Consider the following 115,343-nt stretch of genomic DNA (forward strand, 5'->3'; position numbering starts at 1 on the left):
ATATGAGCCCACGAAAGTATTAAAAAGAAAAGGCGATCTTTCGAATCGCCTTTCTTCTAGTAGCGGGGACAGGACTCGAACCTGTGTCCGCCAGCTGGCGGATATGAGCCCAACGAACGTATCAAAAAAGAAAAGGCGATCTTTCGAATCGCCTTTCTTCTAGTAGCGGGGACAGGACTCGAACCTGTGTCCGCCAGCTGGCGGATATGAGCCCAACGAACGTATCAAAAAAGAAGAGGCGATCTTTCGGATCGCCTCTCTCTAAGTAGCGGGGACAGGACTCGAACCTGTGACCTTTGGGTTATGAGCCCAACGAGCTACCAACTGCTCCACCCCGCGATATGTTTTTGTAGGAACTTCTTTCCTATTTGTTATTCTCTCTCTCTTCTGAACCTGTGTCCGCCCCTCGGCGGATATGAGCCCAACGAGCTACCAACTGCTCCACCCCGCGATGTATCTTTAGTGAAAACCCTTCCGGCTTTCTATATTCTTTCAACTTTATTCGTCGATTTAAAGTTTCCGGAGGCGGTTATTTAAATCGTTCGCAAAAGTAGGTCGCTCACATTTAAAAAACAAGTTACCTTTGCAAATCATTATGGCAGAAACATCTTTTAAGTCTGGGTTTGTGAGCATCGTGGGGAAACCCAATGTGGGCAAGTCATCGCTCATGAACAAGCTTATGGGTGAAAACCTGTCGATTATCACGGCGAAGGCGCAAACAACGCGACATCGCATCATGGGCATCCTCAACGGCGACGACTATCAGCTGGTGTATTCGGACACGCCGGGCATTCTGGAGCCAAAATATTCTTTGCACGAAGCCATGATGACCTACGTGAAAGTATCGTTGCAGGACGCCGATGCCATATTATTGGTGGTTGCCCTCGAAGACAAGTTTGAGCCCGAGTTGTTCGAACGGTTTCTCAGAATGCAGACACCCATCTTTTTGGTCATCAATAAAATTGACAGGGCCAAGGGGTCGCAGGTGCTCGACAAGGGCACCTATTGGAAGGAATGTATCCCCAACATCCAGGAAATTTTGCCGGTGTCGGCCAAAACGGGCGAGAATGTGGACCAGCTGTTGCCCAAATTGCTGGCGCTGATGCCCGAACATCCGCCGTTTTTCCCAAAAGATGAATACACTGACCGCACAGAGCGGTTCTTTGCCTCGGAAATTATCCGCGAAAAAATATTTCTCAACTACGAGCAGGAGATTCCCTATAGCACAGAGGTCTCCATCCAGTCGTTTAAAGAAGCCGACGACATCATTCGCATCAGCGCCACCATCTATGTGGAACGCGACTCGCAGAAGGGCATCATCATTGGTAAGGGCGCCAGCCTCATAAAGAAAGTGGGCATCGAGGCGCGGCAGGACATGGAAGTTTTTTTCAACAAAAAAGTTTTCCTCGAGACCCACGTAAAGGTGGCCGACAACTGGCGCAAGCAGGCGTTCAAGCTCAAACAATTTGGCTACCTCGAATAATTAAAAGAAAAAGATTTTACTCATCATCACTCAATACTAAAGATGTCAAACATTGTAGCAATCGTCGGCCGACCCAACGTGGGCAAGTCCACCTTCTTTAACCGGTTGGTGGAAAAGCGCCAGGCCATTATGGACAACATGTCCGGCGTGACACGCGACCGTCATTATGGATATGCCGAATGGATCGGAAAATATTTTACCGTTATAGATACCGGTGGGTATGTGACCGGCTCGGAAGATAAATTCGAAGCACAGATCCGCCGCCAGGTGAAGCTGGCCATCGACGAAGCCACCGCCATCATTTTTATGGTGGATGTGCGCGACGGCATCACCGGGTTCGACAAGGAGTTTGCCAACATTCTGCGCACCTCCAAGAAACCCATCTTTGTGGCAGCCAACAAAACCGACACTCCCGACAAGGCCATGCTGGCGGCCGAATTCTATGAATTGAGCTTGGGTGAGATCTATCCCATCTCGTCTGAGAATGGCAGCGGCACAGGCGAACTGCTCGACGAAGTGGTGAAGACGTTTGCCACCGAAGGTGTTGAAGATCCTGACGCGGGCATTCCCAAGATCACCATTGTGGGTAGGCCAAACGTGGGCAAGTCGTCGTTTCTCAACGCTTTGTTGGGCACGGAACGCAGCATCGTTACCGACGAGGCCGGCACCACGCGCGATGCCATTCACTCTTACTATAAGATGTATGGCCAGAACTTTATCCTTATCGACACGGCCGGTGTGCGCAAGAAAGCCAAGGTGAAAGAAGACATCGAATTCTATTCGGTGCTGCGCTCACTGCGGGCGTTGGAAGAGAGCGACGTGTGCATCATCATTGTTGACGCCGAGCGCGGACTCGAAGCACAGGATGTGAACCTCATCAGCCTCGCCGAACGCCAGGGCAAGGGCATGGTGATTATGGTGAACAAGTGGGACCTCATTGAAAAAGACTCGAAGACCTCGGACAAATTCAAGAAAGAGATCGAAGAAAAAATAGCCCCCATAGACTACCTGCCCATTGTTTTTGCGTCGGTTTTGACCAAACAGCGCATTTTCCAGGTGATCGAGAAAACGGTGCAGGTATTCGAAAACAAGACCAAAAAGATACCGACCTCCAAGCTGAACGACCTCATTTTACCGGAAATTGAACGCCAGCCGCCCCCGTCCATCAAGGGCAAGCACATCAACATTAAGTACATAACCCAGGTAAATGCACGGTTTCCATCGTTTGTTTTCTTCTGTAACCTGCCGCAGTACATACAGCCTTCCTATGAGCGCTTCCTTGAAAACAAGATGCGCGAACACTTCGATTTTGAAGGCGTGCCCCTTCGTATAATCTTCCGTAAAAAATAAATTTTATTACCCCGCTCCTTGGGAGTGGGGTAATACTATTATATTTGCGGTGAATTTTTTAAAACCTGTAAACTATGAAAAAATTGATCGCATTTGTAGCCGTGTGTGGCTTCGCTTTGGCATTTGTTGCTTGTGGCAAGAAAGCTGAAACTGCTGAAACTGTAGATTCTGCTGCTGTTGCTCCTGCACCTGTTGTAGCTGACACAACTGTTGCTGATTCTGCTGCTGTTGCAGTTGATTCTGCTGCACACTAATCAGTCTGCAAAGATTTGACGAAAGGCTTTAGGATACTAAAGCCTTTTTTTATTTCCTTCACTTTTTCTATGACCGCCGACAAGGTTTTTACTATCCTGCAAACGCATGTTCCAGCCACGGCGGTAGACTACTGCTTCGCGCTCTGGAAAGATAGTCCCTTCGAACTGAAGCTCACCAAGAGCCGGCAAACCAAAGTGGGCGATTTCACCAGCAAGCATACCCGCGCACACCCGCGCATAACACTCAACCACGACCTCAATCCCTACCTCTTCCTCACAACGTATGTGCATGAGGTTGCTCACCTCCGTGTGTATGTGAAGTTTGGTGGCCGTGTGGATCCGCATGGCGAGAAATGGAAGACCATGTTCACCGATTTGCTGGTGCCCCTGCTCTGGGAAAGTGTTTTTCCGGACGAAATCTTACATGAGCTGCGCCGTCACATGATCAACCCGAAGGCTAGTTCTTTTGCCGACACCGAGCTCACGGCCGCCTTCCGGAAGTTCGACAAAAATGCCCAGGCGCTGGCCGTGCTGTCTGACATTCCCGAGGGCAGCATCTTCAAACTTCAGGGCAAATTCTTCATTAAAGGCAAGCTTCGGCGCACCCGGGTGCTCTGCAAAGAATTGAAGTCTAAACGCGATTATCTGGTTCCCGTAGACGCGCTGGTAAGCAACGTTCAGTTGAGCCTTCTTTGAACAAGGCTGTCTACGAGGTCGAAAAAGTTTAGCGGTTGCAGCGTCCGCCAATGGGGAATCTGCAAGGTGCCACCCATGTTCACATAAGTGTCGATGTGATATTTTTTGAACTCGTCGAGAATGAAGTCGGGAAAAGACACCGCGGCAATCCAGCCATCTTCCACATCTTCAAACCACTCTTCATAGTAGCTGTCGTCGGAGCCGTGAAAGTTGAGAATGTTTTCGCCGATAAGAATAAACTTGTTGATGCCTTCATTGACCATGACCTCCAGCAGGTTTCGCTTCAGGGTCATGATGTCGTTGTTGAGGGTGTCGTTCCACTCGCCAATGAATTCGATCACGGTGAATCCCTGCGCATAGTCGGCGTAGAGAATTTTTACATAGAGTGTTTCGGAGCCTATCGAATCCCAGGCCGGGTCGATGTAGTAGCCATAGATGGTTTCTGAATATACATCGTGATTATATTCCTTGCCGTGAAAGGGTGAACGCTCGTCGGCGGCAGGGTCGTAGTATTTCAGCCAGTTATAGTAAGGTTCAATTTGATGCATGGTTCCGACGACTGTCTACAGCTTTTCTCACAGAACCGTGTTGCTGTAGTAATTGTTCGGCTTCGGCATAGGGAATTTTCAGTTCGTCCATCACCATTTTCACGCCGCGGTCTACCAGCTTCTCGTTGGTGAGCATCATGTCTACCATTTTGTTTCCACGCACGCGTCCCAGTTTCACCATCACGGTTGTGGAGAGCATGTTGAGGGCCAGCTTCTGGGCGGTGCCGGCTTTCATGCGGGTGCTGCCCGTCACAAACTCGGGCCCGGTGATGAGTTCTATCGGGAAGTCGGCCGCGGCGGCCACCAGCGAGTTGCTGTTGCACACCACGCAGCCGGTGGCTACCCCGTTGATGCGCGCGTCGTTCAACCCGCCAATCACATAGGGTGTTCGTCCGGAGGCGGCAATGCCTACCAGCACATCCTGCCGGTTGATAGAGTATTCTTCAAGATCTTTCCAGGCTTGTGTGGCGTTGTCTTCGGCGTTCTCCACAGCCTTGCGAATGGCACCGTCGCCACCGGCAATAAGGCCTATCACTTTGCCATGCGGCATGCCGTAGGTAGGCGGAATTTCAGACGCGTCAACCACGCCCAGCCGACCACTGGTGCCTGCGCCGATATAAAACAGCCTGCCGCCGTGGGTCATGCGATCGACGATCACGTTCACCAGGGCTTCGATTTGGGGAATGGCTTTTTCAACGGCCAGGGGCACCGTCTTGTCTTCGCGGTTAATGTTCACCAGCAGGTCGCGCACACTCATGTGCTCAAGGTCCGTGTAGTGCGATGCACCCTCGGTGGTGGACATACTAGTTCAGGTCTTTTTGGTGGAACAGTGTGAGGCCGGCTATGGGGCCTTCCAGAATATTTTTCACGGCGATGCCTTTGTCGGCTGCTACCTGGCGCAGGATGTCGCTGAAGTAGAACGAGATGGAGCCGGTGAAGTGCACCTTCAGGGTCTTGTAGTTTTCATACTTCATCACGTTGTTCTCATAGAACTCGGCAAAGCTGCTATAGACAAGCTGATAGCAATAGGGTTCTTTGAGGTGCTGGAAGATGAACTTGGTGAAGCTGGCCAGGAAAGCGCTGGGTCGTTCCTGCTGGTATATCTTCTCCAGAAACTCTTCGCGCGAAAGCGGGAAACGTTCGTGAAATTGCTTGCGCAGTCCTTCGGGCATGAGGTCGCGGAGATAGTCTACCAAAAATTTACGACCGATGTTTGCACCCGAACCTTCGTCGGCCAGAATCCAGCCGAGGTTGGCAACGTTGTCCACAATGGTTTCTCCATCGTATAAACAAGAGTTTGACCCGGTGCCCATGATGCAGGCAATGCCCGGCTCGTGGCCACACAACGCGCGCGCCGCTGCCAACAGATCCCACCCGATCTCGATCTGTGCCTCGGGGAAAAATTCGAGGAAGGCGCTCTTGATGGTGAGTTGATTCTTGGTCGACGAAACGCCGGCGCCATAGAAGAAGATCTTCGTGACGGGGTGCTTGATCTTGGGGAGCAGCACTTCGTGTACGTTGCGTTTCAGATCTTCAATGGGTTGATAATACGGATTGAAGCCGGGTGTTCCGGCCTGATCAATTGTACCATCGGTTTCGAGGAGCCTCCAATCCGTTTTGGACCCTCCGCTATCGGCTATAAGAATCATGTGCTGGTGTGTGTTCGTTCCCTCATGGACATCGTGTGATGCTCACGAGAGGCAAAGCTAAGCTATGTATTTAACAGAAAAAATAGGAAGGCCTAATGTGTTCGTGTGCGCACAGATTTTTTATCCGAACACTACACTTTGGTTAACACATCACGGCTTTAGTTTGCCGACCACTACGAATTTGTCGAATACCTGTGCAGTGTGTGGTGCGTCTTTCAGTTCGTCGGTCAGGTCCTGGCCAGCCCAGTGTTCGTAGTGTTTTCCTCGGAGCCAAAGGCGCGAGCGGGTCACGTCATAGATCAGTCCGTTGAGGGCAACCCACACTTCGGGTTTGTCCTGGCCGTTGCGTAGTGCGAGATACGACCGCGTGTATTCAGGGAGGTTGTCCATGTCACCTTCCAGCCGTTAGGTTGCTGTGGTCTTTCACCAGCGTGGTAAGGAATTGCACCGGAGGAAGATCGGACTGAATGCCAAGCAAGGCCTTTAGTTTTTCGGTCACCGCTTCTACCGGCTCATAATTGCCATGATCGCGGTTGGCCTCGAGGGCGCGTTGAATGATTTCAATGTCGCGGGAGTTGAGTTGAACGGCTTGTTCGAATGTTGGAACGTAGGTTTCTTCGGCGGTGATGAACACTTCGTTGGCCGTTACTTCCTTTTCTTTGGTGAGCTTCACCACCGTGGTGCCGGCCACGATGTCGCCAAGCCGTTGACCTTTGCCTCCCAACGCGATGATGACCACCGCGATGACGCCCGAGAAAAGTCCGAAGTCGACAATGCAGAAAAGCCAGCGCAGCAGAAAACCTCCCACCGTGGCCGGTGTGCCGTCGAGCCGCATCACTTTAATTTTCATGACACGTTTGCCCGGCGTTTGCCCATCCATAAAAATCTCGAACAGCAATCCGGCAAACAGAAAGGGAATGCCGATGAGGATAAACCCGACAATTATAATCCACATATAGTCGTCTTCACCGAATTTGTAGCCCGAATAGATGAGCACCACCGCGATCATCAACACGTAGAGAAACAATATGATGCGATCGATCAAATAAGCGCCTATGCGTTCGCCAATGCTGGCAAGGGGATAGTCGATAAAAACATTTTGTGTTGTCTGTACCCGAATGGTTTGCATCCACTTCTAATTTTGTGCAATTTTCAAATTAAAGCATTAACCATGAAAGTTTCTTCTCTTCTCCTGGGAATTACCTGCATCATTCTTACATCCTGCCAGGAAAAGAAGGCCGTGTCGGCCGACGACGCCCTTCGCGCCCAGGCCGAAGAGCTCGCCCATAACTACATTCTTGTCGACACGCACGTTGACCTGCCCTATCGCCTCAAGGTGAAACACTTCCGCCTCGAGCGCGAATACCTCGGCATCCCCGTGAGCACCAAGGAAGGCGACTTCGATTTTGAACGCGCCAAAAAGGGTGGACTCGACGCACCCTTCATGTCAATCTACATTCCTTCGGCATATCAATCGAAACCGGACCAGGGTAAAGCGTTGGCCGACTCGCTCATCACCATGATCGAAGGCATCGTGACGGCCATCCCCGACAAGTTTGCCCTGGCCAAAACACCCCAGGAAATTGAGGCGAACACCAAGGCCGGAAAAATTTCCCTGCCCCTGGGCATGGAGAATGGCGCGCCCATCGGCAACGACCTGGCCAATGTGAAATATTTCTTCGACCGCGGCATTCGCTACGTCACGCTTACCCACGGCAAAGACAACCAGATCTGCGACTCGTCCTACGACACGCTCAACACCTGGAAAGGCCTGAGCCCCTTTGGCGAAAAGGTGGTGACCGAAATGAACCGCGTCGGCATCATGGTAGACATCTCGCACGTGTCGGACAGCACATTCTATGACGTGCTCCGCATAGCGAAAGCGCCCGTCATCGCGTCGCACTCGTCATGCCGCTTCTTCACGCCAGGCTTTCAACGCAACATGTCCGACGACATGATCACGGCCCTCGGCAAAAACGGCGGTGTCATTCAAATAAACTTTGGCGCATCGTTTCTCGACTCGCTGGCCCGCATCAACAAAGACTTGCTCGACTCGCTCGAAAAAACACTGGAAGCCAAAGGGCTCAGCTCCAAAGACTCTGCCGCCCAACCCATCATCGATCAGTTTGCCAAAGACCATGCGGCGCTCTATTCGGATGTGGAACGCGTGGCCGACCACATCGACCACGTGGTGAAACTCATTGGGGTTGATCACGTGGGCATCGGCTCGGACTATGACGGCGTGGGCGACAGCCTGCCGCTGGGCCTGAAAGACGTGTCGGATTATCCGAACCTCTTTTATGTGCTGCTGAAGCGCGGCTACACACCCGCCGACATTGAAAAGATCTGCTCGGGAAACATTTTCCGGGTGTGGAACAAGGTGATTGAAGTAGCCGGCGCGCCAAAAGCCTGACCGGAAACTGCGCGAAGAGAATACGATTCGTTATTTAACAATAAGTCTACAGTTGGAATCATGAAGGAGGCGGCTTTTATCAAACAGAATAAATCGCGCTGGGAAGAATTTGAGAAGGTGATGAAGAACCAGCAAAACGTGCAGCCCGACCGTTTGGCCGAATTGTTTCTCCAGATCACCGACGATCTTTCGTTTTCCAGAACGCAATATCCCAGCAGCCGCACAACAAATTATCTGAACGCGCTGGCCAGCAAGGTGCACCTCGAAATCTATAAGAACAAAAGAGAGGACCGCAATCGTTTTGTCACCTTCTGGAAATATGAATTGCCCGAAGTGATGTATAACACGCAAAAGCCCTTGCTCTATGCGTTCATCATCTTTATGGTGGCCGGTGTGACCGGCGCCCTCTCCACCGCTTTCGACGACACCTTTGTGCGCCTCATTCTGGGCGACGGCTATGTGAACATGACACTCGAAAACATCAAGAGCGGAAACCCCACAAAGGTCTACGATGAAATGACTCCCTTCCTGATGTTCCTGGCCATCACTGCAAACAACATCGGCGTTTCGTTTCGTGTCTTTGTGTTTGGTGTATTTGCTTCGGTTGGCTCGGGCTTTCATTTGTTCTACAACGGGCTCATGGTGGGCACCTTCATCATGTTTTTCTTTATGGAACAACAGCTCAGCCACGCGTTGCCCGTCATCATGCTACACGGCACCGTGGAGCTTTCATCCATTGTCATTGCCGGCGCGGCGGGGTTCACCATGGGCAACAGCCTGTTGTTTCCGGGAACCTATTCGCGTGTTGTGTCTTTCAAAGCGGGCGCCGTGCGCGGACTAAAAATTGTGATGGGACTGGTTCCCTTCTTTGTGCTGGCCGGCTTCATCGAGTCGTTCATCACACGCTATGCCTTCATGCACTGGACCCTCAAAACACTCATCATCGTGTTTTCGGCCGTGCTCATGATCTACTATTTCGTTATATATCCCCAGCGTCTTAAACACCATGGAAAATTTTAAAGTAATCGAGTTTCACAAAGTCCGCGACTTCAGTAATAAGGTCAGCACCACGTTTGAATTTGTGCGGCAGAATTTCAAGAGACTGGGCAAAAGCATGCTCTACATTGCAGGTCCACCCGTGCTGATGGCCAGCCTGCTGATCGGCTCTTTCATGAGCGAGCTCATGAACTTCTCGCGCATAGCAACGAACGCGGCCATGGGTATGTCGCCTTTTGAAAGCTCGTTTCTCGAGCCCACCTTCTGGTTGCAGATGGTGCTACTGGTGGTGTTTGGTGTGGTGGCCGCGGTGATGTCGTTCTCTACATTATATAACTACCTCTATCTGTACAACGAAAAGAAATCGAACGATATCGAGGTAAGCGAAGTGTGGGACCGCGTGCGCGCCACCTTCTGGATGTATTTCGGCACCATATTTCTGTTCTATATCCTCCTGATTGGTGTCGGGCTTATCCTGATCATTCCCCTGGTGGTGCTGGCCAAGATATCGTCTGTGCTGATGTTTTTTGGGGCCATCGCCGTTTTCTGTGCCCTCTTCTATCTGATGGTGAGTGGAGCGCTGGTGTTTCCGATCCGGGCATTCGAAGACAAAAGTTTCTTCGATGCCGTTGGCCGCTCGTTTGTGTTGGTAAAGGGCAAGGTGTGGAGCACGTTCGGAATCATGTTTGTGCTTTCCATCATCGGCAGCATCATCTCTTATGTGTTCATCATTCCCTGGTATGTTCTCAATGCTGTGAACATGCTTCACACGGTAGATTCGTCCCTGGTAGACGCACCATCGACGGCGTGGGAAACCGTCACGATCATTTCGTATGCGATATACTATATGGTGCAGATCCTGCTCTATGCACTGCCCAACATCGGCATCGTGTTGCAATACTTCAACCTCGTGGAGCGCAAGGAAGCCAAAGGCCTGCTGGGCTCCATCGACAGCCTGGGCCAGGACCAGCCGACGCCAGCACAAGACGAACAATTTTAACCCCTTCGGAGATCGTGAAGCACAGCGTTGCCCTGATTTTGTTTTTTCTATCACACGTCGTTGTCTTTGCACAAGACGATTCGCTTGCCGTTGCGCAGGATAGCCTCGTCACCACATCCGACACCACGGATGAAGCTGGTGAAGAACCCGAAACGTTTGTATATGAAGAGGAGGACGACAAACAAAAAATTGCACCACCCGATTCGCTTGCGGTCAATGCGCGACATTTCGATGATGCCACGCTGAAGGAATTGAAAGACGATCCCGCCCTACGCTACAAGCAACCACCTACTGTGGGCGAAAGCTTGTGGCAACGGTTCCTGGATTTGCTCGCCGAAATGTTCGGATCCATTCTGAACGGCGCCGTGGGCACAAACTGGGGCCGCGTCATCACCTTCCTGATTGGCTTTGTGCTTGTGATTGTGATTATCATGATGCTGCTGCGCATCAACGCCTTCCGCATGTTTTATGCCGGCGAAGGCGCCAACACCATGAAGTATAATGTGCTGGACGAAAACATTCATGAGATGGATTTCGACAAGCTCATTCAGGAAGCCCTGGCACGCAACGACCATCGCGCCGGCGTGAGACTTATCTTTCTCTATGCGCTGAAACTGTTGGCTGACAAAAATCTTATTCACTGGGAGCGCGGCAAAACCAACCACGACTACCTGGCCGAGCTGAAGGGCAACGATGTGCGTTCGGGATTCAACGAGTTGAACTATTATTTCGAGTATGCGTGGTATGGAAACTTCAACATCAACCGCGAAATGTTCGCGTCGGTGCAAGAGACTTTCAAAAACTGGCGAAACTCGTTAACCTAGCGTGGCCCCATGAAAAAGGACTGGAAATATATTCTCTATATCGGCGGGGCGTTTGGGCTGTTTCTGATTTTGAAACTGATGACACCCAAACAACACGACTGGACCGTGACGTTTGCCCGCAACGACAAAAATCCATTTGGCGGCTATGCTTTTGGCAAACTCCTGCCCTCGATTTTTGACGGTGCCAACATCAGTCACGGTTTCAAAACCATCTATGAGTTGAAAGACTCGCTGGCCCCTACCGACAACCTGCTGATTGTGGCCGGCAATTTCACCAGCGACAAAGAAGATCTGAAGGTGATGTTGAACCACGTGAACAAGGGCGGCAACGTGTTCATTTCGGCGCACTACTTCTACGGAAGCTTTTCGGACACCCTTGGTCTCTCGACCCACGACGATTTTTTTGACGGCGAAGACACCGGCGCCGACCTTCTCCAGAGCCACGACTCGTCGGCGCTGCAATTTGCCGCCTTGTCTATGGACACCACGGAGCAATTCTTCTATCGGAAAAACAACATCCACAACTACTTCCGGAACTTCGACAGCACGCGCACCACGGTGATTGCACGCAACGAAAGCCGGTTGCCCGTGACCGTTCGCGTGCGGTGGGGCAAGGGCAATTTCATTCTGAACTCCACGCCCATGGCGTTCACCAACATCTATCTGCTGAACCGCGAGAACCACGCGTTCATTGCCAACACGCTTTCGTTTCTGCCGCCCCGCCCAGTGCACTGGACAGAATATTATCAAACAGGCCGCATGGAAATTTCGACACCGCTGCGGTTTGTGCTCACCACAAAGCCGCTCAAGTGGGCCTACTACATTGTGCTGGGCACGTTGGTGCTGTTCATGCTTTTTGAAGCGAAACGAAAACAACGCATCATCCCCGTCATCACGCCCCTGGCCAACACCACGCTGGAGTTTGTGAACACCATTGGCAACCTCTACTATCAGCGTGCCGAGCACAAGAACATTGCCGAAAAAAGAATTCATTATTTCATGGACCAGCTGCGCACCCGCTACTGGCTGTCGAACATCACATTCAACGAAGCCTTTGTGCAAACCCTCACGCAAAAATCGGGAAAGCCCGAAGCTGATGTGCGCGCACTGGTGCACACCATTGTGCACATTCAGAGCCGCGACAAGATTACGGCCGATGAGCTACTGGACTTTAATCAAAAAATAGAGAAGTTTAACGGTTAAGCGCCCGAACGCAAACACCGTGTTAATAATTATGTAAACTGCACATCATGGAAGAAAATGTATTTCAAAGCCGTCTCGATCTGAAAGCCCTCAGCGAAAGCGTTCACAACATCCGCGAAGAGATCGGAAAAGTTATTGTAGGTCAGGAACAGATGGTGAACCTCATCATCACCGCCATCCTGGCCGACGGCCACGTGTTGATTGAAGGCGTGCCCGGCGTGGCCAAAACACTGACGGCAAAACTGGTATCGAAAGCCATCTCCGTAAAATTCTCACGCATCCAGTTCACGCCCGACCTCATGCCATCCGATGTGCTGGGAACGTCGGTGTTTAACGTGAAAAATTCTGCGTTCGAATTCAAAGCCGGTCCCATCTTTTCTAACATCGTGCTCATCGATGAGATCAACCGCGCCCCCGCTAAAACACAGGCCGCGTTGTTTGAGGTGATGGAAGAACGCCAGATCACCATCGACGGCAACACGCACGTGATGGAGCCTCCCTACATTGTGCTGGCCACACAAAATCCCATCGAACAGGAAGGAACTTATCGTCTGCCCGAAGCGCAGCTCGACCGTTTTCTTTTCAAGATACAAGTCACCTATCCATCGTTCGAACAGGAAGTGTCGATCATTGCCGGGCATCATGCGCGCAAGGGCGTGGCACCAATCGGCGATGTGAAGGCCGTGTTGAATGCCGGCGAAATCGGCACCTATCGCCAGCAGGTGCAGCAACTTCACGTCGAAGAAAACCTGCTGCGCTACATTGCCCACATCATACACGAAACACGCAACAGTCCGGCGCTCTTCCTGGGCGCGTCGCCTCGTGCGTCGGTGGCCATCCTCAATGGCTCCAAAGCGTTTGCCGCCGTGAACGGCCGCGACTTTGTGACCCCCGAAGACATCAAGTTCATTGCCTTGCCCGTGCTGCGCCACCGCGTGATGCTGACTCCCGATAAAGAGATGGAAGGCGTGACCACCGACGACGTGGTGAAACAAATCATCGACAAAATTGAAGTTCCCCGCTAAGTGAAATTGCTTCGCGCCCTATACCTCAACAGCCGCCTGTTCATCGCCATTGGCGTGGTGGTGGCATCGTTCCTGATCAGCTTCATTGCAGACGGGTTCATCGTTGTGCCGCAGGCCCTGTTCTTTTTGTTGCTGGCCCTGGTGGCGACCGACCTGCTGTTGCTCTTCCGCACCCGTCGCGGGTTGCATGGCCATCGGTTCACTCCCGAAAAACTTTCGAACGGCGACGACAACGAAATCCGCATCCACTTCGAAAATTTTTATCCCTACAAGGTCACGCTGCAGGTGATCGATGAAATTCCGCATCAGTTTCAGCGACGCGACCTCACGTTCGATCTTGTGCTGGCCCCCGGCGAAAGCAAAGTGCTGCGTTATTTTCTGCGTCCTGTGAAACGCGGCGAATATTCGTTTGGCGCCGTTAACGCGTTTGTGCGCTCACCCCTGGGGTTGTTTTCGCGCCGTTTCCGTTTTTCGGACGATGCGCTGGTGCCGGTGTATCCATCGTTCATTCAGATGCGCAAATACGAATTGCTGGCCATCTCTAACCGGCTGGTAGACCTGGGCATCAAAAAGATCCGGCGCATCGGGCAGAACATGGAATTTGAATCTATTAAGGAGTATGTGAGCGGCGACGATTTTCGCACCATCAACTGGAAGGCGACGGCACGCAAGAATCATTTCATGGTGAATCACTACCAGGACGAACGCTCGCAGCAAGTCTACAGCCTCATCGACAAAGGCCGTGTGATGCAGATGCCGTTCAACGGGTTGAGCCTGCTGGACTATGCCATTAACGCCAGCCTGGTGATCTCGAACATCGCCCTGAAAAAATCGGACAAGGCAGGACTCATCACCTTTCAGGACCGCATCGGCTCCATGCTGCCTGCCAGTCGCCAGAACAACCAGATGTCGCAAATTCTGGAAGTGCTCTACAATCAGAAGACGGCCTATCGCGAAACCGACTACTCAGCACTGTTCACGCAGGTGCGCCGCAAAGTGACACAGCGAAGCTTGTTGCTGCTGTTCACCAACTTCGAATCCATCTACGGACTGCAACGCCAGCTGCCATACCTGAAGCGCCTTGCACAGCAACATTTGCTGGTGGTGATCTTCTTCGAGAATACCGAAATGAAATCGCTGTTGCAGGAACCTGCCCATCAGCTAAAAGAAGTCTACTACAAGGCCATCGCCGAAAAATTCAGTTCCGACAAAAAACTCATTGCCAAAGAGCTGGCCCAACACGGCATCCAGGCCCTGCTCACGGCGCCCGAGCATCTGACCGTGAACACCATCAACAAATACCTGGAGCTGAAGGCCCGGGGCATGATTTAGGGAATATTAAATTTCGTGTGGAATGCAAAATACTTCAGGGAAGCATTCTTACCTTTAATAGCGTAGGGTGTATTCATTGTTGCTTAACGATTAAAACTCATGCAGGCACGGTTGGTGATGACGCTTTTTGGAGTACTCCTGCACTTCGCAGTGCAGGGCCAGCCTGTGGAAAAGAAAACAGCCCTGAGCAGCCACCCCAACACTGCGTCGCTTGCCGGCACCGTGTGGGCCAAGCTGAAACCGGAACACAAAGGTTTGCTGGAACGCAAACAAACGGGAGGGCGCCTGCCCGCCACGCTGCAAGGCCTGTACATAAAGCCCCTCCTGACCCAACCCACCATTCAAAAAAGCGCCGGCCGCATGGGCCCGCGAACTCCCCGTGTCGACATCTCCCTGTTCTATCACATTTCGTTCGACCCTTCCAAACCGGTCGACGATGTGGTGCAGGAACTTTATGCGTCAGGTCTTTTTGAGATTGTGGAACCGGAGTATGTGGTCACTTCGATGATGACACCCAACGACGAGTTTCTCGCGGAACAATATTGGCTGGAGACCATACACGCCTACGAAGCGTGGGATGTGACACAAGGCGAACAAATGGTGATCGCCGTTGTGGACACGGGTGGCGACCTTGACCATCCCGACTTGCAAAGCCAACTCTACATAGACCCCGCAGAACCGATCGACGGCATTGACAACAACGGCGACAACCTCATCGATAACAATCGGGGCTGGGATTTTTCCGGCGCCAAAGCTTCGTTGGTGGGCACGCCGGGATTTGAGGGCGACAACGATCCGTCGGTGCCAAAAGGAAAACTTTTTAGCCATGGCACCATGGTGGCCGGATGTGCCGCGGCAGCCACCAACAACACCACGGGCATTGCCGGCGTGGGTTTCAAGAGCAAGCTCCTGTTCACCAAACACTATTCCGACGATCAGCCCGACAACGCCACCAACTATTCCTCCAATCTCTACGACGGTGTGGTGTATGCCGCCACACACGGCGCAAAAATCATTAACTGCTCGTGGGGCGGAAGCAACGCCAGCGCTATTGCACAGGAAGTGATCCGGTATGTGACCGAAGACCTGGGTTGCCTGGTGATTGCGGCCAGTGGCAACAGCAACGTGGAGTCACCACTCTATCCGGCCGCCTATGACCACGTGTTGTCTGTGGCCTCGTCTGATGAAAATGATGTGCGCTCGTTCTTTTCCAACTATGGCGGAACGGTCGACATCATCGCGCCGGGCACCAATATTTTCACTACCATCTTCAACGACGGCTACGGCCTGGATTCGGGAACATCGTTCTCTGCGCCCATCGTGGCGGGTGCCGCCGCGTTGTTGTGGTCGCTTCATCCCGACATGACACCCGACCAGGTGGCCGAACAGCTTCGCGTGTCGTCCGACGAAACGATCTACGAAAAAAATCCGACCTACCTCAACAAGCTTGGCAAAGGTCGCCTCGACATTGCGCGGGCCTTGTCGTTTGAGAGCCCGTCTATCCGCGCCAGCCGGCAGCGGCTTGTGAAAGACGATGGCACGCCGCCCGATCGTGGCGACGAGGCCAATCTGTTTTTCGATTTCACCAACTACCTCAAGGCATCTTCCAGCGGGCTCACCGTCACGCTGTCGTCATCGTCTGCCGCCATCACCATCACACAAAATACGGTGACACTGGGCACGATAACAGAAAACGCAACGGTGAACAATACGCTCACACCGTTCAAGCTCACCCTTTCGCCCACCGCACCCGTTGACCAGCCCATCGAAATTTTGCTGACGTTCAAAGATGGATCATACACCGACTTTCAGTTGCTGAACTTTGTGGTGCCATCGTTTATCGACATCAACGAAAACAACATCACCACCACGCTCAGTTCCGCAGGCCGCATCGGCTTCTCAAACCCGGAGACGCAAACCAACGGGTCCGGATTTGTGTACAACGACAAATCATTACTGTATGAAATGGGGGTGATTATGGGCACATCGTCTACAGTACTCTTCAACAACGTGCGCGGCAGTGCCGTGGGACAGTATGATCAGGACTTCACACCGGCAAGCAAGATCATGAAGATCACTCCGGGGCAACGGTCGTTCAGCGAAGTGAGTGGTGCGTTTCGGAATGCTGCCGACGAAGCGTCAAGCTCGCTCCTGGTGTCCTACCGCAGTTTGGTGTGGACAAACGATCCTTATAAAAACTTTGTCATTGTTGAATACAAAATAAAGAACACCACCGACACGCCCATGAGCGATTTCTATATGGGACTGTATGCCGATTGGGATATTGACGGGCAAGGTGCCGGCGACAGGGCCTCATGGAATGCGCCCACACAACTGGGCTATGTGTATCCGGCGGTTCCCTCCTCGTTGCCCACGGTGGGCATACAAGTGCTGAGCAACAACCCCCAATATTTCGCCATCGACAACGACCAGAGCCTGGCCGGAAATCCGTTTGGGGTATACGATGGCTTCTCGGATGTTGAGAAATTCACATCGCTTTCGAGCGGTCTCACAAAAACGGAAGCGGGCAATCCCACCACCGGCGGCGACGTGAGCCATGTGGCGGCCTCGGGCCCTTACGCCATTGCTGCCGGCCAGGAAATTACCATAGCCTTTGCGTTGCACGGCGCCAACAACACCAGCAACATCATCTCGTCGGCCAAATATGCCGACTCGCTCTATAACTTCACATTCAACGCGCCCATGCCCGTGGTGGCCGATGTAGAAACCTGCTACGGCGCCAGTGCCACCCTACATGCCACGGGGGCAACCAAGTTCAAATGGTATAAAGATTTCACGGGCGGCGCACCCATTCACACCGGTGCCGACTTCACCACTGCCGGTCTTTTTGATGACTCCGTGTTCTATGTATCCAACGCCACCAAGACCTACGAAAGTTTGCGCACCGCCGTTCAAGTGAAGGTGAAGTCTAACCCCGAGATCACAGCGTCGCGCAACCCCGTGTTGTGTCAGGGTGAATCGGTTGTGTTGTCGGTGAATGCTGCGGATGAATATACCTGGAGCACGGGCGCAAAAACCCAGAGCATAGAAGTGAGCACCGGCGGAACGTATAATGTGGTGGTGCGTGACAACGCCCTGAGCTGTACGTCGCCCGATGCCATCACCGTCACGGTGAAGCCAACGCCGTCGGCCACGTTTCACTACACGGTAGAAGACGAAGCCGGCCTGCGCATTGTGCTCACACCCGATCAAGCCAACCAGGGCGATTCCTTCTGGGAATTTGGCGATGGCGACCAGAGCACAGAAACAAGTCCCGCGCACACCTACGCAGCCTTCGGACGCTACACCGTGACACACACGGTGACCGCGCCCAACAATTGCCAGAAGGTGGTAACCGCGATGATTGATATTGTGACCAGCACCGAATATGGCCGGGGCGGAATGTTAACAGCCTATCCCAATCCGGTTACCGCCAACGCCATTGAGTTGAATTATCCGGGATGCGAAAACAGCACGCTCGATGTGTTTAACGCCCAAGGTCAACACGTGCTGCAGGAACTTGTGCCCGGGTTGCTCGAACACCACGCACTCGACCTCTCAACACTTTCCAATGGCGTTTACACACTTCGTGTCACGGCCAACGACGACCGCCGCACGCTGAAGATCGTTGTGGTGCGCTAACGCTTACTTCACCTTCGAAAAATCTTTCGACAATTTCTGAATGGCCTCTGTGCTTAGCTCACTGCCCGAGCGGATCACCACGCGATAGCGAAAGGTTGTGCTCTCGTCTTTCTTCAAAGCGAAATTCAATTTTTCAGTGCCCTTGCTGAACACGGCCTGGCCCAGCGGATTGGCCGCAAACAAGCCATAGCCACGCGCATGCCAGTAGGTGGGGTAGCCCACATTTTTTGGATGATCGAATATGGTGATCGACACGGGCACGCGGTTTATTTTTCCGCGCAGGCTGGTCCACGTGCCACGGGTGCCCCACACGTCGTTTCCTTTTTTGCCTTCACTGCTCAGGTATTCGCCGGTGATGCCGTCGTTGTTGATGGCGGGCACCGAGGTGTAGTTGCCCTTGTTGTCTACAAATATTTCAGGTTCAGTTGACGGATGTTCCAGTTGACGAGCCACGCGGATTCCCAGAAATCCATCCTTCACATCGTTGAAGGCAACCGTGGGCACCACCGCGGTGAGCGTGCTGGAACGGTCGATGATGAAATTGTCATCGTCAACACGAAAGGTGTAGTGCGTCACTTCATTCAGCAAGGTTTTGCCGCTGCGGTCCACCCAGTGTGCGGAAACTTCAAGATCGGCCGAATTTTTTCCCGTGGTATTTTTCAAAACCGATTGGTGTACAATACTGCCATAGTGTGCGCGCTCCTTGAAGGGAATGGCCGTGGAGTTGTTCCAGAAATCAAGACCGTTCACATATTCGTAGTTCATCCACAAGCCGATGTGGTGAGGATGGTCTACGCGCTCACCCGGACGTGGGGCGAGGGGAAAGCCGCGTGTGACGGTGACGCCCCCCAGGCTGTTGATGGGATAAAGCACGGGCTTCATCACCGAGTCGGCATAATAATATGACGTCAGCAGTTTGCCGTCGTAAGTCACGTCGATCTGTTTCTCGTTCATGTGATCGATGAAGCGGAAGCCGTCGCCTTTCTTTTGCGCGAGAAGGGAACCTTGCAGTAACAGCATTACAAAAAACAGTAGGGGCTTTTTCATGGGTATGAAGTTAAAAAAGTCTCCGCTCGTTTGACGAGACGGAGACTTTTTGGTTTATAAATTTTCAAGTGTGACGTCAGAATTTGAACGCCTTTCCGTTCACCATCACTTCCTGCGTTTTCTCATCGAAGGTGGCGCGGGTGCCGGCGTGCGATGCGGCCGTGGTCATGATGCTGGCGATGGCATGTGAGTAGCCGGCTTCCACAGGGGCGTTGGGTTCCTTGCGGCTGCGCACGCACTCCATCCAGTTGCGCATGTGCGCCGAGGTGAGCGAGTCGCCGCCGGTGTTGGCAGAGGCCACTACCTTCTCGGCCGATGCCGACAAGTCCAGGTCGGGCAACAAATTGGCGTGAAGGCCCATCACGTTGGCTGTCTTTTCGGAAAGGCCACCGCGTGCCGACACTTTGTTGGTGTTGAGGTTCAGCTCGCCGCCGTTGGAGTAATAGATTTCCGCAGGGTTCTCGTCACCATTGTGCATGCGCGACGCGAACGTTACCTGGAAGCCCGATGTGGGATCGTTCTCCGGTCCATAGTCAAACACAACCGTGGTGGTGTCCCAATTGCGACGACCGTCTTTCCATTGGTAGATGCCTCCGTTGGCCACGGCGCTGCGCGGATGTTTGAGGCCGCTGAACCAATGCACGGTGTCAATCTGGTGACTCATCCATTGGCCGGGCTGACCCGACGAGTAAGGCCAGAACAAACGGAACTCAAGATATTTGCGGGGATCGAATGCTTCTACGGGGCGGTTCATGAGAAAACGTTTCCAGTCGGTGTCCTGCTCGCGCAACTTGGCCACCAGGTCGGGGCGGCGCCAACGGCCGGGCTGGTTAACATTCCACGACAGCTCCACCATGGTGATGTTTCCAAATTTTCCACTCTTTATAAAATCATCGGCCGCGTGATAGTTGGCGCCGCTGCGGCGTTGCGATCCGATCTGCACAATTTTCTTCGACTCCTTCACGGCTTTCAACGCCGCGCGGTTGTCTTCCATGGTTTCGGCAAACGGTTTTTCGGTGTAGGTGTCGCATCCCGCTTTCACCGCTTCAATGGTGTGCAACGCATGTTGAAAGTCGGCCGTGCTGATAATCACCGCGTCGATGTCTTTGGTCTTATACAGTTCGTCGTTGTTTACACACGCCTTGATGTCGTGTCCGAATTTTTCTTTCAGATAGGCCTGGCCTTCTTCGCGGCGCAGCTTCCACAAATCAGACACGGCCACGATATCGAAGTTCAACTCCTTGTGGTGATTCATGAACGAAGGCAGCAGCGAGCTTCTGAAGCGGTCGGAGAATCCCACCACCCCCACGCGCACACGGTCGTTGGCGCCGATGATGTTGGCATAACTCTTCGCACTGAATGCCAGCGCACCCATGCTTATGGCGGACGACCGCTTGATGAATTCCCTTCTCGAATGATGCATATTGTTTTTTTGGTTTGAGGTTTACGGAAATCTTTATGTTTAAATATTCTGACGATTTAATTCTTTCACAGCATGGTCGCAGGCACGCGCCGTCAGCGCCATGTAGGTGAGCGACGGGTTCACACACGACGACGACGTCATGGCCGAGCCGTCGGTGATGAAAACATTTTTCACCTCGTGCATCTGGTTAAACGCGTTGAGCACCGACGTTTTCGGATCGCGCCCCATGCGGGCCGTTCCCATTTCGTGGTTGGCGTTGCCGGGAAACGATGTGTTCATGTGCGTCTTCACATTTTTATAGCCCATATCGTTCAGCATCTCGCCCATAGACGACGCCATGTCGCGTTGCATGGCATTCTCATTTTCTTTGAATTCGGCATCGATGGTGAGCGTGGGGCGGCCCCACTTGTCTCTAACGGTAGGGTTAAGCGTTGCACGGTTCTCTGCATAGGGCAAACATTCGCCATAGCCGCCAAAACTGATGTTCCACGGTCCGGGGGTTTGCACGGCCTCCTTTAAGGAAGCACCCAGCGCAAGATCGTCGGTGAACGAACGCCAACCGGCCCGCGATGCTCCGCCCTGATAACCATAGCCGCGCAGAAAATCCTTGCGCTCGTGTTTCAGATTTCTGAAGCGGGGAATGTAGAGCGCCGTGGGACGACGGCCGGAATAATATTCGTCTTCAAAGCCTTCTACCGCCGCACTGGCTCCGGCGTTTTTGTGATGATCCATGATGTTGCGGCCCACCTGGTCGCTGCCGTTACCCAACCCGTTGGGGAAACGATTCGATGTTGAGTTGAGCAGCAAATGTGCCGTGGCCATGGTGGCGGCATTCAGAAAAACGATGCGCGCATAAAACTCGATGACCTCGTTGGTTTCGGTGTCGATGATTTCCACGCCGGTGGCTTTTGCCTTGGTTTCGTCGTAGAGCACGCGGTTGGCCAGCGAATGCGGGCGCAGCGTGAGGTTGCCCGTAGCAAACGCCGCGGGCAGGGTGCTGGCGTTGGTGCTGAAATAGCCGCCATAGGGGCACCCCCGGTGGCAGAGGTTTCTATATTGACACACCCCCCGGCCCTTCACCGGCTCGGTGAGATTGGCCACGCGCGAAATGGTGACGGCCCGCTCGGGATGAAGCTTTCCCATGCGGGTCTTAAAATCTTCTTCCACGCAATTCATGGCCATGGGAGGCTGAAACACGCCATCGGGCAGGTGGGGCAGATTTTCTTTGTGGCCGCTCACGCCGATGAAGCGCTCAGCGTAGTCATACCACGGCGCCAGGTCTTTGTAGCGGATGGGCCAGTCCACGCCGTGGCCGTCGCGCAGGTTGGCTTCGAAATCCAGGTCGCTCCAGCGATAGCTGAGCCGACCCCACAAAATGGACCTTCCGCCCACAATGTCGCCGCGAATCCAGTCGAAACGCTTCACCTCGGTATAGGGATTTTCGAGGTCGTTTATATAGAATGCCTTGTTGTCGCCCTGAAAGCTGAAATGGCGGGCCTGGATGGGGCTGTTTGTTTTATCTTGTTGCGTAAGCTTGCCACGAAGCGGAAATTCCCACGGATCTTTTGTGGTGGTGGGATAATTGGGGTGCTCCAGGGGCTTGCCACGTTCCAGCAGCAACACCTTCAGTCCTTTCTCGCACAGCTCTTTGGCGGCCCAGCCGCCCGAAATGCCCGACCCCACAACGATCGCATCGTACGTATTCTTCGCTTTCGATTCGACATTCAGATTCATATTCAATTCTTATGACGTTAAAAGTTGGAAAAATCCCCATCACTTCGGAAGAGAAAGTTTCAAACGGTAGCAAGAGCCCTCAGAAGTAACCAATAATTAATCTTGGCATTTTTGAAATCATTCCGATCTGTGGTTTATTTTTGCGCAATTTTGTTCACCCCATTCCCATCTTAAACAATGCCAAGAGACAGAAGTATTCGCTCAGTACTCATCATCGGTAGCGGCCCTATCATTATCGGTCAAGCATGTGAATTCGATTACGCCGGATCTCAGGCGTCGCGATCGCTGCGTGAAGAAGGTATAGAAGTGGTGCTGATTAACTCGAACCCTGCCACCATCATGACTGACAAAGTGACGGCAGACCATGTTTATCTCAAGCCGCTTACCAAGAAGTCGATTCGCGAAATTCTGGAAAAGCACCACATCGACGCCGTGCTCCCCACCATGGGCGGGCAAACCGCGCTGAACCTCTGCATCGACTGCGAGAAAGCGGGCATCTGGCAACATTTCGGGGTGCGCATCATCGGGGTCGACATCAAAGCGATCGAAACCACCGAAGACCGCGAAAAATTCCGTTTGAAAATGATCGAACTGGGCGTGGGCGTCTGCAAAGGCGGCACCGCCACATCGTTTCTCGGCGGCAAAGAAATTGCGCAGGAAATCGGCTTCCCCCTCGTTATTCGTCCATCCTACACCCTGGGCGGAACCGGCGGCGCGTTTGTGGACACGCCCGAAGAATTTGACGACGCACTCAACAATGGCCTCCATGCCTCGCCCATCCACGAAGTGCTGGTGGAGCAAAGCATCATGGGCTGGAAAGAATACGAGCTTGAACTGTTGCGCGACAACATCGGCAACGTGATCATCATCTGCTCGATCGAAAATTTTGACCCTATGGGCATTCACACCGGCGACTCCATCACGGTGGCACCGGCCATGACCTTGCCCGACACGGTCTATCAACACATGCGCGACCTCGCCATCAAAATGATGAATGGCATCGGCATGTTTGCCGGCGGTTGCAACGTGCAATTCTCGCTTAACCCCGACAACGACGAACAGATCATCGGCATCGAGATCAACCCGCGTGTGTCGCGCTCGTCGGCCCTCGCATCAAAAGCAACGGGCTATCCCATTGCCAAGATCGCCGCCAAGCTGGCCATCGGCTACAACCTCGACGAACTGACCAACGCCATCACCGGAACCACAACGGCCTATTTCGAACCGGCCATCGACTATGTGATTGTGAAAGTGCCGCGCTGGAACTTCGACAAGTTTCACGGCACCGACCGCAGACTCGGTTTGCAAATGAAATCGGTGGGCGAAGCGATGGGCATCGGAAGAAATTTCCAGGAAGCTCTTCAAAAAGCCTGTCAGTCGCTCGAGATCCGCAGAAACGGATTGGGCGCCGACGGCAAAGAACTCACCAAACAAGATGAGTTGCTCTATAGCCTGGAACATCCCAGCTGGAACCGCGTGTTCCATATCTATGATGCCCTGAAGCTAGGCATACCGTTGAAGACCGTTCAGAAACTCACCCGCATCGACCGCTGGTTCCTGAAACAGATTGAAGAACTGGTGGAACTGGAGAAGGTGATTTCCAAATATGAAATCAACACCATTCCCGCCGACCTGATGCGCAAAGCAAAAGAGAAAGGATATGCCGATCGCCAGATCGCACACTTGCTCGACTGCTATGAAAGCGACGTGTTTAAGAAACGCAACGACATGGGCATCAAGCGTGTCTACAAACTGGTTGACACCTGTGCTGCAGAGTTTGAAGCGAAGACACCGTATTACTATTCGACCTTTGATGCGGAAAACGAATCTGTGGTTTCCGATAAGAAAAAAGTAGTGGTGCTGGGTTCGGGCCCCAACCGCATCGGCCAGGGCATCGAGTTCGACTACTCGTGTGTGCACGGCGTGCTGGCGGCGAAAGAATGCGGCTACGAAACCATCATGATCAACTGCAATCCCGAAACGGTTTCGACCGACTTCGACATTGCCGACAAGCTCTATTTCGAACCCGTGTTCTGGGAACATCTCTACGACATCATTCAACACGAAAAACCTGTAGGCGTTATCGTTCAGCTCGGCGGACAAACCGCGTTGAAGCTGGCCGAAAAACTTCACAAATACGGCATCAAAATTATCGGCACGTCGTTCGACGCGCTTGACCTTGCCGAAGATCGCGGACGTTTCTCGACGTTGCTGAAAGAACTGGCCATTCCCTATCCTGAGTTTGGTGTAGCCCAAAATGCCGACGAAGCCATTGAAGTATCAAAAACAATAGGCTTCCCGTTGCTGGTGCGTCCTTCGTATGTGTTGGGCGGACAGAGCATGAAGATTGTGATCAACGAACAGGAGCTGGAAGACCACATCCTCGACATCTGGAAACACCTTCCCGAAAACAAAGTGTTGCTCGATCACTTCCTCGACGGCGCCATCGAAGCCGAAGCCGACGCCATCTGCGACGGAAAGGATGTGTACATCATCGGCATCATGCAACACATCGAGCCCGCCGGCATCCACTCGGGCGACTCGTATGCCGTGTTGCCTCCATACAACCTGGGCGACCTGGTGGTGAAACAGATTGAACACTACACGCACAAGATCGCCCTGGCGCTTGAAACGGTAGGCCTCATCAACATTCAGTTTGCCATCAAGAACGACAAGGTATACATCATCGAAGCCAACCCGCGCGCCTCGCGCACGGTGCCATTCATCTGCAAGGCCTACGACGAACCGTATGTGAACTTTGCCACCAAGGTGATGCTGGGCGAGAAGAAAGTGAAAGACTTCACGTTCAACCCGACCAAGAAAGGCTACGCCATTAAAGAACCGGTGTTCTCCTTCCATAAATTCCCAGATGTGAACAAGGAGCTTGGCCCCGAAATGAAATCGACGGGCGAAGCGATCTACTTCATCGACGATCTTATGGACGATTATTTCATGAAGATCTATTCGGAGAGAAACCTGTATCTGAGCCGCTAAGCTCATTGGCAGATCTATGAAATTAAAGCCCTTGTTGAACGACAAGGGCTTTTTTATGCTCTGATCCGTCGTCATGTTCACAAGGGAGGCAAAGTTATGCGACACAATTTTCCTTCCGGATATCCGTCTATTGCAACAACGGGAACAGAAAAACCGCGACAGCAACCGCAAACGCGCTGACCCGTAAGATTTTACATAATAATTGCCCGATTAAAGCTGAACCTATACCTTTGTTTTCCGGTTACGGTTTAAAGTAAAACGCCCATGTACAAATTTCTCATTGTCGTCTTCCTCGTGTCGTATGTCATCTACAAAGTTGGCGGATTGTTTTTCCGTGCTGGCGCGGCATCACAGCAATTCCGCAATCAGCAGCAACCCAAGCGTTCATTCGATCCAAACGAAGGAACGGCCAAGAAAAGAACCAAGGGCGACGCTAAAGCTGGCGAGTACATCGACTACGAAGAGATCAAGTAAATTTCTGTCTCGCCTTTCTTTCCGCATCACCGCGAAAATCATTCTCCCGTGAAAATCCAGTTTCAAAAATATCAGGCCACCGGCAACGACTTTGTGATCATCGACAATCGCGATGCAAAGCTGTCGTTCAGCAAAGCGCAGATCGAAACGCTGTGCGACCGCAAGTTTGGCGTGGGTGCCGATGGATTGATGCTGATTGAAACACACCCCACGCTTCATTTCAACCTCGAATATTATAACAGCGACGGCACGCAGAGCCTCTGTGGCAACGGCAGCCGCGCCGCCGTGGCGTTTGCCGCCCAACTTGGGTTGGTCAACGGCAAGGCGTCGTTCAATGCCTACGACGGCGAACACAAAGCCGAACTCTTGCCCGCGGGCATCGTGCGTCTGAAAATGAATCCCGTGGCCGGGGTCAAGAAACTCGGCGACGACTATTTTATCAACACCGGCTCGCCACACTTCATCAAATTTGTGAACAATGTGGACGCCTGCGATGTGTTTGAAGAAGGTCGCTCCATCCGCTACAGCGCCGCCTTTAAGCCCGGCGGCACCAATGTGAATTTTGTGGAATGTCTCCCCGGCAATGTCATCAACGTGCGCACCTACGAGCGGGGTGTGGAAAACGAAACCCTGAGTTGTGGCACGGGTGTGACAGCGGCCGCCCTAGCGGCACATTTCAAGGGCTATACGTCACCCGTAAGCATCAAAACCAAGGGAGGAGACCTCTCCGTTGAATTCAAACCCGGCCAGTCCGGCACATTTGAAGAAATTTTCCTCGTTGGACCTGCCAAAATGGTCTTCGAAGGCAGTTTGGAACTGTAATTGTTCATCCTGAATCTCAAAAAACAAATTAACTTTAAGCCCCTATTTGGGCAGTTAACCTTTTTGCGGATTCCGACATCGAAACCTCCCCGATCGACCGTTTCTAGGCTAACCTTAAACTGACAAACGACTGACGTATGCTAAAATTCATTGCCAAAATCTTTGGAACAAAATCAGAAAAAGATATCAAGCGCATCATGCCTTTGGTGGAGGAAACCAAGCAGGAAGGAGAAAAGCTGAAGTCCATCAGCAACGACGACCTGCGGAACGAAACCCAAAAGGTGCAGGCGCAAATCAACAGCGAACTGAAATCCATAGACGACCAACTGGCAGCGCTTCACAAAAAGATAGCCGACAGTCCCGAGCTTGAGATCAACGACAAAGAAGCCATCTTCGGACAGATCGACACGTTGGAAGAAGACCGCAACAAACAACTGGAAAAAGTGCTGTTGAAGGTGTTGCCCAAAACGTTTGCCATTGTGCGCGAAACCGCCCGCCGCTTCAAAGAAAATGCATTCCTGGAAGTGACGGCACAAGACTATGACCGCCAGTTTGCCACAACGCAACAAAACATAAAAATAGAAGGCCACAAAGCCATCTGGGCAAACCAGTGGATGGCCGCCGGAAACCTCATTACCTGGGACATGGTGCACTATGACGTGCAGATCATTGGTGGTGTGGTGCTACACGAAGGGATGATCGCCGAAATGGCAACGGGTGAAGGAAAAACACTGGTGGCCACGTTCCCCGCATTCCTCAACGCATTGTCGCGTCGTGGCGTGCATTTGGTGACGGTGAACAACTACCTGGCTGTGCGCGACAGCGAATGGATGGCCCCCATCTTCCAGTTTCACGGCATCACCATCGACTGTATCGACAAGCACGAGCCCAACAGCGAAGCCCGCCGCAAAGCCTACCAGGCCGACATCATTTATGGAACCAACAACGAGTTTGGTTTCGACTACCTGCGCGACAACATGGCCCGTGAGCCACAAGACCTGGTGCAGCGTTCGCACCATTTCGCCATGGTCGATGAAGTGGATTCGGTGCTTATCGATGAAGCCCGTACACCCCTCATCATCTCGGGTCCTATTCCCCGTGGCGACGAACACGAATTTTATGACCTCAAGCCGCGCATCTTCAAACTTGTGGAAGCGCAGAAAAAACTGGTCAACGAATATTTGAACTCGGCCCGCAAGCTCATCGCCGAAGGCAACGAAAAAGAAGGTGGCCTCCCCTTGTTCAGAGCGTTCCGCGCCATGCCCAAGCACAAGCCCCTCATTAAATTCCTCAGCGAAACCGGCTCGAAAGCCATCCTGCAGAAAACTGAAAATCACTACCTGCAAGACAACAAACGCAACATGCCCGAGGCCGATCAGCCGTTGTATTTCGTGATCGACGAAAAAGACAACAGTGTTGACCTGACCGAAAAAGGCATCGACCTCATCACCGGCGAAGGCGAAGATCCCAAGTTCTTTATCCTTCCCGAAATCGGCACCGAGTTGAACCGCCTCGAAAATGATTCCACCCTCGACGACGCCACACGCTTCCAGAAAAAAGAAGAAGTGATTCGCGACTACCAGGTGAAATCGCAGCGCATCCACAGCGTGAACCAGCTGCTGAAAGCCTACACGCTTTTTGAAAAAGATACTGAATACATTATCGTCGACGGCAAAGTGAAAATTGTTGACGAGCAAACCGGTCGTGTGATGGAAGGCCGTCGTTATTCAGACGGGTTGCACCAGGCCATTGAAGCCAAAGAAAATGTGAAGGTGGAAGATGCCACGCAGACCTACGCCACCATCACGCTCCAGAATTATTTCCGCATGTATCACAAGCTGGCCGGCATGACCGGAACAGCCGAAACCGAAGCCGGAGAACTGTGGGATATCTACAAACTCGATGTAGTGACTATTCCCACCAACCGGGGTGCCGTCCGCAAAGACTACGACGACTTGGTATATAAAACCACCCGCGAAAAATTCAACGCGGTGATCGACGAAATTGTGAAGCTCACGCAAGCTGGACGCCCGGTGTTGGTGGGAACAACCTCCGTTGAAATTTCCGAATTGGTGAGCCGCCTGCTGAAATTGAGAAAGATCAACCACCAGGTGTTGAACGCCAAGCAGCACCAGCGCGAAGCCGAAATTGTGGCCGAAGCCGGTAAGCCCGGAACGGTGACCATCGCCACCAACATGGCGGGTCGCGGAACCGATATCAAGCTCACACCCGAGTCTCGTGCTGCGGGCGGGCTGGCCATCATTGGCACGGAACGTCACGAGTCGCGTCGTGTAGACCGCCAGTTGCGCGGTCGTGCGGGTCGTCAGGGCGATCCCGGAACATCGCAATTCTATGTGTCGCTTGAAGACAACCTGATGCGGTTGTTCATGCCCGAACGCATTGCCAAATACATGGACAAGCTGGGCCTGAAGGAAGGCGAAGTGATTCAACACTCCATGGTGACCAGCTCCATTGAGCGGGCTCAAAAGAAAGTGGAAGAAAATAACTTCGGCATCCGCAAGCGCCTGCTGGAATACGACAACGTGATGAACTCGCAGCGCGAAGTGATTTACAAGCGCCGCAAGAACGCCCTGTTTGGCGAACGTCTGGAGCTCGACATCCTCACGATGCTCTACGACACCTGCGAAGACATGGTGATCAACGCCAAAAACGCCAGCGACTACGAAAGCCTCCGCCTCAACGCACTCAGCACCCTGGGTCTTGACTACGAAATTTCGAAAGAGTCTTTCGACAAAGGCAATGCTGCAAACCTCACCGACGATCTCTATCACAAAGCCCTTGAGCACTATCATCGCAAAAACAAAATGGTGGCCGAGAAAGCCTTGCCCATTGTGAGCGACCTGTTCAGAGCCCGTGGCGCAACAGTAGACAACATCATGGTGCCGTTCTCTGACGGTCAGAAACAAATTGGCGTGGTGACCAACCTGGCCCGCACCGTAGAAACCAAAAACGACGAGCTGCTCAAGTCCATGGAAAAGATGATCGCCCTGGCCATCATCGACCAGCTGTGGAAAGAACACTTGCGCGAAATGGACGACTTGAAACAATCGGTTCAGAATGCGGTCTACGAACAGAAAGATCCCTTGCTCATCTATAAATTTGAAGGCTTCGAATTGTTCAAACGCTTCATCGCAAAGGTGAACGAAGACACCATCTCGTTCCTGATGAAGGCCGACATACCGGTTCAGAAAACAGACGAAGTGCAGGAAGCCCGCGCGCCCCGCACCAAGGTGAGACTGAACGAACAAAAAGAAGAATCACGCTCGTTGCTGAGCGGTGGTGGCGGAAGCAGCGACGACGGTTCGCAGCAACCCCAGCCCAATCGACCGCCACAAGAAAAAGTGATGCCGGTGAAGTCTGACAAGCTGGCCAACCGAAACGACAAGGTGAGCGTGCAATACACCAACGGCACCGTGTTGCGCGACGTGAAGTACAAAAAAGTGGAAGACGATATTCTCAACCATCGCTGCATCATAATCGACTAGTCCTATGCAAACAGTGCGTTATTCGGTTTACCTGTTGTGCGCGGGCCTGATTGTGGCCGGCTGTGCCTCACAGAAAAAAAGCCCCGGCACCACAACCACCGGCACGGGTGGAAAATATTCCGAAGACTTGTCGGCTTACCGCCCGAAGCAGGAACCTGTGGCGCCCGCAACCCACGGCACCACCACCGCGCCTGTGCAAACACCCGACAGCCGAAAACAAACGGCGTATGTGGAACCCAAATACGCTGTAAACAAGAAAGTTGACATCGTGCTGGACAGCATAGACCGCTACAACCTGCTGGCCAATGCTGTCGATGGTTTCACGATTCAGATCTATTCGGGGTTGAAACGCGAAGATGCGCTCAATGCTAAGAAAAATCTGACGTCGCAGCTTCCCGATCTTGATGTAGACGTGCAATATGCGCAACCCAACTTTCGTGTGAAGGTGGGCAAATATTTTAACAGGCTCGACGCACAAAAAGACTACATGGCCGTGAAAAAACACTTCCCTACCGCCATCATCATTCCCGACAAAGTGGCCGTAAACTAACGCGACACAGTAAGTCCTTACGGAAATATTTTTGAAGACTGCCCCACCGGCAGTCTTCTTTTTTTTAGACTGCAATCTGGTTGCAGTGTGTTGACGTAAATCGCTTTCAGAAATTTATTCCGCGCTGCTATGTTCACATCATCGCTTTTGGCCATCATGCTCGTGCTGTCGGTCATCGTCATTTTCCATTTGTTGATTATTCGCTACGACGCCGAGCACGAGATTAAAAAATTACGATCCCTCATCGAATCCGATAAAGATCACTATCGCTCGGAGGTTGTGCACGAGCTTATCGACAAGTATGAAGCAGAGATTCAGCAAATGGGCGCCGACCTGCACGACGACCTCATTCAAAAACTAACGGTCTATCGCCTTTATGTAGACAAACTGGAGTTGGCTGAAGACATCATCACCGTGCAGATGATCACATCACACATGAAAACAGATTTCGCGGACATTGTGCAGTCGATCCGGAAAATTTCAAAACGACTCATGCCCGAAGCAGAGGTGGGATCTTTCGGCGGCATGCTCAAAGAATTGTGCGAGCGCGTGGAGGTTCCCGGTGTGGCCTTTGTGAAATTTGCCTCTTCGGGAAAAGAAAACTCCGTGAATCAGTTGCACCGCCAGCATCTGATTCGCATTGTTCAGGAGTTGGTCACCAACATCACCAAACACACCGTGGCCTGGCACATCGATGTGTTTGTTGAATTTCTGGCAGAAAAAATAATCATCCGTATCGAAGACGATGGCCGGGCATTCGACAATCTGCAAACGGCCCTGAGCCAAACCAACGCGTTGTTTTTCTCCCTGCGCATGCGCCTCAGTACCATCGGGGCCACGCTCAACTTTAAAGCCGGCAGCCACGGCACCATTGCCACATTGGAATATCCACTGCTAAACATTCGCGATGTTGTTTTTAAATGATTCCGTTTCGAAACGCGTAGGCAATGAGCTCGGCTGTGTTTTGCGTTCGCGTTTTTCGCAGCAGCCGGCTTCGGTTGGTTTCGGCCGTGCTGATGGCAACGCTCATTTTTTCGGCAATCATTTTTGTGGGAAGTCCTTCCACGATGCCGCGCAGCAGCATCTTTTCCTTTTCCGTCAGCTGCACGGTGGGGGTAAACTCGAAGTGTCGAACATTTTCCTGAATCAATTGCACAATTTGGGGCGAATAATATTGGTCTGTGCTGTTAACCGCTGCGATGGCCTTGCGCACTTCGTCGAAACCGTTCAACTTTTGTACAAAGCCATGAATGCCCGCGCGAAGCAAATTCAAGTGAATGGCCGATCCCACCAAACCCGACACGACCACAATTTTTACACTTGGAAAATTCTTGACAATCCTGCGCACAACATCTACGCTAGGCACACCCGGCATTTTTGCATCTAGCAACACGATGTCGATCCTGTGTGCCGCAAGTTGGTCCAGCACTTCGTCGCCCGAACCCGCTTCATAAATGCGTTGCACATTGGGTTCCCTTTCAAGCAATGCTTTAAACCCCTCTCTCACCATAAGGTCGTCTTCGGCCAGAAGGAAAACATACTTCCTGTTATCCGTATCGATTTGCATGCGTCCAAGATCCTTAGAAAACACAAACGCAGCATGCCCGATTTTCTGCCTATTTATAAATGCCACGTCCGCAAACAGGCGCGCCGTTTGCGCATAAAAAAAGCCCTGGCGCGAGGGGCCAGGGCTTTCCTTTAGTTCAAGTTTATTAATCCCGATCAGCTGGACGCAGCGAGTTTATCCACGAAGCAATTTTGAGAGCTTCGCCTTTTGGCACCTGCGGCATAGGAGCCATCGGTGTTTCATGCTCAGGCCAGTTTTTCGGCTCAGGATTGTAGATCAATTGCACAATGCGTTCGTTGCTGTATTTGCGTTTGGCCACATCGGCAAATGCCGGGCCCACCTGGCGCTTGTTGGGTTGGTGGCACGCCGTGCAAGTATTTTTCACAAGCAGCGGTTCAATCTCCGCATAGGTCGGCACTTTTGCCGACGCGGCTGCCGTGGTCTTCGTGGTGGTTGCCGCTTTCACGGGAGCTTTCACTGGCGTAGGGCCTGTGCGTTTTGTGCTCCACTCTGCCGCAGGCAACTTGGCGCCTTCGGGAATGCTGTTCAGCGTGTAGTAGGCCGTGGCATGCAACACCGGCACGCCGGATTGTGTGCGGATGCCACCCACGTTGATCTCGTGCAAATAATATTGACGCAGGTTGGCTAATTGCAAGCGCACTTTCAAACCATCGTCCGATACCTTCACACCTTTGATGTCAAGCTTCTCTTCGTTCACCGTGGGGCTTCCGTAAACGGCATGATACTTATAGATGAAGCTGCGACCGCGATAGCTCGACAGGTCTTCGGCAAGTTTCTTGTCTACAGGCTGCGTGAATTCTATTTCGAAGCCGTCGGGCTTGGCGTGTACTGTATACATTTCCATAGGCACCTTGCCTGTCCACACGAGGCGTTGCAAACCCGAGTTGGTGGTTCCGGCCGATCCCCAGCCGCGGTTTGTTTCACCCACAAACATGGAGCCGTCGTGACCCCAGTTCATGCGCAGCACGCCCGACTGGAAGCTGCTCTTGAAGTCGAAGGCCACACCTTGAAATTCGCCGTTCACTTTTTCCATCACCACACGCATGATCTTGCTTTGGCCCTGATCGCCCACAAACAGCTGGCCCGCAAACGGACCGAATTTCCCTTGCGTGTCGTCGCTCACAATTTCAGAGTTGGAAATGCCCAGCACACCGTGCGGCAGCATCACTGCCGGCATGCGTGTTTCGGGAAATTCTTTTTTCACCTGATAGAGGTAGGCGGGCGTTTCGTCCACTACGTTTTCTGGTTTCACATACTGTCCTTCGCGCTTGAATTGGCGAGGGTCGAACTTGGCGTATAGCTGCTCCGTGGTCAATTTCACGGGCGAGCCGGGCAGGTTTGTCCAGCGAAGGCCGGCGGGGTGACCGGTGAAGCTTCCTTTGGTGAGGTGATAGATCGAGCCGGTGCCTTGCCAATCGCCCTGGTTGTCGTCATAGAAAAGTTCGCCGTCAATCATGCCCAGCCCGCAAGGCGAGCGCATGCCGGTGGCCCATGGTTCAAGTGTGCCATCAGGGTGAATCTTCATGGTCCAGCCGCGATAGGGCACACGGCTTTCGCCACGCCACCACTCTTCGTCGCCAAAGGCCACGTTGCCCGTCACAAAGAAGTTGCCATCGGGTGCAAGCTTGGGTCCGAATGAATATTCGTGGTAGTGACCGGAGAGTGGCCAGGCATACACGGTTTCGTATGCGTCCGCTTTGCCGTCGCCGTTTTTGTCGGTCAGTTTGGTGAGCTCACCGCGTTGCGCGGCATAGAGCGATCCTTCGTGCCACAACAAACCCAGCGGTTCGTGCAGACCCGATGCAAAGAGTGTGAATATGGGCGATGATCCCGATGATCCTTCGGCCATCGTCGCGTTTTCAATAACCCATACATCGCCACGACGCGTGCTCAATGCAATGCGGCCGTCGGGCAAGGTTGCTACGCCACCCACTTCCAGCAGGATGCCTTCGGGTGTGGGGATGGTGATGATTTTATAGTAGTCCTCTTCTTGAGGAGTAGACTGTGCTGCAACCTGGAAGGCCGAAAACGCCACCAGACCACACGCCAGGAATTTCTGTAGGATATGTTTCATGTTCTTTGCTTTCAAAGGTGATTACCAGATGATGGAATATTTCACGGTGGTGTCGACAGCCACAATCAATTCCTTTTTGCCGTTCACGTCGCGCACAACGGGTTGGCCACCTGTCACTTTAATATAATACTGTTTATTATCGACGGCATACGAACCATCGGCCAGTTGTGTGATGTCGCTGCCTTCGCCAAGCTTGTAGTACAAGCCGGTTTTTGTGCCGCGGTTTTTCACATTCACTTCGTGCGTGATGATGCGGTTCTGATCGTCGGGATAAATTTTATCTTCCACGTCAAGACCTTCATACGAATATTTGAACACGGGGCGGTTCGTCAATTCATCGAGTTCAAATCCTTTTCCGCGATGACCATCGTTTTTCACCAGCGCATCGATTGTGATGACGGGGAAAGGATCATTCTGCGATGCCAGGAAAGCAAGCGGCTGATTGTTGAACAGGTATTGTGCTGCACCGCGCGGTTGGAACGAGCCGTCGCCGCGATCGTGCCACATGGGCGTGGCATCCACAAACGATCCATGCCAAACACACACGAGGTTGCCCGATTTCATATCGTATACATAATGTGTTCCGCTGGGGTCGGCCACGCCAATGGTGTGCGTGAGGCGTTGCTTGCGATCGCCTTTGAAGTCGAGGAACGCGCGCAACAATTTTGGTTGGCTGCCGGCATCCACATAAATGGGCGACACGGGTTCATCGTCGGGTGGAAATGAGTTGTAGGCATGCAACGGCTGTGGATAGGTGGTTTCACTTTTCACCGTGAGTCCGAGACGCGGAGGCATCCACGAGGCTTCTTTATAGTTATAGATTTCGAATGGATAGGTTCCGGCTTTCAACGTGATCGAAACCCAGTCGCGCGACGAAGCATCGGGGCGTTGCAGGTTGGTGAGCTCCTGGTTGTTGATGACAAGCCTGCCACCGCCGGTGTGCGCCAGTTGAAACTGATAGGTGCCGTCTTCCGGAACATTCAGGTTGCCCTTATACGAAACACCATAAGCATCTTCGTTTGCCAGCACTTCGCAGGTCAGTTGAGGAATGGAGCCCGAAGCAGCAGGTTTCAACGTCGTGAAATCACTGATGGTTTTAAAGCTTCCGTAGTAAGTGTTGTAGGTGATGTCGCTCAGCGAGAATGCAACTTCCTTCATGAGTCGATACTGCATGTTGCGGATGGCCACCGGACCATGGTCGCCCTGAATGAGCAAAGGGCCCATGGGCTTCTCATTGTTTTCGATAGGTCCACCGGTTGGCAAAGGCACCTCCACGTTGTCGTGAATGAGCACACCGTTTAGTTCAACAGAAACAAAACGAGCGTTAGTGATTTTTTGTCCGGCAGCGTTGAAGCGCGGTGCACGGAATGCGATTCTAATTTTCTGCCACAGACCCGGTGCTTTGGCCGGGTTGCTGAGCGGGGCTTTGCCCATGTAGATTTTGTCTTTCGCAGTTTCCCAATTGCGGTAGATGCCACCGATGTCAGAGAACTTTGGATCTTTCACACCCCAGCTATCATAGAGCTGCACTTCGTAGCGACCTTGCAGATAGATTCCGGAGTTGGAGCCTTTGGGCAGCATCACCTCAAATTCCAGCTCGATGTCGCCGTGTTGAAATGCCGATACAAGATTGTCCTTCTTGGTTTCGTCGTTGATGTTCAGCAATATTCCCTTGCCGGGCTGAAACGATACGGCCTGAACGTGTTGTGTGGCGGTTTCGTCTTTCGAGCGCTTGCTCTTCTTCTTGGTTTCCGGAGCAGCACTGGTGTGCGCTTCGTGAACGTCTACATTAGGGTTCATGGTCACATCGCCCACGATCTGCCAGTTCCCTGCCTGGGGCCGAAAGTCAGACATATCCCCGAAGGATACTTTCTTTACGGCCGTCTCCTGTGCATAGACACACACTGCGGTGCATCCTGCAAACAAGAGCATAAAACATCTCTTAACATACTGCATGACAAAAGGATTAAAATGAAGTGCGCTAATATCATAGGATGGAACTGCAATCGCAAAAATTGTTTGACAATATCCCGAAAGGAATTCACCATCATTTCACTTCAATTAAAGAATGCGAATGGATACCTTTGTTTTCTGAACAACTTTCCATGAGCCTGCTTCAACAGATCAAGACACTTTCTCTCGCTTACAGCGATAGCGTGGTGGCATTTCGCCGGCATTTACACGCACATCCTGAACTTTCTTATCAGGAATACAACACCGCAAAATATGTGGCGGCGCAACTTCGCGAGGCGGGCATCGAACCCGTGGAAGGCATTGCCACCACCGGTGTGCTTGCCGAGATAAAAGGCAAAAATCCAGACAAGAAAACCATTGCGCTGCGTGCCGACATGGACGCGCTGCCTATTGAAGAAGCCAACAACGTTTCCTATAAATCCACCAACCCCGGGGTGATGCATGCGTGTGGTCACGATGTGCACACGTCGTCGCTCTTGGGCACAGCCAAAATATTGAAAGCGGTGAGCGATCAGTTCGAAGGCACTGTGAGGCTCTTGTTTCAGCCGGGTGAAGAAAAAAATCCCGGTGGTGCATCCTATATGATTCGCGATGGTGCGCTGGAAAACCCAAGACCACAATCTATTTTAGGACAACATGTGTTCCCGTTATTGCCCGCAGGAAAAGTGGGCTTTCGCGAAGGCATGTATATGGCCAGCGCCGACGAAATTTATCTGAAGGTGATCGGCAAGGGCGGACACGGTGCCGCGCCCGATCTCGCCATCGATCCCATAGTCATTGCATCACACATCATCATCGCATTGCAGCAAATCATTAGCCGCAACGCCAACCCGCGTCAACCCACTGTGCTCACGTTTGGAAACATTATCGGTCATGGTGCCACCAACATCATACCCAACGAAGTGAACATTGCCGGCACCTTCCGTGCCATGAACGAACAGTGGCGCGAGTCGGGCCTCACCAAAATCAAGAAGATGGCCGAGAGCATTGCCGAAGGCATGGGTGGCCGCTGTGAGGTGGACATTTCGCGAGGCTATCCCTATCTCGAAAACAACCCCGAACTCACACGACGCATACGTGCGGCTGCCGTGGAATATGTGGGCAGCGAAAACGTGTTCGACATCGACATTACCCTGGGAGCTGAAGACTTTGCCTACTATTCACAAATCATTCCCGCCGCCTTCTATCGCCTCGGCACACGCAATGACACGAAGGGCATCACCTCCTATGTGCACACACCAACATTCGACATCGACGAAGATGCGTTGAAGATCGGCCCCGGACTGATGGCCTGGATGGCATTGAAAGAACTGGGGAACTAATAGTTTAGTATTGAGTAGTTAGTATTGAGTATTGAGTTTGTCGGTTGGGGGTTGTCCCATCCATTTGAAACTGGCATGCACCAAAAAAGAAGGTGATGTGCTACCGTAACATGTACGCTAATACATCACCTTTATTAAAACTAAGGACTAAATACTAAGGACTAACTACTGAAGATTACTCCACCGTTACCGACTTCGCCAAATTTCTTGGCTGGTCCACGTTGCATCCGCGCATCACCGCAATGTGATAGGACAACAACTGCAACGGAATGACAGACACCAACGGCATCAGCGCTTCGTGCACGGCAGGCACCTGCACCACAAACTCCGACATGGCCGGAATGAGTTTGTCGCCTTCGGTAACCACGGAGATGACGCGACCCTTGCGGGCTTTCACTTCCTGAATGTTCGAAACAACTTTTTCGTATGAGCTGTCGCGCGTGGCGATAAACACCACCGGCATTTCCTCGTCGATCAACGCAATGGGGCCGTGCTTCATTTCTGCTGCGGGATAACCTTCGGCGTGGATGTATGAAATTTCTTTCAGCTTCAACGCGCCTTCCAGGGCCACGGGGAAATTATAGCCACGACCGAGATAGATAAAGTTGCGCGCGTCTTTGAACGTTTCGGCGATCTTCTTGATCTCGTCGTTCAGGGTCAATGCTTTTTCAACTTTGGCCGGAATGGTTTCCATCTCCACCAGCAGTTCGTGCAGCTTCTGTTCGGTGATGGTGCCTTTGCGCTGTGCTACGCTGAGGGCGATCATGCTCAGCACGGTGAGTTGTGCTGTGAACGCCTTTGTGCTGGCCACACCGATTTCAGGACCGGCGTGCGTGTAGGCTCCGGCGTGCGTGGCGCGCGCGATAGACGAGCCCACCACGTTGCACACACCAAAAATGATAGCGCCCTTCGACTTGGCCAGCTCGATGGCCGCCAGCGTATCGGCCGTTTCGCCCGACTGTGAAATGGCAATCACCACATCGCCTTCGCGGATCACCGGGTTGCGATAGCGGAATTCGGATGCGTATTCTACTTCTACAGGCGTGCGGCAAAATTCTTCAAAGAAATATTCTGCCACCAAACCGGCATGCCACGACGTGCCGCAAGCCACAATGAGGATGCGGTCGGCGTTTACCAGTTTGTTGATGTATTCGCGCAAGCCTCCCAGCACCAGGCGGCCATCGGCCGAGTTGAGGCGACCGCGCATACAGTCGCGGATGGAGCGGGGTTGCTCAAAAATTTCTTTCAACATGAAATGCTCGAAGCCGCCTTTTTCGATGGCTTCCAGTTCCAGGTCAACGGTCTGGATATACGGCGTGAGCGGCATGTTGGCCGTGTTCTTCACACTCAGCTTTCCGTCTTTGATAACAGCAATTTCCTGGTCGTTCAGATACACCACTTCGTTGGTATACTCAATGATGGGTGTGGCATCGGACGCCATGAAAAATTCGTCTTTGCCGATGCCCAACACCAGCGGGCTGCCCTTGCGTGCCGCAATGAGCAACGAAGGATCCTCAATCGACATGATGACGATGGCATAGGCACCCACCACCTTGGTGAGGGCTAGCCGCACCGCTTCTTCGAGTGTGCAATGGTTGTGATCCTTGATGTCTTCAATGAAGTGAATGAGCACTTCGGTGTCGGTGTCGCTTTGAAACGTGTGGCCTTTGTTAACGAGGTCTTGTTTCAGGGCACCGTAGTTTTCGATGATGCCGTTGTGGATGATGGCAATTTTGCCACTGGCCGAATAGTGCGGGTGTGCGTTTCGGTCGTTGGGTTCGCCGTGGGTAGCCCAGCGTGTATGCCCCATCCCAATGTTACTCTTCAGGGGTTTGTCCACGAGATATTTCTCGAGGTCCGACACCTTGCCTTTTTTCTTGTATACCTGCAGGCCGTCGTTAAGCAACGCAATGCCCGCACTGTCGTAGCCCCGGTATTCAAGGCGCTTCAATCCTTTTATAACAATTTCATGAGCCTCGCGAGGCCCGATGTAGGCAACGATTCCACACATAAGATTTTAGTTTGCGGCTGTTGTTGGTTTGGTATAAAACACTTTCAGTTTGATGCCGCTCTTCGGAAACACAGCACGGTTCACAGCTTTAGAGCTGGGCGCTGCGGGCGAGAGCGTGGGATACAGAGCGAAATACTTGAACGGTGTTTTCCGGGCATCCTTCACGGCCATCTGTTGGCAAAAAAGCGTTATGATGCCGTTGTAGGTCTTTGCCGTGCTGTTGTAGGGCAACACCGACGTGCGATCGCCGCTGGCATAAAACGCACTGTCGTGATCCACCACAGGCACCGAGCTCGATCCGGAATAGTCGATGCGGGCAAAGCCGCGATACAGCGCAGCGTCGGCCACGTCTTGCGGGTTTGTTGTTGAATAATAGTTCAGGTGATTGTTGCTCAACAGCATGCGCAACGAGAGGGCTGGGGGCGGCGCAAGGTCGGACGTTTGCACGTTCTCCACGATCAATTCTGCCGAGTTTATGATGACGTTCGGCACGGTGTCGGCAAATTCATAGAACTTGCTGAGGTCGAGGCGTGTCATGAGGCCCGTGCCTTGCTGCACATAGCGGTTGCTGCCATCCTGCAAATATTCCGTCCAGTATTGGTTCACGTCGTTCACTTCGGAGCCGGAGCGATTTCCTTTTATCTGGTTGAAATTTTTGAGATACGACAAGCTGCTGAACGAAAGCGAGAAGGTGAGGCTGTCTTTGTCGCCTTCGTGATACCACACCACAATGCGCGACTCGGGCGAGGTGGGGTTGAAGCCGATAATTTTGTCGCCGGTTGCTTTCACCGCAATGCCTTTGAAAAGCTTTGTGAATTCGTCGTAGTGGATGTAGAGCGAATCAGCTTTATTGGCCGCGTCGCGGTAGCGCACCGCCACATCAAAAATCCGCTTGCCAAACTCGGCGTTGATTGGAATGGTTTGGTAGACTGCCGACGTGGGTGGCGTGGTGAGGTAGTTGTTGAAATCAGTCACGTTCACACCAAACGATTTGGAGCCCAACAGCGTGGTGGCGGGAATGTCCGTCCGGTTAAAATAGGACGTCACCAGTGTGTCTTTCATTTCTTCGTCGAGTTCGTATACCGAAAAATTCTGTAGCGACTGCGTAGCAGATCCATAGGTATAGAAATCAAAACCGAGGCGAAGATGCACCGAGTCGAACTCTGCGGTGGGGCCGATCTTGTTTAGTGTGTTTGTGAAAAACTGTGCAAAGGTTGATGCGGTTACATCGCCAAACACATTGTCGTGGTAAGAGCCGACCATGAAACGATTGGTTTCACCACCAAAATAAAAGTTGGACGTACGGATCGAGTCCAGCAGAATGACGCTGCTGGTGACTGGAATTTCTACGTACGCGACTTTATACTTTGAATTTGGGTTTCGATATCCGAGACTGCTGATATCTTCTTTACACGAGAAAAAAAATAAGGCAACTGCCAATACTGCCAGTTGCCCTACACGGTTAGCCCATAAGTTCATTATAGAGATTATAATACGATTCGGTTGAGTTTTCGTCGTTGCCGAAGTTTTCGACTTTCTTTTCTTTGATTTTCTTGAAGAGGCCTTCCAGCTTCTTGTTTTCTCCCGCCACGATCACGGCATCCGAAAACTCAACGCCCAACTTGATGAATCCTTCGAAGTCGGCCGACTTGAGGTTGCCCAACATGTTGTCTTCAATGTCCATCATTTTCACTTTGTCCATGATGTCTCCCTTAAACTTGTGGGAGAAGAAGTTATTGTAGATGGTGAAAACGGTTTTTGTGTTTTTGAACAACGGGTCGTTTTTGTAGGTGGTTTTGAGATACAACGGAATAAAGCTGGTAATCCAGTCGTTGCAATGCACCACGTCGGGAGCCCATCCTAATTTGCGCACGGTTTCGATAACGCCCTTGCAGAAGAAGATGGCGCGCTCGTCGTTGTCTTCATAGAAGTTGTCTTCTTTGTCGTGGAAAACCGATTTGCGATGGAAGTAATCCTCGTTATCGATGAAATAGACCTGCAGTTTTGCATTCGGAATTGATGCTACCTTAATAATCAAAGGCTTCTCCTCATCACCAACAGCTATGTTGATCCCCGACAATCTCACAACTTCATGTAACCGGTTCTTACGCTCATTGATAATCCCAAACCGAGGCACCAGTATCCTGATCTCCATTCCCCTTTCTTGCATAGCCTGTGGAAGTTTGCGCACAAAGTCCGCTACTTCGGAGGTTTGCAGAAACGGGTTGATCTCGCTGGCTACATAAAGAACTCGAAGTTTTGACATATTGATTGAATTTAAAGTAGAATGGAAAATTGAGCCACAAAAGTACAAAAAAATACCCCCTCGATCAACTTATTTTCAGTTTTCCCTATATCTTTGCGCCCCTTGCCAAAATGGCCTAAAATGGAGATTTTCAAGCAGATAGCCCCATTCCAAGCATACCTTAAAGACGCCAAACTGGCCGGTAAAACCGTTGGATTGGTGCCTACCATGGGCGCCCTGCACAAGGGTCATATTTCCCTCGTAGAAACGTCTAAAGCGCATAATTCGCTTACGGTAGCCACCATTTATGTTAATCCAACCCAGTTCAACAACCCGGCCGATCTTCAGAAATATCCGAAGACTCTCGACAAGGACGTTGCATTGCTCGAAAAAGTTGGATGTGATGCCCTTTTTTGCCCAGACAACGAAGAGATGTACGATCACCCGTCGATGCTTAAGTTCGATTTCGGCCAACTTGACAAAGTGATGGAAGGCGAATTTCGCCCCGGACATTTTAGTGGCGTGGCCTTGGTGGTGTCGAAACTTTTCAACATCGTTCAACCGCACCAGGCCTATTTCGGCCAAAAAGACTGGCAGCAGTTTGCCATTATCCGCGCGCTGGTAGACGAACTGAAATTTGATCTTGTATTGCATTCTGTGCCCACCATGCGCGAAGCCGACGGGTTGGCCATGTCGTCGCGCAACCTTCGCCTCAGCGAATCGCAGCGGCAGCATGCCGATGTGCTCTTTAGAGCACTCACACAGGCCAAAGAAGCCCTTGTACAAGGCCAGGAGGTTCGCGTTGTGAAGAAGATGGTGGCCGACATGGTGAACAACGAACCCGAAATGAAACTGGAGTATTTTGAAGTGGCCGATCGCAAAAACTTAACGTCGTTGACCAACGTTAAAGATGCCAGCCCTGCCATTTTGTGCATCGCTGCGTTTGCCGGCGAAGTGCGACTCATCGACAACCTGTTTGTGGGCTAGATGCGCAACGCAAACTTTTCTTCCATCATTATAGTTTTTCTGTTGAAACAAAACTTTTAAAACCTTGAGAATAGAAGTTTTAAAATCAAAAATTCATCGCGCCAAGATCACGCAGGCAGAATTGCACTATGTGGGCAGCATCACCATCGACGAAGATTTGATGGATGCCGCCAACATGATTGAAGGCGAAAAAGTGGCTGTGGTGAATGTGAACAACGGCGAACGCCTGGAAACCTATGTCATCAAAGGTGAACGCGGGTCGGGCATGGTGTGTTTGAACGGCCCCGCTGCACGCAAAGCTCAGGTGGGAGACATTGTGATCATCATTTCATATGCATCTATGAAATTCAAGAAGGCCAAGACGTTCAAACCCACCATCATTTTCCCAACTCCCGATAATAAACTACCTTGAGCGGAAATTTTTAATGTAGTCCCGTGCCCTCAAGCCTCAAGAACGTCCTTCAGTACACCCTTATCCTGGCCCTAACGGCGCTGCTCATTTGGTTCTCGCTTCGCGGTCTCACCGCCGGCGAAGGCGAAAACAAATGGGATTACCTGAAACACACCTGGGACGCCGCACACAAAGGGTGGCTGCTGCTCATGGCCGCCATTGCCATGCTGAGCCACGTGGTGCGCGCCGAGCGCTGGCGCATGCTGCTCACGCCGTTGGGCCGAACACCAAAGCTGCGCGACAGTTTTTTATCGCTCATGGTGGGCTACCTCGTGAACCTGGCCATTCCCCGCGGCGGCGAAGTGTCGCGCTGCTATAATCTCTACAAGCTCGAAGCTATTCCGGTAGAAGAATCGTTTGGCACGGTGGTGCTGGAGCGCATCGTGGATGTGTTGTGTTTGCTCATCCTTATCGGCATCTCGTTCATCCTGGAATCTCAAAAACTTTTTGCATTCATCGAAACATTGCCCATCGGGCAGGGCGATCATCAATCAAAACTCACGGCGCTACTCTATATAGGCATTCTTGCCGTGGTGTTGTGTGTGGTTGCTTTTTTTGTGATTCGAAGAAACAAGAAGGTGAACGCCTGGGTGAAAAAAACATGGCACGGCTTCAAAGACGGCGTGTTGTCGGTGTTTAAGCTAAAGAACAAGTGGCTGTTCATTTTTCATTCGCTGCTCATCTGGTTTCTCTATTTCGCCATGAGCTATACGGTTGTCAAAGCATTTCCGGCTACCAACGAGCTGGGCTTTCATGCGGTGATGAGCCTGTTTGCCATTGGGTCCATTGCCATGGCGGCACCGTTGCCCGGCGGCACGGGGTCCTATCACGTGCTGGTTCCCCAGGGACTTGTTTTCCTTTACGCCATTCCGCAAAGCGAAGCCGTGGCGTTCACGTTCATCTTTCACGGCTGGCAAACGTTTATCATGATTGTGGCCGGCGCCATCTCGCTGGTGGCCACTTCGTGGCTGGTGAAAAAAAAATCGTAGCCCCGCGTTAAACCTTTCCTCCTCAACTTCCTCTAAGCTGCATTATTCCGGAAACGGAAAAAGAAATCTCTACAGCAGATGCAGTGGAGCCTTCACGTGAATTCCAGACTGGCCAGCTTGGGTTCTCTTTGTTCTATATCATAACCAAGAGTTTAACCTTTAAACAACATGAAAATGAATTTCTTAAAATCAGCCTATGGCGCCATGGTGATTGCCGGCCTGCTTGCCGTGTCGTGTAATCGCGATGAAGATGCCCGCACGGGCACCGACGCTGAAGAAGAACAAGCGGTAGAATCGGTTTCGGTAGGCGAAGATGCCTCTGACGACGCGTTGGAAATTGCCTACCAGGGCGAAAATCAACTGACATCCACCGGCGGCCGTGTTAACACGATGTGTGCCACGGTGACCGACGACAAAGTGAACAAAATCATCACCATCGATTTTGGCGACGGTTGCACCGGCCCCTACGGCCGCGTTAGAAAAGGTAAAATCTTTATCGCGTATAGCTCCGAAGTTGGCGACAGCATTGCCAACCGCATCATCACCTTCGGAAACTATTTTGTGAACAACAAGGGCGTGACCGGAACCATTGAGCTGCGCGACATTTCAGTGAATGCCGAAAACCACGTGCAGTCCACCAAACGACTGAAAGACCTCACCGTCACGTTCCCCAGCGGCCAGAACATTGTGTTTAACGGCGACAGAACGCGCGAGTGGATTTCGGGCTATGGCGACGATGACATGTCGAACAATATTTATCGCATCACGGGTTCGGTGAGCGGCGTGGCCACCAACGGCCGCAGCTTCACACAGGAAATTGTGGAGCCCATCATTGCCGACTGGTCGTGTGCCGCACAAGGCAACTTCGCCCGGGTGTCGGGCGTGGTAGAGATGACCAAACTGAATGGCTACAGCGTGCGCAAGCGTACCGTTGACTATGGCGACGGCACTTGCGACAACATCATTACGATAACAACCTTCCGCAGAACATTCAAAATTACGGTAGAAAACTAAACCAGTTGGCTCGGTTTCCAGGTCATGGTTCGTGGAGCATCGCTTCACGGACCATTCTTTTTTTTGCCTACCCAAAGGGTGTGAAACCGAAAAACTTAATTCCGTTCGTCCTTTGTTGCTCGCGATTCGTACTTATTTTTACCGGCGGGCATCATGGCACAAGAATCATCCCAAACAAGCACCTTCATTGAATCGCTCCTCAAACTGACGCGGTTTGGCAACCTTGTGATCATCGGGTTTGCCCAGTATTTCACAGCGCGCTTTCTTATCGGACCCCACACGTTCACCGACATTCGCCTTTTTATTCTTTCCGTGTCTACGGTGATGATCGCCGCGGCGGGCTACATCATCAACGACTACTACGATGTGAAGATCGACTACATCAACAAGCCGGAACGCGTGGTCATTGGCAAACACATCACGCGGCGCTATGCCATTTTGTTTCACGTGGTGCTCTCGTCGCTCGGCATCGTGCTGGCCTTGCTGTTGTCGTGGCGACTGGTGGCCGTGAATGTGTTTTCGGTTTTCCTCTTGTGGTGGTATTCCAACAGTCTGAAACGACTTCCCTTCGTGGGCAACCTCACGGTGGCCATGCTCACGGGGCTTTCGATCTATGTGGTGGATCTGCTCTATGGCACGCACAGCGCGCTGGTGATCATCTACGCCCTGTTTGCTTTTTTCATGACGCTGGTGCGCGAAATCATCAAAGACATGGAAGACCTGAAGGGCGACAACACGTTTGGATGCAAAACCCTGCCCATTGTGTTGGGCATGCGCAAAACCAAAATGATCATCTATGGCATTCTCGCGGTTTTCTCGGCCACGGTGCTGGTGCTGAACCAGCTCTATGCGGCCCTGCCCTTTCAATATTACACCGTGTTTCTGTTTCTGCCGCTGCTGTGGCTCTTCTATCGTTTGCTGCGGGCCGACATGAAAAAAGATTTTTCGTGGCTTAGTGCATTTTGCAAGATCATCATGCTGTTGGGCATCAGCAGCATGGCGTTTGTGTAGGCCTTGCATTTTTTGTTTCCAAATCTTCCGCGATCTTGCGGCCCCGAATGTTCGGGGCACTGACGTAATCAATGGGCATGTCCACAGAATTCAAAATCGCCATCTTCGCTTCCGGCAGCGGCACAAACGCCGAAGAGATCATGAATCATTTTCGCGAACACGCACGGGCCAGCGTGGTGTTGCTGCTCAGCAACAATGCCGAGGCCTTTGCCCTGAAGCGTGCCGAAAAATTTGGCGTGGCCACAAAAGTGTTCACCCGTCAGCTATACAAAGAATCGGAAGTGGTGTTGGAATGGCTTCGCGAAAAGGAAGTGACACACGTGGTGCTTGCCGGCTTCTTGTGGCTTGTGCCGGCTTATCTGACTAACGCATTTCCCGACCACATCATCAACATACACCCATCGTTGTTACCCAAGTTTGGCGGCAAGGGCATGTATGGCATGAAGGTGCACGAAGCCGTGAAAACCGAAGGCGAGAAAACCACGGGCATCACCATCCACCTGGTGAACGAACATTACGACGAAGGCCGCATCATTTTTCAGGCATCCTGCGAGGTGTCGGCCAGCGACTCACCCGAAACCATTGCGTCGAAAGTGCACGCGCTGGAATATGCGCACTTCCCGCAGGTGATTGACCGGTGGATTACCGGAAAGGCCTAAGCCTTTTTCACCACCCACTCGAAGTCTGCAGGCTTCGGAAAATTTTCATAGATCTTTTGAATAAACGGATCGGGCACCGTGAGCTTGCGCTTCACCATGTCGATCCAGGCAGCATCGATGTTAATGATGGCGGCCAGTGTGCCGTCGGCCTTGTGAAAATTGTGGCGGATGCTCCAGCGGCCATAGTCGGGCGTGGCTTTCACCAACTCCACGTCTACCGTGATCACATCTTCGAGCAATATTTCGCGTTTAAAAATGGCCTCCTCGCGAAAGAGCACCGGTCCCATTTTCAACTCTTCCAGCTTTTCGGTGGTGAGTCCATTTTCACTGAGAATCATCATGCGCACGGTGGCGCCAAAATCATAATACGCCGAATGGCGCAAGTGGCGGTTGGCATCAATGTCGGCCCAACGGATCTGGATGGTCTGTGAATAGCGGGAGCTCATGTTCTTTTTTTTACGATCGAAAACTAAGGGTTCTGCCGCACACTATGGCGCGTTCACTTCATTAAAATTTCCCGGGTCCTCTTCTGTCCAGCTCATGGGATAATGTTTGTCTTCGAAGGCCAGCGCGTCGGTGGTGAGGAACAACGGTTTGAAGGTGTCGAGCATCACGGCCAGCTCGTGTGTTTCTTTTGCGCCAATGCTTTTCTCGACCGTGCCCGGATGTGGTCCGTGAGGAAGCCCACCGGGATGCAACGTGAACGAACCGCGTTCAATGCCCTTGCGGCTCATGAAATTTCCTTCGGCATAATAAAGCACTTCGTCGCTGTCGATGTTGCTGTGGTTGTAGGGCGCGGGAATGGCCAGCGGATGATAGTCGAACAGGCGGGGCACAAACGAACAGATCACAAAGTTATGTCCCTGAAAAGTTTGATGGACCGGAGGCGGCTGATGCAGTCGCCCTGTGATGGGCTCGAAGTCGTGAATGGAAAACGCGTAGGGCCACAGAAATCCATCCCAGCCTACCAGATCCAACGGACTGTAGTCGTACACATACTGATGCAGGAAGCCCTGCTTTTTGATCTTGAGCAAATGGTCGCCCTTGGCGTGGTCGGTCACCAACGTGTGGGGTGGACGAATGTCGCGCTCGCAATAGGGCGAATGTTCCAGCAACTGCCCCAGTTGGTTGCGATAACGCTTCACCGTTTCGACCGGCGATGCCGATTCGATGATGAGCAACCGCAGTGGACCTTCTTCGAATTCAAGTTTATAGATGACCGTGCGGGGAATAACAACATAGTCGCCTTTTTGGAGGTCGAGTTTGCCAAAGGGAGAGATCAGCGTTCCTTGTCCGTCGTGCACAAAGATCACTTCGTCGCCTTCGGCATTTTTATAAAAGTAATCCATGGTACGCTTTGAGGGTGCGCAAATGGAAAGCGAGCAGTCGTTGTTCATGAGCAACACCTTGCGTGCGTCGAGATAGTCGCCGCCGGTGGTTTGCACCTTCGAGGTGTTGAGGTGCGTGTGGCGCAGAGAATAGTCGGCGATGCGCGTGGGGCCGTATTTCACCGGCTCGGCAACCTGCTTCACGCGTGTAGGTGCATGGTGGTGGTAGAGGATGGAGTAGATGCCGGAAAAACCTTCGGAGCTGACCACTTCTTCCTTATACAAACTTCCGTCGGGTTGACGGAATTGCGTGTGCCGTTTTGGAGGCACCTGCCCCAGGCGATGATAATACATACGTGTGCGCGGGTTGGTTGTAGTCAAAATTAAACAATCGCGCTGTCTGTTTGCACCGTTCGGAAGACTGTTCTGCGAATTCGATTTTCGCCAAATAAAAAATCCCGGCATGTTCGTCATACCGGGATTTGCTTAATAATATTTTTTGACGCGCTTACATTTTTCGACGGTCCAGTTCGGTCGGGATGCGATCGAACAGTTTCATTGCCTGCAAAAACACCTCGTTTGTTTCGTTCATCACCTGGAAGAACTCTTCGTTCGACCACACCTTGCGGGCAATCTGGGCCTTGATGTGCACCTGGAACAATCGCTTCTTCAAGCGCAGCTCCTTGCGGTCGGGCTTTACCTTGTTGCGCTCGCCCACTTTCACAAGGCCTTCGATCATGTCGTCGGTGACGGTGAAATTTTTCAGGAAGCTTTCAACACCTTTTTTCACCAGCTCATCCTTGTGTGCTTCGGCATAGCTGAAGGTATATTCCAGGATGGAGCTTGATGTGTAGAGCTCGTTGAGGTAGTGACTGTTTTGGGTTGTGTCGAGCGGAACAAAATAGTCGGGCATGATGCCGCCACCGCCGTAGACCTTGCGGCCATTGGGTGTGGTGTATTTCAGCGAGTCGTTGAAGCGGATGCTGTCGGCGTGAAAAAATTCGCCGTGGTTGTAGCGGCTGATGATGTCGCGCGAATATTCATCTTCGTCTTCATAAGGTTTCTGAATGGAGCGACCCGTAGGGGTGTAGTAGCGCGAAATGGTGAGGCGAAGCTCGGAGCCATCGCTCAGGTCGAACGGTGCCTGCACCAGGCCTTTGCCAAAGCTCCGGCGACCCACCACCAGGGCGCGGTCGTTGTCTTGCAGCGCACCGGCCACAATTTCGGCGGCCGAGGCACTGCCTTCGTTCACCAGCACAATGAGCGGCCCGGTTTCAAACGTGCCACGATCGGTAGACAGTGCCTCGGAGTTGTATTTTTTCTCCTTGCCGTTAGTGAAAACAATCTTTTTGCCTTTTGTGAGGAAATCGTCGGCCATGTCGATAGCCATTTGCATGTAGCCGCCGGGGTTGCCCTGCAGATCGAGCACCAGCTTTTTCATGCCTTTCTCTTTTAGCTTTTCAAGCGCGCTATGAAATTCTTCGAACGTTGTAGCGGCAAAGCGGTTCACCTTGATGTAGCCCGTTTCGGCGTCCACCATGTAGGCCACGTCCACGGAATACTGTGGGATTTTGTCGCGCACAATCTTGTAGTCGATTTCTTTTCTGCCGCGCAGAATGGTCACGTTCACCTCGGTTCCTTTCGGCCCTTTCAGTGCTTTCATGACATCGGCCGATTGAATGCCCACGCCGGCGAGCAGCTTCTTGTCAACTTTAATGATTTTGTCGCCGCTTTGAATACCCAGCGCTTCGGAGGGGCCGCCGCTGAGGGCCGAAACCACCACAATGGTGTCGTGGAAGATGCTGAACTCAACACCGATGCCGTCGAAATTGCCACGCAGGTCTTCGTTGGAGGCCACGCGATCAGCCGCGGTGATGTAGGCCGAGTGTGGGTCAAGTTTGTTGAGCATGTGCTGAATGGCGTCGTCCACCAATTCGGCCGTATTTACGGTATCAACATAGTCGTTTTGAATCTGGGTCAGCACTTCGCGAAACTTCTGCACCTCGCCCCCCACGTCGCTCGATCCCTTTGGCGCATTGAGCCGCGCGCCCACAAAAACCCCCGCTGCCAGCCCCAGGCAAAGCACCAGCGGAAGCCGGATTTGATATTTAGAATTACTGTTCTCCGTCATCTGGAATGGATTAAAAAAAGTATTAACGAACCGCTAAAATAAATGTTGGCGGGCAAACTCAATAGCATAACGCCAAATTGGCTGCCGCCGGCGACTACCTTTTCCGGAGAAAAGGGCCATTTCCACCCCTAAAACAACAGCTTGCAAATCCCCGTTCTTCGGTCCGGAAAAAAAGCCGGATACAGGAATTTTCGTTTATCTTTACAAGAATCATGAGTAAGGAAGCCTTGAAAGATACGCGCATTTCTGAGCTGGTGGACCGCAACTACGTTCACGCCTACGTGCTGTTTTATTTTGGCATCCGTTTCTACGAATATTCCGAACTCACGCTGAACGAGGTGTGCCTGCAACGCGGCCTGAAAGTGGAACAGGTGATTCGCGAAATGGAATCGCCCACGCACCTGCAGGAAGCCGATCTACCGCTGGTGTCGTATCCCATCGACCTCATCATTGAATACCTCAAGCATTCGCATTTCCTCTTCATCAAACACAAGCTGCCCTACATTGCCCGGCTGGTAGAGAGCTTTAAGGCAAACCACGAAGACTTCAAAACCGTGGAACGCGATCTGAAAATCGTGTTCCCGCTGTTTGTCGAAGATTTCATCGCCCACATCTACGAAGAAGAAGACACGCTCTTCAGTTTCATCCAGGCCTTGGAGCGCGCCGTGAAAGGACGCTACATGCCCGGCAAGTTGTATTATCTGCTGGAGAAAAATTCCGTCCACAAATTCGCCATGGAGCACGAAGCACACGACGATGAAATGGAAGGCATACGCAACATCACCAAAGACTATCACCTCACACCCCACGCGCCGCTGCATGTGAAAGTGTTGTATAACGAATTGAAGGGCTTCGAAAAAAGTCTCATCACACACGCCCGCATCGAGAACGAAATTCTTTTTCCCAAGGCCATGGCCCTGGAGAACAAAGTGAAAACGGCCTTCTTCGAAAAAGCCAAGTTCAACTAACGACACGTCATCTTTTCTTCTGCTTTTTAATTTTTGATGGAACCCATTCCCGGCGATTTTTTATCTCCCGAAGGATGCGTGATTTTCTCCGTTTTTCACAACGCTGGGGCCGGTCGTTAACACACCGGAAATCTTTGTCGCTAAAAACATATTGCCACACGCATCCTCAGCGTTCTCCATCCGTTCCTTAACCTACTATGCGAAAAGTTATCCTAAACCTCGCCCTGAGTCTCGACGGTTTCATTGCCGGCCCTCAGGGTGAATACGATTGGTGCTTCACCGACGCCGACTATGGCATGACCAACTTCCTGAACAGCATAGACACCACCGTGATGGGTGGAAAATCGTACAGGCTTCTGCTGCAATACGGTCCGCCTTACCCCGAGTACACCAACTATGTGTTCACGCGCACCGAGAAAGGCACACCCTATCCCAACGTGGTGTTTACCTCCGACGACATTCCCGACGTTGTGCGCGCGCTCAAAGAAAAAGACGGCAAGAACATCTGGCTGTTTGGCGGCGCAGAGATCATTCATCCGTTGCTGGAAGAAGACCTGGTGGACGAATTGATGTTATCCATTCACCCGCTGTTGCTGGGCGATGGACTGCCGCTGTTCCGAAAACTGAACGAACGGAAACTCTTCAAGCTTACCGACACCATTGCCTACCCCTCGGGACTTGTGCAGTTGTATTATAAAAAATAAGTACCACACGCATAGTGTTTCCGTTAGCAGCGGCAATCATACTGTGATCAATTGTTGTCAGAGGTCTTTCGAGGCGTGCACGTGAAACCTTCTGGTTTGCACAAAGATTTGTAGCTTGCATGCACATCGTCAACCATGGGTAGAGTTCTCGCCATCGATTATGGAACCAAACGCACCGGCATTGCCGTGACGGACCCCTTGCGCATCATTGCCACCCCGCTCGACACGGTGGCCACTACCGAACTGCTGGCCTTCATCGCGGCCTATGTCAAAAAGGAAACGGTGGACGAATTTGTGGTGGGCATGCCCAAAACATTGCTGAACGAAGATTCGCAGATTGCACCCCTGGTGCGGGTTTTTGTGGAGGAACTGAAGAAAGCTTTCCCCGACAAGGCCGTGCACCTCGCCGACGAACGTTTCACCAGCAGCATGGCCATGCGCGCCATGATTGACGGCGGCATGAAGAAAAAAGACCGGCAGGTGAAGGGCAATGTGGACAAGATCAGCGCCACCATCATTTTGCAGTCGTTTTTGGAAGCACGCCGGTAATCCTATCTCACCCCAGACCTTACGCCGCAAAGATTTTCACCGAAAAGTGGTCCGATGGGAGCGCGGTAAATAAGCTGCGGTTATTAAATTTGCACATGATTTACCCTATTGTTATGTATGGCGACCCGGTTTTGCGGCAACGGGCCAGCAATATCGAGCCGGGCACAGACGTACATCAGCTGATTGAAGACATGTACGAAACCATGCACAATGCCAGTGGCATCGGGCTGGCGGCTCCCCAGATTGGAAAAGGCATTCGCCTGTTTGTGGTGGACGGCAGCGTGATTGAAGACGAGCCGGCCATGGCCGATTTCAAAAAGGCGTTTATCAACCCGGTGGTGCTCGACGAAACCGGCGCACCGTGGGAATATGAAGAAGGCTGTCTCAGCATCCCCAACATCCGCGAAAAAGTGACACGTCGCGAGCGCGTCACCATCAAATATTTCGATGCCGACTGGGTGGAGCACGAAGAACGCTACGACGGCATGAAGGCCCGCATCATTCAGCACGAATACGACCACATTGAAGGCAAAATGTTTGTGGACTACCTCACCCCCCTGAAGCGCCGCCTCCTGAAAGGAAAACTCTCCGACATTTCGAAAGGAAAAGTGGACACGGAATATCGCATAGCCGCGCCGTTGAAGAAGTAGTTGCATGGGGCCGGGTTTGGCCGTTTGCGCCTGGGCGGAGGTCTGGTTTTGTGACTTTTCCGGATAAAGAACATATGATAAAGATCTCCTCTCGCTTGCCCGATGTGGGCACGTCCATTTTCACGGTCATGTCGAAGATGGCGCTCGACCACGGTGCCATCAACCTGTCGCAAGGCTTTCCGGATTTCAGTATCGATCGGAAGATTATCGACCTGGTGCATCGCTACATGCTGGAGGATCACAATCAATATGCCCCCATGCCCGGGGCGGTGGCCCTGCGGCAAGCCATTGCCGGCGTCATTCAAAAAACGTATGGACATGCCGTTGATGCCGACACCGAAATCACCGTCACACCCGGCGCCACCGAAGCCATCTTCTCGATCATTGCCGCCTTCATCCATGCCGGCGATGAAGTGTTGTTGTTCGACCCTTCCTACGATTCATACGATCCCGCCATTCGCCTCAATGGCGGTGTGCCGGTGCACCTGCATTTGCGTCAACCCGACTTTTCGATCGATTGGGACGATGTGCGTTCGCGCATCACGAAGCGCACGCGCATGATCATGATCAACACACCACACAACCCCACTGGCGCCGTGCTGACCGAACACGATCTTCGCACGCTGGAGAGCATCGCGCTGGAACACAATCTTCTGGTGTTAAGCGACGAAGTGTATGAGCGGCTCATCTACGATGGTGTGGCCCATCAGAGCGTGTTACGTTATCCAGCTTTGGCGGCACAAAGTCTTGCCGTGTTTTCGTTTGGCAAAACGTTTCATGCCACGGGTTGGAAAGTTGGCTATGCGGTGGGTCCGGCAGCATTGATGAGCGAAGTGCGCAAGGCCCACCAGTTCATTGCGTTCAGTGTGAACACGCCCGTGCAGCTGGCTCTCGCCGAATATCTGAAGACCCCGGAGCATTATGAGACGCTGGGGAATTTCTATCAGCAGAAGCGCGACTTCTTTTTGGATCAGATAAAGGGTTCATCGTTTGAACCACGGGCCTGTCGAGGATCTTATTTTCAGCTGGTGTCTTATCGAAACATTTCGTCGCAGCCCGATGTGGCCATGGCCGAAGAGCTGACGAAGAAATTTAAAGTGGCGGCCATTCCGGTGTCGGTTTTTTATCACGACAAGACCGACAATCGCCTGCTGCGGTTTTGTTTTGCCAAGAAGGAAGAAACCCTGGCCCAGGCGTGCAACATACTCCGGAAGCTCTGACGGGCCGCAAAACAAAATCTGCCCCTGCACATTCCACCGGCCGATTTTAGGTTCTTTCTGTCCTCCCGCCAAAAAGCGCTTCACATTTCACCCGGCATTTGTTTTCTTTGCGGTCCGGATAATTATTACCTGCCATGCACGATCTAAAAATCACCTTAATTCAGTCGGATATCAATTGGGAAGACATCGACGCCAATTTATCCATGTTTGAAGAGAAGATCTGGCAAATCAGCGGATCGACCGATGTGATCGTGCTTCCGGAAATGTTCACCACGGGGTTCACCATGGCGGCGCACAAATATGCCGAGCACATGAACATGCGCACCTTCAAATGGATGAAGCAAATGGCCGATCAAACCGGCGCGCTCATTCTGGGCAGCTTCATTGCCACGGTGCACGACCGCTACTACAACCGTTTGTTGTGGATGGAGCCGGGCGGAAATTTCAAGACCTACGACAAGCGCCATCTTTTCAGAATGGCCAACGAACACAAAACCTACTCGCCCGGCGAAAGCCTCCTCATCGGCACCTGGCGCGGTTGGAGAATTTGCCCGCTGGTGTGCTACGACCTGCGTTTCCCCGTGTGGACGCGAAACAAGTGGGACATCACCACCAAAAAACTTTCCTACGACGTGGCCATTTATGTCGCCAACTGGCCCATTACCCGCATCGACGCATGGGACACGTTGCTGAAAGCGCGCGCCATCGAAAACCTCAGCTACATGGTGGGTGTGAACCGCGTGGGGCAGGACGGACAAGGCATTGAATATAACGGTCACTCTTCGGTGATCAGCCCCAAAGGCGACACCATCTATACCAACGAAGGCATGGAAGCCATTCGCACCACCGAGCTTAGCGCCAACGCGCTGTCGGCTTTCCGCGATCGCTTCCCGGCCTACATGGATGCCGACGATTTCACCATCGAGTTTGAAGAGTACGAAGAATCCGACTACCTGCCTGGGTAAGGCGGCTTGCTTTTACCTTTTTTCATTTTCCCCTTTCGCTGCGTTCAAGTGTCTGAAAATTAGTGGACTCCGTCTTTCGTATTCGGTCCGCAACGCCTACTTTTGCACCTCATTTTAATACCCTGAAACCTCCATGTCTACCCGCAAGATCACCCGCGCCTTAATCTCCGTATTCTATAAAGACAACCTCGAGCCCATTGTGCACACGCTGGCCAAGCAGGGTGTGGAATTTGTTTCCACCGGTGGCACGCAGGAGTTCATTGAGAAGCTGGGATACCCGGTGGTTCCCGTGGAGAAATTGACGGGCTACCCCTCGATCTTTGGAGGCCGTGTGAAAACCTTGCACCCCGCTGTTTTTGGTGGCATTCTCTATCGTCGCGAAGACGCCGGCGATTTGAAACAGGCAAAGGAGTTTAACATCGCGCCACTCGACCTTGTGATTGTGGACCTTTATCCTTTTGAAGAAACCGTGGCCAAAGGCGGCACCGAAGAAGATATTATCGAGAAGATCGACATTGGCGGCATCTCGCTCATTCGTGGCGCGGCCAAGAACTACGAAGACGTGCTCATCGTTTCTTCGCGCACGCAATACGGCAGTCTGCTTGAGCTGCTGCAATCCGGCAATGGCGACACCACACTGGCCGATCGCAAGAAGTTTGCCGCCCTGGCGTTTGGAGTCACGTCGCACTACGACACGGCCATCTATAACTACTTTAACCAGGAGTTTCAATTTCCCGGTTTCAAGAAAAGCATTCAGGAAGGACGCGCCCTTCGCTATGGCGAAAACCCCCACCAACGCGGAACCTACTATGGCGACCTCGACGGTTTGTTTGAACAACTGAATGGCAAAGAACTTTCCTACAACAACCTCGTGGACGTTGACGCGGCCGTGAACCTGGTGCAGGAGTTTGATGGCGAGACAGCGTTTGTCATCATCAAACACACCAACGCGTGTGGAGTGGCCGTATCGTCGACGGTGAAAGAGGCCTACCTCAAAGCCTTCCAGGCCGACACGCTTTCGGCATTCGGTGGTGTTTTGGCTACAAATCGTAAAATCGACCTGGCCGCGGCCGAAGAAATTAACAAGCTCTTCTTCGAGATCCTGATCGCACCGGCCTACGACGACGACGCGCTGGCGTTGCTGAAGTCGAAAAAGAACCGGATGCTTTTGTTGCAGAAGCAGCCGTTGAAAGAAACCGTTCAATACAAAACCCTGCTCAACGGTGTGATTGAGCAAGATCTCGATTTGAAGACCGATGCCAAAGCCGACCTGAAGGTGATGACCAAACGAGCGCCCACGGCCAGCGAGGTGGATGCTCTGTTGTTTGCGAGCAAGATCTGCAAGCACACCAAGTCAAACACCATTGTGCTGGCAGTAGACGGACAACTTATTGCCAGCGGCGTGGGTCAAACGTCGCGTGTGGATGCGTTGAAGCAAGCCATCGAGAAGGCAGCATCGTTCGGATTGTCGGTGAACGGAGCGGCCATGGCCTCCGATGCATTCTTCCCGTTCCCCGATTGTGTGGAAATTGCTCACCAGTCTGGCATCCGTGCGGTGATTCAGCCGGGTGGTTCTGTGAAGGATCAGGACTCTATTGCCGTCTGCGACCAACACGAAATGGCGATGGTCTTCACCGGCACGCGTCATTTCAAACATTGACATGATCGCTCGTGTTGATTAATTCTTCGAGCGTAGATTTCCGGCGGTAGAAAATTTTCAGTGGCGCTAAAAAACTTACATTTTTGAAGCGTTCGTCTTTATTTTGGTAAATTAGATGCAATTTTACGATCCACTCTCCAGAATATCAGGCGTTCACATTTAAAACCATAAGGCAAAAGACATACATGGCATTTTTTGATTTCTTCACCAGCGACATTGCGATAGACCTGGGCACAGCAAACACACTGATCATCTATAAGGATAAAATTGTCGTTGACGAACCTTCTATCATCGCCCTCGACAAAGTGAATACGAAAGTGCTGGCCATCGGCCGTGAGGCGATGCAGATGCACGAGAAAACGCACGATCACATCAAAACCATCCGCCCGCTCAAGGAAGGTGTTATCGCCGACTTCCAAGCGGCCGAGATGATGATACGCGGTCTCATCAAAATGATCGACACAGGCAAGCGCCTCTTCCCACCTTCCTACCGCATGGTGATCTGCATTCCTTCGGGCATCACGGAAGTGGAGAAGCGCGCCGTGCGCGACTCGGCCGAACACGCCGGTGCCAAGGAAGTATACATGATTTATGAACCCATTGCCGCCGCCATAGGCACGGGCATCGATATTGAACAACCCATCGGCAACATGATTGTTGACATCGGGGGCGGAACGACCGACATCGCGGTGATTGCCCTTTCGGGTATTGTGTGCGACCAGTCTATCCGCGTAGCCGGTGACACCTTCAACCGCGACATCCTCGACTACATGCGTCGCCAGCACAATTTGCTGATCGGCGAGCGTTCGGCCGAGAAAGTGAAAATTGAAGTAGGCTCGGCGCTTACGGAACTCGACGACGGACCTCCTGACTACGAAATCCGTGGCCGCGATCTTATGACCGGCATTCCGAAGACCATCAAGATCAGCTATTCTGAAATTGCATTCGCACTCGACAAGTCTGTTTCGAAACTGGAAGAGGCTGTGTTGAAAGCACTGGAGACGTCGCCTCCCGAATTGTCGGCCGACATCTATGAGCGTGGCATCTACCTGACCGGGGGTGGAGCCTTGCTGCGGGGACTCGACAAACGCCTGGCGTTGAAAACCAAGCTGCCGATTCACGTGGCCGACGATCCGTTGCGCGCCGTGGTGCGTGGCACGGGCCAGACGCTGAAAAACATTCAACAGTATCGTGCAGTGTTGATGACGTAAGACATGGAGCGGCTCCTTCTTTTTGTATTTCAAAACCGCGCCTTCTTCACCTTTCTAGCTCTAGAGATCTTTTGTGCCTGGTTGGTTGTGCAGAACAATCAGTACCAGGGCACCAAGTTCTTTAACTCCTCCAACGGGCTGGTGGCCGCCATGAACAACTTCTCGCAAGGGGTTCGCGACTATTTTCAGCTCAGCGAAGTGAACCGCATGCTGGCGGAAGAAAACGCCGCACTGAAAAAACAACTGGGCCGTCCGCAGCGCGCCATTGCCTATCCCCTCGATTCTCTGACCATCCGCGACTCGGTGATGGTGAAGCAATACGACTTCATCAGCGCCAAGGTGGTGAACAACCACGTGGACTTCTTCAAAAACTTTATCACCATCGACAAAGGCCAGGATGCCGGTCTTGAACCCGGCATGGGTGTGATCAGTCCGCTGGGGGTGGTGGGCAAAGTGAAAACCGTATCCAAACACTATAGCGTGGTCACCTCCATACTGCACATCGACTGGATGGTGTCGGCCTTGCTGAAACGCACCGGCGATTTTGGCACCGTGCAGTGGCAGGGAACCGACCCCGACCACATCGCCCTCAAATACATCCCACCCCATGTTAAACCAGTGGTGGGCGACTCGGTGGTCACGTCGGGCTACAACGCCATTTATCCCGAAGGCGTCATGATCGGCATTATCGAAGACGTGAAGCTGCGAAACGGCTCGCTGTTCTATGACATCAACGTGAAGCTGAGCCAGGATTTTCGCAAGCTCTCGTTTGTGACATTGGTTAAAAATCATTTGCAAGCCGAACAGGATTCGGTGGAGCAGGTCATCCAAAAGCTGGAACGATGAGCCGTGTAAGCATTCTACAGATTGTATCGTTTTTTATCTACCTGTTCTATCAGGTACTCATCCTGCAAAACGTGGTGCTGTTTCACACGGCGTTCTGCTTTTTGTATGTAGCCTACCTGCTGTTGCTGCCCGTAGAAACCAATCCGCTCATTTTGATGGCCATTGGTTTTGTGATGGGGTTCACGGTAGATCTTTTTTATGAAAGCATGGGCCTCCACGCCTTTGCCTGTGTGCTTGTGATGTATGTGCGTAACTATTGGCTCAACAACCTCACCCCGCAGGGTGGCTACGACAGCAGCGCAATTCCGTCGCTGGCGCTGAACGGCCTGCAGTGGTTCATGGTGTATATGACGCCCATGTTGTTTCTGCATCATGCGGTGTTGTTCTATATGGAAGCCGGGGGCTTTGGCATGTTTTGGTTCACGTTGTGGAAAACAATCACCAGCACTTTTTTTACATTATTCGTAATTTTAATAGCGCAGTTTTTGTTTCCCAGCGGAAGAGGCCGCTAGGTTCCGGGCATCTGCCCCACCTTGTTTTTTTACGCCGTGTTGAAGGACTTTAAAATTGGTTGAAAAATGAATGAAGGCCGGAAAGAAATAATTCAGATCGTTTTTGTGCTGGTGGCGTTTGTATTCCTCATCAAACTGTTTTTCATCCAAGTGGTGGACGATCGCTATGCACAACTTGCCAATAGCAACGCCATTCTCCGCCAGATCGATTACCCGGTGCGGGGCTTGATCTATGACCGCAACGGAAAGCTTTTGGTATACAACACGCCCGAGTTTGACTTGCAGATCATTCAACGCGAAGTGAAAAACCTGGACTCGGCAAAATTCTGCGAAGTGTTTTCCATGACACCGGCCGGGCTCCGTCAGTCGTTCAAAGAACTGAAGGCCAAAAAAGAATACAGCCCTGTTAAGCCCACCATTTTCCTCACCAAGCTTTCGGCCCGCGACTTTGCCAAGATCGAAGACAACATCGACGAGTTTCCGGGCTTCTACATTCAGGCCCGTACCACGCGCGCCTACAATGCCCAAGCGGCAGCCAATGCCATCGGCTATGTGAGCGAAATTTCGAAAACAAAACTGGAACGCGACAAAACCGGCATCTATAAACAAGGCGACTACATCGGCCAAAGCGGCATCGAGGCGTTCTATGAACAATATCTGCGCGGCACACGGGGCGTGCGCTTCAAACTGCGCAATGTGGACGGCATCGAGAAAGGCTCGTTCCGCGACGGCGAGATGGACACACTGTCCACCCCAGGTCAGGACATCACCAGCACCATCGACCTTGAACTTCAGAAATACGGCGAGTTCCTGTTGAAAGGAAAATCGGGAAGTATCATCGCCATCGAACCCAAAACAGGCGAAATTCTGTCCATGGTGTCGGGCCCTTCTTACGATCCCACGTTGCTCACCGGCAAGAACTACAGCTCCAACTTTGTGCTCATCAGCAACGACACCAACAAGCCGTTGTTCAATCGTCCGCTCATGGCGCAATACCGCCCCGGGTCCATCTTCAAAATTGCACAAGCCATGGTAGCCTTGCAGGAAGGTGTGATCACTCCCGAGACGCGCATCCGCTGCGACCGTTCCATCATTGACTGTCACGGTCCGCACACCAACGAAGATCTTCGCGGCGCCATCACCAACTCGTGCAACCCCTACTTCTGGGGTGTGCTGCGCCGCATGTTGAACCAGGGCAAGTCTAACAATCCCTTCGACGACACGCGCGTTGGCCTGGCCGAGTGGAACAAGCACATGTCGAGCTTTGGCTTCGGCACACGTCTGGGCATTGACCTTCCCAACGAAAAACGCGGACTGGTGCCAAGCCCGGCATACTATGACCGCGCGTATGGCGGACGCCCCTGGAAATTCTCGAACATCTATTCCATTGCCATTGGCGAAGGTGAAAACCTTGTGGTTCCGCTGCAGATGGCAAACTTCGCCGCCACGGTGGCCAACAAAGGATACTACATCACGCCACACCTGGTGAAAGCCATCGGCCCATCGGGCAAACCGCTGCCCGCCTATGTTGAAAAACATTTTACGACCATCGACTCGGCCTATTTCCGCGTGGCCAGGGATGCTATGGAGCGTGTGGTGGAAGCGGGAACTGCGCAGTATCGTGCAAAGTTGAAAGACGTGATTGTGTGTGGCAAGACCGGCACCGTGCAAAACGAACCACGCCCCGATCACTCGGTGTTCATTGCCTTCGCGCCAAAAGAAAACCCGACGATCGCCATCTCGGTCTATGTTGAATTCTCCGGACAAGGTGGACGTGCGGCGGCCTCTATCGCCAGCCTCATGATTGAAAAATATTTGTATGGCGCCACCAAGCGTCCTCAAATTGAAGAGTATGTGTTGAAAGGAAAATTTCTCTGACGGATGCGGAAAGACGAATTTATATCGGACAAGATCGACTGGGTGACCGTGGGCCTCTACATGGCCATTGTGTTTGCGGGCTGGCTTAACATCTATGCCGTTACCTACGACCAGAACGAGAACCTTTCCATCTTCAACGTCACCATCAACTCCGGACGACAGCTTTTGTTCATTGCCGGATCGGCCATCATCATCATGGCCATCCTCATCATTGACATGCGGTTTTATGAAACCTTTGCCTACATTATTTATGGTGCGGTCTTATTTCTGCTGCTCCTTGTGCCCATCGTGGGAAAGGAAGTGGGTGGAAACAAGGCGTGGCTTGGCATTGGATCGTTTGGTGTACAGCCGTCGGAGTTTGCCAAGTTTGCCACGGCGCTGGCGGTGGCGAAGTATATTGGGTCCGTTGGTTTTCGCATGGACCAATTGCGAAATCAGCTCGTTCTTTTCGCGATGATTGGTGGCTCCATGGTGTTGATCCTGCTTCAGAAAGACACGGGAACAGCATTGGTGTTTACGGTGTTCACACTGGTGTTTTTTCGTGAAGGCATGTCGCCCCTGCTCATCATCATGGGCGTGGTGGCTGCAGTCATTTTCATTCTCACGTTGTTGGTCAACGAATATTATTTGTTCACGGGCATTGGCATCATACTGGTTGTCGCCATCATCATGGGCAAGAAAAAACCAAAACGCATCATGCTGTTGACCGCCGCCGCCATCGCGGTTTGCTGCGTGATTGTGAGTGTGGACTATGTAGTGACCAATGTGCTGAAGCCTCACCAGCAAAACCGTGTGAAGGCGCTGATCAATCCCGATGCAGACCCGCTTGGCTTTGGCTGGAACGTGACGCAATCGAAAATCGCCATCGGCAGCGGTGGCTTTCTGGGCAAAGGCTTTTTGAAAGGCACACAGACAAAATTTGACTTCGTGCCCGAACAAAGCACAGACTTTATTTTCTGCACCATCGGCGAAGAACACGGCTGGATTGGAAGCCTCTTCATCATGAGCCTGTTCGTGGCCTTGTTGCTGCGCATTTTGTTTTTGGCCGAACGACAGAAGAATCGCTTCGCGAGGGTGTATGGCTATTCGGTGGCGTGTATATTCTTTTTCCACTTTGCCGTGAACATCGGCATGACCATCGGGCTCTTTCCCGTGATTGGTATTCCGTTGCCGTTCTTCAGCTATGGTGGTTCGTCGCTTTGGGGCTTCACCATCCTGCTCTTCATTTTGCTGAAGCTCGACATCCACCGCATGCAGGTGTTGCAGCGGATTTAGCAGAAGACAACTTTTAAAAAATCTAGACTTTCAGTTCGGTAGGTTCGGACACAAATGCATCGCCACGATATTGCCTGGACCAGCGCACAATGAGCGGCACCAGCAGTACTACCGGTGCCAGCCACGCCACAACGGGAGGCAGCGCGGTGTTGTTCACCACAATGAATGCCGTGAGCGCTGCGATGTAGCAACCGATCATGCGTTGCAAGTGCGCGACAAGCCAGAATCTTTTAGTGCGTACTTTGCCTTGATAGTGGTTGATATCTTTCCGGGCCAGTCGCAATCCAAAAAATCCAAACACCAGAAACACGGCGCCAAAGGTCTGACCACCAAATACAAATTCACCACCCTTCACGATGAAGGCCAATCCAAACACGATCATGCTCACGGTGAGTATCCAGTCGATGAGGGCAGGGCGTTGTCCCTTGCCGAGATTTTTCAGCGACAAATATCGCTGGCCCGTTCCCACCAGGTAGAGCGTGAACACGCCCACCATAAACAGAAAATAGTTTAGGTGCAGCACGGCCAACAAAAGCGACGAGACGCCGGCGATGAGCATTCCATATAGAAAAACGATGCCCACCTTGCGATGAAGATTGTCACCTTTGCTTCGCACAATGTTGATGGAACCTGAAAGCAAACCTGCGGCGCCACCGGCGATGTGAAGCACCAATAGCGGCGTGAAAAATTTTTCCATGCGTTTTACCGTTGAAAAAGATTTTAAAAAGGAGGATTATAAAAACCGGCGCTCGACCAGTTCCATAAACTCATGGAACTCTTCGCTGTCGCTGTCCCACCCAACAGAATGTTCTTCTTCGATGTAGCGCAGGGCCGCCTTCAGATTTTCAAACCGGTCGAGCTGGTCGATGGCGCGGCTGAACAATTCGAAGTCACCATGAAAAAGCACTTTGGTGAACATGAACTTCTGGTTGATAGTGAGGCTGTCGCGAATCTTGTCGATTTTAATAAAGTTGTCGATCACAGCAGAGCGGGGTTGCCGGTTGATGGCCTCGTTGAGCGTGGGTTGTGGTTGAGCTTTGGGTTGATTGGTGGCCGCAGGCCTTGGTTGTTGCTGTGGTGGCGCGGCGGCTTTTGAAGGCTCGGGGGGACGCGGCGTTGTTTTTGTCTCCGCTACAATCAACGGCGGGGCCGGGGATGCGGGCGGGGGTGTTGGCTTGGGTGTGTTGGCAGGAGGAGGAGTGAACTCCTGCACGGGTGTGCGGGCCACATAGAAACGGTTTGCGTCCAAAGGCACCACGGCCGAAAATTTTTCGAGGTATTCCTCCACGTCTTCCGGGTTGAAGTTGACCTCTTCCAAAATCTGATCGAGTATGGCAAAGGCTTCGTTTCCCGAGATGTCGGTGACGCCCTTTTGTTCCAGTCTTTGCAGCATGCCCTCCAGTGGCGCTTTATTCACTTTGAGGTATTTAATTTCCTCGCGGAAGGGAGCCACTTCCAGTTTGTTATTTTTCCCCGTCAGGGTCATGGCAAAAAAATCGTAGGGATCGAACACCACCAGCAGCGTTTGGCTCACGGCCTTTTTCAGCAGCGGCGCAAAGTGGGCCTGGTCGATCGAAATATTTTGCGACAAGGTGCTCATCAGGTTTTCGAGCGCCTCTTTCACTTCTTCGTTTTCATAGTCGAAGTAGGAACTTTTCAACTTCCGGGTTTCTTCTTTCCACGACTTGAATAATTCGCGCACGATAAAAAGATTCACCTGCTGTACGTTGCACAGCGATAGAATCTCGGAACCTGTGATTCTTTCCTTCGAAGAAAAAAATCCCTTCAGCACTTTGTCGGCGTAGGCATCTCCGTAGAGGGCGATGGCTTCCAGACTAATCTTTTCGTCCATGCGGTTATTGTCAGATTAATACTTTGGCTATAAAGTTAATGGATATTCAGCAATGTGCATTATCCGGGGGCGTCCCTTCGGTCCGTTGTTTTTATGTTTTAACTTTTCGCTTCCGAACGCTAATTTCCGCCATGGCCACCATCGTCATCGAAAATCTGTTTCAGAAAACGCTGGAGGTTCGCGACACCTCGAAAACCCTGTTGTACCACCTCCACACCAACGGACTGGACTGGCCTCACGCCTGCGGGGCAAAAGGGCGCTGCACCACCTGCAAAGTTAGGGTTATGTGCGGCATGGACCACATTTCGGACCCGACGGCCGCCGAAATAAAATACCATCGGCAGGGCCTGTTGCACCCGGACGAACGCCTGGCCTGTCAGTCGGTCGTGACGGGCGACGTTTGCATTCGGGCGCCCGACGAAAGCAAGTTGCCGCACGTCACCTACTCATCCTAACCCAAAGGCACGGGCGCTGCATAAACTTCGGGTCCGCAATCCACATCTCACGACTAACCTCTACCTTTAGGGCCATGTTTATTGAACCCCACCTTGGCGGAAAATTCAGGCAGGAGCAGGCCGGTTGGATCGAAGTGATCGCGGGCTGCATGTTTTCCGGAAAAACGGAAGAGCTGATCCGGCGCCTCAACCGCGCCATCATTGCCAAACAACAAGTAGAAATTTTCAAGCCCGTGATCGACCGGCGCTACCATCACGAAAAGGTGGTGTCGCACAACGAAAACGCCATCCGTTGCAGCCCCGTGAATTTTGCCAACGACATTCTGTTGCTGGCCGGCAACTGCGACGTGGTGGGCATTGACGAGGCCCAGTTTTTCGACGAGGCTATTGTGGAGGTTTGCAACACCCTGGCCAACCAGGGCAAGCGCGTGATCGTGGCCGGCCTCGACATGGACTATGAAGGCAAGCCGTTCGGACCCATGCCCAACCTGCTGGCCGTGGCCGAGTTTGTCACAAAAGTTCATGCCATCTGCGCACAAACCGGCGAGCTTGCATCGTTCTCTTTCCGCCTCAACAGCAACGACGCGCAGGTGATGCTCGGCGAAAAAGGCGAATATGAAGCGCGCAGCCGCACAGCCTTTCGCGAAGGCATGAAAGAACGAAAAAAATGAAGTCGTCCATCCCTATTCAATTCTTAAAACAAAGTATGCTCAAACGTGCAGCAACGTTGGCGATGCTGTGTTGTGTTCTGCTGAGTCAGCACACGGCTTCTGCGCAAGCCGACATTCCCATGGGCACCTGGCGCATGCACGTTTCGTATAGCGCGCTCAGCAACATTGCCATTGGCAATCAGAAAGTGTATGGTGCCGCGCGCAATGGCATCATGGTGCTGGACCGGGCCGACAACAGCATGACCACCTTCACCAAACTGGATGGCCTCAACGGCACGGGCATCGCCGCCATGAACTATGACGCGACCACCCAAACCTTGCTGATCGCCTATGAAGACGGCAAGCTGGATGTGGTGGATGCCGACAACAGCATCGCAGGTTTTGATCCCACAAAAAATTCGACGCTCACAGGCTCACGTAAAATAAATCACATCGCATTGAAAGCGAACCTCGCCTACCTGGCCACCGACTATGGCGTGGTGTTGTTCGACCTTGCCCGCAAGCAGGTGAAGGAAACCTGGCGCGACCTCGGTGCAAGCGGCCAAACCCTGCGCATTCTTCAAAGCACCTTTACCAGCGACAGCATTTTTCTGGCCACCGAAAAAGGAGTTGTCGCCGGAAACCTGAACGACAACCTGCTGGACTTTGCCAACTGGAAACGATTTTCGTCGGGCGAACTAAATGCGCCTATCCAGTCCGTGGCGGTGTTCAACAACAAGCTCTACGCTGCCATTAACACAGCAGGTCTCTACACCTACCAGAACGGAACGTGGGCAAAAGAAAGTTACCTGCAAGGTGCTACCTTTTCTTCGCTGAATGTTTCGGACGACCGGATGACCATTGTCACCAACACACAAGTGTGGACGCTATCTGTAAGCGAAGCGCTCGCACAAATTTCCGATCCCCTCATCACACTTCCACGCATGGCGCTGGCAAGCAACGGCGCACTGTGGATTGCCGACGGACAAAACGGATTGGTGTCTAACGCCACAGGAAGTTATGTGCGCTATGTGCCCAACAGTCCTTCCAACACCACCGTGACCCGGTTGACTGCGCAAGGCAAGCGGTTGTTTGCTGTGGGCGGAGGGTATTCATCAACCTTTACCGCGCTGGGCAAGCCCGGCCTGCTCGACGTTTTTGAGAACGGATCGTGGACCACGCAAACGTCAAGCCTAACCGACCTCACCGATTTTTCGCTGCAGCAAACCCATGACTATGCGGCTTCCTTTGGCTTTGGCCTGCAGCAGCGCGACGCCACTGGAACCGTCAAAATTTTTGATGCCACCAACAGCACACTCGTGAGCACCGGTGCACCGGCGCGTGTGAACGTGACGGCCCTCGCACCCTCCACGGATGGGCTATGGGTATCGAACTATGGCGTATCCAATTCGCTGCACCTGTTGAAACCCGACAACACCTGGCAGGCATTTTCGTTTCCCGCCACAGCATCGCGCTATCCGTTGAAGCTGGCCGTTGACTTATATGGTGGCGTGTGGATGGTGCTGAATCCCGCGCAAGGCGGAGGCCTGCAGGTTTTTAACAAAAGCGAAACGGTCTACCTCACCGATGTGGTGAACGGCGGTGGGCTGCCCAGCCGCTCCGTGCGCTCCATTGCCGTGGATCGCGACGGCCTGGTGTGGGTTGGAACGGACCTTGGCGTGGCCTACTTTCTCGATCCCTTCAATGTTTACAAGCCCGGATCCAATGCGGTGAAGCCAATCTTCGACGATCGTTTTCTCCTGAAGGATGACAAGGTGACCGCCATCGCCATCGACGGCGGCAACCGGAAGTGGATGGGCACCGAACGTGGCGTGTGGCTCTTCGGTCCCGACGGTCAACGTGTGATTCATAATTTCACCACGGCCAACAGTCCGCTGCTCTCCAACATCATTCGCGACATTGCCATCGACGCGCAAAGTGGCGAAGTGTTTTTTGCCACTGCCGAGGGACTTGTTTCATTTCGCGCCGATGCAACAGAAAGCACAGCAACCTTTCAGTCTGTGAAAATATTTCCCAACCCAGTGCACGGCACTTTTTCAGGCACTGTCGGTATCAGTGGTTTGGCCACCGACGCCATCGTGAAGATCACCGACGTGGCGGGCAAACTCGTGTGGCAGTCGCAAGCCAACGGTGGCACGGCGTCGTGGAACATGCTCGACTATACGGGCCGTCGTCCGGCCACGGGCGTATATCTTGTCTTTAGTGCCACACCCGACGGCGTGGAGAGTTTTGTCGGAAAAATTGCTTTGATCGATTAACGTCTTCGCGCATCTCACGCTTGTCTTTGTAACTTTCCGTCATGCTGCACAAAACCCAGGGCGTCGTATTCCGATTCACGAAGTATGGAGAGACCTCCATCATCGTCAGCATCTTCACCGAGGTGTTTGGATTGCAGAGCTACATCGTGAACGGCGTGCGCAGCAAGTCGGCCAAAAATAAAATCGCGTTATATCAGCCCCTCACCTTGCTGGACCTGGTGGTTTATCATCGCGAGAATGCCAACATCAATCGCATCAAAGAGATAAAGTGTTTCTATCCGTATCAGACCATTCCGGTCGACATCAAAAAATCGGCGTTGGCCATTTTCATCAACGAGGTGCTGAACAAAACGGTGAAGGAAGAGAGTCATGCACAGGAGTTGTGCGGGTTCATTATCGAGTCGCTGCAAACGCTGGATCAACTCACGGAACACTCCGAAAATTTTCACCTCATGTTTCTCATGAAGCTGAGTCGTCTTCTCGGCTTTGGCGCCTACAACCTTAATGAAGTGCTGGGTCCGCGCGCCTCAGACAACGACACCGAAAAACTGTTGGAGCAATTCATCCACGCAAACTATACCGATGTTGTTCTGCTCACCAACCAACAACGGCGAACCATTCTGGAGCTGCTTTTAAAATTCTATGCCGACCACATCGACAATTTTGGCGAGATGCGTTCGGTGCAGGTGCTGCGTGAAATCATGGGATAAAAAAAGAGGTGAATCGCTCCACCCCTTTTTTATTTTTTTATGTCGGCAACATTATCGCTAGATTATCCGAGGCGCTTGGCCACTTCATTCCAGTTCACCACGTTCCAGAAGTTGGCAACATATTCGTTGCGCTTGTTCTGATACTTCAGGTAGTAGGCATGCTCCCACACGTCGAGGGCCAGGAGCGGTGTGCCTTTCAGTTCGCTGCTGTCCATGAGGGGATTGTCCTGGTTGGCGGTGGAGCCGATTTTCAGCTTGCCGTTGTCGCTCACCAGCCAGGCCCATCCCGAACCAAAGCGTGTCATGGCGGCCTGTGTGAATTGTTCTTTGAATTTATCGAACGAAGAGAACGAGGCGTTGATGGCATCGCCAACCTTTCCGGTGGGCGCGGCTACCCCGGAAGCGGGGGCCATCACCTGCCAGAAGAAATTGTGATTCCAGGCACCGCCGCCGTTGTTCTTGGCTTTGGCCGACAGCTTGGAGGCATTGGCAAAGAATTCTTTTTCAGTGGCGAAGGTGATCTTGTCGGCGGCAATGGCTTCGTTCACGTTTTTGATGTACGTAGCGTGGTGCTTGTTGTAGTGGATGTCCATGGTAGTGGCATCGATGTTGGGCTCCAACGCATTGTAGGCATAGGGCAACGCAACCTGTGCGAATTGCACGGGCGGTAAGCTATTGGGAGCGCCCGCTGTGGCCGGGGCTGCAAAAGATGTTGCTTTGGCGATGAGCGGCGAACTTACGGTGGCAACCACTGTGGCCCGCAGCGAATTTTCGATAAACTTCCGGCGTGATGTATTCATATTTAAGGGTACGTTTTGTCTGAAGTAAATTTACCCAAAAATATTTAGCTTGCTGAGCCAATCAACATCGCGCATTACCTATGGAAGAAATATTGTATGACGAAATTCCCTCCCTCGATCTGGCCGACTTCTACGGCGATGATCCCGCGAAAAAGAAAAAGTTTGTAGCCGACCTGGGTGCTGCCTATCACAACATCGGCTTCGCCGCAATCAAGCACCATTTCCTGACTGCCGAATTGCAAGACAAGCTCTATGCCGTCATCAAAAACTATTTTGCATTGCCCGACGATGTAAAGAAAAAATATGAGCGCACCGCGCTGGCCGGCCAACGTGGCTACACCGGCAAAGGCAAGGAACATGCAAAAGGAAGAAACACCGGAGACCTGAAAGAATTCTATCACGTGGGGCAGGAGCTTCCGGCGGCGGAACTGGCAAAAGAAGGTTATCCCGAAAACGTGTGGCCCGACGAAGTGCCGGGCTTTAAGGCTGTAGCCAACGATGTGTATCGCGCCCTCGAAAAAACCGGCACCTACATGCTTCGCGCCATCGCGCTCTACCTGGAACTTCCTGAAAATTATTTCGACGACAAAATCAAGAACGGCAACAGCATTCTCCGCCCCATCCACTATTTCCCCATCGAAAATCCCGACGCCGTGCCGGCCGATGCCGTGCGCGCCGCCGAACATGGCGACATCAACCTCATCACGTTGCTGATGGGTGCCAGTGCCGATGGTCTGCAAGTGCTGCGCCGCGACGACAAGTGGATTCCCATCACGGCCCTGCCCGACCAACTGGTGGTGAACGTGGGCGACATGCTGGAACGTCTCACAAACAAAAAACTAAAATCGACGATACACCGCGTGGTCAATCCTCCCCGGAGCCTCATGAACACGCCGCGCTATTCCATTCCCTTCTTCATGCATCCGCGTTCGGAAATGAGTCTCGCGGCACTGCCCGACTGTGTGGATGCCGAACATCCCAAAGCGTGGGCCGACATCACCGCCGGCGAATTTCTGGATCAGCGCCTGCGCGAAATCGGCCTGAAGAAGTGATGACCTCCCTGACACGCTAAGCAGTGGTGGTTCAACGCATCCGATATTACATCTTCCTTCGCGATGTGCTCACCCTTGCCCTTACCACATTCGGGGGGCCACAGGCGCACCTCGCCCACTTCCACAAAGTGCTTATCGACAAACGGCACTACATCACAGAAGAAGAGCTGATGGAGATCAACTCGCTGTGCCAGATCTTGCCCGGGCCAACGTCCACCCAAACCCTCACGGCCATCGGTTTCAAAATCGGCGGACCAAACCTCGCCTACCTCACGTTGCTGGTGTGGATCATTCCGGCTGTGTCGCTCATGACGGGCGCGGCCATCATCATGTCGGGCATTGAAGCCAAAAACTGGTCGCTTGATTTCACGCGCTTCATTCAGCCCATAGCCGTAGGGTTTGTGAGTTATGGCGCCTACATGATCAGCCTCAAAACCATCAACACCAAAACCGGCATCGCGCTCATGGCCATGGCGGCCGTGGCGTCCTATTTTTTGCAAACGCCCTATGTCTTTCCCATCATCCTGCTGGTGTCGGGCTTGATCACCGCGTTGAAATACAAAGCACAACCCAAAGAGCTCGAGCAAAAAAAGGTGGTGGTGCCCTGGAACAACTTTGTGCTGTGGGCAGGCGTGCTCATCTTCGCCGCGGTGTTGGGGGGCATCACCAAGGCATTGCCTATCCGGTTGTTCGAAAATTTTTATCGCAACGGCAGTCTCGTGTTTGGTGGCGGGCAGGTATTGGCACCGTTGCTCTACACCGAGTTTGTGCAGTATGCACCAAAACCCTATCACCCCACGTCGCACGAAGAATTTCTTTCGGGCTATGCCATTGCCCAGTCGCTGCCCGGTCCGGTGTTTTCGTTCAGCTCCTACATTGGAGCGCTGTCGATGCGCGACCATGGGCTCACAGGAAAGTTGTTGGGTGCGTTGGCCTCGGCCGGTGGAATATTTTTGCCGGGCACGTTTCTTATCTTCTTCACCATACGTTTCTGGGAGAGTCTCAAAAAATACAGGGCTGTGCGCGCCTCGCTCGAGGGCATCACGGCCGCCAGTGCGGGACTTGTGGCCACTTCGGCCATCATCATGTTTCAGCCGTTGGAAAACACGGTGTTAAATTTCGTCACCACCGTCGTCACGTTCTGCCTACTGGCCTTCACGCGTATTCCGTCGCCGCTCATCATTGTCGGCGGATTGTTGCTGGGATTTATATTAAGGCGTTAGCAAGAACTTTCGAAACGCCCATTGCTTTTCGCAATCCGTCATCCATCAAGAAAAGAAAAAGGAGGAAAGATTACTTACGGCTGCCGTAGAAAAGCGTGAGGAACAATGTAGGATACATGGAATAGTTCTTCGTGCCGGGCATCATTTCTACCGTGCCGGAGTAGGCATCGAGGAGGAAGCCAGCTTCAAAACCGGTTACCTGGCTTTTGATTGTTCCTAATTCAAAGTTCATGGCGGCCTTGAAATTCAGACCGGGTTTGATTTTGGAGTCAGACAGTCCTTCAAATAAACGGCCGGTGCCGGCAATGTAGTTGATGTTGATGCTGGGATTGTAAGGTGCCCGAACCGTGACGCCGCCAGAGCCGTTTTCGGGATAATATTCAACATAGTAAGGCGCAACGATGCCAATTGTGGGGCCCAGGGCAAATACACCTTTTATTTCAACACCTTGATGCGGAGCTTTTTTGAAGAGGATGATGTCGCGGCCGTATTGCAGGCGGATGGCGTAGAGATAGTTCGACTTGCCGTAGATGAAGAGGTTGCCGGTTTGAACGGAGTTTGTTCTGCGTTCCTGCGGGTGCTTCACGTTCATGATCTCCAGACCAAAGGTTTCGAGCACACGATCGTTTAGCTTGTGGGCTTTTTTAAACACCAGACCGCCAATGAGGCCGCCCGAAGTATTTTTGTTGATGCCCCACGTGAATTCCGATCCATAGTCATAGCTATCCTGGGTTTGGCCAAGGGCCCCAGCAACGATCAACATCATGCAAAGGGAGAGGAGGGAAAACTTTTCGCGGCACAGCATCTGAACTCGAATCTTTACGATAAATTTAGGTTTAAAATTACCTAACGCAAGCACTTCACTATAAGTATTCTCTATGGTTTCTATGACCGGGTATTACAAGGGCGAATTGAGAACCGAACTCACCCACCTCAAATCGGGCAACGTGGTGATAACGGATGCACCACCCGATAACAACGGCAAGGGCGAAGCTTTTAGCCCTACCGACCTCACGTGTGCCTCCCTGAACAGCTGCATGATGACCCTGATGGGCATTCTGGCACAGCGCGAAAACATCGAATTGACGGGTCTTCGTTCCGAAATCGTGAAAATTATGAACCCGGCACCCCGAAAAATCGCCGAAATCCAGATCACCTTCACCCACGACAACCTCGTGGCCACCGACGTTCAAAAAGAAAAACTGAAACGTGCCGCCCTCACCTGCCCGGTGGCCCTCAGCCTTTCCGAAAACGTGAAGCAAAACATAGTCTTCAACTTTTGATGGCGTCGCGAATGGCGCGATAGTCAATGGCCATGTGCGAGCGGTCGTAGACGGCCTCACCGTTTTCGATGATGAGCACCTGCGGTGATTCGTGCTCTACCTGAAACTGCTCGGCAATGCGGTTGGAGATGGCGCGGAACGAAATCAGATCGAGGAAATAGGGTTTCATGTCCATTTCGTCGTCCTTCCAGTTTCGCTCCAGGCGGTCCAAGGCCATGCGACTGACGGAACAACTGGTGCTGTGCTTGAAGATCAGCACCCGCTTATTTTTGGACTCCTCCAGGATTTGTTCCACCTGCTGAGGAGAATTCAACTCGCTCCACTTCATAACTTATTAGTCATTCCACATGCCCTCTTCACCTTTGTCGTAGCGGGGCTTTCTGCCCTTGTCTTTCAGGTGTTCGGGTTGTGTTTCCTGTTTCTTGAATAAACGCGCCCACCACAGTTTAAAGTTCGTGAGCATGTCTCTTTCTCCGTCAACGTTGTTTTTGTTTGTTTTGATGAACTTGGTGTCGGGGTGCAGCGCGCGGTTCTTTTCAAACAGCTCGAACTTGCGCATTTTGATGTTTCCCTGATAGGCCTGCGACCGCGCAAAGGCCTTGCTTGGTTCGCGTGTCCGCTGCGCGTCTTTGGCGCTGCTGGGGTTGTGTATGTAGTCCCAGTTGCGTCTCACACTGCGGGCATATTCGCTGGCCTTCACCGTGGCTTTGGTGGGCTTTATGCCCGGCATCGATCCTTCGGCGGCGTGAGGGCGTTTGCCATATTCTTTTTGTTTCACTTTCACCTGCAGGTTACCGGCCTGATAGGTTGCCTCGGTGGGTTTCAATTTCAGCAACGCGTCTTCGTGCGAATTTTTATTTCGAACATAGGCTCTGCGTTTTTTCTTGATCTGCAATCCCTGAGAGTCGTCGTTCAACGGCATCTTCGACACCAACGGTTCTTCGTTGTTATTCCACAATTTGCCGCTCACACTTCCACCACCTTTTTCGGGGCGATGGCTCTTGAGGTTGCCTTGAAAGTAGCCTTCCTTTCCGCCATTCTTGGGGAGAAGCTGCGGAAGGGAATGTCCTTTATTGTTCCAAAGTTTTCCACTCACACTTCCCCCGCCTTTGTCGGGGCGATGGCCTTTCAGATTTCCCTGAAATAACGCTACCTGTGCACCGCGTTTGAATGTGCGGGGCAGGGCTTGCTGATTGTTGTTCCAAAGTTTTCCGCTCACGCTTCCGCCTCCTTTTTGAGGGCGGCTCGATTTGATGTTGCCCTGAAAAAGTGCTACGCCAGCGCCTTGTTTGGGTGCGCGCGGTGGCAGCGGCTGGCCCTGGTTGTTCCAGCCCCCTCCACTCGCACTTCCGCCTCCGCGATTGGTGCGGCGGCCTTTCATGTTTTCGTATTTGCGCATCCCATTGATGCCCATGCCTGGACCCTTGGGAGGCAACGGACCAGTGCCCGTGCGGCTTTCTCCGGATTTGGTTGCCGAAATGTGACCACCTCTGAATCTGCCTTTGAATGGACGATCGCCACGCGAAGCAGAGTTATAACGCTTGGGCAAAATGGGCGTGCCCTCGACCGATTTCTTACTGGTGAAATTTCTTCCGCGCACGCGTCGGCCAGCCACGTCGCCCGTCCACGCATTTTCGCCGCGGCGTGTAGCCGAACGGTAGCCGCCCGATCCACCTTTGTAGGGCCTGTCGCCTGCTCGCGATCTGCGCCCGGCGTAGGGTTTGAAGGTTGGGGCGATGACGCCGCCATGAGGTGTTTCAAAATTTTTGGAGCGCAGTCTTCGTCCGGCCAGATCGGTTGTGGTGGCCTTTTCGCGTTTGCGTTTAGGACGCGGAAAGTTTGCCCATACGTTGATGCTTTTGCGCGCCGTGAAAGATTGTGATCCCGATCGCGGACTGATACGTGGCTTGGCACCGCCTTGTCGCGGCTCGGGGCCCTGAAGCCGCTTCAGCCTGTTGAGCGCGCTGCGGTTATTCACCACACTTTGGCTGGAGCGTGGCTTTGATGAAGGGTTGTGCGTATACTTTCCGTATTGCGGATAAACGTTGCGTGAACTTCCGGTCGACTCGCGCGAGCGGATGCGGCGACCCGTAATGTCGCCCTTCCAGGCTTTTTGCCGACTTTGGGGTTGGCGTGAAAAAATTGGCCGGATGGGTTTGCCTGGACGGTCACTGCCGGAGGCTCTGCGGCGCGAAGAAGGCGAACGATTGGCATTGCTGGCCATGGACCGCTCGCTTGAACGAATGCGTTTTTTGTTTTTCGAACGACGGCTTGGGCCACTGCGTGCTCCGCCAGTGTCGGGCTTGCGTGACGCGGGAGGCCGGAAGCGTGTTTCGCGGTTTGAAGGCGCCTTGTCGCCCTTGGTGTTTTGACTATGGGCAACGGCCGAAAGGCACATCATTACGATGACCAATCCCAGGAATTTCCAGGTTGCTGAAAAAGTGGACGAGGTATGGTGCGCGTTTGCGTTCAAAAAATGGTATCAGAAACAGGCTAAGTTAAAGAAAAATCCTGGAATGCTTTTCAGGCCCCGTTCTGGTCTTCAAAACGCCAGCCGAACGGGCTTTCTTTTCCGGTAGCCCGAATTAAAATTTCAGCAGGTCTTCAATGGCCGCCTTCAGTCGTCCCTTGGGCAAAAAGTTTTGTTCCAGGGTCGGGGCAAACGGAATGGCCGTGTCGAGCGAGGCCACCCGTTTCACGGGGGCATCGAGCCACGAAAAGCAATTTTCATTTATCCAAGCACTGATCTCCGCGCCGATTCCTCCCGTGAGGGTGTCTTCGTGGAGGATGAGTACGCGATTTGTTTTCTTCACGGTTTCGGCCACCATGTCGGCGTCCCAGGGCAACAAGGTGCACAGGTCGATGAGGTCGGCTTTCACCCCGGGCATGCCAGCCAGGATTTCGGTTGCCCAATGCACGCCCATGCCATAGGTGATAATGGAAAGATCGCTGCCTTCTAAAACGCGTTTTGCCTTTCCAATTTCAACCGTATAGTAGTCGTCGGGAATGGTGTCTTTGATGGATCGATACAAGAACTTGTGTTCGAAATACAGCACAGGATTTGGATCCTCCAGGGCTGCACACAACAGTCCTTTGGCATCATAAGGATTGGAAGGGTAAACAATTTTTAAGCCCGGTGTGTGAAAGAACCAGGCTTCGTTGCTCTGCGAATGAAAGGGGCCCGCGGCCGTGCCTGCACCGGTGGGCATGCGCACCACCACATCGGCGGCCTGTCCCCAGCGCCAGTGTGCCTTGGCCAGGTTGTTCACAATCTGATTGAAGGCCTCGGTCACAAAATCGGCAAACTGCATTTCCACCATGGCCTTCATGCCTTTGATGGACAACCCCAGGCCTGCGCCGGCAATGGCCGACTCGCAGATGGGCGTGTTGCGCACCCGTGCCTTTCCAAATTTTTCTACAAAACCGTCCGTGATTTTGAACACGCCTCCATACTCGGCAATGTCTTGTCCCATCAACACCAGGTTGTCGTGCCTCTCCATGCTTTGACGCAATCCGTCGCTGATGGCATCGATGAAACGCTTCTCCGATTTCTGTTCGGATGCCGGCGCCACCACGGTCTGCTGAAAGGGCGCATGCACATCGCGCACCTCGACTTCGGTGTTAGGCTCAGGATGTTTTTCTGCGAACGCAGTAGCCAGACCTTCTTCGATTTCTTTTTTTATGTTCAGCCGGAGCTCTTGGGCAAACAAGGCATCGATCACGCCTTCCTTCAGCAAAAATTGCTCGTAGTTTTCCAGGGGATCTTTTTTGGCCCACTCGTCCATCAATTCCTTCGGCACATACTTGGTGCCCGAAGCTTCTTCATGTCCGCGCATGCGGAATGTACGGCACTCCAGCAGCACGGGTCTGGGTTGCTCGCGCAGGTTTTCGGCCAGCAGCCTCATGGTGTCATACACTTCCAGAATGTTGTTGCCGTCGATGCTGTAGGCGTCGATGCCATAGCCGATGCCCTTGTCGGCAAAGCTCTCGCAGCGGAATTGCTCCTGGCTTGGGGTGGACAATCCATAGCCGTTGTTTTCGATCACAAAGATCACGGGCAAGTCCCACACGGCGGCCACATTCACGGCCTCGTGAAAATCGCCTTCGCTGGTGCCGCCGTCGCCGTTGAACACCACCGTCACTTTTTTCTCGTGCTTCAGTTTGCTGGCCAGCGCGATGCCATCGGCCACACCGTTTTGCGGGCCGAGGTGCGAAATCATGCCTACGATGTGATGTTCGTTGGTGCCAAAATGAAAGGAGCGGTCGCGCCCTTTGGTGTAGCCCATGGGTGTGCCTTGCCATTGGGCAAACAACCTTTCGAACGGCATGTTGCGTCCGGTGAACACACCCAGGTTCCGGTGCATGGGCAGTATGTATTCGTCTGCTTCCAGCGCCTGCGTGATGCCCACGGCAATGGCTTCCTGCCCGATGCCGCTAAACCACTTGCTGATTTTGTTCTGACGAAGCAGGATGAGCATTTTTTCTTCGATGAGGCGGGGACGAAGCAGGGCTTCATACAGATTTTTCAGGGTGCTGTCGCTTAAATGCTTTTTCTGGAAGATCATAGGCACGAGAAAATGTGGCGCAAAGTTAATCGAGTTTTTCAGTCCTGGATTGGGTTGAGTGCCTTTTACAAACCTTTGAAATGCAGGGAAAAACATCTATACTGGCTACTGGATCAACATCTTGTACATGCGTTTTATATCCCTGGCCGTGCTCATGACCCTTTTCAACGGGGTGTCTGCCCAGGAATATCGCTTTCGGCAATACCGCGTTGAACAAGGCCTTCCCAGCGATGTGACGAAAGCCGTGATGGAAGATTCGCTGCATTTTCTCTGGATGGCCACCGACGACGGCCTGGTGAAATACGACGGCCTGCAGTTCACCACCTACAAGAATGCCATGCACAGTCAATATGTGAAAGGCTTTCTGAAAACACACGACGGACGTCTGCTGGCCATTGGCGATCTGGATGTGATCGAGATCCAAAACAAAGTCGATACGGTGCTTTTCAAGACGCTTCTGAGCGGGGCACGTGGTCCAACCGATTCCACCGTTTGGGCTCCCAAGACAATTTTCGAAGACCATCACAACGTTCTCTGGCTGGGCGAGTCGCAGGCGGTGGTGCGCTATGACGGGAAGTCGATGAAGCGGTTCACATTCGAACCGGCCGACCGGTCGCCGATATTTATCCGTTCATTTTCATTCTTCGAAGACCCCAAAGGAAATCTATACACCGTGTCCTATACCGGCAATGTTTTTCGCTACGACGAGTTGCTCCGCGATTTTGTGCGTGTGCCTGGCACGTTGCCACGCGACGTGAATCATGCCTTGTTCCGCAATGGAAAACTACTGGCGGCCTGTCGCAGCGGGTTGTTTGAGGCCGAAATGGAAGACCTTCATATCAAATCCGTCAAAAAGATTTTGCCCATCCTCAACGCTTCCTATATCATGGTGACGCCGGAAGCGCTTTGGGTGTGCACGTTTGAGCAGGAATTGTACAGGCTGGCCCACGACAACTACTTCGATCTTGAAGTGCTGGACTTTAGTTTCAAAGGCATTAACCATTGCTACGAAAGCGCCGAGGGCGACATCTGGGTCTCGACCGACAAAGGATTTGTGCTGGTGCAAAAGGAAATTTTTCTTCAACCCGATCTGCATTCCGAAGGCCATTTCATTGAAGGCATTGCGCACGACGCGAAGAACCTCACCTACTATTGCACAAAAGAAAACCTTGTGCAGCTGAAGCCCGTGATGGACGGCACCTGGGAGCACATCCTGCTGTATTCGAACACCGACGCCTATTTTCAATCTATTTCCACCAGCAAAAAAGGACTTTGGGCCAGCAGCATCGCCGATGTGTTTTTGTTTGTGGATGGCAAACTGGAAAAGCGATTCAATTTTGCTCAAAATGGAAATTTCGTGCACGACCTCTATGTGGACCACAACGACAACGTATGGGCATGTCAGTCGGGCACCAACCAGATCGCCATGATCACGGATTCGCTGACCGTGCGTCATTACGAAATTCCGATTTCGGCGCAAAGCGAAATCAACCTGGCGCGCGAAGGCCCGGACGGCATCTATGTGGCAGCAAACGGCATTGGGAAATATTTGTTCTTTAAACCTCACAGCAGTTCGACCTTTCGGAATGTTAGCCATCCCGTTATGTTCCCCACGCAAGGCGACTTCAATATCGTGGACATGGATTTTCAGGGCGAGGTGCTCTGGATTGCTTCTACTGAAGGGTTACTGCGCTACGACCGGCAAGACATTGCGCGGGTGGAGCTCGGCGAACAGTTCTCTGATTTTTCCGTCACCTCGGTTGAAACACTCGACAGCACGCACATCATTTTTGCAAATTCCCACGGCGTGTTTTGCTATAACGTGCTGACGGGTGAGTATGGGTTGTATGACGAAAACTCCGGGCTGCCGTCGAATGCCGTGACGGATCATGGCATTTCTATCGACCCGACGCAACGGGTGTGGATCGGCACATCGTTCGGACTGGCCTACACCGAACAATCGCTCACCGAAAACAAAGCCACCGTGACGCCCTATTGTGTGGGCGCGCAGGTGAACACACGGCAGGTGTCGTTTGTGCACGGGCTTCACGCGCCTTACGGTTCGTTTGTGAACATACAGTTCTCGCCCATCACGTTTCCGGAAAACAAAATCAACATGCAGTGGCGTCTCGACGGCGATTCTACCTGGCAGAAAATGGAGTTCCACGAAGTGAGCCTGTCCGAATTGTCGGCGGGCAAACACGCAGTGGAAGTGCGCGCCAAGAAAAACACGGGTTTAGGCTGGAGTGGCATCCGGCGTGTCGAGATTTTTGTGACCGAGCCATTCTGGCAACGCGCCGAGTTTTTCATGCTGGTGACGTGCGCGGTGCTGCTCATTTCGTGGGCATCGTTCACGGTGAGTTCGCGCATCATGCGCAAGCGCAAAGAGTTTCTGCAAAACCTGGTGAACAAACGCACCGAAGAGTTGCAAAAGGCAAACGAAGAGCTGATCGTGCGCAACAGCGAACTCGATCGGTTTGTCTACAGCGCTTCGCACGACCTGAGCGCGCCGCTCAAATCCATTCTCGGACTGATTCGCGTGGCGCGACTCGACGACCCCGGCGACAATCACAAGAACTACCTGACCATGATGGAGCGCAGTGTGCTGAAGCTGGAAGAATTTATCCGCGACGTGGTGAGCTATTCGCGCAACACGCGCATGCCCGTGAAGCTGGAGGCCTTCCGCTTCGACGACATGGTGAAAAGCATCCTTCAGGATCTGCAATATTCGCCGGGCTATGGCAAAATTCAATTCCTGGTGAAAGACTACACACAAGCCGAGATCATCAGCGACACCACGCGCATAAAAATTGTGTTAAACAACCTCATCTCCAACGCCATCAAGTTTCACGACTTCGACGGACCACGTCAACCTTTTGTGAACATAGAGCTGCGGCACAAAACAAAGTATTATGTGATGACGGTGGAAGACAACGGCAAGGGCATTGAAGAAAAACACCTCGGCCACATCTTCGAAATGTTCTATCGCGCCACCGAACAATCGCAGGGGTCCGGTCTTGGGCTCTACATTCTGAAAGAGACCGTGACAAAGCTGGGTGGCTTTGTGGAAGTGCACTCCGTTTTTGGCGAGGGTACAACGTTCACCATCACGCTGCCCGACCGCAATCACCTGTCGCAGGTGCAGGCCGTTGAGCGGTGATTGGCGGAAACTTGAAACTCCTGTCACAAACATCGCCAGGTTTATTACTTTTGTGCCCGATGATAACTTTTTCAGAATTTCAACTCGACAACGGCTTGCGGGTGATCGTGCACGAAGACCCCACCGTGCAAATCGCCGTGATGAATATATTATACGACGTAGGATCCCGCGATGAGCGTCCAGACAAAACCGGCTTTGCCCATTTGTTCGAGCACCTCATGTTTGGCGGCTCGGCCAACATTCCCAACTACGACGAGCCGTTGCAGCGGGTGGGGGGCGAAAACAATGCCTTCACCAACACCGACATCACCAACTATTATCTCACGCTGCCCGCCTCCAACATCGAGACGGGTTTCTGGCTGGAGAGCGACCGCATGAACGGCTTGTCGTTCGATCCTAAAGTGCTGGAGGTGCAGCGCAAGGTGGTGATCGAAGAATTTAAACAGCGCTACCTCAATCAACCCTATGGCGACGTGTGGCTGAAGCTGCGCCCGCTGGCCTACCGCGTGCATCCTTACCTCTGGGCGACCATCGGCAAGGAAGTGAGCCACATCGAAAATGCCACCATGGACGACGTGCGCGAGTTTTTCTTCCGCCACTATGTTCCCGACAATGCTGTGCTGGTGGTGGCGGGCAACGTGACGGTGGAGCAGGTCAAGACGCTTTCCGAAAAGTGGTTTGGCCCGATCCGTCCCGGCAAACAACCACGCAACCTGCCTCAGGAACCGAAGCAAACACAAAAACAATTTCTCGACGTGCACGCCAGCGTTCCGGCCAGCGCGCTCTACAAAGCCTATCACATGCCCGGTCGTTTCGACAACGACTACTACACCACCGACCTGCTCAGCGACGTGTTGAGCCGCGGGCAATCCAGCCGGCTCTATCAAACGTTGGTGAAGGAAAAAGAAATCTTCACGTCCATCTCATCGTTTGTGATGGGAACGGTCGATCCCGGGTTGTTTGTGATCAGTGGTCGTGTGAAAGACGGCATTTCGCTGAAGCAAGCCGAAGAAGAAGTGAATGCCATTGTGGACGACATCCTGGTGAAGGGCGTTGACGAAGACGAGCTGGAGAAAGTGAAAAACCAAACGGAGTCCACATTGGAATTTGGCGAAGTGGAAGTGATGAACCGCGCCATGAACCTGGCGTTTGCCAAACTTTCGGGCGATGCCAACCTGGTGAACGAAGAAGCAAAACTCATCAACGCCGTGACCACGGCCGACGTGCAGCGTGTGGCCAAAAACATTTTGCGCGAAGAGAATTCAAGTGTGATGTATTATCACGCCGAAAAGAAATAACATTCACAACACGATAATCACGATCACAACATGAAGATACGCGTGGGCATGGGCTTTGACGTGCACGAACTGGAGAGCGGCAGAAATTTCTATCTCGGTGGTCTGCAACTGCCGGATGCGCCTAAGGGTGCCGTTGGACACTCAGACGCCGATGTGCTCATTCACGCCATTTGCGATGCCCTGCTGGGCGCAGCAAACCTGCGCGACATCGGCTTTCACTTTGCCAACACCGACAACCGGTGGAAAGGCATGGACAGCAAATTTTTTCTGAAAGAAGTGACACGCCTGCTCGAAGAAAAAGGATGGCAGATCGGAAACGTGGACTGCACCATTTGTCTCGAAAAACCCAAGGTGAACCCACACGTGGAAGAGATGAAAAAAATTCTCGCGCCGCTCATGAACATCACCGAAGACGACGTGTCGATCAAAGCCACCACCAACGAGAAATTGGGCTATGTGGGAAGAGAAGAAGGGGTTTGCGCCTATGCGGTGGCGCTCATTCAAAAAGCCTGATGCCACTGAAGTTAATCACCACCGCCGACGGATCGCACTCGCTGCTGAACGAGGAGTTGAACGAAACCTATCACTCCGTGCACGGCGCGCTGCAGGAGTCTGTTCACGTTTTCATTGCGCACGGCCTGGTTCACCGGCTAAGCACACCACACGAAACACCGTTGGCAATTTTTGAAGTAGGCTTTGGCACGGGGCTCAACGCGCTGCTCACCCTTGACTTTGCAGAACAACATTCACAGGCAATTTCCTATACTTCCATTGAAGCTTTTCCCGTGACTGCCGACGTTTGGCAAACGCTGAACTATGCTGCCACGCCCGAACAAAAAGTGCGTTTTGAAATGCTGCACCACGCACCGTGGGAAACTGCGCAAAACCTGACGCCCCATTTCGCACTCACAAAATTGCAAACCACACTCCAAAACGTGTCGCTGCCGCCAGCGTCGTTTGATGTGATCTATTTCGACGCTTTCGCGCCCAACAAGCAGCCCGAATTGTGGACGTTCGACATGCTGCAGAAAGCCGCGCGCTTGCTGAAACCCGACGGTGTGTTTGTGACCTATTGCGCGAAAGGTCAGTTGAAGCGTGACCTGAAAGCGCTGAATCTCACAACGGAGACCCTACCCGGCCCGCCGGGGAAAAAGGAAATGGTGCGGGCCACAAAACCGGTGCAGGTTTAGGGTGAAGTCGTTGCAAAACCATACAGTGAAAGGTTCTTAAAATGAGAAAATATCAAACGATTTCGCTGTTTATTAGATTTTTCAAAATTGCAGACCCTGCAATCGTTGACGTTTTGTAATATTTATAACGTTTTGAATCATTTCTAAAAAGATTCAAAAAATTGGGCGAAGGACCTGAGGGGCCCCAATTTCCTTCTGTTTGTTTAATAAATTCAAAACTCCGTTCTGCCCTGAGCGGTGTATTTTTACGACCAATTAAACGACCAGAAGATGAAAGAAATGACCAGCCGTGGTTTGTACACCCCTGAACTGGAACATGACGCCTGCGGTATTGGCTTTGTGGCCAATGTCAACGGCACCAAAACCAACCAAAACCTGCGTGATGCGCTGTCGATGCTCGAGAATATGGAGCACCGCGGAGGTAGAGGTAGTAGCCCCAAAACCGGCGACGGTGCGGGGATACTGATCCAGTTGCCCCACGAATTTTTTGTTGAAGAATGTAACCGTCTTGGTTTCGAACTGCCAGCGCCCGGCGGTTATGGAACCGGCATGGTGTTTTTTCCACGCGACAAAAAAGTGATGAATGCGTGCCGCGAGGTACTCCGCAAGAACATCAAAGAACTTGGACTCGAATTGCTCGGCTACCGTGTGGTGCCGGTCGACCACAGCGTGCCCGGACCCGGTGCCGCCGAAGTGGAACCGATCATTGAGCAAGTGTTCGTGAAAGCCAAAGACGAATCCATTACTGGCGACAGCTTTGAACGCAAACTGTTCATCCTGCGCAACCTCACCTCACACGCCATTGCCCGCGATGTGAAAGGCAGCAACAAGGAATTTTATATCACCAGCTTCTCGGCCCGCACCATCATCTACAAAGGCCAACTGCGCACCGAGCAGCTTCGCGAATATTTCTTCGACCTCCAGGATCCACGCCTCAAAACTGCGCTGGCCCTGGTGCACTCCCGTTTCTCTACCAACACATTTCCCAACTGGAAGCTTGCCCAACCGTTCCGCTTCATCGCGCACAACGGCGAAATCAACACCATTCGCGGAAACGTGAACAAGATGAAATCCAAAGAAGCCCTCTTCAAATCCACGTTCTTCACCGACGAAGAACTGAAGATGCTTCTCCCCATCACAAGCCCCGACGGATCGGACTCTGCCAACCTCGACGCGTTGGTGGAAATGCTGGTGTTGTCGGGCCGCTCGCTGCCCCACGTGCTCATGATGCTGGTGCCCGAGGCCTGGCAAGACAACAAGCTGATGGACCCGCACCGCAAGGCGTTCTACAAATACCACGCGTCCATGATGGAGCCCTGGGATGGACCCGCAGCGCTGGTGTTCACCGACGGCACGCGCATTGGTGCAACTCTCGATCGTAATGGCCTTCGCCCCCTGCGCTATTGCGTGACCCGCTCCGGCCGCGTGATCGCCGCATCAGAAGCCGGTGCGTTGCCGGTTGATCCAAAAGACATTATCGAAAAAGGCCGCATCACGCCTGGAAAAATGCTGATGATCGACACCGATCAGGGCAAGATTCTGGACGACGAAAAAGTGAAGCGTGCCGTATACGAAGGCAAGTCGTACTACAACTGGATTATCCAAAACCGTTTGAAGTTGCGTCTCGAGCCCGAACAGGAATGGGTGGAAAGCAGCTTCGACGAGAAGACGTTGGTGCAACGCCAGAATGCCTACGGCTATACTACTGAAGACGTGAAGACCCTGCTGCTTCCCATGGCCGAGAAAGGCTATGAGGCCATTGGCTCCATGGGCGACGATACCCCGCAGGCTGTGCTCTCGAAAGAAAGCCGTCACCTCTCCAACTATTTCAAACAACATTTTGCGCAGGTAAGTAACCCGCCCATCGATCCGATCCGCGAGCGCCTCGTGATGTCGCTCTTCACACGCGTAGGCTCAAGCCTCAACGTGCTCGAAGAAACACCGGAGCACACCCGCCAGATCCACATCTCACAACCCGTGTTGCTGAATGCCGATCTCGAAAAGTTCAAGCATTTGCAAGATCAGGGATTTGAGTGCGCCGTGATCCAGTGCGTGTTCAAAGCCGACGATCAGCCCGGCCGTCTCGAAGAAAGCATCGACCGCATTTGCGCCGAAGCCGAGAAAGCCGTGCGCGCCGGAAAGAAAATCCTGATTCTGTCAGACCGAAAAATCAGCAATGAGTTTGCACCTATCCCTTCGCTGCTCTCGGTTGGCGCGGTGCATCAGCACCTCGTGGCCAAGCGCATCCGCACACAAGCCGGTCTTGTGGTGGAAGCCGGCGACGCGTGGGAAGTGCATCACTTCGCCACCATTGTGGGCTATGGCGCCAGCGCCGTGAACCCGTATATGGCGTTTGAAACCATTCACTTCCTCAACAAACACGGCGCGTTCTACAAGCCGCTGCCCGACGAAGAAGCGTACTCGAATTTCCAGAAAGCCATCGGCAACGGTTTGCTGAAGGTGATGTCGAAAATGGGTATCAGCACCTTGCAGTCGTATCAGTCATCACAAATCTTCGAAGCTCTCGGGCTTGGCAGCGATGTGGTGGAGAAATGTTTCCGTGGCACCATCAGCCGCATTGAAGGCTTGTCGTTCGACGACCTGGCGAAGGAAGTGCTGGTGCGTCATGTGCTGGCCTACGAAGTGGAAAGCAAAGAACTACAAGTGGGTGGTGTGTATCAGTGGAAACGTCGTGGCGAGAAACACTTGTTCAGCCCCGAGGTGATTCACCTGCTGCAACACTCAACCAAAAGCAACAACTACGAGCTGTTCAAAAAATACGCGCAGAAAATCAACGACCAATCCAAAGACGTGCTCACGTTCCGCGGGTTGTTCGAATTCAAGAAGCGCAATCCCATTCCGCTCAGCGAAGTGGAACCGGTAGAAGAAATCTTCAAGCGGTTTGCTACGGGCGCCATGTCGTTCGGATCGATCTCGCACGAAGCCCACAGCACGCTGGCCATTGCCATGAACCGCATCGGCGGCAAAAGCAATAGCGGCGAAGGTGGAGAAGATGAAGCTCGCTATGAGAAAAAAGCAAATGGCGACTGGGAACGTTCGGCCATCAAGCAAGTAGCCTCCGGACGTTTCGGCGTGACCAGCCACTACCTTGCCAATGCCGACGAGCTCCAGATCAAAATGGCGCAAGGTGCAAAGCCCGGCGAAGGCGGACAGCTGCCCGGCCACAAAGTAGACGAATGGATTGGACGCGTGCGTCACTCAACACCCGGTGTTGGGTTGATCTCTCCTCCTCCTCACCACGACATCTACTCCATCGAAGATCTTGCGCAGCTCATCTACGATTTGAAGAATGCAAACCGTCAGGCGCGTATCAACGTGAAGCTTGTGTCGCAAGCAGGCGTGGGTACCGTAGCGGCCGGTGTTGCCAAAGCAAAAGCAGATGCCATTCTGATCTCCGGTTCCGATGGTGGAACGGGTGCATCGCCCATCAGCTCCGTGCGTCATGCCGGTCTGCCTTGGGAGTTGGGCTTGGCTGAAGCACACCAAACGCTGGTGAAAAACAATTTGAGGAGCCGCGTGGTGTTGCAAACCGACGGACAGATCCGTACCGGTCGCGACATCGCCGTAGCAACGTTGCTTGGTGCCGAAGAGTGGGGTGTTGCCACCGCTGCGCTGGTAGTGGAAGGTTGTATCATGATGCGCAAGTGTCATTTGAATACTTGTCCTGTTGGTATCGCCACACAAGACAGCGACCTGCGCAAACTGTTCACCGGCGATCCCGATCACGTGGTGAACTTCTTCACATTCCTCGCCAACGACCTGCGCGAAGTGATGGCCGAGCTTGGCTTCCGCACCATCAACGAAATGGTGGGCCGTGCCGACATGCTGCGCGTGCGTCAGGACATCGATCATTGGAAAGTTAAGAAGCTTGACCTGTCGCCTATCCTTCAGCGCGAGCCCGTGCTGGAACACATCGGCCTGTACAAGCAGATCGATCAGGATTTCGAATTGGAAAAAGTGCTCGACTGGAAACTGGTGGAAGCGGCCCGCGCTGCCCTCGACGACGGCGAACCTGTTCAGGAGAAATTTATTATCCGGAACACCGACCGCACCACCGGCGCATTGCTTTCGAACGAGATCTCGAAAAAATATAAAGGCAAAGGATTGCCAGAAGAAACCATCCACTTCCAATTTAAAGGATCGGCAGGCCAGAGCTTCGCAGCGTTTGTGGCACCCGGTGTGACATTCGAACTGGAAGGCGAAGCCAACGATTACTTTGGAAAAGGATTGTCGGGTGGTAAGCTCATCGTATATCCCGACAAGGAATCGACCTTCAAGCCGGAAGACAACATCATTGTGGGCAACGTGGCCTTCTATGGTGCAACCTCTGGCGAAGCCTATATCCGCGGACAAGCCGGCGAACGTTTCTGCGTGCGCAACTCGGGCGTGACCACGGTGGTAGAAGGTGTGGGCGACCACGCGTGCGAATACATGACCGGTGGTCGTGTGGTGGTGCTGGGCAAAACAGGACGCAACTTCGCCGCCGGCATGAGCGGTGGCATTGCCTACGTGTTTGACCCCGAGCGCGCCCTCGAACGCCTCTGCAACAAAGACATGGTTGACGTTGAGTCCATGGAACCCGAAGACAAGGCCGAAGTGAAGGCCATGATCGAAAAACACTTCAAGTATACCGGTAGCGATCCGGCCGAGTGGATTCTCGAGAAATGGGAAGAAGCTTCCGAGCTGTTCGTGAAGGTGATGCCGAAAGACTACAAGGCTGTTTTGCAAAAAGCAAAAGCCAGCAAAGCGTCGGCAGCAAAGGCAGAAAAAGTAAGTGTTAAAAATTGATCAACAGAAGATGGGACAGATAGATGGATTTATGAAGTTCGATCGCGAGATGCCAAAGTCGCGCGATGTGAAAGAACGGTTGAAAGACTATAAAGAAGTTTACACACCGCTCGATAAAGAAAAAGTGAAACAACAGGCATCGCGCTGCATGGACTGCGGCGTGCCTTTTTGCCACAACGGTTGCCCCCTGGGAAATAACATTCCCGATTTCAACGACGCCGTGTATCAGGGCAAGTGGGAAGATGCCATCAAGATCCTCAGCAGCACCAACAACTTCCCCGAATTCACGGGAAGAATTTGCCCCGCACCCTGCGAAGCAAGCTGCGTGTTGAGCATCAACAACAAGCCGGTCACCATCGAGTATATCGAGAAGACCATTGCCGAGCAGGCATTTGAGAAAGGCTACATCAAAGCCAATCCTCCCAAGCACAGAACCGGTAAGCGTGTGGCCATTGTGGGCTCCGGCCCCGCTGGACTGGCAGCAGCCGCACAGTTGAACAAGGCTGGCCACTGGGTCACCGTGTTTGAACGCAGCGACCGGATTGGTGGATTGCTTCGCTATGGCATTCCCGATTTCAAATTGGAGAAGACCGTGATCGAGCGCCGTGTCCGGTTGATGGAGCAGGAAGGCATTGTGTTCCGCACCAACGCCCACGTGGGTGTGAACATCAGCGCCAAACATTTGCAAGACGAGTTCGACGCCATTGTGATGTGCGGCGGTGCTTCGGCCCCGCGCGATTTGCCCATCCCAGGCCGTCAGTTGAAAGGGGTTCACTATGCCATGGATTTCCTTCCCCAGCAAAACAAGCGCGTGGCAGGCGATCGCATTTTCTCGGGCGAGATTCTGGCGACCGACAAAAACGTGTTGGTGATTGGTGGTGGCGACACAGGCTCCGACTGTGTGGGAACCTCTAACCGTCACGGTGCAAAATCGGTGAACCAGATCGAGCTGTTAACGAAGCCGCCGGTGAATCGCCACGAAAACAATCCCTGGCCGCTTTGGCCGATGGTACTCATGACCTCGTCGTCGCACGAAGAAGGCGTGGAACGTCAGTGGGCCATCCTCACCAAAGAATTCCTCGGCGACAACAACGGTCGCCTCACGGGTCTGAAAGTGGTCGACATCAAATGGGGTGTGAATGCTCAGGGCAAAATGGGCTTCGAAGAAATTGCCGGCACCGAACGTATTCTGCCTTGCGAACTGGCCCTGTTAGCCATTGGCTTTGTGGGGGCTGAGAAAGGCGGCATGGTAGAAGAGCTGAAGCTTGAGCTTGACGAGCGCGGCAACATCAAAACCCAAAACTACATGTCGAACCAGGAAGGCATCTTTGCCGCGGGCGATGTTCGCCGCGGACAGTCGCTGGTGGTGTGGGCTATTTCGGAAGGCCGCGAAGCCGCCCGTGCGGTAGACACCTGGCTCACCGGAAGCTCGTCGCTGGAAGCAAAAGACGAATCGTTTGTGCACATCTCGCAAGAGGCTGTATAAAGACAACTGAAACATAACACAAAGCCCTCTCCCGAAACGGAGAGGGCTTTTTATTTTCGCATGGTGTAGTGTTGAACCTCTTGAGGTGATTTATAGTTTAACAACCGGAATTACTTTCTAATTTTGCGACCATAAAAAAATTAACGCCGTGGCAGGAAAAACCGTGAACGTGGGAATGGTGCAGATGTCGTGCACCGCAGCACCCCAAGAAAACTTATCGAAAGCAATCGCCGGCATTCGCGACGCCGCCGCCAAAGGAGCACAGATTGTTTGCCTCCAGGAGCTTTTCACTTCGCTATACTTCTGCGATGTTGAAGATTATAACAATTTCAAATTGGCAGAGTCCATTCCGGGCCCGTCAACCGACGCACTCAGCGCCGTGGCCAAAGAACTTGGCGTGGTCATCATCGCGTCGCTGTTCGAGAAACGCGCCGAAGGTCTCTACCACAACACCACCGCCGTGCTCGACGCCGATGGCGCCTACCTGGGCAAGTACCGGAAGATGCACATCCCCGACGACCCGGCCTATTATGAAAAATTTTATTTCACACCCGGCGACCTGGGCTATAAAGTATTCAAGACAAAGTTCGCCACGTTTGGCGTGCTCATCTGCTGGGACCAGTGGTATCCGGAAGCTGCCCGCATCACGTCGCTGATGGGCGCCGAAATTTTGTTCTACCCCACCGCCATCGGTTGGGCCACATCGCAAGATGAGGAAACCAATGTGGAACAATACAACGCCTGGCAAACCATTCAACGCAGCCATGCCGTGGCCAACGGTGTGCACGTGGTGAGTGTGAACCGCGTGGGCCTCGAACAAGATGGTGCCATGAAATTCTGGGGCGGTTCGTTCTATGCCAACCCGTTTGGAAGTGTGTTGTATCAGGCTTCGGCCGACAAGGAAGAAGTGAAGGTGCTCACGCTCGATCTCGCCAAGACCGATCGCTACAGAACACACTGGCCATTCCTGCGCGACCGCAGAATAGATTCGTATAGCCCCATCACCAAGCGGTATATCGACGACGAAAAATAAATTCAATCAAAAGACAGCGCAGGTGCAGACAGACTCACCGCGCTGTCTTTGCCTTCAGCCTTTCCAAAAATTTGATATTCAGATAAAGCCATCACCTCATGTCGAGCATTCACCTTCCTGACTTCCGAACTTCAAAACTTTCTGAATTCAAAACGGTTGGGTTTTCCACTACACAAACGCCTAAGCAACTCGGCTATCATTTTCCCGCAGAGTTTGCACCGCACACCTCCACCTGGTTGAGCTGGCCGCACAAGGAAGCGTCGTGGCCCGGAAAAATTGAAACGATCTATCCCCTCTATGCGCAATTCATCAGTCGTGTGGCCGAAGGCGAAATCGTGAACATCAACGTGGTAGACGAGGCCATGAAGGCGAAGGCATTGCGCTTTGTTGAAGCTGCCGGTGGCAACCTGGCAAACATCAAATTTCATTTGCACCCCACCAACGATGCGTGGTGCCGCGACCACGGCCCTGCATTTCTCATCAACCCTAAAGCAGAACAAAAGAAAATAATTGTCGACTGGGGATACAATGCCTGGGGCGACAAATATCCTCCCTACGATCTGGACGACCAGATTCCCACATGCATCGCGCAACTGTTAAACTTACCACTCGTCTATCCCGGCATTGTCATGGAAGGCGGCTCGGTAGATTTCAACGGCAAGGGCACGGTGCTCACCACCACATCGTGTTTGCTCAATCCCAACCGAAACCCATCGTTCACACAAAAAGATATTGAAGAGTTTCTCTATCAGTTCTACGGTGTTGAAAACATTCTCTGGCTCGGCGACGGCATTGTGGGCGACGACACCGACGGGCACATCGACGACATCACGCGCTTTGTGAATGCGGATACGGTGGTGACCGTAGTGGAGTCGAACAAGCAAGACGATAACTACGAGCCGCTGCACGAAAATCTGAAAACACTAAAAACACTGCGCCTCGAAAACGGCAAACCTCTCAACATTGTGGAGCTGCCCATGCCTTCGCCCATCATTTATGAAGACATGCGCCTGCCCGCTTCGTATGCCAACTTCTACATCAGCAATGCCTACGTGGTGGTGCCCACTTTCCGCGATGCCAACGACGACAAGGCGCTGCGCATCATCGAGCAATGTTTCCCCGATCGCAAAGTGATTGGCTTGGATTCGCTTGATATTATTTGGGGACTGGGGTCATTCCACTGCCTCAGCCAGCAGGAGCCTGCCGTTTAGGCGAACGTGTGAAACGCCGTGGGGGTTAAGCAATGTTGTAGCGGCACGTCGAGCGCGTTCACGTCGTCGATGCGCTCTACGGGTTCGAAAAATGAAATGCCAACGGTCTTGCAATCGGGCCGGCACGTAGCCAGAAATTTGTCGTAGAATCCCTTTCCGTATCCCACGCGTTGACCACGCTCGTCGCACGCCAGCAACGGCACCAGCACCATGTCTATTTTCTCAGACGCTGCAGGAACACCCTGTTTTGGTTCGGGGATATCCCATTTGTTTTTCTCGATCTGATGAAGCCCTTCAAAGAAAATATTCTCTAAGGTTCCGGATGAAGCTTCTATGCGGGGAACCACCAGCCTCACATGCGGAAACTCACGACGAATGCGATCCACAATGATCCAGGTGTCGGGCTCCTTGTTTTTCTGCAGCGGCAAAAAGGTGTGCAGCACGTTGATGAACGACAGGTCGACGTTGAAGAAAAAGTTTTGGTAGAGCTGAAAGTTCAGCTGTGCATAGTCGGCCTCCGTGAGGGCCTGGCGTTTTTGGAGATACAGTTTCCGGAGCGCGTCTTTGGTCATGTTTCAAAGATAGCAGGCCGGCCGATGTCAACCCAATGTTTAGTCGGTATAGGAAAGAATGTTGAAACGATAGTCGAGCGGGTCGAATGTTTTGAGCAGGTGCGAAATGAACTGCGGGTCGCGCTGATGGAAGTTTAAAAAATTGTCGGTGCGCTCCTGCAAGCTGCCATTGGGAAAGAGCGCGTCTTTCACCGCTTCGATCTGCCTCAGCTTGTCGCTGTGCTGGCGTTTCTCGGCGCGCAACAGCTTTCGTTCAATTTTCTCGAGGCTATTGAGGGCTCGCTTTCCTTCGGCGGCCACAAAAGGCTCCAGTGTTTTGTCTATCGATTCGGCTCGTGCCTTCAGGGCAGCGAACAACTCATTCACTGCCGTGCGCTCCTGCCCTACCGTAAGGTTGCGTTCGGAGTTCGACAGCACCCAATGATTGAAGATGTAGTTCTTTTCTTCGAAGAGATCTTTCAGCTGTAGCGATGTCTTCGAAAACTTGCGCGCCGTTTCGTGATCCATCACCATCCCGAAATTGCGGGGCATGACCATGGGGAATGGTGTTTTAAAATGATCGAACACCGCTTTCAACTGAAGCCAATAGATGACCTCGGCCGGTCCGCCCACATACGACACGTTGGGCAAAATCATTTCCTGATACAACGGACGAAGAATAACGTTGGGGCTAAACTTCTCAGGTTCTTCATCGATCATCTTTTCAATTTCCGTCTGTGAAAAAGACAGCGTGCTGTCTACCACCACAAAACGATCGCCCTGCTTTTCGATGCGACTGCGAATGCCGTCGGCCAGGTAGAAGAAATTTATGTCGCGACAAAAGATCTGTGTCTTATAGCCAAGCGCTTCAATGGCTGCGTTGGTGACGTCTACCAGTTTTTTGGGTGCATGTTGCAGCACGTCTTCGCGAATCACATTTTTGAAAAGTGATTTCAACGACCGGTCGTCGCCATCAATCACCACCAGGCCTTCGTTTGCAAACAACGCGTTCACATAGTGACGCACTGCGGCGCTGAGTGTTTTGTTTTTTGAGTATGCTTCTCTGAAAACTTTTGTCTCACCCGAAATTTCGTTGGCAATAGCCTCCAACCCTTTTGTGTTGAAGCGGCCCACCGCTCCGCTCTGCTCGGTTTCCCAAACAATTTTTTTTCCGTAGAGCTTGAAGTATTTTATCTCTTCATAGTCATGATCTTCCGACGCCATCCAATATACCGGTACAAAATCGTAGTCCGGATAACGCGCCTTCAATTGCCGGCACGTGTTGATGACCGTCACAATCTTGAAGATGAAATACAACGGGCCGGTGAAGATGTTGAGCTGATGGCCGGTGGTGACGGAGAATGTGTTTGCGTTTTTCAGCCGCTCGATGTTCGCATCCACCTCAGGCGACACGGCAAGCTTTCCGTATTGTATGCGCAGCGCATTCACCAACACCTCGCGATGCGGCGACGGAAACGAAGATTTTTTTTCTTCGATCTGCGCCTGAAACTGATCCAGCTGCGGGAAGCGATTATAGAACGGCTTGAGGGTATCTTTTTGATGCAGGTAGTCGAGGAAGAAGTTGCTGAACGCGCGCGTTTCAGCCAAGGAAACCTTATCAAGCTGCATGGTGTGGGCAAAAGTTGGTGGGACTCTTAAAAACCATAATCCGAATAACGGCAATTTATGGATTAGGTTTAGGATTTTACAGGCGTTGGTGGAAGCGCATCGCCGGTCAAATCAAACTCTGTGGCCGAAGTCACTTTCACGTTCACAAAATCTCCTAATCGCAGGTAATCGCCCGGGCTCTCAATGATCACCTCGTTGTCAACTTCGGGCGAATCGAACTCTGTGCGTCCCACAAAATTTCCACCTTCCTTGCGGTCGACCAACACCTTAAACGTCTTGCCGATCTTCTGTGTGTTCAGGTCGAGCGAAATGCCTTCCTGCAATTCCATCACCGCTTCAAGACGTTGCTGTTTCACTTCAGCCGGCACATCGTCGGGCAAACTGTAGGCGTGAGTGTTTTCTTCGTGCGAGTAGGAGAACACCCCAAGGCGATCGAAGCGCGACTTCTCCACGAAGTCCATCATCTCTTCAAAATCTTTCTCGCTTTCGGTGGGGTGGCCTGCAATCATGGTGGTGCGTATGGCAATGCCCGGCACTTTTTCGCGTAGCGTGTTCAACAACGCTTCTGTCTTATCGCGGGTGGTGCCACGGCGCATCACTTGCAGCATTCGGCTGGACGCGTGTTGCAGGGGTATGTCGATGTATTTGCAGATGTTGCTGCGTTCGGCCATCACATCCAGCGCATCCATGGGAAAGCCCGTAGGGAAGGCGTAGTGAAGGCGTATCCATTCGATGCCTTCAACATCGGAAAGATTGCGCAGCAGGTCGGCGAGGTTTCTTTTCTTGTAGAGATCAAGGCCATAGTAGGTCGAGTCTTGTGCGATGAGCAGCAATTCTTTTGTGCCGTTTTTGGCAAGATTTTTTGCTTCCAGCACCAGCTCTTCCATGGGGCGCGATATGTGGCCACCGCGCATGATGGGGATGGCACAGAACGAACAGGGTCGGTCGCAGCCTTCGCTGATTTTGAGGTATGCATAATGACTTGGGTTGGTCAATATGCGCTCGCCCACCAGCTCCTGCTTATAGTTTGCTTTAAACACCTTGAGCATGCGCGACAGGTCGCGTGTGCCAAACCAGGCATCCACTTCGGGAATTTCTTTTTCGAGGTCGTCTTTGTAGCGCTGCGACAGGCAGCCCGTCACGTATACTTTGTCGACAATGCCCTCTTCCTTGGCATCGACATAGCGCAAAATGGTGTCGATAGACTCCTGCTTGGCGTTGTCGATGAAGCCGCAGGTGTTGATGACCACCACGCTGGCATCGTCGTCTTTCGATTCGTGCACGGCGTCGATGCCGTTGCCCCGCAGCTGGGTTAATAAGACTTCGGAGTCAACCAGGTTTTTGGAGCAACCCAGGGTGACGATGTTTACTTTGGTATTCTTGTTTCCCTTCGTTTTCAATGTCGTACGCTTCTCTATTTGGACTGCAAAAATACTAAAAATTAACGGGCACGGAATTTGGGCTTTGGGGCGTTAACTTATCTTTACAGCCGGATCCATAACCATGAATAAAGTCGCCTGGTTCATTTTTTTAGCGTTAGCAGCCTTTTCTTGCCTGGATCAGCCCGATTGCTTTCGGTTAGACAATAGCGAATACGGCATAAAATTCAGGGTTATCGGCTATGGCTCCAGCAGCGACACCCTGGCCAGCATCGTGATTGATGGAACCGGCATCGTATACGCGGCCGATACGGTGCCCGTCACCAATGCCATCGCGCTTCCCCTTAGCCCCGCCCGCCAGGAACTTTCCTACACGTTCACCTGGAAAAACGGTAAAGTCGACAGGCTTCATTTAGGCTATAAGGCGCAGATCCAATTTGTGTCGCAAGAATGTGGTCAGCGCTATGTGTTCACCGACCTCACCGTGCTTGAAACCACTTTCGATTCCACCCACGTTTTCAACGCCAAGCCCGTGCAGCCCGTAGACGTGAACATCGAAATTTTCCGCTGCGCCAAGCCCGATCATATTGGCGTGAACTTTAAGAAATTGCTCACCCAAATCGGCACCACCACCACAACGCGCGACAGCCTGGCGCCCATCAAGGCAGTAACGGCTTTCTTCCGTGGTCCCAACGGTTTGGTCCCTCAATCTGTATACCTTCCCAACGACACGCTGAAAGAAGTTTTTCTTCCGCTAAGTGCCGACCACGACACGGCACGTTATGAATTTGATTTCGGATCGGTGAAGAAAAACCTGGTCATGATCTATCGTCGCGAACTGAAAACATCGCTCATCCAATCCTGTGGACGATACACCGTGTTTGCCGGACTGAAAGTGGGAAAAACAGTAGATTGGGATTCTACCATTGTTAAAACAAAAATTCTGAAAACCGTCACCAACGATCCAGCCATACTCAACCTTGAAGTCAATCTATAACATAGCGCTCCTGGTGGCCCTGGCCCTTCCCGCATTCGGTCAAAAAAAAGCGGAGAAGGACACCGTGACCGTGAAGCCCAGCTTTGTGCCCACCGGCGTGCGCATCGGCACCGACGTGATTGCGCTGGCCAAGACTTCATACGACAAGACTTTCAATGGCTGGGAGATGAACGCCGACGTGGATTTTAATCGTTACTATTTTGCCGTCGACGTTGGCTCGTGGGGACGTAAGTATGCGGCCGATTCGGCAAACTATTCAAACACCGGACGCTATTTTCGTGTGGGTGCCGATGTGAATTTTCTGAAGAAAGATCCCGACAAAAACATGTTCTTCCTCGGCTTGCGCTATGGCAACGCCACGTTCTCAGAAAACATGTCGGTGATCCGACACGATCAGCAATGGGGAAACCTGAGCGGGTCATACGAAAACAATAACATTCGTGCCCACTGGCTCGAACTCACCACCGGCCTTCGCGTGAAAATGTGGAAGATGATCTGGATGGGCTACACGGCCCGCTTCAAGTTTGGCCTGGGCACCAGCAGCACACCCGTGATGTTGCCACACGATGTGCCCGGCTATGGGCGCACGGATAAAACGTCTTACTGGGGTTTCAACTACCAGATCTTTGTGCGCATTCCCGTGCGCAAATCACCCGCTGTTCCGGCGGAAAAGTGAGTCGACAAATTCGGTTTTGTTAAACGGCTGGAGGTCGTCGACTTTTTCGCCGACGCCAATGTATTTCACGGGAATTTTAAATTCGTCTGAGATGCCAATCACAACCCCACCCTTGGCGGTGCCATCGAGTTTGGTGATGGCGAGGGCCGTCACTTCGGTGGCTTTTGTAAATTCTTTTGCCTGGATCATGGCGTTCTGACCTGTGCTTCCATCAAGCACCAGCAACACTTCGTGGGGTGCATCGGGAATCACTTTCTGCATCACACGTTTAATTTTGGTGAGCTCGGCCATGAGGTTCACTTTCGTGTGAAGTCTTCCGGCAGTATCCACAATGATGATATCTGCATTTTGATCGACGCCTTCTTTCACGGCGTCAAAGGCCACGGCCGAAGGATCGGTGTTCATGCCTCTCGACACCACGGGCACGCCTACACGCTCGCCCCACAATTTTAATTGATCAACCGCGGCAGCGCGGAACGTATCGGCGGCGCCAAGCACCACGCGTTTGCCTTTCTTCTTGAACTGGGCCGAGAGCTTGCCAATGGTGGTGGTCTTGCCCACACCATTCACGCCCACCACCATAATCACATAGGGTTTCTTGTCGGCAGGCGTATCGAAATCCGCCACATCGTCTGCGTTATTTTCTGATAGCAGCGAAGCGATTTCTTCTTTCAGGATGCGATCGAGCTCGGAGGTGCCCAGATATTTGTCGCGGGCCACGCGGGCCTGGATGCGCTCAATGATTTTTAGTGTGGTGGTGACGCCCACATCGGAAGAGACGAGAATCTCTTCCAGGTTGTCGAGCACTTCGTCGTCTACAGTAGCTTTGCCCACAAGGGCCTTGCCCAACTTGCCAAAGAAGCTTTCTTTTGATTTCTCGAGGCCTTTATTGAGCGATTCTTTTTTATCGGAAGAGAACAGGTTGCCGAATAATGCCATAGCGGAGGAGGGATTGTTTTAAACAAAAAAAGTCCCGCGAGGGGACTTCTTGATTTCTTACAGAATCGAACTACTTCTTGGCCAGAATTTCTTTCACCAAGTCAGCGGCTACGATTTCTTCTTTGAAGGTGTAAGCGCCAGTCTTTTCAGACTTCACTGCACGGATCACTTTAGCATAGCTTTTGCCGTCCGTTTTCTTGAGGGATGCAACTACTTTCTTTGCCATGGTTATTTAATTTCTTTGTGAACTGTATATTTTTTCAGCACGGGGTTGTATTTGCGCAACTCCAAACGCTCCGTGGTATTCTTACGGTTCTTGGTGGTGATATGGCGGCTCATGCCCGGCATGCCCGTAGCTCTGTGCTCTGTGCACTCTAAAATCACCTGGATCCTGTTACCTTTCTTTGCCATGATTCTTTATGTTTTTAATTACAACACGAGGTTGCCATTAGCTTTTGCTTCCTTAAGTACTGCTGTGATACCATATTTTGAAATGGTCTTGATCGCTTTGGTAGACACTTTCAGTGTTACCCACTTATCCTCTTCAGGAATGTAGAAGCGTTTCTTTTGAAGGTTCGGTAAGAATCTTCTCTTGGTCTTATTGTTCGCGTGCGAAACGTTATTACCAACCTGAGGTCTTTTTCCAGTTATTTGACAAACTCGTGCCATATCCGCTTTGTTTAATTATACCCCTCCTAAAAAGGGACTGCAAATATCGATAAAACCGTCTTAATATTCCAAAGCTCGCTGCAAATAATCAGCAATTCCTTTAAAAAAGCCTGAAAATGAGCCATTCCGGCTCCAAATCCACGAAATTACCGACCGTCAAATCGGTGTCTTTTAGCTCTTCAGGGGGCGTGCGCGGTGGTGACACCCACCCCTTTGCAGCCCGCGGCCACGCCCGCCAGCGAATCTTGAACACCACGCAGTGCTTCGGATCGAAGCCCAGGGCCTCCGCCGACTTCAGGTGCAAAGGTGAGCGATCGGCCTAATAAACCACCAGACGGCTCACAAATGATTTGTTGTTCTCGGTGAAGCGGATAATGTAAACCCCCGACGCCATGCTACCCAGCCGATAGGTGAACTCTTCGCCACCCGGCACCCGGATGCGATCGGTGACGCGGTGACCCAGGCTCGAAAAAATCTGCATCTCCACACTGCGGTCGGCCTTGACGGTGATGGCCGAATTGCGCAGCGTTGGATTGGGATAGACGCTGATGACGGGATTCTCCGGCAACGACTCGCCGCCGTCGTGACGCAACAGGAATAGCCCTCCCAGCGCATTGCCAATCACCACGCTTGGCTTGGTGGTGTTATATAGATTAACTGGTGCCGTCCAGATGCGGCCTCCAAAATTCCGGTTCTCATATTTATCAGCGTCGGCCAACAGGGCGTTGTAGGTGATGTCCCTGATGATGTTCACGGCCAATTTCGTTTGATAGACCGTACGGAAATCGCTGATGATGCCAATGTGTCCATCCTGGTCGCCGATGAGCAGGTCCGATTTTCCGTCGGCATCCAGATCGGCCACCGAGGTCGACAGGTTTTGCCGCAGCACTGTGGAGCTGAGTCCCAGAAACGCGTTGGTCACCATTGTGAAGCTGTTCACCTGTCCGTTGTTTTTCCAATACTCCAGCGAGCCGTTGCTCTTTCCCACCAGCAAGTCGCCAAAACCATCCTGGTTCACATCCACCACGGTGATGTTCTCCGATTGAAAAATGGTAAAGCCTGTGTTCTGAACCGGTTGCCCTCCAAAATCAACACCCAGCCCTGTCTTGTTCGACACATAATATAAAGCTGTGCTGCCCTGAAGCGTTGTGGCGGTGAACACCAGATCGGTTTTTTTGTCGGCGTCGAAGTCGGCAAATTGAATCTTGAGGTTATAGATCGACAGCGCCGAAAAGCCAAACATGTCGTCGTTGGCCAACGTGAATTCGGGTTGGCTGGCGGTGCCTGTGTTTTTATATAGCTTCACCGTGGCAAACACACTGCCCGGATCCGATGTGTTCTGACTCACAAACAAATCGTAGTCGCCGTCGGCATCATAGTCGAAAAATGCGGGAACAGAATTATCGCCCACGTCGACCATGCGGTCCTGCAAAAAGTTGTCCTGCGAAAAGGTGAACACCGGTGCGGCCGATGTGCCTGTGTTTTTATAAAACCAGTTCGAATGGCTGAGGTCGCTGTTCAGGTAAAGTTTTGCAAAGATGTTGGGGATGGACACAATATCTTTCCGCCCGTCGAAGTCCAGGTCTTCATAAAACGCCGCCGGATACACAAGAAAGCTGATGGGCTTTAGTTGTGGAAAGGTAGACGACGTTGTGATGACGGGCGCATCGAGCGTGCCCGTGTTGGAAAGCAGATACAGGTTGCTGCAGGTGGCCTCCGAAAACAGCATGTCGAGTGTAGCATCACCGTTGACATCCATCACCAACAGGCTTTTGCCTCCAGCGTGCTCGGGTCTGCCACCAGTGATGGGCGGACATGGATCGCCGTTGAAGGCGAATGTGCCACACGAACACTCCGTCACACCACCCCACTTCTGCGTTTGTCTTTCAAACACCAGCGAGTCGCATCGGCCATAGCGCTCCTGGCTAAAATTTTTGTGATACTCCACGGTGCCGTCGCCCACAAAGCGAACGTCGAACAAATCGAGATCGCCATCGCCATCGGCATCGAGCAGCGAGGGCAGGTCGTCGAATTGCAACTGCACGTTGATGAGTCCTGAAAATCCTTTTGAAAGCAACACCTGGCTTTTGGTGCCGCCCGGGCCGCTATAAAACAGAAATTGTTTCCACGACGGTGTTTGTCCCGATGCCGTGGTGTTTGTAAAAACTTTGATGCCCAGAATGTCGCCGGTGAAAATATCTTTCTGTCCGTCGCAGTTGAAGTCGCGCAGCAGGAGCCAGTTGGTGATCTCGGCAGGAAAAAACGATTCATACTGCGGCGCGGCAACGTAGGTGTTGTCGCGATTCAAAAAGGTGATGACGCGGTCGGCCATACGATCGAACAACACAAGGTCGTCTTTGCCGTCGTGGTCCAGGTCCATCGTGTTGTATTGCGCCGCGTTCAATCCGCCCACCCAGGGCATGTTCACGGCTGTGCCGTCGCTGTTTTTCACGGGCACATCGGCCACCATCTCGTAGGTGAATTGCGCCTGTAGCGAAACGGGAAGAAGCAACAGGAGAAGTCGGAGTAGGTTGGTCATCAAAAAATATTTTTCTGTATCCTTAACGCAGCCCGGAGCCACCTGTTATCTTTCCCGCAAGATACTTTTCCAGCCCCACAATCCCTACCCGCCTGGGATGACCGGCAGACTAAGTTTCGCGACGAATTTTACCTTTGACACACATGACCATCGAAAAGTTGTACACACTATACCGTGAATCGGGGCAGGTCTCGACCGACACCCGGAAGATTGCCCGGGGATCGATCTTTTTTGCGCTGAAAGGCGACCGCTTCAACGCCAACACCTTCGCGCAGCAAGCCCTCGACGCGGGCGCCTCACACGTGGTGCTCGACGACGCGGCCTATGCCGTTGACGGGCGATGCATTGTTGTGGAGAATGTTTTGGAAACCCTGCAGAAACTGGCGCGCCATCACCGCGACCAACTGACCATTCCCGTGATCGGGCTCACCGGGTCCAACGGCAAGACCACCAGCAAAGAATTGCTCAACGCCGTGCTCAGCAAAAAATTTAAGACCTATGCCACCCTCGGCAACCTCAACAACCACATCGGTGTGCCGCTCACGCTGTTGGCCATCGATGCCTCGGTGCAACTGGCGGTTGTTGAAATGGGTGCCAATCATGTGGGTGAAATTGCGTTGCTCTGTTCCATAGCCAATCCTACGCACGGATTCATCACCAACATTGGCCGTGCACACATCGGCACGTTTGGGGGATACGAAAATATTATCCGCGCCAAGTCCGAATTGTATCAGCACCTCATCACCACAAACGGCACGGTGTTTATCAATTCCAAAAATGAAATTCTCGCCAACATGGCCAAGCGTTTCAAAAGCCCGGTGTTCTATCCGGCAGCGGGCGACTACTATCACGCCGAACTTGTTGATGCCGATCCCTTCGTGAAAATTCAGGCGGAAAACGGCGACACCGTGTTGACGCATCTGATCGGTGGCTACAATTTTGAAAACATCGCCGCGGCGCTTTGCATCGGAAAACATTTTGGCGTGCCCGAAGCCCAGGCCAACCAGGCCGTGGCCGACTATCAGCCCGGCAACATGCGCTCGCAGATGATCAAGAAAGAAACCAACACGGTGATTCTCGATGCCTACAACGCCAACCCCAGCTCTATGCAAGCCGCCATCGAAAACCTGGCGGCCATGAATGCCGAAAAAAAAGTTGCCATTTTGGGCGACATGTTCGAGCTGGAAGAAGAAGCCGAAAAAGAACACAGGCTCGTGGGACGCTTGCTGAAAGAAAACAAGTTCGACAAAGTCTACCTCTGCGGGGCGCTCATGAAATCGGCAAAAGAAGAATACCCGGAGGCCATCCTTTTTGAAAACAAAACGTTGTTAATGGACGAACTGAAAAACAGACCCCTCAACAACGCCACCGTGCTCGTGAAAGCGTCGCGCGGCGTGGGCCTGGAAACCGTAGTGGAATTTCTGTAAGTCAAAACCGGTTTGATCATTATTCATCCATAAAAAAGAAAAGTCGTCATGGCGTTTGAAGCAACATTGAAATTTCTGAAAGACATCCGCAAAAACAACAACCGCGAGTGGTTCGAAAAGAAAAAGCCACACTACCTCGAGTTGAAAGCCGACTTCGACGTGTTTGTGGCCGAACTGCTCAACGCCATAATTCCCTACGACGCTTCCCTGCAGGGACTTGATCCAAAAAAACTGAGCTTCCGCATCTATCGCGATGTGCGCTTCAGCAAAGACAAAACGCCTTATAAAACCAACATGAGTGTGGCCCTGTCGTCAACAGGCAAAGGCATGGGCACACCGGGATATTATTTTCAGCTGGAGCCCGGCAACAAGAGCTTTGTGGCCGTGGGTCTGTTTCAACCCATTCCCGAAAACCTGGCCAAGATCCGCCAGGAGATTGACTACACCGGCGAAACGCTGGGCAAAATTGTGAACGACAAAAAATTTAAATCGGTCTTCGGAAAATTCTGGGATGAAGACGCGCTCAAGACCGTGCCCAAAGGCTACGCCAAAGACCACCCGCACATTGAATGGCTGAAACTGAAAAGTTTTATCGTGACCCACGAGTTCACCGACAGCGAAGTGCTCGACAAAAAGTTTTTGAAAAAGCTGGTCGACACCATGCGCGCAGCCAAGCCGTTGAACGACTATTTGAAAGAAGCTATTTCGTAACGTCTAGTTATCCCAGTCGAAGTATTCGTCTTTTTCCAACTCCACTTCCTTCTTCTTTTTGGTGCCTTTGTTTTTGAAGGCGTCCTTCAGTTCCTGTACTTCCTTTTTCAGATCGGTGGCGATCTTTTTGCGCACGGCTTCGGTGTCGTAGGCAATGCGGTAGTCGTCGGTGGTGCCGGTGATTTTCAGAAAGAGTTTGCTCTGGCCTGAGCCGTCTTCCTCGAGGGCGGCGCGGGCTTCGGCCGAGTTGATGCTGCGGTCGTTGCGCAAGGGCGCGATGATGTGATACTCGATGTGTTGATCGAACGTGTGTGTGCCGCTCACCTTAATGGACGTCACGTTGGTGCGCACTTCCATCTGGGGAATGTAGATGGTTTTGTTTTCGATGTGAATGTCGTTTTTGATGTCGGAGAACCGCAGCTTGCTGAGGCCTTCGTCGTTCAGAAAACGGTTCAGCTTTTTCATGGGCTCGAAATTATTCAGCTCACCGTTCTTGATCGTGGCCGTGATGTCGCTGATGAGCGTTTCGTTGAAGAGCTTCAGGTTTTGATTCAGCGTCATCTCCAGGTTCACGTCGGCATACGTACGGCCTTTCAGGTGTTTGTCCTGAATAAAATCCTGGTCAAAGTTTTCAAACACGTAGAACACGCTGTCAACATAAATGCCCTCAAACTTGGCGTTGCTCACCACGTCGATGGCTTTGGGATTATGAGCGTCTACGATGCCGGCCAGCGTCATGTCGCCGCCCATGGCATGCAGTGTGATTTTGCGGGCCACCGCCATTTCGTTTTTCACCAACAGGTCGCCTTTGATGTTCTCGGCATGAAAACGCTTGTAGCGCAGGCCCTTCACATCGCAATTGAAATTGAGGTTGATGTTTCGCGAAATGCCAAACTCGTATTGCTGATTTTTGCCCGCATGCGGTTTCCCAAAGCCGATGGCAAACAGCTGATCCACGTCCAGGAAATTAGACTTGAGGTCGGTCTCGATGCCGATGGGTTGATTTTCGAACAGCAGGAACGTGACGATGTTTTTGAAGAACCCGTTGAACGTGAAATCGCTGTTGCCCATGAAACCCGACACGTTGCTCAACGCCAGGTCGTTGTTGCTGAACTGCAGGTTGCCCATGAGGCTGCGCAGTTTTATTTTCTCTTCGCCATAGGTGAGGCCGATGTTCTGAAGATCGATGGTGCCCTGTGTAGACACCTGTTGCGCCGTTGCCCGCTTCTTCAACAACGCCACCCGCCCTTTGAACGACACATCCACAAGCAAGGCCCCCGACACGTCGGTGAGGTTTTCGATGGGATAAAAATTAAGCACCGATGCCGCATCCACGCGACCTTTGAAGTCGCTGATCACTTCGGGATTTTCAAAGTCGTGCAAAATGAAATTCGCCGCAAAGGATTCGCCGTTCAGTTTGCCGTTGATGTTTTTCAACACCAGAGAAGCGCGGCTCACGTCCAGCACTTCCGGCGACGCAAACGAACCGTCGAGGCTGGCGTCTTCAATGCGCGACTTGTAGTCGGGATGAAACACGGTGGCGTTTTTGAAACCGAAGTCAATGGAGATGCCCGGGCTGCGACGGTTGCCGATTTCGCCTTTCAGCTTCGCGTTGAAATAAACATCGCCCGAGCTTTTATATTTTTCCAGTTTCTTCGAGGCCGTGCCGGGCACAAGCGACAACAAGGTTTGGATGTCGGTGTCCTTGCCCTTCACCACCAGGTCGATGTAGTTCTTCTTTTTCCAGGAATACGTGCCACTCACATCGAAGCCCGCGTTGCTAAGATTCAATAGCGACGGTTTGATGGTAAGTATTTTTTGAACGTCGTCGTAGGTTAGCTGGCTCTCCACATCAAACACTCTCCCTGCCAGAAATGACGTTCGGTTCACTTCGATTTTCTCGGTCGTCAAATCGCCGGCGGCGTCGATGTTATAGATGTCGCTTGCCGTGTGGATGGAGGCCACCAGGGCTTTGCTAAAAAACGAAAGGCGCTGTTCGGACCGGTTGTCTGTATAATGAACGCGGGTGTTTTTGAGGTTCACGTTTTTGAGCTCGAAGGTGATGCTGCCCTTTGTTGCTCCCCCTCCGTCGCCCTTCGCGATCGTGTAGTTATTGACGCCCTTGTCGTCTATTTTCAGGTTGGTTTCGCTGTCGGAAATCTGGAGGCCTTTTATCGCATAGTTTTCGTTCCAGACGTCGACCAGGCTCAGTTGGAAGGAGATTTCGCGGGCTGTGAGGAGCGGGTATTGGCCGGGTTGGCTATCTTCCACATACACGTCGTGCATCACAATGGAAAGCCTGGGGAAGTTCTGCCACACCGAAATGTCGATTTTTCCAACTTTCACGGGGGTGCTCAGCTGCTTGTTGGCTTCGCGAATGAACTGGTTGATGATCTTATCCTTGAATAAAAACACGGATACCGTGAGCGACACCACCAGAACACCCACTGCCAAGGCCAGGTACAAAAGGATTTTCCGGAAGGTTTTCAAAAGCTTAAAAAATGGTTAGGCAAAAATACGAGACAAATTTCAAACCAAGGGTTCAAAAAAGGCCGATGGGCGGTGTTTTTGAGGCGGATATTTGTTGAATGAGCGGAAAATCCCTGTTCTGAGCCACTGGACCACGAAAAGGCAGCAATTTTTTTACAGATCTCGCAAAGTTTTTTGCACAAATAAAAATCTCTACTACATTTGCAGTCCCAAAACGATGGGGCGAACACAAAATTAAGGGAGCTTAGCTCAGCTGGTTCAGAGCATCTGCCTTACAAGCAGAGGGTCGGGGGTTCGAACCCCTCAGCTCCCACATCTAGAAGCCGCTTACGGAAACGTGAGCGGCTTTTTCGTTTTGAGTCATCCTGAAAATGCACGTAGCATTCACGCTCGACATCTCACAAACCGCTGGCTATCCAATACAGTTTGTTCATAATTGCTCAATGCATTTGTGGCTAAATTTCCACGCCCACATAAACCTCTCGCATCTTTAACAGCCCTTGCAACGCCAAATCACAGCTCCATCGGTTTGGGATGGTTGTTGCAAGGGTTTTCATTGCAACGTTTAAATGCATCCCATTCATGGAGAAGACAACGCGGCGGCTTGTGGTGGTGTCTAACCGGCTACCGTTTCAGCTGCAGGAAAAAAATAAAAAGGTGTCGCTCAAGGAAAGCGATGGTGGGCTGGTGAGCGCCCTCAAAAGCTATTTCGATAAAGACAATTCAGACAACGCATTCACCGAAAAATGGTGGATCGGTTCTGCCGATTTCCCGGAGAAGCGCTGGGAAAACTACAAAGGGCAGAAACAACCTGCACAGGCATTTGAAGTCGAGCCCATCTTCATCGACACCAAACTTTATAACCGCTACTACAACGGCTTCTGCAACGCCACGCTGTGGCCGCTCTTTCATTATTTTCCTTCGTTTGTGGAGTTCGACGACGAAACGTTCAAGAGCTACGAAGACGTGAACCAACTTTTTGCCGACAAGCTCCTCGCTTTTCTCAAACCCGGCGACGTGTTGTGGATTCACGACTATCAACTTATGCTCCTGCCCGGCCTCATCCGCAAGGCCCTGCCCGATGCCACCATTGGTTTCTTCCTGCACATTCCGTTTCCAAACTTTGAAATTTTCAGACTCATGCACCGCGCATGGAAAGAAAAAATCATCAACGGATTGCTGGGTGCGGACCTGTTGGGATTTCACACCCAGGAATATGTGCAACACTTTCTCAAAACCGTGCGCATGGTGGCAGGTCTTGACCACACCTATCGCTCTATCTTTGTTGACAACCGTGTGGTGAAGGCCGAGCTTTTCCCGCTGGGCATTGACTATGAAAAATTCCACGAGGCTGCCAGGAAACCGGAGGTGCTTCAGCAAAAAGACGTGATCGTTAAAAACTTTGGCGAGCGCAAAATCATTTTTTCCGTCGACCGTCTCGACTACACCAAAGGTGTGACGCACCGGCTGTCGGGCTTTGAGCAGTTTCTGGAAAAGCATCCCGAGTGGCACGAGAAGGTGGTGTTCATCATGGTGGTGGTGCCGTCGCGGCAAATCATTTCCAAATACAATCAGCGACGCAAGCTCATCGAAGAGCAAGTGGGTCGTGTCAACGGAAAATATTCAACGCTCACGTGGCAGCCCATCATCTATCGGTATAATCACCTTTCTTTTGCCGAGCTGTCGGCGTTGTATCAGTCGGCCGACATCGGATTGATCACGCCCCTGCGCGATGGCATGAACCTGGTGGCGAAAGAATATGTGGCCAGTCAGATCGATGGTCGCGGCACGCTCATTCTCAGCGAGCTTGCCGGCGCGGCCAGCGAACTGGGCGAAGCCATTCTGGTGAACCCGGTCGACAAAGCGGAAGTGGCGCAATCCATTTTCAGCGCGTTAACACAGCCCGAAGAAACCGTGATGCAGAACATGAACATTCTGCAACAACGTCTCAAAGAATACACCGTCATTCATTGGGTGAACGACTTTCTGAAACAACTGGAGGAAGTGAAAGACCAACAAGAAATTCAACAAACAAAGTATGTGGGCAAAGCCGCCCGCACCTCCATTGCCGAAGCGTTCAAGGCTGCCGACACCCGGCACCTGTTCCTGGACTATGACGGCACGCTGGTGCCCTTCGCGCGTCACCCCAAAGAAGCCGTGCCCGACAAAAGCCTGCTGCGCCTGCTTGCCCGGCTCTCGGCCGACGACCGCACGCAGGTCACCATCATCAGTGGCCGCGCCTATCCTTTGTTGGAGAACTGGTTTCACGACCTTCCCATAAACATTGTGGCAGAACACGGTGCCGCCATACGCCAACCCGAAGGCACCTGGAAAAACGAACTTACGCTTGACCAGTCGTGGAAGCCACTCATCCGCCCCACCCTCGAACTCTTTGCCGCCCGCAGCCTCGGCTCGTTTGTGGAAGAGAAAGACCACACACTGGCATGGCACTATCGCAATGTGGATCCGGAGCTTGGTTTTATCCGCTCACGCGAATTGGTAGACACGCTCTATCACCTGGTGCGCAACGCCCAGCTGCAGGTCATCGACGGCAATAAGGTCATTGAAGTGCGCATGGCCGGTGTTGACAAAGGTGTGGCGGCGCGAAATCTTATCCTGGAACATCCCTCCAATTTTATTCTCGCCATTGGCGACGACAAAACCGACGAAGACATGTTCAAGGCCTTGGCCGACAAAGGCATTACCATAAAAGTAGGACAAGGCCACACGCAGGCACAATTCACCGTGCCCTCACAAAAGGAAGTGCTTGGGCTTTTGCATCAGCTGGTGGATTGAATCTGATATCTACGTAAAAATTATTTCAGCTAACAATACCCATCGTTTCATCTTTAGTTGAAAGATGGCCGCAATTTTTTATGCCTGCGGTGAACAGCACGGCAAACGAATTCCTACCTTCACCTTCTGAAGCCGGTCGATTTTTATCCGTCAACAGAAATCAATGGCGGTTGCGTCATCGAACGGCTTCAAAGCGATAAATTGGTTTTATAAAACTGAACATCGTGCGTCACTTCGGTAACGCAGACGTAAGTTTAAGCTGTCACTCTCAACGCCATAACATCATGAACCGAAGAAACTTCATCACCAACACCGCGCTAACGGCCACTGCCCTGAGTCTGGCCGGCACGCAGGCGTGGGCAACGCCCCAGCCCAAAAACAAGCTGCCCCAATGGCGGGGTTTCAACGTGCTGGATTTCTTCTCGCCCAACCCGGCCGCCACACGCGATGCCACCACAGAGGAACATTTTGAATGGATGCACGACTGGGGCTTCAACTTTGTGCGCGTGCCGGTGGCCTATCCCTACTATCTAGACATCGATCGCACCAAAGACATCAAGCCCGACGACACCTATAAGATTAACCTGAAAGCCGTGGAGCAGATTGACGCCCTTTTGGAAAAGGCCCACAAGTTTAATCTTCACATCAGCCTCAATCTTCACCGCGCTCCGGGCTACTGCATCAACGCCGGTTTTCACGAACCCTTCAACCTCTGGAAAGATCAGGCCGCGCAGGACGCCTTCTATCACCACTGGAATTTCTGGGCCAAGCGTTACAAAGGCATTTCGCACGACAAGCTCAGCTTCGATTTGCTGAACGAACCCGCCATGCGCGAAGACATGAACAACCAGCTTTCAAAATCGTCGGCCGTTCCCGGCGAGCTCTATCGCAAGGTGGCAAAGGGCGCGCTGGATGCCATTCACAAAGAAAATCCCGAACGCATTGTGATTGCCGATGGCAACGAGGTGGGCAACAAGGTGATTCCCGAGTTGGCAGACCTCAACATTTCGCAAAGCTGTCGCGGCTACATGCCCGGCGCCATTTCGCACTATAAGGCACCGTGGGCCATGAAGGATCCCGAACACGCACCCGAACCCAAATGGCCGGGCCAGGTGGGCGACAAATACCTGAGCCGCACCATGCTCGAAGAATATTACAAACCCTGGGGCGACCTCGTGCAAAAGGGCGTGGGTGTTCACTGCGGCGAATGCGGCTGCTGGAACAAAACACCTCACAAAGTTTTTCTCGCCTGGTTTGGCGATGTGCTCGACATTTTGAACCAGCACAAAATCGGATTTGCCCTGTGGGAATTTATAGGCGACTTTGGCGTGCTCGACTCGCGGCGCACCGACGTGGCCTACGAAGACTGGCATGGCCACAAGCTCGACCGCGAACTGCTGAAGCTGTTGACCAAACACGCCTGAGCATTTCACGCCACGCCTTCCACCACAATCATGTTGGCCGTGGAAGCCGACTGGCGGATGGCTTTGGCCGGCGTGTATTCGGGCGACGACCACCAGGTTTTGGCCCGCTCTGCCGAAGGAAATTCCAGTATCACCACGCGGCCGGGCTGCCACGTTCCTTCCAGTATTTCGGCTGCGCCACCACGCACCACAAACTTTCCACCATAGGGCTGCATGGAGGCGAGCGTCAGTTTTTTATAGTCTTCATAGCGCACCGGGTCGGTGATGGTCACGTCCACAATAACATAAGCTTTCATAAGGCGTTTATTTTTGTTTGAATCTTTTCAAAAGTACCAGCCCGATGCCGATTTGTCATCGGCGGAGAAATGAAATCTGTCGAAAAACAGGCACTAAATTCGGGTTGAGGCATAGCCGTTTGTGCCCGTTATTTGTTTTCTTTGCGCACAAATCACATATCATTTTATACATGAAAATATTCGCAGTTTGCTTGCTGCTCTGCTTGAGCACAACCCTCTTCGCCCAATCCAAAAAGGAGCTGCAGGCGGAAATCACTTCCCTGAAGTCACAGATCGTTCAACTTAAAATGGAAAAAGTGGTGACCATAGACACCACCAACGCGCATCAGAAAGCCAGCTACGGCCTGGGCGTGCTCATGGCCACAAACCTGAAAACACAGGGTGGCGATTCGCTGAACGTTGAGTTGCTCAACGCCGCCATCAAAGATGTGTTTCTGGGCAAGACTCCCAAGATGACCCAGGAAGAATCGATGGCCGTGGTGCAGGAATATATGACCCGCGCCATGGAAGCCAAAAGCGAAAAAATGAAGTCGGCCGGCATAGCATTCCTCAACGAAAACAAAACCAAGGAAGGCATCAAAACCACCGCCAGCGGCTTGCAATATAAAGTGCTGGCCACCGGCAAAGGCAAAGCTCCCCTGGCCACCGACAAGGTAACGGTGCACTACACCGGCAAGCTCACCGACGGCACCGTGTTCGACAGTTCTGTAGAGCGCGGCTCGCCCGCCACCTTTGGTGTGAACGAAGTGATTCCCGGCTGGACCGAAGTGCTTCAGCTGATGCACGAAGGCGACAAGTGGGTTGTGTTCATCCCCCAGGAACTGGGCTATGGCGAACGCGGCGCCGGCGGACAAATTCCTCCTTATTCTACATTGGTTTTCGAAGTGGAGTTGATCAAAGTGAACTGATCCATTTCCAACTCACATAAAAAAATCCCGGACACATCGTCCGGGATTTTTTGTTTCTACAGATAGCTGAGCCACCATTGTTCGCGATGTTGGCCTTTGTATTTTTCATACCACCGGCACAGCGGATAGAGCAACGCCACCACGCCAAACCATACTGCATACACCACAGGCAAGCTAAAGCCATACCCTTTCAAACCGGGCGAGTCCGTTACCCACGTGCTGAAGATCATGTCGCTGAAACTATAGCCGGTGAGCAGGGCCGCGATCACGGCAAGTCCGTGAATGAGGTAGATGTGCAACAGATAGTAGAACATGGGCACGCGACCCAGGGTGACCAGGGCCTGCGCTACGCGGCTCCTGAATTGCTCGGCGGCCGCGAGCAACAACAATGCAGGGCCAAGCGTGACCAGGACGTATAACAACGACGGTGGATATTTGGTGACGTTGATGAACGACAACACCGTGAACACCGGCGAAGATTGAACCGACCAGTGATTTGGATCGCCATAGCCATTGAAGAACCGGATCACAATAAACAACGCGATCGACGACGCCCCGAGATAAGTCAAAATCTTTTTGCGCGATGCCGCGTCAAACGACGACGTGTAAAACGTGCCAAAGCAATAGCCCAACAGCATGATGCCCGTCCAGGGCAACAGCGGATAGCCGATGAACAGGTTGCGATCGGGACTCAGGGGGAAAAGGTGAAACTCGTGCAGCACCGACCAGAGTATGGCACCGGCACCGTTGCCTTCCACATGAATGCCATCCAGCAAGTTATGTCCTGCTACCAACATGAGGCCCAACACCAGTATGGCCCGGAACGGCAGGTGGATGCACACCGACAGGATGACCATGCCCATGCCCAGGGCCCAGATCACAAACAGCGACGGTAGCGGAAACTGAAAATTAAAGAACCATGCAAAGTTCACAATGGTGAGCTCCAGAAACACCAGCCACAGCCCGCGCTTCAGCAGGAAGGCGGTGAGCTCCTGCTTGCCCTTGCGTGTGCCCACAATGAAGGCCGACGTGCCGGCCAGGAACACAAACACGGGTGCACAGAAGTGCGTGAACCACCGTGTGAAAAACAAAGCAACGCTGGTCTGCGTGAGGTCGACAGGGTTGTAGAGAAAAGCATCGGCGTGAAAATAGTCACGCACGTGGTCCAGCGCCATCAGGACCATGACGAGACCACGAAGAAGGTCAATGGATTCGATTCGGGTTGTTGTAGATTTTAACATGTGTGTGAAGGAGGTTTGCAGTATTTGAACGACAACGTAAAAAAAAGGATGACGTTCTTCGCGGCGTGATCGTGAGATTTTTTAACGAACGCGCTCAAAAATTTTCACCATTCGCAGAATTGCGCAAGAAACAGGTTGATGAAATCGCCGACCTGGAGAATGTAACTTTATTGGTTTCACAAAAACGGATCAGCGTGGCATTATTCAGGGATCACTTCCACATCTGATCGAGGCACCGCGAACGTTGCGCCTACGAACAAAGACGTTGTTATTTCTTTTTCAGATTTTTTAATGTCTCCATCAAAAAATACATTTGGCTCGACATCACATCAAAGTTTATGGGGAAGGCGTGATGTTGTTGAATGATGTAGGTGTGATAGATTTCGATCAGCGTGTTCCGCAGGTCGTCGGGCGATGCATACTCGAACAGGCTGTTGATTTCGCGGATTCCGTTTTTGGTGAGTTGATTGACGGTTGTGCTGGGTTTCGGATTTTTTTTCTTGGCCGCCATAAGGGTGTTGATTCAAATGGTGAGGGAATATACCAAGAATACAATACTGTCAACAAATATGATGACACATTTTTTACACAATTCCCTGATCTTACTTTAAACAATATCATCATCGTGAAAAAGGAGGAACTGGCGCGAAAAATTGGGAAACGTGTTATCCAGCTGCGCAAAAAGAAGGGATGGACACAGTCGGAGCTGGCGCGCGAGTGCTTCAAAGATCGGCAAAGTATCGAGCGCGTGGAGTCCGGCAAGACCAACCCCACGGCCTACACGCTCTACGAGGTTGCCTCCGCATTGGGCATTTCTCTTGCCGAATTAGTCAAAATATAATATGAATTCTCCTTCACGCGCCGTCGGTTGCGCATGCGCCCATCCTTTCAGAACTGGAAATTATTTCAGCAGACCGCTGTTTAAACGCAGCAATTCTGTTTCGGCCAGCTTGGCCAGGTAGCGCGCGTTGATGAGCCGGTTGTAGGCATCGGCAAGACTTTGCTGGGCCGTGCGCAACTCAATGAAGGTGGTGGCGCTGCGCTTAAAGCTTTCGAGAGTGATGTAGAGGTTTTCTTTCGCCACCAAAATGTTCTCCTCCTCAATCAACAACACCTTTTTAGCATTGTTGTAGTTCACATAGGCATTCTTCACGCCCACATCCACCTGAATCTTTTGTTGCTCATATAAAATCGTCTGGCGGTCTACCATGATGTGTGCCTGCTGGATGTTGCGCCGGTTGGCAAATCCGTTGAGGATGGGAACGCTCACGGTGAAACCGTAGTTGAATCCCTTGTTTCTGTTATAAAGCAGCGTGAAATCGTTTATTACCTGGGTGTTGATGTTTCGCGAAAAGTTGTAGGCCGACGTGAAATTGAAAACCGGCAGCCGTTCGCCTTGCCGCTCGCGCAAAGCCAGCGCGGCCACATCCATGTTTTTGCGATACGACAGGAGACTGTAGTTTGTGTTCTCGATGTTGGTGGCAATCTCTTCCTCTTTCAGTTCCAGGTTAATCACGATGGTGTCGGTCACGTCATAGACCGGCGGGAGCTTCATGTTCACCAGGCCGTTCAACTGGTCTTTCAATTGTTGAATGATGGTTTGCTGTTGAAGCACCGACGTGCGCTGGGCATTCAAATCCACTTTGGCCTGGAGCAGTTCGGGTTTGGCGCCGGTGCCCACCTGCAGGCGGCGGTCGGCAAGTTTAACACGCTCTTCGCTCACCGTCATCTGTTCCACAATGGCCTTGAGCTGTTGCTCCTGGCGCACCACGTTATAGTAGTTGTTTACGACCTGCGCCACGGTGTTCACCATCTGCGCCTTCACGTTCAGCTCGCCCTGTTGTTCAATTTCCGAAAGGCGCGCACGCGTGGCAAACATTTTTGCCCCGTCGAACAGCGTCCATGTAAGTTGCACGGCGCCGTTGAGGTTGTTCGACTGGATGCCGTTGCTTTCCCGCTCTGTGTTGTTGGCCAGGCGTTGCTTTTGGTCGGAGTTGTTCCAGATGCGCGAGCCGTTGGCGTTGATGACGGGCAGAAAAACCCCGATCGAATACTTGTCGTCTGCCGAGGCCGACTCCGCATAGTTCTTATATAACTTCACATCGTAGTTCTGCTCCAGCGCCAGGGCCACAACCTGATCGAGCTCTACCTTTTCCTGTGCCCGAACGGGTTTCGAAAAAACGAATGCACTTCCGACGACAACTATTACTAACCTAAGCTTCATAAACCAATTCTTTTTGATCGGGAGTTTGTTCCTTGTTGGGTGGTGTTGACGAACCAAAATCAATATGTTTTCTCTGCCGCGAGAAGTAGGAATATATGGCCGGGATCACAAACAACGTGAGCACGAGGGCAAACATAATTCCCCCGACAATCACAATGCCCAGCGGCCTGCGGCTGGTCGATGCAGCACCCAACGACAAGGCCA

General features: G+C 52.4%; 98 protein-coding genes and 2 tRNA genes (1 of these 100 running past the window's edge). 61 read left to right on the forward strand and 39 right to left on the reverse strand.

Annotation, left to right across the window (positions count from 1 at the left end; genetic code table 11):
- Nucleotides 1-266: 266 nt before the first annotated feature.
- Nucleotides 267-339: transfer RNA gene (locus JI741_RS09610), tRNA-Met, on the reverse strand.
- A 256-nt stretch (nt 340-595) separates the two neighbouring features.
- On the opposite strand from JI741_RS09610, the gene era reads away from it, so the two are divergent.
- From era to JI741_RS09630, 4 genes are all read left to right on the forward strand, one after another.
- On the forward strand, nt 596-1,483 hold the full coding sequence (gene era / locus JI741_RS09615; protein ID WP_202008856.1) for a GTPase Era: 888 nt from the start codon (nt 596-598) through the stop codon (nt 1,481-1,483).
- A 42-nt stretch (nt 1,484-1,525) separates the two neighbouring features.
- Nucleotides 1,526-2,833: a ribosome biogenesis GTPase Der gene (gene der, locus JI741_RS09620; RefSeq protein ID WP_202008857.1), complete on the forward strand. Its 1,308-nt coding sequence runs from the start codon at nt 1,526-1,528 to the stop codon at nt 2,831-2,833.
- 74 nt (nt 2,834-2,907) lie between these two features.
- Complete coding sequence (locus JI741_RS09625; RefSeq protein ID WP_202008858.1) at nt 2,908-3,087, forward strand: PG1828 family lipoprotein; 180 nt, start codon at nt 2,908-2,910, stop codon at nt 3,085-3,087.
- Between the two features lie 69 nt (nt 3,088-3,156).
- Entirely contained in the window at nt 3,157-3,783 is a 627-nt protein-coding gene (locus JI741_RS09630) for a SprT-like domain-containing protein (RefSeq protein WP_202008859.1), read from the forward strand.
- Here the strand turns inward: JI741_RS09630 and JI741_RS09635 are convergent.
- From JI741_RS09635 to JI741_RS09655, 5 genes are all read right to left on the reverse strand, one after another.
- On the reverse strand, nt 3,765-4,331 hold the full coding sequence (locus JI741_RS09635; RefSeq protein ID WP_202008860.1) for a hypothetical protein: 567 nt from the start codon (nt 4,329-4,331) through the stop codon (nt 3,765-3,767). The genes JI741_RS09630 and JI741_RS09635 overlap by 19 nt on opposite strands.
- Nucleotides 4,318-5,133, reverse strand: coding sequence for an N-acetylmuramic acid 6-phosphate etherase (gene murQ, locus JI741_RS09640; RefSeq protein ID WP_202008861.1), 816 nt, complete (start codon nt 5,131-5,133; stop codon nt 4,318-4,320). The genes JI741_RS09635 and murQ overlap by 14 nt, the downstream gene beginning before the upstream one ends.
- A 1-nt stretch (nt 5,134) precedes the next feature.
- The gene (locus JI741_RS09645; RefSeq protein ID WP_202008862.1) at nt 5,135-5,980 is read right to left on the reverse strand and encodes an N-acetylglucosamine kinase; all 846 of its coding nucleotides are present in this window, start codon (nt 5,978-5,980) and stop codon (nt 5,135-5,137) included.
- Between the two features lie 150 nt (nt 5,981-6,130).
- Nucleotides 6,131-6,370, reverse strand: a complete 240-nt coding sequence (locus tag JI741_RS09650) for a cytochrome b5 domain-containing protein (protein ID WP_202008863.1) — start codon at nt 6,368-6,370, stop codon at nt 6,131-6,133.
- A 1-nt stretch (nt 6,371) separates the two neighbouring features.
- The gene (locus tag JI741_RS09655) at nt 6,372-7,109 is read right to left on the reverse strand and encodes an RDD family protein (RefSeq protein ID WP_202008864.1); all 738 of its coding nucleotides are present in this window, start codon (nt 7,107-7,109) and stop codon (nt 6,372-6,374) included.
- Nucleotides 7,110-7,151: 42 nt separating this feature from the next.
- Between JI741_RS09655 and JI741_RS09660 the strand changes: the two genes are divergently transcribed.
- The 8 genes from JI741_RS09660 (at nt 7,152) to JI741_RS32790 (ending at nt 18,415) form a co-directional block, all read left to right on the forward strand.
- Entirely contained in the window at nt 7,152-8,393 is a 1,242-nt protein-coding gene (locus JI741_RS09660) for a dipeptidase (protein WP_202008865.1), read from the forward strand.
- A 60-nt stretch (nt 8,394-8,453) separates the two neighbouring features.
- Nucleotides 8,454-9,413, forward strand: coding sequence for a stage II sporulation protein M (locus tag JI741_RS09665; RefSeq protein WP_202008866.1), 960 nt, complete (start codon nt 8,454-8,456; stop codon nt 9,411-9,413).
- The gene (locus JI741_RS09670; protein ID WP_202008867.1) at nt 9,400-10,389 is read left to right on the forward strand and encodes a hypothetical protein; all 990 of its coding nucleotides are present in this window, start codon (nt 9,400-9,402) and stop codon (nt 10,387-10,389) included. The genes JI741_RS09665 and JI741_RS09670 overlap by 14 nt, the downstream gene beginning before the upstream one ends.
- 14 nt (nt 10,390-10,403) lie before the next feature.
- Nucleotides 10,404-11,213 (forward strand): DUF4129 domain-containing protein, encoded by an 810-nt coding sequence (locus JI741_RS09675; RefSeq protein ID WP_202008868.1) that lies wholly within the window; start codon nt 10,404-10,406, stop codon nt 11,211-11,213.
- Nucleotides 11,214-11,222: 9 nt separating this feature from the next.
- Complete coding sequence (locus JI741_RS09680) at nt 11,223-12,416, forward strand: DUF4350 domain-containing protein (protein ID WP_202008869.1); 1,194 nt, start codon at nt 11,223-11,225, stop codon at nt 12,414-12,416.
- A 47-nt stretch (nt 12,417-12,463) separates the two neighbouring features.
- The gene (locus JI741_RS09685; RefSeq protein WP_202008870.1) at nt 12,464-13,441 is read left to right on the forward strand and encodes an AAA family ATPase; all 978 of its coding nucleotides are present in this window, start codon (nt 12,464-12,466) and stop codon (nt 13,439-13,441) included.
- Nucleotides 13,442-14,773 carry a DUF58 domain-containing protein gene (locus tag JI741_RS09690; protein WP_202008871.1) on the forward strand — a complete coding sequence of 444 codons (1,332 nt, stop codon included), beginning with the start codon at nt 13,442-13,444 and terminating at the stop codon, nt 14,771-14,773. It abuts the gene before it with no gap.
- A gap of 99 nt (nt 14,774-14,872) precedes the next feature.
- Nucleotides 14,873-18,415 (forward strand): S8 family serine peptidase, encoded by a 3,543-nt coding sequence (locus JI741_RS32790; RefSeq protein WP_202008872.1) that lies wholly within the window; start codon nt 14,873-14,875, stop codon nt 18,413-18,415.
- Between the two features lie 3 nt (nt 18,416-18,418).
- Here the strand turns inward: JI741_RS32790 and JI741_RS09700 are convergent, their stop codons facing one another.
- The 3 genes from JI741_RS09700 to JI741_RS09710 all read right to left on the reverse strand — a co-directional run bounded on the left by JI741_RS09700 (nt 18,419) and on the right by JI741_RS09710 (nt 22,619).
- Nucleotides 18,419-19,462 carry a DUF6807 domain-containing protein gene (locus tag JI741_RS09700; RefSeq protein WP_202008873.1) on the reverse strand — a complete coding sequence of 348 codons (1,044 nt, stop codon included), beginning with the start codon at nt 19,460-19,462 and terminating at the stop codon, nt 18,419-18,421.
- Nucleotides 19,463-19,538: 76 nt separating this feature from the next.
- Nucleotides 19,539-20,885 carry a Gfo/Idh/MocA family protein gene (locus JI741_RS09705; protein ID WP_202008874.1) on the reverse strand — a complete coding sequence of 449 codons (1,347 nt, stop codon included), beginning with the start codon at nt 20,883-20,885 and terminating at the stop codon, nt 19,539-19,541.
- A gap of 39 nt (nt 20,886-20,924) precedes the next feature.
- The gene (locus tag JI741_RS09710; RefSeq protein WP_202008875.1) at nt 20,925-22,619 is read right to left on the reverse strand and encodes a GMC oxidoreductase; all 1,695 of its coding nucleotides are present in this window, start codon (nt 22,617-22,619) and stop codon (nt 20,925-20,927) included.
- A 177-nt stretch (nt 22,620-22,796) separates the two neighbouring features.
- Between JI741_RS09710 and carB the strand changes: the two genes are divergently transcribed.
- The 6 genes from carB (at nt 22,797) to JI741_RS09740 (ending at nt 31,889) form a co-directional block, all read left to right on the forward strand.
- Nucleotides 22,797-25,613 (forward strand): carbamoyl-phosphate synthase large subunit, encoded by a 2,817-nt coding sequence (gene carB, locus JI741_RS09715; protein WP_202008876.1) that lies wholly within the window; start codon nt 22,797-22,799, stop codon nt 25,611-25,613.
- Between the two features lie 264 nt (nt 25,614-25,877).
- Nucleotides 25,878-26,087 (forward strand): hypothetical protein, encoded by a 210-nt coding sequence (locus JI741_RS09720; RefSeq protein ID WP_202008877.1) that lies wholly within the window; start codon nt 25,878-25,880, stop codon nt 26,085-26,087.
- Between the two features lie 48 nt (nt 26,088-26,135).
- The gene (gene dapF / locus JI741_RS09725; protein ID WP_202008878.1) at nt 26,136-26,909 is read left to right on the forward strand and encodes a diaminopimelate epimerase; all 774 of its coding nucleotides are present in this window, start codon (nt 26,136-26,138) and stop codon (nt 26,907-26,909) included.
- 137 nt (nt 26,910-27,046) lie between these two features.
- The gene (secA, locus tag JI741_RS09730) at nt 27,047-30,415 is read left to right on the forward strand and encodes a preprotein translocase subunit SecA (protein ID WP_202008879.1); all 3,369 of its coding nucleotides are present in this window, start codon (nt 27,047-27,049) and stop codon (nt 30,413-30,415) included.
- A 4-nt stretch (nt 30,416-30,419) separates the two neighbouring features.
- Nucleotides 30,420-30,965, forward strand: a complete 546-nt coding sequence (locus JI741_RS09735; RefSeq protein WP_202008880.1) for an SPOR domain-containing protein — start codon at nt 30,420-30,422, stop codon at nt 30,963-30,965.
- Between the two features lie 129 nt (nt 30,966-31,094).
- Nucleotides 31,095-31,889, forward strand: coding sequence for a sensor histidine kinase (locus tag JI741_RS09740; RefSeq protein WP_202008881.1), 795 nt, complete (start codon nt 31,095-31,097; stop codon nt 31,887-31,889).
- On the opposite strand, the gene JI741_RS09745 is transcribed toward JI741_RS09740, so the two are convergent.
- The 3 genes from JI741_RS09745 to JI741_RS09755 form a co-directional block, all read right to left on the reverse strand.
- Entirely contained in the window at nt 31,882-32,532 is a 651-nt protein-coding gene (locus JI741_RS09745) for a response regulator transcription factor (RefSeq protein ID WP_202008882.1), read from the reverse strand. The genes JI741_RS09740 and JI741_RS09745 overlap by 8 nt on opposite strands.
- Nucleotides 32,533-32,677: 145 nt before the next feature.
- The gene (locus tag JI741_RS09750) at nt 32,678-34,627 is read right to left on the reverse strand and encodes a DUF7133 domain-containing protein (RefSeq protein WP_202008883.1); all 1,950 of its coding nucleotides are present in this window, start codon (nt 34,625-34,627) and stop codon (nt 32,678-32,680) included.
- Between the two features lie 21 nt (nt 34,628-34,648).
- On the reverse strand, nt 34,649-36,481 hold the full coding sequence (locus JI741_RS09755; protein ID WP_202008884.1) for a 3-keto-alpha-glucoside-1,2-lyase-like domain-containing protein: 1,833 nt from the start codon (nt 36,479-36,481) through the stop codon (nt 34,649-34,651).
- Nucleotides 36,482-36,732: 251 nt separating this feature from the next.
- Between JI741_RS09755 and JI741_RS09760 the strand changes: the two genes are divergently transcribed.
- A complete protein-coding gene (locus JI741_RS09760) occupies nt 36,733-37,923 on the forward strand; it encodes a M20 metallopeptidase family protein (protein ID WP_202008885.1) in 1,191 nt (396 codons plus the stop codon).
- 175 nt (nt 37,924-38,098) lie between these two features.
- On the opposite strand, the gene glmS is transcribed toward JI741_RS09760, so the two are convergent.
- From glmS to JI741_RS09775, 3 genes are read right to left on the reverse strand one after another with little or no spacing between them, the layout of a single operon-like run.
- Nucleotides 38,099-39,934 carry a glutamine--fructose-6-phosphate transaminase (isomerizing) gene (gene glmS, locus JI741_RS09765; RefSeq protein ID WP_202008886.1) on the reverse strand — a complete coding sequence of 612 codons (1,836 nt, stop codon included), beginning with the start codon at nt 39,932-39,934 and terminating at the stop codon, nt 38,099-38,101.
- A gap of 6 nt (nt 39,935-39,940) precedes the next feature.
- A complete protein-coding gene (locus JI741_RS09770; protein WP_202008887.1) occupies nt 39,941-41,413 on the reverse strand; it encodes a DUF4270 family protein in 1,473 nt (490 codons plus the stop codon).
- Nucleotides 41,397-42,200 carry a glycogen/starch synthase gene (locus JI741_RS09775; protein ID WP_202008888.1) on the reverse strand — a complete coding sequence of 268 codons (804 nt, stop codon included), beginning with the start codon at nt 42,198-42,200 and terminating at the stop codon, nt 41,397-41,399. Before JI741_RS09775 ends, JI741_RS09770 begins: the two co-directional genes overlap by 17 nt.
- Before the next feature lie 120 nt (nt 42,201-42,320).
- Here JI741_RS09775 and panC point away from each other — a divergent pair, with 120 nt between their 5' ends.
- The 6 genes from panC (at nt 42,321) to purN (ending at nt 47,290) form a co-directional block, all read left to right on the forward strand.
- Nucleotides 42,321-43,166, forward strand: coding sequence for a pantoate--beta-alanine ligase (panC, locus tag JI741_RS09780; protein ID WP_202008889.1), 846 nt, complete (start codon nt 42,321-42,323; stop codon nt 43,164-43,166).
- Nucleotides 43,167-43,230: 64 nt separating this feature from the next.
- Entirely contained in the window at nt 43,231-43,578 is a 348-nt protein-coding gene (panD, locus tag JI741_RS09785; protein WP_202008890.1) for an aspartate 1-decarboxylase, read from the forward strand.
- Nucleotides 43,579-43,601: 23 nt separating this feature from the next.
- Nucleotides 43,602-44,606, forward strand: coding sequence for a lysylphosphatidylglycerol synthase transmembrane domain-containing protein (locus JI741_RS09790; protein WP_202008891.1), 1,005 nt, complete (start codon nt 43,602-43,604; stop codon nt 44,604-44,606).
- Nucleotides 44,607-44,774: 168 nt separating this feature from the next.
- Nucleotides 44,775-45,620, forward strand: coding sequence for a hypothetical protein (locus JI741_RS09795; RefSeq protein ID WP_202008892.1), 846 nt, complete (start codon nt 44,775-44,777; stop codon nt 45,618-45,620).
- A 153-nt stretch (nt 45,621-45,773) separates the two neighbouring features.
- Nucleotides 45,774-46,631, forward strand: a complete 858-nt coding sequence (locus tag JI741_RS09800) for a geranylgeranylglycerol-phosphate geranylgeranyltransferase (RefSeq protein ID WP_202008893.1) — start codon at nt 45,774-45,776, stop codon at nt 46,629-46,631.
- Nucleotides 46,632-46,708: 77 nt separating this feature from the next.
- Nucleotides 46,709-47,290, forward strand: a complete 582-nt coding sequence (purN, locus tag JI741_RS09805) for a phosphoribosylglycinamide formyltransferase (RefSeq protein ID WP_369411748.1) — start codon at nt 46,709-46,711, stop codon at nt 47,288-47,290.
- Here purN and JI741_RS09810 read toward each other — a convergent pair.
- The 3 genes from JI741_RS09810 to JI741_RS09820 form a co-directional block, all read right to left on the reverse strand.
- Nucleotides 47,287-47,736, reverse strand: a complete 450-nt coding sequence (locus JI741_RS09810; RefSeq protein WP_202008895.1) for an acyl-CoA thioesterase — start codon at nt 47,734-47,736, stop codon at nt 47,287-47,289. The two genes, purN and JI741_RS09810, sit on opposite strands and share 4 nt — an antisense overlap.
- Before the next feature lie 42 nt (nt 47,737-47,778).
- Nucleotides 47,779-48,972, reverse strand: a complete 1,194-nt coding sequence (locus JI741_RS09815; protein WP_202008896.1) for a homogentisate 1,2-dioxygenase — start codon at nt 48,970-48,972, stop codon at nt 47,779-47,781.
- Between the two features lie 154 nt (nt 48,973-49,126).
- Complete coding sequence (locus JI741_RS09820) at nt 49,127-50,749, reverse strand: S41 family peptidase (RefSeq protein WP_202008897.1); 1,623 nt, start codon at nt 50,747-50,749, stop codon at nt 49,127-49,129.
- A 212-nt stretch (nt 50,750-50,961) separates the two neighbouring features.
- On the opposite strand from JI741_RS09820, the gene JI741_RS09825 reads away from it, so the two are divergent.
- The 12 genes from JI741_RS09825 to rodA all read left to right on the forward strand — a co-directional run bounded on the left by JI741_RS09825 (nt 50,962) and on the right by rodA (nt 63,187).
- Complete coding sequence (locus JI741_RS09825) at nt 50,962-51,717, forward strand: iron-sulfur cluster repair di-iron protein (protein ID WP_202008898.1); 756 nt, start codon at nt 50,962-50,964, stop codon at nt 51,715-51,717.
- A gap of 197 nt (nt 51,718-51,914) precedes the next feature.
- Nucleotides 51,915-52,421, forward strand: a complete 507-nt coding sequence (locus tag JI741_RS09830) for a dihydrofolate reductase family protein (protein ID WP_202008899.1) — start codon at nt 51,915-51,917, stop codon at nt 52,419-52,421.
- A 135-nt stretch (nt 52,422-52,556) separates the two neighbouring features.
- Nucleotides 52,557-52,970 carry a Holliday junction resolvase RuvX gene (gene ruvX / locus JI741_RS09835; RefSeq protein WP_202008900.1) on the forward strand — a complete coding sequence of 138 codons (414 nt, stop codon included), beginning with the start codon at nt 52,557-52,559 and terminating at the stop codon, nt 52,968-52,970.
- Nucleotides 52,971-53,065: 95 nt separating this feature from the next.
- On the forward strand, nt 53,066-53,620 hold the full coding sequence (gene def, locus JI741_RS09840; protein ID WP_202008901.1) for a peptide deformylase: 555 nt from the start codon (nt 53,066-53,068) through the stop codon (nt 53,618-53,620).
- 74 nt (nt 53,621-53,694) lie between these two features.
- Nucleotides 53,695-54,840, forward strand: coding sequence for a methionine aminotransferase (locus JI741_RS09845; RefSeq protein WP_202008902.1), 1,146 nt, complete (start codon nt 53,695-53,697; stop codon nt 54,838-54,840).
- Nucleotides 54,841-54,974: 134 nt separating this feature from the next.
- On the forward strand, nt 54,975-55,805 hold the full coding sequence (locus tag JI741_RS09850) for an amidohydrolase (RefSeq protein ID WP_202008903.1): 831 nt from the start codon (nt 54,975-54,977) through the stop codon (nt 55,803-55,805).
- A gap of 133 nt (nt 55,806-55,938) precedes the next feature.
- Nucleotides 55,939-57,465 (forward strand): bifunctional phosphoribosylaminoimidazolecarboxamide formyltransferase/IMP cyclohydrolase, encoded by a 1,527-nt coding sequence (gene purH, locus JI741_RS09855; protein WP_202008904.1) that lies wholly within the window; start codon nt 55,939-55,941, stop codon nt 57,463-57,465.
- Between the two features lie 185 nt (nt 57,466-57,650).
- Nucleotides 57,651-58,676: a rod shape-determining protein gene (locus JI741_RS09860; RefSeq protein ID WP_073134508.1), complete on the forward strand. Its 1,026-nt coding sequence runs from the start codon at nt 57,651-57,653 to the stop codon at nt 58,674-58,676.
- A gap of 3 nt (nt 58,677-58,679) precedes the next feature.
- On the forward strand, nt 58,680-59,522 hold the full coding sequence (mreC, locus tag JI741_RS09865) for a rod shape-determining protein MreC (protein WP_202008905.1): 843 nt from the start codon (nt 58,680-58,682) through the stop codon (nt 59,520-59,522).
- Nucleotides 59,519-60,034 (forward strand): Rod shape-determining protein MreD, encoded by a 516-nt coding sequence (locus tag JI741_RS09870; RefSeq protein ID WP_236675984.1) that lies wholly within the window; start codon nt 59,519-59,521, stop codon nt 60,032-60,034. The genes mreC and JI741_RS09870 overlap by 4 nt, the downstream gene beginning before the upstream one ends.
- A 66-nt stretch (nt 60,035-60,100) precedes the next feature.
- Nucleotides 60,101-61,912: a penicillin-binding protein 2 gene (gene mrdA / locus JI741_RS09875; protein WP_202008906.1), complete on the forward strand. Its 1,812-nt coding sequence runs from the start codon at nt 60,101-60,103 to the stop codon at nt 61,910-61,912.
- A 3-nt stretch (nt 61,913-61,915) separates the two neighbouring features.
- Nucleotides 61,916-63,187, forward strand: coding sequence for a rod shape-determining protein RodA (gene rodA / locus JI741_RS09880; RefSeq protein ID WP_202008907.1), 1,272 nt, complete (start codon nt 61,916-61,918; stop codon nt 63,185-63,187).
- A 22-nt stretch (nt 63,188-63,209) separates the two neighbouring features.
- On the opposite strand, the gene JI741_RS09885 is transcribed toward rodA, so the two are convergent.
- Nucleotides 63,210-63,884, reverse strand: coding sequence for a DUF2306 domain-containing protein (locus JI741_RS09885; protein WP_202008908.1), 675 nt, complete (start codon nt 63,882-63,884; stop codon nt 63,210-63,212).
- Nucleotides 63,885-63,920: 36 nt separating this feature from the next.
- Nucleotides 63,921-65,039: a DUF8457 domain-containing protein gene (locus tag JI741_RS09890; protein WP_202008909.1), complete on the reverse strand. Its 1,119-nt coding sequence runs from the start codon at nt 65,037-65,039 to the stop codon at nt 63,921-63,923.
- A gap of 131 nt (nt 65,040-65,170) precedes the next feature.
- Here JI741_RS09890 and JI741_RS09895 point away from each other — a divergent pair, with 131 nt between their 5' ends.
- The 4 genes from JI741_RS09895 (at nt 65,171) to recO (ending at nt 69,133) form a co-directional block, all read left to right on the forward strand.
- Complete coding sequence (locus JI741_RS09895) at nt 65,171-65,494, forward strand: 2Fe-2S iron-sulfur cluster-binding protein (protein ID WP_202008910.1); 324 nt, start codon at nt 65,171-65,173, stop codon at nt 65,492-65,494.
- A 74-nt stretch (nt 65,495-65,568) separates the two neighbouring features.
- Complete coding sequence (locus JI741_RS09900) at nt 65,569-66,165, forward strand: thymidine kinase (protein WP_202008911.1); 597 nt, start codon at nt 65,569-65,571, stop codon at nt 66,163-66,165.
- Between the two features lie 35 nt (nt 66,166-66,200).
- Nucleotides 66,201-68,423: a type IX secretion system anionic LPS delivery protein PorZ gene (gene porZ, locus JI741_RS09905; protein ID WP_202008912.1), complete on the forward strand. Its 2,223-nt coding sequence runs from the start codon at nt 66,201-66,203 to the stop codon at nt 68,421-68,423.
- A 41-nt stretch (nt 68,424-68,464) separates the two neighbouring features.
- Nucleotides 68,465-69,133, forward strand: a complete 669-nt coding sequence (gene recO, locus JI741_RS09910; protein WP_202008913.1) for a DNA repair protein RecO — start codon at nt 68,465-68,467, stop codon at nt 69,131-69,133.
- Nucleotides 69,134-69,195: 62 nt separating this feature from the next.
- Here the strand turns inward: recO and JI741_RS09915 are convergent, their stop codons facing one another.
- Complete coding sequence (locus JI741_RS09915; RefSeq protein ID WP_202008914.1) at nt 69,196-69,933, reverse strand: superoxide dismutase; 738 nt, start codon at nt 69,931-69,933, stop codon at nt 69,196-69,198.
- Between the two features lie 80 nt (nt 69,934-70,013).
- Here JI741_RS09915 and JI741_RS09920 point away from each other — a divergent pair, with 80 nt between their 5' ends.
- Together JI741_RS09920 and chrA are read left to right on the forward strand one after the other, a co-directional pair.
- Nucleotides 70,014-70,985, forward strand: a complete 972-nt coding sequence (locus JI741_RS09920; protein WP_202008915.1) for an isopenicillin N synthase family dioxygenase — start codon at nt 70,014-70,016, stop codon at nt 70,983-70,985.
- Nucleotides 70,986-71,008: 23 nt separating this feature from the next.
- A complete protein-coding gene (gene chrA, locus JI741_RS09925; RefSeq protein WP_202008916.1) occupies nt 71,009-72,208 on the forward strand; it encodes a chromate efflux transporter in 1,200 nt (399 codons plus the stop codon).
- Between the two features lie 70 nt (nt 72,209-72,278).
- Here the strand turns inward: chrA and JI741_RS09930 are convergent, their stop codons facing one another.
- Entirely contained in the window at nt 72,279-72,974 is a 696-nt protein-coding gene (locus tag JI741_RS09930) for a hypothetical protein (RefSeq protein ID WP_202008917.1), read from the reverse strand.
- A gap of 112 nt (nt 72,975-73,086) precedes the next feature.
- Here JI741_RS09930 and JI741_RS09935 point away from each other — a divergent pair, with 112 nt between their 5' ends.
- On the forward strand, nt 73,087-73,491 hold the full coding sequence (locus tag JI741_RS09935) for an OsmC family protein (protein WP_202008918.1): 405 nt from the start codon (nt 73,087-73,089) through the stop codon (nt 73,489-73,491).
- On the opposite strand, the gene ytxJ is transcribed toward JI741_RS09935, so the two are convergent.
- From ytxJ to JI741_RS09950, 3 genes are all read right to left on the reverse strand, one after another.
- Complete coding sequence (gene ytxJ / locus JI741_RS09940) at nt 73,481-73,819, reverse strand: bacillithiol system redox-active protein YtxJ (protein ID WP_202008919.1); 339 nt, start codon at nt 73,817-73,819, stop codon at nt 73,481-73,483. The two genes, JI741_RS09935 and ytxJ, sit on opposite strands and share 11 nt — an antisense overlap.
- A gap of 6 nt (nt 73,820-73,825) precedes the next feature.
- On the reverse strand, nt 73,826-75,904 hold the full coding sequence (locus JI741_RS09945) for a hypothetical protein (RefSeq protein WP_202008920.1): 2,079 nt from the start codon (nt 75,902-75,904) through the stop codon (nt 73,826-73,828).
- Nucleotides 75,905-76,076: 172 nt separating this feature from the next.
- A complete protein-coding gene (locus JI741_RS09950) occupies nt 76,077-78,056 on the reverse strand; it encodes an alpha-ketoacid dehydrogenase subunit alpha/beta (RefSeq protein WP_202008921.1) in 1,980 nt (659 codons plus the stop codon).
- A gap of 127 nt (nt 78,057-78,183) precedes the next feature.
- Between JI741_RS09950 and JI741_RS09955 the strand changes: the two genes are divergently transcribed.
- From JI741_RS09955 to JI741_RS09990, 8 genes are all read left to right on the forward strand, one after another.
- Complete coding sequence (locus JI741_RS09955) at nt 78,184-81,216, forward strand: sensor histidine kinase (protein WP_202008922.1); 3,033 nt, start codon at nt 78,184-78,186, stop codon at nt 81,214-81,216.
- Nucleotides 81,217-81,275: 59 nt separating this feature from the next.
- Nucleotides 81,276-82,514, forward strand: coding sequence for a M16 family metallopeptidase (locus JI741_RS09960; protein WP_202008923.1), 1,239 nt, complete (start codon nt 81,276-81,278; stop codon nt 82,512-82,514).
- Between the two features lie 30 nt (nt 82,515-82,544).
- Nucleotides 82,545-83,027 (forward strand): 2-C-methyl-D-erythritol 2,4-cyclodiphosphate synthase, encoded by a 483-nt coding sequence (gene ispF, locus JI741_RS09965; protein WP_202008924.1) that lies wholly within the window; start codon nt 82,545-82,547, stop codon nt 83,025-83,027.
- Nucleotides 83,027-83,704 (forward strand): tRNA (5-methylaminomethyl-2-thiouridine)(34)-methyltransferase MnmC2, encoded by a 678-nt coding sequence (mnmC2, locus tag JI741_RS09970; protein WP_202008925.1) that lies wholly within the window; start codon nt 83,027-83,029, stop codon nt 83,702-83,704. Before ispF ends, mnmC2 begins: the two co-directional genes overlap by 1 nt.
- Before the next feature lie 270 nt (nt 83,705-83,974).
- On the forward strand, nt 83,975-88,513 hold the full coding sequence (gene gltB / locus JI741_RS09975; protein ID WP_202008926.1) for a glutamate synthase large subunit: 4,539 nt from the start codon (nt 83,975-83,977) through the stop codon (nt 88,511-88,513).
- A 10-nt stretch (nt 88,514-88,523) separates the two neighbouring features.
- Complete coding sequence (locus JI741_RS09980; RefSeq protein ID WP_202008927.1) at nt 88,524-89,999, forward strand: glutamate synthase subunit beta; 1,476 nt, start codon at nt 88,524-88,526, stop codon at nt 89,997-89,999.
- Between the two features lie 175 nt (nt 90,000-90,174).
- Nucleotides 90,175-91,032: a carbon-nitrogen hydrolase gene (locus JI741_RS09985; RefSeq protein ID WP_202009916.1), complete on the forward strand. Its 858-nt coding sequence runs from the start codon at nt 90,175-90,177 to the stop codon at nt 91,030-91,032.
- 98 nt (nt 91,033-91,130) lie between these two features.
- Nucleotides 91,131-92,243, forward strand: coding sequence for an agmatine deiminase family protein (locus JI741_RS09990; RefSeq protein ID WP_202008928.1), 1,113 nt, complete (start codon nt 91,131-91,133; stop codon nt 92,241-92,243).
- On the opposite strand, the gene JI741_RS09995 is transcribed toward JI741_RS09990, so the two are convergent.
- The 3 genes from JI741_RS09995 to rimO all read right to left on the reverse strand — a co-directional run bounded on the left by JI741_RS09995 (nt 92,240) and on the right by rimO (nt 95,823).
- Nucleotides 92,240-92,815, reverse strand: a complete 576-nt coding sequence (locus JI741_RS09995; protein WP_202008929.1) for a 5-formyltetrahydrofolate cyclo-ligase — start codon at nt 92,813-92,815, stop codon at nt 92,240-92,242. The genes JI741_RS09990 and JI741_RS09995 overlap by 4 nt on opposite strands.
- 39 nt (nt 92,816-92,854) lie before the next feature.
- A complete protein-coding gene (gene bshC, locus JI741_RS10000; RefSeq protein ID WP_202008930.1) occupies nt 92,855-94,423 on the reverse strand; it encodes a bacillithiol biosynthesis cysteine-adding enzyme BshC in 1,569 nt (522 codons plus the stop codon).
- 68 nt (nt 94,424-94,491) lie between these two features.
- Nucleotides 94,492-95,823, reverse strand: a complete 1,332-nt coding sequence (rimO, locus tag JI741_RS10005; RefSeq protein WP_202008931.1) for a 30S ribosomal protein S12 methylthiotransferase RimO — start codon at nt 95,821-95,823, stop codon at nt 94,492-94,494.
- Nucleotides 95,824-95,926: 103 nt separating this feature from the next.
- Here rimO and JI741_RS10010 point away from each other — a divergent pair, with 103 nt between their 5' ends.
- A complete protein-coding gene (locus tag JI741_RS10010; protein WP_202008932.1) occupies nt 95,927-96,799 on the forward strand; it encodes a DUF6452 family protein in 873 nt (290 codons plus the stop codon).
- Nucleotides 96,783-97,475, forward strand: coding sequence for a DUF6048 family protein (locus tag JI741_RS10015; RefSeq protein WP_202008933.1), 693 nt, complete (start codon nt 96,783-96,785; stop codon nt 97,473-97,475). Before JI741_RS10010 ends, JI741_RS10015 begins: the two co-directional genes overlap by 17 nt.
- On the opposite strand, the gene ftsY is transcribed toward JI741_RS10015, so the two are convergent.
- From ftsY to JI741_RS10040, 5 genes are all read right to left on the reverse strand, one after another.
- Nucleotides 97,449-98,414 (reverse strand): signal recognition particle-docking protein FtsY, encoded by a 966-nt coding sequence (gene ftsY, locus JI741_RS10020; RefSeq protein WP_202008934.1) that lies wholly within the window; start codon nt 98,412-98,414, stop codon nt 97,449-97,451. The genes JI741_RS10015 and ftsY overlap by 27 nt on opposite strands.
- Before the next feature lie 70 nt (nt 98,415-98,484).
- Entirely contained in the window at nt 98,485-98,640 is a 156-nt protein-coding gene (locus JI741_RS10025) for a DUF4295 domain-containing protein (protein WP_202008935.1), read from the reverse strand.
- Between the two features lie 2 nt (nt 98,641-98,642).
- Complete coding sequence (gene rpmG / locus JI741_RS10030) at nt 98,643-98,825, reverse strand: 50S ribosomal protein L33 (RefSeq protein ID WP_073134561.1); 183 nt, start codon at nt 98,823-98,825, stop codon at nt 98,643-98,645.
- Between the two features lie 18 nt (nt 98,826-98,843).
- The gene (gene rpmB / locus JI741_RS10035) at nt 98,844-99,083 is read right to left on the reverse strand and encodes a 50S ribosomal protein L28 (protein ID WP_202008936.1); all 240 of its coding nucleotides are present in this window, start codon (nt 99,081-99,083) and stop codon (nt 98,844-98,846) included.
- Between the two features lie 319 nt (nt 99,084-99,402).
- The gene (locus JI741_RS10040) at nt 99,403-101,622 is read right to left on the reverse strand and encodes an FG-GAP-like repeat-containing protein (RefSeq protein ID WP_202008937.1); all 2,220 of its coding nucleotides are present in this window, start codon (nt 101,620-101,622) and stop codon (nt 99,403-99,405) included.
- Nucleotides 101,623-101,765: 143 nt separating this feature from the next.
- On the opposite strand from JI741_RS10040, the gene JI741_RS10045 reads away from it, so the two are divergent.
- Nucleotides 101,766-103,049 carry a UDP-N-acetylmuramoyl-tripeptide--D-alanyl-D-alanine ligase gene (locus JI741_RS10045; RefSeq protein WP_202008938.1) on the forward strand — a complete coding sequence of 428 codons (1,284 nt, stop codon included), beginning with the start codon at nt 101,766-101,768 and terminating at the stop codon, nt 103,047-103,049.
- Nucleotides 103,050-103,097: 48 nt separating this feature from the next.
- Nucleotides 103,098-103,760 (forward strand): DUF2461 domain-containing protein, encoded by a 663-nt coding sequence (locus tag JI741_RS10050; RefSeq protein WP_202008939.1) that lies wholly within the window; start codon nt 103,098-103,100, stop codon nt 103,758-103,760.
- Between the two features lie 3 nt (nt 103,761-103,763).
- Here the strand turns inward: JI741_RS10050 and JI741_RS10055 are convergent, their stop codons facing one another.
- On the reverse strand, nt 103,764-106,250 hold the full coding sequence (locus JI741_RS10055) for an AsmA family protein (RefSeq protein WP_236675985.1): 2,487 nt from the start codon (nt 106,248-106,250) through the stop codon (nt 103,764-103,766).
- Nucleotides 106,251-106,488: 238 nt separating this feature from the next.
- Between JI741_RS10055 and JI741_RS10060 the strand changes: the two genes are divergently transcribed.
- The 3 genes from JI741_RS10060 to JI741_RS10070 all read left to right on the forward strand — a co-directional run bounded on the left by JI741_RS10060 (nt 106,489) and on the right by JI741_RS10070 (nt 110,470).
- Nucleotides 106,489-106,563, forward strand: a tRNA-Val gene (locus tag JI741_RS10060).
- Nucleotides 106,564-106,832: 269 nt separating this feature from the next.
- Nucleotides 106,833-109,046, forward strand: coding sequence for a bifunctional alpha,alpha-trehalose-phosphate synthase (UDP-forming)/trehalose-phosphatase (locus JI741_RS10065; protein ID WP_202008941.1), 2,214 nt, complete (start codon nt 106,833-106,835; stop codon nt 109,044-109,046).
- A 284-nt stretch (nt 109,047-109,330) separates the two neighbouring features.
- The gene (locus JI741_RS10070; protein WP_202008942.1) at nt 109,331-110,470 is read left to right on the forward strand and encodes a glycoside hydrolase family 5 protein; all 1,140 of its coding nucleotides are present in this window, start codon (nt 109,331-109,333) and stop codon (nt 110,468-110,470) included.
- Nucleotides 110,471-110,475: 5 nt separating this feature from the next.
- Here JI741_RS10070 and JI741_RS10075 read toward each other — a convergent pair whose 3' ends face one another.
- On the reverse strand, nt 110,476-110,766 hold the full coding sequence (locus JI741_RS10075; protein WP_202008943.1) for a DUF1330 domain-containing protein: 291 nt from the start codon (nt 110,764-110,766) through the stop codon (nt 110,476-110,478).
- Nucleotides 110,767-110,936: 170 nt separating this feature from the next.
- Between JI741_RS10075 and bamJ the strand changes: the two genes are divergently transcribed.
- The gene (gene bamJ / locus JI741_RS10080; RefSeq protein WP_202008944.1) at nt 110,937-111,674 is read left to right on the forward strand and encodes a BamJ family beta-barrel-assembly machinery protein; all 738 of its coding nucleotides are present in this window, start codon (nt 110,937-110,939) and stop codon (nt 111,672-111,674) included.
- 56 nt (nt 111,675-111,730) lie between these two features.
- Here the strand turns inward: bamJ and JI741_RS10085 are convergent, their stop codons facing one another.
- On the reverse strand, nt 111,731-112,915 hold the full coding sequence (locus JI741_RS10085; protein WP_202008945.1) for an acetyltransferase domain-containing protein: 1,185 nt from the start codon (nt 112,913-112,915) through the stop codon (nt 111,731-111,733).
- Nucleotides 112,916-113,183: 268 nt separating this feature from the next.
- Complete coding sequence (locus tag JI741_RS10090) at nt 113,184-113,426, reverse strand: hypothetical protein (protein WP_202008946.1); 243 nt, start codon at nt 113,424-113,426, stop codon at nt 113,184-113,186.
- A gap of 114 nt (nt 113,427-113,540) precedes the next feature.
- On the opposite strand from JI741_RS10090, the gene JI741_RS10095 reads away from it, so the two are divergent.
- Nucleotides 113,541-113,756, forward strand: coding sequence for a helix-turn-helix domain-containing protein (locus JI741_RS10095; protein WP_202008947.1), 216 nt, complete (start codon nt 113,541-113,543; stop codon nt 113,754-113,756).
- Between the two features lie 60 nt (nt 113,757-113,816).
- Here JI741_RS10095 and JI741_RS10100 read toward each other — a convergent pair whose 3' ends face one another.
- A complete protein-coding gene (locus JI741_RS10100; protein WP_202008948.1) occupies nt 113,817-115,139 on the reverse strand; it encodes a TolC family protein in 1,323 nt (440 codons plus the stop codon).
- Nucleotides 115,129-115,343, reverse strand: the final stretch of a protein-coding gene (locus JI741_RS10105; RefSeq protein WP_202008949.1) for an efflux RND transporter permease subunit. Its footprint extends 2,908 nt past the window's final position; the window shows 215 of its 3,123 coding nt (coding positions 2,909-3,123); the start codon falls outside the window, past its right edge; it ends in the stop codon at nt 115,129-115,131. Before JI741_RS10105 ends, JI741_RS10100 begins: the two co-directional genes overlap by 11 nt.

The organism is Chryseolinea lacunae (genome assembly GCF_016735595.1).
GTDB classification, from domain to species: Bacteria; Bacteroidota; Bacteroidia; order Cytophagales; family Cyclobacteriaceae; genus Chryseolinea; species Chryseolinea lacunae.

What these genes read in the sequence shown, in the direction of transcription:
- purH (WP_202008904.1), top strand. Translation starts at nt 55,939, where the DNA reads ATGTCTACCCGCAAGATCACCCGCGCCTTAATCTCCGTATTCTATAAA.
- purN (WP_369411748.1), top strand. Translation starts at nt 46,709, where the DNA reads ATGTCCACAGAATTCAAAATCGCCATCTTCGCTTCCGGCAGCGGCACA.
- der (WP_202008857.1), top strand. Translation starts at nt 1,526, where the DNA reads ATGTCAAACATTGTAGCAATCGTCGGCCGACCCAACGTGGGCAAGTCC.
- JI741_RS10090 (WP_202008946.1), bottom strand. Translation starts at nt 113,426, where the DNA reads ATGGCGGCCAAGAAAAAAAATCCGAAACCCAGCACAACCGTCAATCAA.
- def (WP_202008901.1), top strand. Translation starts at nt 53,066, where the DNA reads ATGATTTACCCTATTGTTATGTATGGCGACCCGGTTTTGCGGCAACGG.
- JI741_RS10050 (WP_202008939.1), top strand. Translation starts at nt 103,098, where the DNA reads ATGGCGTTTGAAGCAACATTGAAATTTCTGAAAGACATCCGCAAAAAC.
- carB (WP_202008876.1), top strand. Translation starts at nt 22,797, where the DNA reads ATGCCAAGAGACAGAAGTATTCGCTCAGTACTCATCATCGGTAGCGGC.
- ftsY (WP_202008934.1), bottom strand. Translation starts at nt 98,414, where the DNA reads ATGGCATTATTCGGCAACCTGTTCTCTTCCGATAAAAAAGAATCGCTC.
- JI741_RS09885 (WP_202008908.1), bottom strand. Translation starts at nt 63,884, where the DNA reads ATGGAAAAATTTTTCACGCCGCTATTGGTGCTTCACATCGCCGGTGGC.
- JI741_RS09825 (WP_202008898.1), top strand. Translation starts at nt 50,962, where the DNA reads ATGAGTAAGGAAGCCTTGAAAGATACGCGCATTTCTGAGCTGGTGGAC.
- JI741_RS10010 (WP_202008932.1), top strand. Translation starts at nt 95,927, where the DNA reads ATGAATAAAGTCGCCTGGTTCATTTTTTTAGCGTTAGCAGCCTTTTCT.
- JI741_RS09985 (WP_202009916.1), top strand. Translation starts at nt 90,175, where the DNA reads ATGGTGCAGATGTCGTGCACCGCAGCACCCCAAGAAAACTTATCGAAA.
- gltB (WP_202008926.1), top strand. Translation starts at nt 83,975, where the DNA reads ATGAAAGAAATGACCAGCCGTGGTTTGTACACCCCTGAACTGGAACAT.
- JI741_RS32790 (WP_202008872.1), top strand. Translation starts at nt 14,873, where the DNA reads ATGCAGGCACGGTTGGTGATGACGCTTTTTGGAGTACTCCTGCACTTC.
- JI741_RS09745 (WP_202008882.1), bottom strand. Translation starts at nt 32,532, where the DNA reads ATGCAAATCGATACGGATAACAGGAAGTATGTTTTCCTTCTGGCCGAA.
- JI741_RS09980 (WP_202008927.1), top strand. Translation starts at nt 88,524, where the DNA reads ATGGGACAGATAGATGGATTTATGAAGTTCGATCGCGAGATGCCAAAG.
- rodA (WP_202008907.1), top strand. Translation starts at nt 61,916, where the DNA reads ATGCGGAAAGACGAATTTATATCGGACAAGATCGACTGGGTGACCGTG.
- JI741_RS09740 (WP_202008881.1), top strand. Translation starts at nt 31,095, where the DNA reads ATGTTCACATCATCGCTTTTGGCCATCATGCTCGTGCTGTCGGTCATC.
- JI741_RS09890 (WP_202008909.1), bottom strand. Translation starts at nt 65,039, where the DNA reads ATGGACGAAAAGATTAGTCTGGAAGCCATCGCCCTCTACGGAGATGCC.
- JI741_RS09625 (WP_202008858.1), top strand. Translation starts at nt 2,908, where the DNA reads ATGAAAAAATTGATCGCATTTGTAGCCGTGTGTGGCTTCGCTTTGGCA.
- porZ (WP_202008912.1), top strand. Translation starts at nt 66,201, where the DNA reads ATGCTCAAACGTGCAGCAACGTTGGCGATGCTGTGTTGTGTTCTGCTG.
- JI741_RS10065 (WP_202008941.1), top strand. Translation starts at nt 106,833, where the DNA reads ATGGAGAAGACAACGCGGCGGCTTGTGGTGGTGTCTAACCGGCTACCG.
- JI741_RS09655 (WP_202008864.1), bottom strand. Translation starts at nt 7,109, where the DNA reads ATGCAAACCATTCGGGTACAGACAACACAAAATGTTTTTATCGACTAT.
- ytxJ (WP_202008919.1), bottom strand. Translation starts at nt 73,819, where the DNA reads ATGAAGTGGAGCGAGTTGAATTCTCCTCAGCAGGTGGAACAAATCCTG.
- JI741_RS09820 (WP_202008897.1), bottom strand. Translation starts at nt 50,749, where the DNA reads ATGACGGAGAACAGTAATTCTAAATATCAAATCCGGCTTCCGCTGGTG.
- JI741_RS09900 (WP_202008911.1), top strand. Translation starts at nt 65,569, where the DNA reads ATGTTTATTGAACCCCACCTTGGCGGAAAATTCAGGCAGGAGCAGGCC.
- mreC (WP_202008905.1), top strand. Translation starts at nt 58,680, where the DNA reads ATGGAGCGGCTCCTTCTTTTTGTATTTCAAAACCGCGCCTTCTTCACC.
- JI741_RS09710 (WP_202008875.1), bottom strand. Translation starts at nt 22,619, where the DNA reads ATGAATCTGAATGTCGAATCGAAAGCGAAGAATACGTACGATGCGATC.
- JI741_RS09630 (WP_202008859.1), top strand. Translation starts at nt 3,157, where the DNA reads ATGACCGCCGACAAGGTTTTTACTATCCTGCAAACGCATGTTCCAGCC.
- JI741_RS10025 (WP_202008935.1), bottom strand. Translation starts at nt 98,640, where the DNA reads ATGGCAAAGAAAGTAGTTGCATCCCTCAAGAAAACGGACGGCAAAAGC.
- JI741_RS09950 (WP_202008921.1), bottom strand. Translation starts at nt 78,056, where the DNA reads ATGATCTTCCAGAAAAAGCATTTAAGCGACAGCACCCTGAAAAATCTG.
- JI741_RS09795 (WP_202008892.1), top strand. Translation starts at nt 44,775, where the DNA reads ATGAAAATGAATTTCTTAAAATCAGCCTATGGCGCCATGGTGATTGCC.
- JI741_RS09920 (WP_202008915.1), top strand. Translation starts at nt 70,014, where the DNA reads ATGGAAGAAATATTGTATGACGAAATTCCCTCCCTCGATCTGGCCGAC.
- JI741_RS09700 (WP_202008873.1), bottom strand. Translation starts at nt 19,462, where the DNA reads ATGAAAAAGCCCCTACTGTTTTTTGTAATGCTGTTACTGCAAGGTTCC.
- JI741_RS09665 (WP_202008866.1), top strand. Translation starts at nt 8,454, where the DNA reads ATGAAGGAGGCGGCTTTTATCAAACAGAATAAATCGCGCTGGGAAGAA.
- murQ (WP_202008861.1), bottom strand. Translation starts at nt 5,133, where the DNA reads ATGTCCACCACCGAGGGTGCATCGCACTACACGGACCTTGAGCACATG.
- glmS (WP_202008886.1), bottom strand. Translation starts at nt 39,934, where the DNA reads ATGTGTGGAATCGTTGCCTACATCGGGCCTCGCGAGGCTCATGAAATT.
- JI741_RS09955 (WP_202008922.1), top strand. Translation starts at nt 78,184, where the DNA reads ATGCGTTTTATATCCCTGGCCGTGCTCATGACCCTTTTCAACGGGGTG.
- JI741_RS09845 (WP_202008902.1), top strand. Translation starts at nt 53,695, where the DNA reads ATGATAAAGATCTCCTCTCGCTTGCCCGATGTGGGCACGTCCATTTTC.
- JI741_RS09650 (WP_202008863.1), bottom strand. Translation starts at nt 6,370, where the DNA reads ATGGACAACCTCCCTGAATACACGCGGTCGTATCTCGCACTACGCAAC.
- JI741_RS09660 (WP_202008865.1), top strand. Translation starts at nt 7,152, where the DNA reads ATGAAAGTTTCTTCTCTTCTCCTGGGAATTACCTGCATCATTCTTACA.
- JI741_RS09850 (WP_202008903.1), top strand. Translation starts at nt 54,975, where the DNA reads ATGCACGATCTAAAAATCACCTTAATTCAGTCGGATATCAATTGGGAA.
- mrdA (WP_202008906.1), top strand. Translation starts at nt 60,101, where the DNA reads ATGAATGAAGGCCGGAAAGAAATAATTCAGATCGTTTTTGTGCTGGTG.
- JI741_RS09935 (WP_202008918.1), top strand. Translation starts at nt 73,087, where the DNA reads ATGGTTTCTATGACCGGGTATTACAAGGGCGAATTGAGAACCGAACTC.
- recO (WP_202008913.1), top strand. Translation starts at nt 68,465, where the DNA reads ATGCTGCACAAAACCCAGGGCGTCGTATTCCGATTCACGAAGTATGGA.
- JI741_RS10085 (WP_202008945.1), bottom strand. Translation starts at nt 112,915, where the DNA reads ATGTTAAAATCTACAACAACCCGAATCGAATCCATTGACCTTCTTCGT.
- JI741_RS09770 (WP_202008887.1), bottom strand. Translation starts at nt 41,413, where the DNA reads ATGAACTTATGGGCTAACCGTGTAGGGCAACTGGCAGTATTGGCAGTT.
- secA (WP_202008879.1), top strand. Translation starts at nt 27,047, where the DNA reads ATGCTAAAATTCATTGCCAAAATCTTTGGAACAAAATCAGAAAAAGAT.
- JI741_RS09990 (WP_202008928.1), top strand. Translation starts at nt 91,131, where the DNA reads ATGTCGAGCATTCACCTTCCTGACTTCCGAACTTCAAAACTTTCTGAA.
- JI741_RS09870 (WP_236675984.1), top strand. Translation starts at nt 59,519, where the DNA reads ATGAGCCGTGTAAGCATTCTACAGATTGTATCGTTTTTTATCTACCTG.
- JI741_RS09680 (WP_202008869.1), top strand. Translation starts at nt 11,223, where the DNA reads ATGAAAAAGGACTGGAAATATATTCTCTATATCGGCGGGGCGTTTGGG.
- JI741_RS09685 (WP_202008870.1), top strand. Translation starts at nt 12,464, where the DNA reads ATGGAAGAAAATGTATTTCAAAGCCGTCTCGATCTGAAAGCCCTCAGC.
- bamJ (WP_202008944.1), top strand. Translation starts at nt 110,937, where the DNA reads ATGAAAATATTCGCAGTTTGCTTGCTGCTCTGCTTGAGCACAACCCTC.
- JI741_RS09930 (WP_202008917.1), bottom strand. Translation starts at nt 72,974, where the DNA reads ATGATGTTGATCGTTGCTGGGGCCCTTGGCCAAACCCAGGATAGCTAT.
- JI741_RS09735 (WP_202008880.1), top strand. Translation starts at nt 30,420, where the DNA reads ATGCAAACAGTGCGTTATTCGGTTTACCTGTTGTGCGCGGGCCTGATT.
- JI741_RS09775 (WP_202008888.1), bottom strand. Translation starts at nt 42,200, where the DNA reads ATGTCAAAACTTCGAGTTCTTTATGTAGCCAGCGAGATCAACCCGTTT.
- JI741_RS09960 (WP_202008923.1), top strand. Translation starts at nt 81,276, where the DNA reads ATGATAACTTTTTCAGAATTTCAACTCGACAACGGCTTGCGGGTGATC.
- mnmC2 (WP_202008925.1), top strand. Translation starts at nt 83,027, where the DNA reads ATGCCACTGAAGTTAATCACCACCGCCGACGGATCGCACTCGCTGCTG.
- JI741_RS09635 (WP_202008860.1), bottom strand. Translation starts at nt 4,331, where the DNA reads ATGCATCAAATTGAACCTTACTATAACTGGCTGAAATACTACGACCCT.
- JI741_RS10070 (WP_202008942.1), top strand. Translation starts at nt 109,331, where the DNA reads ATGAACCGAAGAAACTTCATCACCAACACCGCGCTAACGGCCACTGCC.
- JI741_RS10040 (WP_202008937.1), bottom strand. Translation starts at nt 101,622, where the DNA reads ATGACCAACCTACTCCGACTTCTCCTGTTGCTTCTTCCCGTTTCGCTA.
- rpmB (WP_202008936.1), bottom strand. Translation starts at nt 99,083, where the DNA reads ATGGCACGAGTTTGTCAAATAACTGGAAAAAGACCTCAGGTTGGTAAT.
- ispF (WP_202008924.1), top strand. Translation starts at nt 82,545, where the DNA reads ATGAAGATACGCGTGGGCATGGGCTTTGACGTGCACGAACTGGAGAGC.
- bshC (WP_202008930.1), bottom strand. Translation starts at nt 94,423, where the DNA reads ATGCAGCTTGATAAGGTTTCCTTGGCTGAAACGCGCGCGTTCAGCAAC.
- JI741_RS09860 (WP_073134508.1), top strand. Translation starts at nt 57,651, where the DNA reads ATGGCATTTTTTGATTTCTTCACCAGCGACATTGCGATAGACCTGGGC.
- JI741_RS09800 (WP_202008893.1), top strand. Translation starts at nt 45,774, where the DNA reads ATGGCACAAGAATCATCCCAAACAAGCACCTTCATTGAATCGCTCCTC.
- JI741_RS10045 (WP_202008938.1), top strand. Translation starts at nt 101,766, where the DNA reads ATGACCATCGAAAAGTTGTACACACTATACCGTGAATCGGGGCAGGTC.
- JI741_RS10075 (WP_202008943.1), bottom strand. Translation starts at nt 110,766, where the DNA reads ATGAAAGCTTATGTTATTGTGGACGTGACCATCACCGACCCGGTGCGC.
- JI741_RS09705 (WP_202008874.1), bottom strand. Translation starts at nt 20,885, where the DNA reads ATGCATCATTCGAGAAGGGAATTCATCAAGCGGTCGTCCGCCATAAGC.
- JI741_RS09895 (WP_202008910.1), top strand. Translation starts at nt 65,171, where the DNA reads ATGGCCACCATCGTCATCGAAAATCTGTTTCAGAAAACGCTGGAGGTT.
- JI741_RS09995 (WP_202008929.1), bottom strand. Translation starts at nt 92,815, where the DNA reads ATGACCAAAGACGCGCTCCGGAAACTGTATCTCCAAAAACGCCAGGCC.
- JI741_RS09720 (WP_202008877.1), top strand. Translation starts at nt 25,878, where the DNA reads ATGTACAAATTTCTCATTGTCGTCTTCCTCGTGTCGTATGTCATCTAC.
- JI741_RS09915 (WP_202008914.1), bottom strand. Translation starts at nt 69,933, where the DNA reads ATGAATACATCACGCCGGAAGTTTATCGAAAATTCGCTGCGGGCCACA.
- JI741_RS09750 (WP_202008883.1), bottom strand. Translation starts at nt 34,627, where the DNA reads ATGAAACATATCCTACAGAAATTCCTGGCGTGTGGTCTGGTGGCGTTT.
- JI741_RS10100 (WP_202008948.1), bottom strand. Translation starts at nt 115,139, where the DNA reads ATGAAGCTTAGGTTAGTAATAGTTGTCGTCGGAAGTGCATTCGTTTTT.
- rpmG (WP_073134561.1), bottom strand. Translation starts at nt 98,825, where the DNA reads ATGGCAAAGAAAGGTAACAGGATCCAGGTGATTTTAGAGTGCACAGAG.
- JI741_RS09670 (WP_202008867.1), top strand. Translation starts at nt 9,400, where the DNA reads ATGGAAAATTTTAAAGTAATCGAGTTTCACAAAGTCCGCGACTTCAGT.
- JI741_RS09760 (WP_202008885.1), top strand. Translation starts at nt 36,733, where the DNA reads ATGAGCCTGCTTCAACAGATCAAGACACTTTCTCTCGCTTACAGCGAT.
- JI741_RS09830 (WP_202008899.1), top strand. Translation starts at nt 51,915, where the DNA reads ATGCGAAAAGTTATCCTAAACCTCGCCCTGAGTCTCGACGGTTTCATT.
- JI741_RS09645 (WP_202008862.1), bottom strand. Translation starts at nt 5,980, where the DNA reads ATGATTCTTATAGCCGATAGCGGAGGGTCCAAAACGGATTGGAGGCTC.
- JI741_RS09755 (WP_202008884.1), bottom strand. Translation starts at nt 36,481, where the DNA reads ATGTCTGACTTTCGGCCCCAGGCAGGGAACTGGCAGATCGTGGGCGAT.
- JI741_RS09815 (WP_202008896.1), bottom strand. Translation starts at nt 48,972, where the DNA reads ATGTATTATCATCGCCTGGGGCAGGTGCCTCCAAAACGGCACACGCAA.
- JI741_RS09810 (WP_202008895.1), bottom strand. Translation starts at nt 47,736, where the DNA reads ATGAGCTCCCGCTATTCACAGACCATCCAGATCCGTTGGGCCGACATT.
- ruvX (WP_202008900.1), top strand. Translation starts at nt 52,557, where the DNA reads ATGGGTAGAGTTCTCGCCATCGATTATGGAACCAAACGCACCGGCATT.
- panC (WP_202008889.1), top strand. Translation starts at nt 42,321, where the DNA reads ATGGAGATTTTCAAGCAGATAGCCCCATTCCAAGCATACCTTAAAGAC.
- era (WP_202008856.1), top strand. Translation starts at nt 596, where the DNA reads ATGGCAGAAACATCTTTTAAGTCTGGGTTTGTGAGCATCGTGGGGAAA.